Raw genomic sequence first — 115,343 nt, 5'->3', positions numbered from 1 at the left:
CCTTTGAATGGGAAGGTGCAGCAGAAAAAACTCTACTGGTTGAAATTAGCCTTGCAGAAGTTTCTGAAACCAGTACGCTGGTAAAAATATCCGAAGGAAAGATGAAAGCAGACGAGATGGGCATTCAATGGTATGGCGGAAATACCGAAGGCTGGGCGAATTTCCTGGCCTGTTTAAAAGCCTACCTGGAACACGGTATCAATTTGAGAAAAGGTGGATTTGATTTTATGAAGACGTAAAACTAACGTCATCCTGAACTTGGTTCAGGATCTAACATGATAGAATCTGAACCAAGTTCAGATTGACGGCACTAAATATGATTATTATAAATTATAAAAAAAGAAAACCCGTTTCAATAAAGAAACGGGTTTTTTAATATTTGTTATGGCTATGCCATTACATCATTCCGGGCATTCCGCCGCCCATTCCGCCTGGCATACCTCCGCCACCTTTGTCGTCTTCTGGAAGATCAACAAGGGCACATTCGGTAGTTAAGATCATTCCGGCAACAGAAGCAGCGTTTTCAAGCGCAACTCTTGTTACTTTCTTAGGATCTATAATTCCGGCTTTCATCATATCTACAAAGGTGTCGGTTTTCGCATCGTAACCAAATTCTTTCTTGCCTTCAAGAACTTTATTGATCACTACAGAAGCTTCACCACCTGCATTTTCTACGATAGTTCTTAGCGGCGATTCAATCGCTCTAACCACTATCTGAATTCCTGTAGCCTCATCGTCATTTTCAGCTTTTAATTTAGCAAGAACGGCTTGTGCTCTTACAAGAGCAACACCACCACCGGCAACAATTCCTTCTTCTACAGCCGCACGGGTTGCGTGAAGGGCATCGTCTACACGGTCTTTCTTCTCTTTCATTTCAACTTCTGAAGCTGCACCCACATAAAGTACGGCAACACCGCCGGCTAGTTTAGCCAAACGCTCCTGAAGTTTTTCTTTATCATAATCTGAAGTAGTGGTTTCGATCTGAGCTTTGATCTGGTTTACACGTTCTTCAATTTGCTTGTTATCACCAGCACCGTTTACGATAGTAGTATTATCTTTATCGATAGCTACTTTTTCAGCAGTACCTAACATATCAATAGTAGCGTTTTCTAAAGAGAATCCTCTTTCTTCAGAAATCACAGTACCACCGGTTAGGATAGCGATATCTTCAAGCATTGCTTTTCTACGATCTCCAAATCCTGGAGCCTTAACAGCAGCGATTTTAAGAGAACCACGTAGTTTGTTTACCACTAAAGTAGCAAGAGCTTCGCCGTCTACATCTTCAGCAATAATTAAAAGTGGCTTTCCAGATTGTGCTACCGGTTCAAGAACAGGAAGCAAATCTTTCATAGAAGAGATCTTTTTGTCGAACAATAAAATGTACGGATCTTCAAGATCTGCAGTCATTTTCTCTGAATTCGTTACGAAATATGGAGAAAGATAACCACGGTCAAACTGCATACCTTCAACTACTTCAACGTGAGTTTCGGTCCCTTTAGCTTCTTCTACAGTAATTACACCTTCTTTTCCAACCTTACCAAAAGCCTTGGCGATAAGATCACCAATATGCTCGTCATTATTCGCTGAAATAGAAGCTACCTGCTTTATTTTCTCTGAAGAATCACCAACTTCTTTGGTTTGTTTCTCCAAATCTTTAGTGATTGCAGTTACAGCTTTGTCTATACCTCTTTTAAGGTCCATTGGGCTTGCGCCTGCTGCAACGTTCTTAAGGCCTTCTTTTACGATTGCCTGGGCAAGTACAGTAGCAGTAGTAGTACCATCTCCTGCAAGATCGTTGGTTTTAGAAGCAACTTCCTTAACCATTTGAGCACCCATATTTTCTAGTGGGTCTTCAAGTTCGATCTCTTTTGCTACAGTAACACCGTCTTTAGTCACGGTTGGTGCACCAAAAGATTTGCTTATTACTACATTACGTCCTTTAGGACCTAAAGTTACTTTTACGGCATTTGCCAATGCATCTACACCGCGCTTAATTCCGTCGCGGGCTTGAATGTCAAACTTTATATCTTTTGCCATTGTTATTTATTTTTTAGTCATTTCCGTGAAGACGGAAATCTAATTAGTACTATTATTTATTTTGAAAATTTCCCCGGGAACGGGGAAAAGAAGTCTTATACTATTGCAAGAATATCGTCTTCTCTCATCATTAGATAGTCTGTACCCTCAAGTTTTAATTCTGTACCGGAGTATTTTCCGTAAAGCACAGTATCACCAACTTTCACAGTCATATCGTGGTCTTTATTTCCTTTACCTACAGCTACAACTTTTCCACGTTGTGGTTTTTCTTTAGCTGTTTCGGGAATGTAAATTCCAGATGCCGTTTTGGTTTCGGCAGCTTCAGGTTCAATAAGAACTCTGTCTGAGAGCGGTTTAATGTTTAGTCCCATTTTTTTATAAATTTATTTAGGTTAATTAATCTTTAAATAAGCGGTTAGACTTATTTCTAAAATTGTGCCACCCCGCTTTTACTGCCAATTACCAACAAAAAATGCCAGCTTGTCATAAGCTGGCATTTGTATATTTTATAAAGAATGAAGCGTTTATTGAGCGCTGTCAGATTCTGAAGGTTGTCCTGGCATTTGTGCCGGTGGAGTAGCGGTATTCTCGGGCATTGCTTCTTCGTCAAAAACCCTTGATTCGCCGTAACCAGCATCATCCATAATTGTTACATTAGAGAGTAAAATAAGGACTAATAAAAGTGTTGCTAAGGTCCAGGTACTTTTATCTAAAAAGTCTCCGGTCTTCTTAACTCCACCTACTTGTTGTCCGCTACCGCCAAAAGAGGAAGATAAACCACCGCCTTTAGGATTCTGTACCATAATTACTACTACCAGTAAAAAGGCTACAATAACTATTAATGCTAAAAAAATCGTGAATGTGCTCATTCTTGCTTTGTGTTATTTTCTTGTAATTTTTCGATTGCCCGAATTTGGTCAGCAAAGAAACCACTTTTTTCGGGATTTTTCAAAATTAATATTTTATATGCCTGGATTGCTTTTTTATAATTTTTTTGCTCCAAATAAACACGGGCTAAAGTCTCTGTCATCAAGGACTCAGGCGGGGTTGTGTTTGTTTCGGCCAGGTTGGATTTATTGGTGGGTTTACCGGGTTTTATTTTAGGACTTTTAGAGATAAACCTATCAATAAGTTCAAACTTTTTATGCTGAAGCTCATCTTTTTGATATTCTTCCTCTTCCTGCTCTTCTCTTTTTATGGGTTGGGCCGAAGTAAGTCTTAGCCATTCTGAAAAAGAATGTGATTCTGAAGCATCAAATTCCAGAGGCTCTCCTAACTTCAAATCATCTTTTTCTGTACCAGGTTCTTTTTGAACTTCGGCTTCCTTTTGTTTTTCTGAAAACAATTCTGGATCCATCACCTGTTCTGATTCCGATTGCTGCATTTTAATGGCTTCGTCTATAGCCATACTTCGTTTGGCAAAAACCTCCTCGGGTTCAAAAACGGTAATATTTCGCAATTGCTCTTCCTGATCCTGAATTTGCCTTGCAATCTTGTTCTGATTAAACTCTTCAGAAGTAATAAAATCGAAGAGTACGCTTCTATTTGTGGTGTAGGCAGCGGTTTTCTTAAGTGCGCTGTTGTAACTGAATTCCTGGTGCTCCTTTAAACCTTTAAGCCTTACTGCGCGAGCCGCCTGAAAATACGGAGCCTCCTGGATTATTTTTTCTAATGCAGTGGTTTGGGTGGCGGTAATTCCCGCCGGGTGTTGTAGCAATTTTATGAATTCGGTTGCTTCCATAATTACCAATCGGTTAAAGCGGCATTAAAAATATCCTGGGTTAAACGAGTGTAAATTTCGTTTACCGCGGTTTCCAGGGTGCCTCCAACCAGCTGTGCGTTGGCGGGATAATCGTAATAAAAAGAGAATCGTCTTTCAAAATCTTTTTCCGGTTCCAAAGTATTGTAATACCGAACATTTACAGCAATGGTGAGCCGGTTTTGTGCAGCGGTATTCTCGGAAGTAGCGGTAATCGGTGCTACATAAAAATCGATGATTTCACCTTCAAAAATTAGATCGGCGTTATTGTTTGCCAGGCTTAAACTGGTTTGATTTTGAATAAGATCCTGTAATTGCAGGGTGAAAGTTCTATCTATCCCCGGCTCAACTAAATCGGCCTGGTTTTGAAAGAAATTTACCTGAAAAGATTCAGCTTCGCCGGTATCAGCACCGGTAAAAGAATAAATCCCGCAAGATTGTGTGCATAACAAAAGCACAAGGGATAAAAGAAAAGCAGATTTTTTCATAAAGTAGGGGACTAAAAATTACAGGTTGTATTGTTTTATTTTTCTATAAAGTGTGCGTTCACTAATGCCTAATTCTTCAGCTGCAGCTTTGCGTTTTCCACTATGTCTTTCTAAAGATTTCTTGATAAGTTCTAATTCTTTATCCTGTAAAGAAAGGGTTTCTTCCTCCTGAATCTCTTCAGCAAAATAATATTTATCCTTTTCCCTATTAAGTTCAGATTTTGGACTGTTTTGTGGAATTTGAAGCACCTCCAGGTTTTCGTTGCTAAGTGCATCCAATTCTTCAGCATCTACATCTTCGCCATCTTCATCGTTACCATAAATTTTTTGAATAAGACTTTCATTCTCATCCTGAACCTTCTGCGTGTTTCCGCTTTCCATTAACTTTAAGGTGAGTTTCTTTAGATCTGTAAGATCGCTTTTCATATCAAAAAGCACCTTATAAAGAATTTCACGCTCGTTGCTAAAATCGCTTTCTTTCTTTTTATCGGCGATAACGGCGGGTAAATTACTGCCAATGTCGGGTAAATATTCTTTTAAACGTTCCGGGCCAATGATGCGTTCCTGTTCTAGAACCGAAATTTGTTCGGCTATGTTTCTTAACTGCCGAATATTCCCACCCCATCGGTATTTTTTTAATAAACCTACGGCATCATCCTGAAGTTTAATGGTGGGCATTTTATATTTTAAAGCAAAATCTGACGCGAATTTTCTAAATAATAAATGAATATCATCTTTACGATCCCGCAAAGGAGGAAGGTTTATTTCTACAGTGCTTAATCTATAATAAAGATCTTCGCGAAAGCGTTCTTTTTTAATAGATTCCTGCATATTAATGTTGGTAGCCGCGATAATACGAACATCAGATTTTTGCACTTTAGAAGAACCTACTTTTATAAATTCGCCATTTTCCAAAACACGTAATAATCTAACCTGTGTAGGAAGCGGTAATTCTCCAACTTCATCTAAAAAAATCGTTCCACCATCGGCAACTTCAAAATAACCGTTTCGGGTTTGAGTAGCGCCGGTAAAAGCCCCTTTTTCGTGACCAAAGAGTTCAGAATCTATAGTTCCTTCTGGAATTGCACCACAGTTAACTGCGATGTATTTCCCGTGTTTTCTATGAGAAAGGGAATGGATTATTTTTGGAATACTTTCTTTACCAACCCCACTTTCCCCGGTTACCAATACCGAAATATCTGTAGGGGCAACCTGGATCGCTTTTTCTATAGCGCGGTTAAGGCGTTGATCGTCGCCAATTATTCCAAACCGCTGTTTTACTGCCTGAATTGATTCCATATATAAATGCTATTATTTCCTTGAAGCTAAATTTATACTTGTTTAGAAATAATTGATATTTTTAGTTATTTTCACTATAGCCAGCCGCTTCCCCGATTAAGGTAGCACTGGTACAATCGTTTATTTTTACGTTTACAAAATCTCCAACTTTGTAATTTTCCTTAGGAAAAACAGCTACCGTATTTTGTGTGGTACGGCCGCTCCAATGTTCGCTAGATTTTTTCGATTCTCGTTCAATTAAAACCTCTACGGTATCTCCAAGAAATCTTTGTGTTCTAAAGTGATTATGTTCCCGTTGAAGTTTTACTATTTCAGCCAATCTTCTTTGTTTTGTTTCTGCAGGGACATCATCTTCCAGTTTCCGTGCAGCCATAGTGCCGGGCCTTTCAGAATAAGCATACATGTATCCGAAGTCATACTTTACGTATTCCATTAATGATAAAGTATCCTTGTGATCTTCTTCGGTTTCAGTTGGAAAACCAACTATCAAATCCTGGGAAATAGAGCATTCGGGCATTAATTCTCTTATATAGTCTATAAGTTTGAAATATTCTTCCCGTGTGTGTAGCCTGTTCATTTCTTTTAGGATCCTGTCGCTCCCGCTTTGAACCGGTAGATGAATATGCTTACAAATATTCGGATAAGCGGCCACAACTTCAATCACCTCCAAAGTCATATCCTGCGGATTTGAAGTCGAGAACCTAATCCTCATTTTGGGTTGTGCTTCGGCGACCAGTCTTAAAAGTGCGGAGAAATCTGTAGCCGTGGCCTTTTGCATTTCAGAAGCATTTTTAAAATCTTTTTTAAGTCCGCCGCCATACCATAAGTAACTATCTACGTTTTGGCCTAAAAGTGTGATTTCCTTAAATCCTTTTTCCCAAAGTTCATTTACTTCTTTTACGATACTTTGCGGATCGCGACTTCTTTCTCTTCCTCGAGTAAAAGGCACCACGCAAAAGGTGCACATATTATCGCAACCGCGGGTTATAGAGACAAAGGCTGAAACTCCATTGGTTTGTAAACGCACGGGAGAAATATCGCCATAGGTTTCTTCTTTAGAAAGAAGCACATTTATAGCATCCCGACCCGCTTCAACTTCGTTAATTAGATTAGGTAGATCTTTATAGGCATCTGGCCCAACTACAAGGTCTACGATCTTTTCTTCTTCCAGGAATTTCTCTTTTAAACGCTCGGCCATACAGCCTAAAACGCCCACTTTCATCCCTGGATTAATTTTTTTAACCGCGTTATATTTTTCAAGTCTTTTGCGAACGGTCTGTTCGGCTTTTTCTCTAATAGAACAGGTGTTTACTAAAACAAGATCTGCTTCTTCAAGTTTTTGTGTGGTATTAAAACCTTCTTTAGCAAGGATAGAAGCAACAATTTCACTGTCGCTAAAATTCATCGCGCAGCCGTAACTTTCAATAAAAAGTTTACGGCTGTTTTCCTGCTTAGGCTCCATCACCAGAGTGTTTCCCTGTTTTTTTTCGTCTATTGTCTTCTCCATAATTCAAAGTTTCCTTTTCAGGATTAAGAAATGCAAAGATAAGGGTAAAACGAACTTCTGACAAAGTGACAGCAATTTTTTTAATTTTCTTACGCAACCTTTTCGTGTTTGCTGCATCTATATAGAAACCAACCTGATTATTATGAGATTTTTCTATTGTATAATTACGCTGCTGCTCCTGGCTTTAATGGCTCTATTTACTTCTTGCGAAAAAGATGATACTGAAGGAGAATTTTATAATGTGGCGGTTCCCATTGTAAAGCCTATTGAAGAATTTAGGGCTATGGTGAAGATATCTGAACCAAGAGCCATTGCGGAAGCAGGGAAGATCTACACCTATGGAGACTATGTTTTTATAAATGATGATCAAAAAGGAGTTCATATTATAGACAATACCCATCATCGGAATCCTGTAAAAATTAAATTTCTTGAAATTCCGCTGAATACAGATATCGCGGTAAAAGATAATATGCTGTTCGCAAATTCGGCTATGGATCTCGTGGTTTTTGATCTTAGCGAAATGAATAATATCAAGGAGGAAGGAAGAATGAAAAACGTTTTTCCAAATCATAATAGTCGTATTCCTGCAAATGCAACTTTTGTAGATAGCGATAATTTTAATAGTGAAACCCAGGTTGTAATGGGTTATCTCATGGAGACCCGAAAGATTGAAATGGCCAGTGAGCCGTGGTTTTCTGAAGGAGCAATTACAAATGATGCTAACTATTCGGGAGGCTCGGGCACCGGAGGTTCACTGGCTCGATTTAATATTAACGAGGATTATTTGTATGTCGTAGATCAAAATAAATTATCGGTTTTCAATATTGCCGGCTTAAGAAATCCGGAATTGATAAAAAGCGAATGGGTGGGAAGTGATATAGAAACCATCTTTTACAAAGAGAATCATCTGTATCTTGGAAGTTCTAGCGGGATGTATATCTATAGTTTAGAAGATCCGGCTGCGCCTCAGTTTAAATCTATGTTTAGTCATATTCTAGGTTGTGATCCCGTGGTGGTAAAAGATGATATCGCTTATGTAACGATTCGCGGAGGAAATGCTTGCGGGCAGGAATGGAGCCAACTTGATGTAATAGATGTAGCCGATAAGTCCAATCCGCAATTAATGATATCTTATGATATGGAAAATCCATACGGACTGGGCGTGAAAGACGATTGGTTGTTTGTTTGCGATGGTACCGCCGGTTTAAAAATATATGATACAAAAAATACCCCCAACCTGGAACTAACAGATCACTTTCAGGACATTAACACCTATGACGTCATACCTTTAGAGGAAGTGCTCTTAATGGTTGGGGATAATACACTTTTCCAATATACTTATAAGGGTAATGAGATCAATTTACTAAGTTCTTTTAGCCTCAATTGATTTTGTTTTGTTTGGTTTTTTAAGGATGCCCCGCAAAATTGCGGGGCTTTTTTATAAATTTCAGATAAAATAATTTTTATTCGCGAAGTCTTGAATGCGGCTGTTTTACAAGGTATTTGTAGTTGTTTTATAAAATCATGTAGGCTGTTAAAAAAAAATTGATATACTTTTGCAGCTAGAAAAATAGAGTTATGGCAAAGAATTTAGTGATTGTAGAGTCCCCTGCCAAGGCAAAAACCATCGAGAAATTTTTAGGAAAAGATTATAAGGTAGCGTCCAGTTTTGGGCACATAGCCGACTTACCTACGAAAGAATTAGGTGTAGATACTGATGGCGATTTTAAACCAAAATATATAGTTTCTAAAGACAAGAAAGATGTAGTTAGAAAACTTAAAGGTTTCGCCAAAGATGCAGAAATGGTTTGGTTGGCAAGTGATGAAGACCGGGAGGGAGAAGCTATTGCCTGGCACCTTGCAGAGGAGCTTAATCTTAAAGAAGAGAAAACAAAAAGAATTGTTTTTCACGAGATCACTAAATCGGCTATTCTTAAAGCAATTGATAATCCAAGAGGAATTAATTATAACCTGGTAAATGCCCAACAAGCGCGTAGGGTTTTAGACAGGTTGGTAGGATACGAGCTTTCACCGGTTTTATGGCGAAAAGTTAAAGGAGGTCTTTCTGCCGGAAGAGTGCAATCTGTTTCAGTGCGACTTATTGTAGAAAGAGAGCGAGAAATTCAAAATTTTACTGCGGAAGCTTCCTTTAGAATAGACGCCGAATTTACTACAGAAGATGGTAAATCTTTTAAAGCTAAAATTCCAAAGAACTTCGATTCCAGGGAAGAAGCTGAAGCATTTCTTCAGCAAAACCTTGGCTCAGATTATAAAGTAGCAGAACTTACTACCAAACCTGCAAAAAAATCTCCGGCACCGCCGTTTACCACTTCAACTTTGCAACAGGAAGCTGCCAGGAAGTTGTATTTTTCAGTAAGTAAAACCATGACTATGGCACAACGTTTATACGAAGCGGGTCATATTACTTATATGAGAACAGATTCGGTAAACCTTTCAGAAGATGCTAGAAAAGGTGCTAAAGAAGAAATTTTAAAAGCTTACGGAGATAAATACGCTAAATCCAGGCAGTTTAAAGGAAAAACTAAAGGCGCACAGGAAGCTCATGAGGCGATTAGGCCAACTAATTTTGCGAATCATTCGGTAAGAGCAGATCGGGACGAGCAGCGCTTATATGAGTTGATCTGGAAACGAGCAATCGCCTCGCAAATGAGTGAAGCCCAATTAGAGCGTACCAATGTAAAAATTGAAGCTTCTAAGCACGACAAATTGTTTACTGCAAATGGTGAGGTATTGAAATTTGATGGTTTTCTAAAAGTTTATTTAGAAGGCACAGATGATGATGAAGATGCAGAAGAGCAAAACGGAATGTTACCGGCTTTAAAGGAAAATCAGCCGCTTAACAATAAATATATAACCGCAACCGAACGATTTACAAGACCGCCATATAGATATACAGAAGCTTCTTTAGTGAAGAAACTGGAAGAATTGGGAATTGGACGTCCTTCTACCTATGCGCCTACAATTTCTACCATTCAGAATAGGAATTATATAGAAAAAGGATCGGTAGATGGTACAGAGCGCGAGTATTTGCAATTTGTGCTTAAACGAGAAGATATTAAAGAGAATAAATTAACTGAAACCGTTGGAAGTGATAAAGGGAAATTAGTACCAACTGCCGTAGGTATGGTGGTGAACGATTTTCTTGTGAATCATTTTTCAAACATTCTTGATTATAATTTTACCGCTAGAGTTGAACAAAGTTTTGATGATATCGCGGAAGGAAATGAAGAGTGGACGCATATGATGAAAGAATTCTATGAAGACTTTCATCCGCAGGTTGTAGATGTAGCTAAAAATGCCGACCGTGAAGTTGGAGAAAGGATTTTAGGCGAGGATCCGGAAACCGGAAAACCGGTAAGTGTACGCTTAGGGAAATTTGGGCCGATGGTTCAAATTGGTTCTGTAGAGGATGATGAAAAACCAAAATTCGCCAGTCTTGGTCCAGACCAGACTTTAGATTCGGTTACTTACGAAGAAGCGATGGATCTTTTTCAGCTTCCGAAGGAATTAGGGGAATATAAAGATGAAAAAGTTGAGGTAAATAATGGCCGTTTTGGTCCTTATGTGAAATTTGGTAAAAAATATGTTTCTCTTGAAAAAGGGGAAGATCCATTAAACGTAGATTTTGAACGTGCAATGGAGTTGATAAAGGAAAAGGAAAAAGCAGATGCGCCAATTCACCATTACGAAGATATGCCGGTACAAAAAGGGGTAGGTCGTTTTGGTCCTTTCTTAAAGTGGAATGGTATTTTTATTAATGTCAACAAGAAATACGATTTTGATAATTTATCTATTGAAGATATTGAAACCCTAATTGAGGATAAAAAGCGTAAAGAGCGTGAGAAGTTGATCCACAACTGGGAAGAAGAGGGAATTAGAGTTGAAAAGGCACGTTGGGGAAGATTTAATATCATAAAAGGCAAGACTAAAATTGAATTGCCAAAAACCACAGATGCCGAGAATTTGACTTTACAGGAGGTGCAGGAGATTTTAGAAGAAAAGTCTAAAAAGAAGAAAAAAACCACCAAAAAGAAAGCTCCGGCTAAAAAGAAAACTGCAGCTAAGAAGACGACTGCGAAAAAGAAAACCACTACCAAAAAGAAGAAATAATATATGGATTTAGATTTTCTGAGTCCCCTTTCTGAAGATTTGCTAAGAGAAATTGCCGGTTTTGGTGAACATTCCCTTGGAAATTCAGTTAAGAAACATACTATTGCTAAGGGTTTGCCAGACCTGGAAGGTGTACAGATGGCCATTGTTGGTATAAAAGAAAACCGACTTGGTGAGGAAATAGACTTTCTTGATTTTGTTGATGTGAGAAAGGCATTTTATAGCTTATTCCCAGGAAACTGGCACGTTAATATTGCCGATCTGGGAGATATTGAAAAAGGCGAAACCGTAGAGGATACTTATTTTGCGGTGCAAACTCTCGTGGCCCAATTAGTGAAAAAAGATGTGATTCCCGTCCTTTTAGGCGGAAGTCAGGATTTGGTTTACGCCCAATACCGGGCTTACGATACTTTAGATCAAATGGTAAATCTTGTAAATATAGATAGCCGTTTTGATTTGGGAGATGCTGAAAGCCCGATTAGTAACAGGTCTTATATTAGTAAAATAGTGGTGAATCAGCCATATAATTTGTTTAATTATTCGAATATTGGCTATCAAACTTACTTTAATTCCCAGGACGAAATAGAGCTGATGGAGCGTCTCTTTTTCGATGCATATCGTTTAGGAGAGGTAAGCAATAATTTCAAACTGGTTGAGCCGGTAATGCGTGATGCAAATATGGTAGCTATAGATTTAGCTGCGGTTAGTGCGCCTTCTTCCGGCTCAAGAGATATTGCTTCGCCTAATGGATTTGATGGGAAAGAAATTTGCGCACTTACTCGATACGCCGGGATTAGTGATAAAGTGAGTTCTTTTGGGATTTACGAATATGATAATCTTAAATTCGGGAATTTAGGAGCTATGTTAATGGCGCAAATGATGTGGTATTTTGCTGAAGGTATAAATTACCGTACTAATGAAAATACTATTTCGGCAAAAAAAGAGTTTATAAAGTATCAGGTGCCCATAGACGATGAGATTTTAGTATTCTACAAAAGTCCCGTAAGTGGGAGGTGGTGGATAGAAATTCCGTTTCTTGCGGACGTAGATACTAAATTGAAAAGAAGTACGTTATTACCTTGCAGCGAAGAAGATTATTTAGAGGCCTGCAATCAGGTAATTCCTGAAAGATGGTACAAAGCAAAAAGAAAAAACGAAGTTTAAAATAAATTCATGCATTAATTTGATTTACTGTATTTTTACCCAAATTATTGTTTTTTAAAAAATAATTAGATAGGTTTACTGCCGTAAATTGAGATGTCTTAACCTAAGAAATACTATGAAGAAATTTATTTCGCTAATAGCTGTTCTAGCCTTGCTTTCAAGCTGTGGGCGTGGAGATCGTGGACAGCTGGTTGGTGCGAAAGGGGAGAAGTGGAATCCGGAGAAACCTTTAGGGATGACATTAATTCCCGGAGGTGCTTTTATTATGGGGAAGTCTGACGATGATATCGCAGGCCAACGTAATGCGCCCCCAAAAACGGTGACCGTGCGTTCTTTTTATATGGACGAAACCGAAATTACCAATGCCGAATATCGCCAGTTTGTTAACTATGTGAAAGATTCTATTGTTAGAACTGAATTGGCTATTATGGCTGAAAATATGGGTGAAACCGAGGGTTCTGACGGAATTGGTGAGTACGCATTTTTAGACACCGATGAAGCAGATATGACGCCGTATGAAGAATACATGCTGAATACTTATGGCCAGGGTGGAGCTTCAGATACTTACGAAAATCGTCGCCTGAATAAAGACATCGATATTATTTGGGACACCGAAGACTATCCAGATGTATATTATGCCGAAGTAATGGATATGATGTATATTCCAATGGAAGAGGTGTATAACGGGCAACGTACTATTGATGTTGAAAAATTAAAATTTACTTATACCTGGATGGATGTTCAGGGTGCTGCTAAAGAGCAGGGGAATAGAAGTAATTTTATAAAACGAGAAGAGATTCCTGTTTATCCAGATACAACTGTTTGGATTAGGGATTTTAATTATTCTTATAACGAACCTATGCACAACGATTATTTTTGGCATAGTGCTTTTGATGATTATCCTGTAGTAGGAGTTACCTGGAGACAGGCAAGAGCTTTTGCGCAATGGAGAACCTTATATCATAATTACTACCGAAGAGAGAAGGGAGATCACAATGTGCCTTCTTACCGTTTGCCAACCGAGGGTGAATGGGAATATGCTGCTCGTGGTGGTTTAGAAGGAGCTACATACCCTTGGGGTGGTCCTTATGCTAAGAACGATCGTGGATGCTTTATGGCTAACTTTAAACCTTTAAGAGGGGATTATGCGGCAGATCAGGCTTTATACACTGTAGAAGCAAAATCTTACGATCCTAACGATTATGGCTTATATAATATGGCTGGTAATGTTGGGGAATGGGTGAACTCTTCTTACGATCCAGCATCATACGAATATATGTCTTCAATGAACCCAACCGTAAATAATCCTGATGATATGCGAAAAGTAGTTCGTGGAGGTTCCTGGAAGGATGTTGCTTATTTCCTTCAGGTGAGCTCAAGAGACTACGAATATGCAGATTCAGCTAGAAGCTATATTGGCTTTAGAACAGTTCAGGATTACCTCGGAACAGATGTTACCCTAAATCAACCTAACAGATAATTAACAACCTATTTAACCAGTAGAAAATCTAAATCTATTTTATTATTATGGCAAAATCAAATTCAACTAAGAGAATAACTAACATGGTGTACGGTTTAGGTGCATCAGTTGTAATATTAGGTGCGCTTTTTAAAATTATGCACTGGCCATTTGCAAACCCTATGCTTATTGCAGGGCTTGTAGTAGAAGCTTTTGTATTCGCATACTCTGCTTTTGAACCAACAGACGACGATCTTGACTGGTCTTTAGTTTACCCTGAATTAGCCGGTGGACAGGGAACTCGCCGTAGCGCAACAGTAATTGAGGAAGATAAAGAAACTCAGGGCCAACTTTCTAAGAAATTAGATGAAATGCTTAAAGAAGCTAAGATAGATGCAAATTTAATGCATAGTCTTGGAGATAGCATTCGCAATTTTGAAGGAGCAGCAAAAGGAATTGCTCCAACCGTAGATGCAATGGCTTCTCAAAAGAAATACAGCGAAGAACTTACTACCGCTGCAACTCAAATGGAAACCTTAAATAATATCTATAAGGCTCAGGTAGAATCGGCTTCTCGCCAGGCAGAGATTAACCAGGAGGTTGCAAAGAATGCCGGGAAGTTGAACCAGGAAATGGGATCGCTTGCTGCTAACCTTTCCTCTTTAAATGGAGTTTATGGTGGTATGCTTACTGCTATGAATGGTAAACCTAGCATGGCGACTAATTAGTTACTGCATTACCCTGAAAACCTAAATTATTAAAGAACAAAACTAATTAGCACATGGCGTCTGGAAAACAAACACCAAGACAGAAGATGATTAACCTGATGTATTTGGTATTCATCGCGATGATGGCACTAAATATGTCTAAGGAAGTATTAACAGCCTTCGGTCAAATGAATGAAGACCTTGAGGAATCTAATGCGACCACATCTCAACGTAACGATATGGCAATGGCCGGTTTAGCCGCTAAAGCCGAAGAACAACCTGCAAAATACGAAGAATTAAAAGCTAAAGCGGAACAGATTAGTACGCTTTCTGATAATTTATATAGTACTGTAGGTAATCTTAAAGATGAATTATTAGCCGATTTTGAAGGTGAGGAAAAGACCAATTATGAGTCTATGGATCGCGCCGATAAACTAAACAACTTGTTTTTTGCAAGTGGTAGAGTAACTCCAAGAGGAGAAGAATTTGTGGCTGCAATAGATAATTATAGAAATGAAGTACTTGCTGTTTTGGGAGATAAATTTCCGCAAATTAGAAGTAAAGTAGCTAACGATTTTTCTACAGAAGAAGTAACTAATAATGAGAATGTAACTCAACCATGGTTGATGTACAACTATCAGGGGTTTCCGTTAATTGCTTCTCTTACAAAATTAACGCAGATACAATCTGATGTTAGAACAACCGAAAACGATATTTTGTCTGCAATGCTTGAAGGGCAGCTGCAAAGTGATGTTTCTTTAACGAACTACCAGGCGATAGTAGTACCAGAAAAGACGGCTTTCTTTAGTGGTGAGAACTTTAAAGGTAAAGTTGTTTTAGGTCGTGTAGACCCTACATTGAAATTCGAAAACGTTACTATTAACGGTAATAATGTAGAAAGCACTCAGGCTGGCCAGGTAATGTTAGATTTCCCTGCTGGAAATGTAGGAGAAAAGGAGATCAATGGTGAGCTTCAGTTTAAAGAAGGAGATTCTATTGTAAGAATTCCAATTAATAGTTCTTACGCAGTTATTCCGAAACCGAATTCAGCAGTTATTTCAGCAGATAAAATGAATGTACTTTATCGTGGGGTTCAAAACCCAATGACGATTTCTATTCCTGGAGTAGGTAGTATTAGTGCACAGGCTCCCGGTCTTTCACCTGCTGGTGGTGCTGGGCAATACGTAATGAACGTTACAAGCTTACAGGCTAGAGAGGTTGCTATTAATGTAAGTGGTAAACTTCCAGGAGGAGAAACTGTTTCAGATAGCAAAACCTTTAGAATAAAAGATATTCCAACCCCGGTAGGAACCGTGAGAGGAGAAGATGGCACGGTTAAAATGCAACGTAATAGTTTAGAAATCTCTACTATTAGTGCAAATCTTCCAGACTTTGACTTTAACCTGGATCTTAATGTTACTGGATTTAGTTTTAAAGTAATGGGACAACCTACTATAAGGGTTAATGGTAATAAATTAGATAGCAGTGCCAAAGCAGCTCTAAGAAGAGCCGGTAGAGGCGAAACTGTACAGATTTTCGATATTCAGGCCGGGATCGCTGGTAACTCAAGTTACAAGCTTAAAAAGGTCTCTCCTGTTATTGTCGAGTTGACAAACTAATAAAATTTAGAAGATGAGTTGGAGAGGATTTTTATTGAATGCTTCGGTGTTGGTTTTTACGGTAGCATCTTATGGGCAGGCAAACATTTTAAATGCCAATAGCCCCGAGGAGATTGGTAAAAAAACCGAAGCCCAGATTCAAAGTGACATTAACGATAAGCCACTTGAATATGGATACATTGAAGATCGCGATGTGTTATGGTCTAAAAACGTATGGGAAAAAATTGATCTTGATGAAAGAGTGAATTTCCCATTGTATTATCCAATAGATACCAATAATATTGGAAATAATCGCCGTGCACTTTATGATGTTTTAGTTTCTGCTATTAAAAGTGGAAAAATTAAAAATATCTATGCCGATTCTTATTTTACTGAAAAACGTACCTTAAAAGATATTCAGGCTACCATATCTAAAGTTGATACTACAGATCTTGGTATCGAGCAGTATAACGCCGGGGAAGAAGTAGATGCCCAATTTATTGATCGTAGAGATCTTGGTGCTGCTGATATCGCTGAATATCATATTCGTGGAATGTGGTATTTTGATAAACGCCAGGCAGAGTTGAAATATCGGCTTTTAGGTATAGCACCCGTTGCTCCAGATGTTAACTTTATTGATTCAGGTCAAACAGATTTAGTTGAACTTTTTTGGATTTGGTTCCCTGATGCAAGAGAGATTTTACACGAAAACAAAGCCTTTACAGGAAGTAGCTCTGCGCAGACTGTCACTTTTGATCATTTGCTGAATTCAAGAAGATTTGATGCGATGATCTATAAAGAGGACAACGTATATGGAGACCGTGAAATAGATGAATATATTGTAGATAATGCCTTTATGGAGCTTCTTGAAGCCCAACGCATAAAAGAACAAATACGAAACTTTGAGCTTGATATGTGGAATTACTAATTCCTGAAGGTTTTAAAAAGTAAAGAGAAGCGTCCCAATAGGGGCGCTTTTTTATTTTTCAGATGTTAACCGGGTTTACTTATGAACCTAAGTTATTTCTTGAAGATTGATTGGGAAAGTTGATTTGCCTATAATTTTATATTTTTGGATTATGTTAGATTATATAGTTGTTGGATTGGGTTTAAGTGGGATTGCAGTAAGCCGTAACCTGGAGAAAAGGAGCAAGCATTTTGTAGTTTTTGAAGACAATTCTCAAAAGTCTTCTCTTGTTGCCGGCGGATTGTTCAATCCTGTAATTCTAAAGCGTTTTACGCTTGCCTGGAATGCGAATGAGCATATGAAGATCGCGATTCCTTTTTATAAGGAATTGGAGGCGAAATTACAGGCTAAGATCGTTTATCCGATAGAGATCTATAGAAAATTCTTTTCAGCTGAAGAGCAAAATAACTGGTTTGAAGCAGCAGACAAACCTTTACTTTCCGAATATTTAGATACCGATCTTGTTAAAAATATTAATCCCTGCATTCCTTCGGAATACTCATTTGGAAGGGTTCGCCAAACCGGGATTATTGATACCGATGTTTTAATTAGTGAATATCGGAATTATTTAAAAAATGAGGACAAAATCAAATTTGAAAGATTCGATTACAATGATCTTCAAGTTAATGCAGATTCGGTAAGCTATAAAGGTATTTCCGCAAGGAAAATTATCTTTTGCGAAGGTTTTGGAATGCAACATAATCCTTTCTTTAATTATCTTCCGCTTCGCGGAAATAAGGGTGAATATCTCACCATTTATTCTGAAGAATTGCAGCTTGAAGAGGCGGTTAAATCATCGGTTTTTATTATTCCGCTAGGGAATAATTTATATAAAGTGGGCGCAACCTATAATAATCAGGATAAAGATCCGCAACCCAGTAAAGAAGCCAGGGAGGAACTGGAAAAGAAATTAGCAAAATTGATTAGCTGCAAGTTTGAGGTAGTAGACCAATCGGCGGGAATCAGGCCCGCCAGTAAAGATAGGAAGCCAATGCTGGGAAGGCATCCAAAGCATAAAAACCTTTATTGCTGTAATGGGTTTGGAAGTAGAGGCGTGCTTATTTCCCCTACGGTTTCAGGGCAACTAATTGAATTTGCGGAAAACGATGTTCAGCTTCCGCCTGAAATAGATTTACAAAGATTCAACAGAAAGCACTTTTCTGCTTAATTCTTACCAGCACTTGGTTTGTAATGTAGAAAGAAATTGATCCAAATATTCCGCGATAATCTTATAATTAATGGCATAAAAACCACCAGGGTTCCTATAATAACCCAGAACGAAGTCATTAAGCCACCGCCAAGAAAAAAATAAGCGATTACAAAGGCGGCAACGGCAAAAGCAATTCCAACGGCATAACTCACATACATAGCTCCAAAAAAGAACGAAGGTTCTATTTTATACTTAGTGCCGCAGTTAGAACAGTGCTCATACATATCAAAAACACGGTTCAATTTATAGGGATTCCTTTTCTTATACATGCTTTCTTCATGACACACCGGGCAGGTTCCTGTAAGAATACTATAAAGTTTACTTCCTTTTAAAAAATTCATAATTGGTTTTCAGGGGGTTATAAGTTTTTGTGAGTCTGTAGATTGAGTGTGAACATATTTTTTTCACATTGTAAATTTAGGCATATTTGCAAAAATAAAATATACAAATGCTTAATATTCATAACCTCTCTGTTTCTTTTGGCGGAGAATATCTTTTTGAAGAATTAACCTTTAGACTTGGCGCCGGTGATCGCGTGGGACTAATTGGAAAGAATGGTGCCGGAAAATCTACAATGCTTAAAATACTTGCCAGAGAACAGGAGTATGACGAAGGCCAGATTGCGAGAGATAAAGAACTGAATATTGGTTTTTTAAAACAGGATATTGATTTTGAACAGGGCCGAACTGTTTTGGAAGAAGCGCAACAGGCTTTTGAGGAAATAAAGAAACTTGAAAAGCAAATAGATGATATTAACCATCAATTAGCTACAAGAACCGATTACGAAAGTGAATCTTACACCCAGCTTATTCAAGACCTAAGTGAGGTTACACATACCTACGAGATAATTGGTGGATATAATTATGAAGGCGATACGGAGAAGGTATTATTAGGTCTTGGTTTTCAGCGAGAGCAATTTGATAAACTTACCGAAACTTTTTCGGGCGGTTGGAGAATGCGAATAGAACTCGCAAAACTTTTACTTCAGAATAATGATATTCTTCTGCTGGATGAGCCAACCAACCATTTAGATATTGAAAGTATTATCTGGCTGGAAAACTTCCTTAATAATTATTCGGGCTGCGTGGTAATTGTTTCTCACGATAAAATGTTCCTGGATAATGTGACCAATAGAACCATAGAAATTTCACTTGGTCAGATTTACGATTTCAATAAACCTTATTCAAAGTATTTAGTGCTTAGAGAGGAATTAAGAGAACAACAACTCGCCGCGCAGAAGAATCAGCAAAAGGAAATTGAAACTACAGAGAAGCTTATTGAAAAATTCCGTGCAAAAGCTTCAAAAGCTTCTATGGCGCAATCGCTTATCAAAAAACTGGATAAGATAAATCGGATAGAGGTAGATGAAGATGATAATGCGGTAATGAATGTGAGTTTTCCACTTTCTATTCAACCTGGAAAAGTAGTGATTGAAGCCGAAAATATTGGAAAAGCCTATGGTGATAACCAAGTTTTAAAAGGAATTGATCTTCTAATAGAACGGGGTAGTAAAATTGCATTTGTAGGGCAAAACGGACAGGGTAAAACCACGCTTGCTAAGATAATAATTAATGAAATTTCTTACGAAGGAAACTTGAAACTTGGCCATAACGTGCAGCTGGGTTATTTTGCCCAAAACCAGGCAGATTATCTTGAAGGTGAAAAAACCGTGCACGAAATTATGATCGATGCTGCCAACGAAAAGAACCGGAGCAAGGTTCGAGATATGTTGGGGTCTTTCCTTTTTAGAGGAGATGAAGTTGATAAAAAGGTAAAAGTCCTTTCCGGTGGTGAAAGAAACCGATTAGCGCTCTGTAAGCTAATGCTACAGCCTTTTAACGTGCTTATTATGGATGAGCCTACCAATCACCTTGATATTAAATCTAAAAACGTTTTAAAGGAAGCATTAAACAGGTTTGAAGGTACTTTAATAATTGTTTCTCACGATAGGGATTTCCTGCAAGGCCTAACCAATAAGGTTTATGAATTTAAGGACACGAAAATCAAGGAGTATCTGGGAGATATTAATTACTTCTTAGATCAGCGTAAGCTGGAGGATATGCGTAGTGTAGAGAAAAAGGAAAAAGCGGCTAAAGTACAAAAGGACGCTGCCGGCTCTACCAATAAAAAAGCCTACAAAGACCAAAAGAAGGTTAAATCTTTAAAAAATAAACTGAGTAATACTGAATCTAAAATCACTAAGCTGGAGAAAGATCTGGAAGCACGTGATATGGAATTAGCTACGAGTTATGATGAAGTTGTGGCGAAGCCAGGGTATTTAGATAAGTATAAGACCAAAAAGAAAGAACTGAATTCCTTAATGCAAGAATGGGAAGATATCCAAGAGCGTTTGGATGGTTTACAATAGATATTTATAAAATTTTAATTTCAGATTAAACCAAATCACCGGAAAGGTGTCCTACAAGCATGGATAAACGCAAAATCATTCTTTCTTTTATTGGATTATTGCTTATTGTTTTGGCGGTTTTTGGCGCAAAGGCAATTATTGATAGTAATGTAAAAGAAGTACCGGAAAAGAACAAAGTTGTAAAAAATGTATTTGTAGAAACGGTAGAAAACCGTAATGTGCCTATTGTTGTTCCCGCTAATGGGAATGTAACGGCGCTTAAAAAACTGGAGCTTTTTTCTGAAGTACAGGGAATTTTTCAGCGTAGCAGTAAAGATTTTAGACCTGGCCAACGTTATAATCGCGGGCAGGTGCTTTTAAGTATTAATTCAGAAGAATACGCAGCTAGTGTGCGTTCGGCTAAAAGTGAATTATTCAATAATATCACTTCTATTATGCCAGATCTTCGATTAGATTATCCAGATTCTTTTCAGAAATGGCAGGACTACCTTAATAATTTCAATGTAAATAGTACCGTAAAACCATTACCGGAGCCAGACTCAGATAAAGAGAAATATTTTATTACCGGTCGCGGAATCCAATCGGCTTATTACCAAATTAAAAACCTGGAAGAACGCCTTCGAAAGTTTAATATCGTAGCGCCATTTGATGGAGTTTTGACTGAAGCTGCTGTGAATTTGGGTACTTTAGTTAGGCCGGGACAGAAACTTGGAGAATTTATAGATCCTTCGGTTTATGAACTCGAAGTTGCTGTGGCTAAAAAGTTTTCAGATCTATTAAGAATAGGGGAAGATGTGGCGCTGCAAGATCTTGATGGTAATCAAACCTATACAGGTACGGTAAGCCGAATAAACGCCAGGGTAGATCGTGCTTCACAAACCATTCAGGTTTTTATTAGAATTGAAGATCCCGAAATTAGGGAAGGAATGTACCTGGAAGCAAAATTAGATGCCCGGGATGAAGAAGATGCAATAGAGATTCCCAGAGAACTGCTAATAGACCGCTCTAAGGTTTACGTGGTGAAAGATAGCACCATGGTTTTAGAAGAGATTGATCCTGTTTATTTTTCGAGCAATAAAGTGGTGATAAAAGGCCTGGAAGATGGTGAGAAGATGGTTTCTGCTCCAGTTCCTGGTGCTTACCCGGGAATGAAAGTGCAGATTCAAAACAAAAAGGACACCGCTAAAGCCGAGGAACTTTGAGAAAATTAATCAGTTATTTTATAAAATATGAGGTTGCTGTAAATGTAGTGATCCTCGCATTTGTAATTTTCGGTATCGTAGGGGTTTTCAGTTTAAATTCTTCTTTCTTTCCTCTCGAGGACTCCCGTATTATCAATATAAATGTAAATTATCCCGGTTCAGCTCCAGAGGAGATTGAGGAAGGGATTATTTTAAAAATAGAAGATAACCTAAAAGGTCTGGTAGGGATAGACCGGGTAACCTCAACAGCACGAGAAAGCGGTGGTTCTATTACTGTAGAAATTGAGCAAGACGAGAATATAGATGTGATGCTCACCGAGGTGAAAAACGCGGTAGATCGTGTGCCCACTTTTCCCGGTGGGATGGAACCACTTGTAGTTTCAAAACAGGAAAGAGTCAGGCCGTCTATAAGTTTTGCTATTAGTGGTGATGGTGTTCCATTAGTTACTCTTAAACGTATTAGCGAGCAAATTGAAAACGATCTAAGACAGCTGGATGGGATCTCGCAAATTGAGATTTCTGGGTTTCCCGAAGAAGAAATAGAAATAGCCGTTAGCCAGGACGACCTCTTAGCTTATAATCTAACTTTTGAAGAAGTTGCCAGAACTGTTGGGGCTGCAAATATTTTAAGTACCGGTGGTACTATTAAAACTGAAGCTGAAGACTACCTGATAAGGGCAAATAGCAGAAGTTACTATGCTGATGCTTTAAACGACCTTGTGATAAGATCTTCAGCCACAGGGCAAACTACGCGTTTAAGCGATATTGCCGAAGTTCGGGATCAATTTGGGGAGACCTCTAATTCATCTTATTTCAATGGAAATATTGCGGTAAATGTTGCTATAAATAATACGAATAATGAAGATCTTTTATCGGCGGCAAAGAAGGTAAAGGAGTATATAAAAGATTACAATGCAGAGAGTAGTAATATTCAGTTAGACGTTGTTTCAGATTCCTCTATTACTTTAAGTCAGCGAACTCAATTGCTGCTTGAAAATGGAGCAATGGGAATTTTCCTTGTTTTACTGTTTTTATCGATCTTTCTTAATACAAGACTGGCATTCTGGGTAGCTTTTGGACTTCCAATAGCCTTTCTTGGGATGTTCATATTTGCCGGGCAGTTTGGGGTAACCATAAACGTGCTTTCTTTATTCGGGATGATCATTGTAATTGGTATCCTGGTAGATGATGGAATTGTAATTGGGGAAAATATCTATCAGCATTACGAAATGGGGAAATCTCCAGTTCAGGCTGCTTTAGACGGTACTATGGAAGTAATTCCGCCAATTATTTCTGCAATTCTAACTACAGTCTTAGCATTTTCTACTTTCCTGTTTTTAGATAGTAGAATAGGGGAATTCTTTGGGGAAGTATCTACGGTGGTCATCTTGACATTGGTAGTTTCTTTGGTGGAAGCACTTATAATTCTACCGGCCCATATTGCGCATTCTAAAGCCTTGCAGGCAAGAAACCCTGAGGAAGATAAAAAGAAAAAAGGTTTAGCAAAACTCTTCATAAAAATGCGGGTGGTAAACCGTGCAGGAGATAAGGCTATGAGCTTTTTAAGAGATAAATTTTACAGCCCAATATTAAGGTTTGTGCTAAGACAACAAATGCTTGCTTTGGGTATTTTGGTGGCAGTTTTAATCCTGACTATTGGTGCGATAGGCGGAAACTGGATTAGGGTAACCTTATTCCCAAGTATTGCCAGTGATCGTGTAAGTATAGATCTTTTAATGGCCGAAGGTGTGAACCCAGAGCGAACAGATTCTATTATTTCTATGGTGGAAGATGCGGCCTGGCGGGTAAATGAAGATTTTAGTAAGCGCCAGAGTGGAGATAAAGATGTTGTTGAAAATATAATAAAACGAGTTGGTCCCGGAAACAACAAAGCCTCATTGCAGGTGAATTTACTTCCGGGGGAAGAACGAGATTTTGGTTCGCCTGAAATTACCAATGCTATTAGAGATGAAGTAGGTCCTGTTTATGGGGTAGAGAATCTCACCTTTGGCTCTGGAGGTAATTTTGGCGGAGCGCCGGTTTCGGTTTCATTGCTGGGGAATAACCTTCAGGAACTGGAAGCCGCGAAAGAAGAATTAAAAGAAAATTTCGAAAATAATCCGCTTTTAAAGGATGTAACAGATAACGATCCGCAGGGAATAAAAGAGATCAATATTGAACTTAAAGAAAGCGCTTATGCTTTAGGTCTTGATCTTAGCGAAGTGATGCGCCAGGTGAGAAATGGATTTTTTGGAACTCCGGTTCAGCGTTTTCAACGTGGCCAGGATGAAATTAGGGTTTGGGTGCGTTACGATCTTGAAAACCGTTCTTCTATTAACGATCTAGATGATATGCGCTTAACCACACCGGCTGGCGATCGTGTACCATTCGATGAAATTGCTAATTATGAAATTGTTAGAGGAACCGAATCTATAAGTCACTTAAACGGACTTCGGGAAATTAGGGTGAGTGCAGATATGGAAGATCCTAACGGAAGTTCTACTGAAATACTTGCAGACATCAGGAGCAACGTGATGCCGGAATTACTTTCAAAATATCCCAGTTTATCGGTTTCTTATGAAGGCCAAAACCGGGAGGCAAATAAATTAACCAATTCCGCAGAAGGAGTTTTACCGGTTGTTTTATTTCTTATTTATGCGGTAATCGCCTTTACCTTCAGAAGTTATAGTCAGCCATTATTATTAATGATCATGATTCCTTTCAGCATTATAGGAGTCGCCTGGGGTCATTGGATTCACGACTTTCCTGTTAACGTGCTTTCAGCTTTAGGAATTATTGCCCTGGTGGGAATTATGGTAAATGATGGTTTGGTACTCATTAGTAAATTCAACAGAAATCTGCGAGATGGGATGAAGTTTGAAAATGCACTTTATGAAGCCGGCCGTGCGAGATTTAGAGCTATTTTCCTTACCTCGCTCACCACCATAGCGGGGATGGCTCCATTGCTGTTAGAAAAAAGCAGGCAGGCACAATTTTTAAAACCTATGGCAATCTCTATTTCCTACGGAATCGCCATTGCTACTGTTTTAACCTTACTTCTGTTACCATTGCTGCTATCTATTAGCAATAATATTAAAGTAGGTGGAAAATGGCTTGCTAGCGGAAACAGGGTGTCAAATGAAGAGGTAGAAAGAGCTATAAAGGAACAAAAAGAAGAAAAAGCACATGGAGAGATCGGGTAAGTTAATACTTGTGATCGCTATTTTTTTTATGGGTAATATTTTTGCCCAGGAAGAGGAAGAAGTAATAACTAAGGAAGAAGCTATAGCTCTTGCTTTAGAACGTAATTACGGAATTGAAATAGCTGAAAATGAAGTTGAAATCGCCGAAAATAACCAGGGAATTCTTAATTCCGGATATTTGCCATCGGTTACAGGAAGGGCAGGAGCAAATTATGATTTGAATAATAGGTTAACCGAGCCCGAAGATGGAGAAGCTTTAGATCAACAAGGGATAGAGAGTAACTCTTATAATGCTTCGGTGAATTTAAACTACACTCTTTTTGATGGCTTAGGAAGGTTTTATAATTATAAAAGCTTAAAAGAGCAATACGATCTTTCTAAACTGCAGGCCAGGGAAACTATAGAAAATACGATGCTGCAGTTAATGACGATGTATTATGAAATTGCCCGGCTTACTGAAAATGTAGAAGTATTAGAAGATGTTTTAGAAACTTCAAAAGATCGTGTAACCAGGGCGCAGTATCAATTCGATTACGGCCAGAGTAATAACCTGGTAGTCCTTAATGCCAGGGTAGATGTGAATAACGATAGTGTTAACCTGCTGCAAACTCGCCAACAACTTAACAATACCAAAAGGGATTTAAACGTGTTGCTGGATCGCCAAATTACCGGTAAAGATTTTACGGTAGATACTACGGTGAATTTTATTCCGAAATTACAGTTAGAAGCCTTTATTATGGAGGCTGAAACGAATAATGTATCTTTACTTCAGCTTGATAGAAACATGGCAATTACAGCATATGATATTAAAATAAGTAAATCGGGATATTTGCCAACGATAGATCTTAGCGGTTCCTATGGCTGGAATTATAATAGAAGTGCTGCAACAGCATTCTTTCCGGGAAGTAGGCAAACTACCGATGGAATTTCGGGAGGAGTTAGTTTAAACTGGAACCTTTTTGATGGGGGAGCTACAAGCGTTCAGGTCCAGAATGCAAAAATAAACTACGAAAACCAGGAATTGCGAAAAAAGCAGGTGGCACTTGGAATTAGAAGAGACATTGCAAATGCCCTTGGGAATTATGAAAACAGGTTGTATATCTATAAAGTCCAGGAAGAAAACGTAGCTACCAATCAGGATAATTTTGAGCGTTCCCAGGAGCAATTTAATCTGGGAAGAATTACTTCTATTGAATTTAGGCAGGCGCAGGTTAACTTATTAGACGCCAGGACCAGTTTAAATCTTGCAAAATATGATGCCAAGATCGCCGAATTAGAGTTGTTGCAACTCACCGGCCAATTGTTGAATATTGAATTATAGGTTATGTTTGAACATTTTTTTCTATGTCCATATTGTTGGGAAGAGATTTCTGTCTTGCTGGATCCTTCGGTAAGTCGGCAAACCTACATTGAGGACTGCGAGAATTGCTGTAATCCTATTGAATTTACGGTTTCTTTCAGTGAAAATGAGCTTCAATCTTTCGAGGCGAATAGTATTGAACAATAATTTTTTGTCTTAATTTACTGATATTCAGATGTACAATATCCTTCTTGTTCATTCTTTAAATTTTTATTGAAAAAGCTTTGTTGAAACTTAAAAAGTATCTTATATTTGCAGTCGATATCGCGGGATAGAGCAGTAGGTAGCTCGTCGGGCTCATAACCCGAAGGTCACTGGTTCGAGTCCAGTTCCCGCTACTAAATTCACGAAACCCTCAGTAAACACTGGGGGTTTCGTCATTTTGGGCTAAAAAGTGGATCAAATTTGGCTCATATCTGTTAGCAAATCTTGAGAATTTTGATTTCTAACTATCAGATAGTCAATAATTTTGATACTTTTATTTTTCCAAAAAAGTGGATCATTTTCTGCACTGAGCTGCCCTACCTTTCCTCAGTTAAATGTCCAATACTGACCAAAAATTATATTACTTATGATATTACGATTGACTTCCATTGATCAATTTGGAGTGCTTGATGATTTTAAATGGAATAGAGATAATAAGCTTCAGGATTTTAAGGAGAAGAATATTATTTATGGATGGAATTATTCTGGTAAAACAACTCTTTCTCGATTATTCAGTTCATTAAAAAATAAAAAACTTCATGAGGATTTCAATTCTGCCAAATTTAAACTGAAAACTACCGATAGTGATGAATTCGATTATACATTAATAGATTCATTCCCTTACAACATAGCAGTATTTAATCAAGAATATATTCAATCAAAACTTAATTGGAACTCAAAAACTGAATTGGGCCATCCGATTGCTTTTGATGTTGGTGAAAATGTAGAAACTCGTAAAACAATACAAGATCTAGAGGATTCAGTTGCTAAAATTGAAAAAAGGGCGGAACCTATTAAATCAGTTATAGCATTATATGATGAATATGAAAAAAATCACTTTACGACGGTTAGTAAACAGATTAGATTAACTGTATTTGATAATACTGAAAGGTTTGATAAAGGTTCTTTTAAAACTGTTTTAAAAGACCTGGACGAAGATCAAGTTGAAAACAAAATTCTTGAGGATGATGATGCCGAAGAGCTCAAAAAAATCTCAAATTCAAAGAATGATTTTGATATCCATGATGAAATTAAATATGAATCTAATTTTCATAATTTAAAAGTTAGAACTGAAAATCTTCTTAAACAGGAGCCACCTAAAGACCGTATAATCGAGATATTAGATGAAAATAAAGAATTAAGGGATTGGACTGAAAGAGGTTTAGATTTCGATGAAAACAAAGAGGAATGTGCTTTCTGTGGGAATAACGTCAGCGAGGAAAGAATAAAGTTATTGCAAGAATATTTTTCAAATGCTTCACAAACACTAAGGCAAGAAATCGAAGATTTAAAACTTTTAATTAATCAGGAAATTTCAAATTTAGATCTAATTGCTATACCAAATAGTAAAAACGATTTCACCGAAAGCGTTAGAGAAGAAATTGCTGAAAAACTGAAAGTATTTCCTGGTCTTAAGAAGAATTATAAGTCTTGCCTTAAAAAGTTAATTGCTGAACTTAATAGAAAAGAAGATGGTAACATTTTCAATGCATTAAAAATTGAAGATTTTCAATGTGATGACGCAAACTTTAGCGAATGGTTCATAGAAATGAATAAGGATATTTCTAGACATAACAATTTGGTGAATAATTTTGATGAAACCAGAAAAGATGCTAGAAACAGGTTGATTACTCACCTTGTTGCCGATTTTATTCATTCTGAAAAATTCTTTGAAAAGGAGAAGTCAGCTCAAAAAGCTGAAAGAAGATTAAATGCACATAAAAAATATATAGATAAACAAAATCTGTTAATTCAGGAGAAAAGGGATTCTCTAAAAACTATAACTAAGGGTAAAGATCAACTCAATAAATTCATTCAAAAATTTTTAAATCGAAAAGATATTGCGATTCAAGTTACATCTGAGGATAAGTTTATGCTTTATCGAGGGGATAAACCTGCGATAAATTTGAGTGAGGGTGAGAAAACAGCAATTGCTTTTTCATATTTCCTTGTAGATTATGAAAGTATGGGGCTTGAAATGATGTGTAAGACTATAATCTTTATAGATGATCCGATCTCGAGCTTGGATACTAATCATATCGCTCAAGTATATTCCTTGATAAACTCATTTTTCTTCAGAAAGAATATAGATCAGCAAAATCCAGATAAGGTTATTAATTGCTTTCTTCAATTTTTTATTTCGACTCATAATTTCGAATTCTTCTCTTTCTTGAAAGATTCTGCCAATTTAAAAAAGAGGAAAAAAGTCAGAAATGAACAAGGAGTGACTTCTCAAATTCCTAATTGTGGATTCTATCAAATGCAGAAATTAGATAGCTCTAAATCAATTCTCAAAACTCTACCAAATGAATTAAAGAACTATAAGTCGGAGTACATATATTTATTTAAACTCATATATGAATATAGAGTTAAAATAGATGCCGGAGAGGATACCTATGATATTTTGATGCCAAATGCCATTCGTCGATTTTTAGAAATATATACATTAATGAAAATTCCGAATGAACCTGATAGTGTTGAAAACCGGATTGAAGAATTAGTAGATGATATTACTCAATTTAAACTTCTAAATCATTTTTCTCATTTTACCTCTTTTGAAAAAACAACGAGACATGATGAATTATTGATGGTTCTTCCGGATGCAACCCAGGAATTATTTGACTTGTTGAAATTAGACGAAAAACATTATAGCTCTTTGAAAAAAGCGATTAAGGCTGCATAATGTATCGCTAAATTAGTTTAGCCCTTTGATAGTCAGCCTTAAGAAAGAATGCACTGGCTCAAATTCGGCTCATTTTGGCGATTTTCTAAAATGTACTAAATTGGTTATCATAAGGGTGCAAAATTGATTCTGAGGTATAAGTTTCCAGTTCCCGTTACTAGCAAAGACAAGGCTTCACATTTCTGTGAAGCCTTGTCTTTGCTAAACTTTTAGAATATCCTCTTTATTCTAATGAGCTTTAATCTCAAGGTTAATAATAGATTTCTAGAAATCTTCGATTTTTCCTAATCTAGTGACTTTGAAAAATAACTCTATATAGAGAATAATCTAAAAGATGATTATAACGGTTTAAATAGCTTATATAATTGTTCTTTGTCGTCTAATTCAGCTTCCAAACAACTCATAATTTAATTGTAATTTTGGTATATGATAAAGGCAGTTATTATTGACGACGAAATAAATGCGCAAAGTTTACTGGAGAAAACCCTGGACAGGTATTTTCCAAATAAATTTAATATTGTTGAAAAAAGTATTTCGGTAGATACCGGTGTGCTTGCCATCAGAAAATATGAACCCGACCTGGTTTTTTTAGATATTCAAATGCCAGAAAAGAATGGTTTTGAACTTTTCAAGCATTTTGAGGTGATAAATTTTGAAGTCATTTTCACCACTGCACACGATAAATTTGGCATTAAAGCAATTAAGCGTAGCGCGCTAGATTATTTATTGAAGCCAATTAATCATTTAGATCTAGCTGAAGCCGTAAAAAAGTTTGAAAAGAAAAATGAAAGGAATTTTGCCCAAAGAAAATTGTCTTTGCTATTAGAAAATCTGAATGTAAATGACCAGAACGTAAGTAAAATTGCTTTTCCTACCCTTGATGGGTTCGAACTAATCCATACCAATCAAATACTATTTTGTAAGGCAGAAAGTAACTACTGTAGCATTAAAAAAATTGAAGGCTCTACAAGAACAGCTTCAAAAACCTTAAAATTTGTTGAAGAAATACTTCCGGCAACTACTTTTAAAAGAATTCATAAAAGCTACGTCATCAATTTAAATTACGTAGTTAGATACCATAAGGCAAACAAGGAAATTGAATTAACCAACGGAGAGAAACTTCCTGTTTCCTTTCGAAAAGAAGAAGAGTTTATCAATGCCATTTTACAAAACCACTAAACTATTCCTCTTAGTATTTTTATGGTTTAGTTTCGCCTTCTCTCAAAATTATCCCACTAAAAATTATACTGCAGCCAAAGATTTACCAAATAACTCGGTTAGATCCATATTGGTTGATAGCAACAATAGTTTATGGATTGGTACTGAAAATGGTGTAGTTAAAAAGGAAAATGACGAATTTCAATATTTCTTTGAAGAAGATGGTTTAGCTCAAAATAGCTGTTGGGCGATTGCAGAAGACAAAAACGGCAAATTATGGTTTGGTAGCTATGGTGAAGGGGTTAGTGTGTATGATGGGTATAAATTCAAAATCCTTTCAGAAAAGGATGGATTGGTTCACAACCAGATAACCAAACTGTTTACTTCCGGTAATTATATGTATGTGGGAACCAGTGATGGGGTTTCTCTGATAAACGTTAATACCTTCAAAGTAAATTCTTTAAAGACTCCTACAGGGAAGGAACTTTTTAGGGTTCAGGATTTTTTTGAATACCAAAATCAAATCTACGTGGTCACGTATAGATCAGGAATCTTCAGGATTCTAAATGAGGAGGAGCAGACCGCTTTGGTTAAAGTAAATGATCATAAATACATTTATTCTGTCTTCCCAGATAATGACAATATTTACAGCAGTAATAAAGGTTTTTTTACAAAAAGTCATCTCCCCGATTACTTGAGTGAAAAGGATTCTATTCCTTTAGAAAAACGCGGAACTTCCATTATCTGGGATTATTTGAAAACAGATGATCATAGAATTTTTGCTGCGGCCTGGGGGATATACGATACTAACGGAGGAATTTATGAACTGGTTGAGGAGCGATTAATATCCAGGGCTTCCGAATTTAATATATCCAGCCGGGAAGTAATATCCCTGGCTTATGATTCAAAATTCGAAAAATTATATGCAGGAACCCGGGATGCCGGATTATTTGAAATCGCTTTAAATCCCCAGATTAAAATTCATGAGCTACCGGGTAAGGATATTATTGGGTTTGCGAGAACAGAAAAAACTTCCGCAGTGTTATTCAACGATGGCATCGTTTTCAAAAGAGCTGGAAATGAGCAAAAGATTACTTTATCTCAACTTAAAAACTGGCAGGAAAAATATGTATTGAATACCGACTTGCCTTTGCCTAAACATAAAGATGATTTCTACGAGCTGGATTACTCTACTAAGGCTGCGGATATCGATTTTTATGATATAAAAGTTTCTAAGGATATCTTTTGGATAAATACCAATATTGGAGTGTTTGCCGTAAAAGATTCCGGGCAATTGAACCGTTATTTACCCTTGCATTCAGAGGAAATCAATTTTACAAAAACGGGGAATCTTATAGAAACTAATCCTTACGGTGGCGTTAGAGTTTATAGAGACCTGGACCTTTTTAAATATACCCACTTTGAAAAGGACAACGCTCAAACCCCTACTATGGTGGTAAGTAGTTTGCAGAGGGGAAATAAAACTTATTTTTTGTCTGTTTTTTCCGGTCTTTATGTTTGGGAGAACAATCGTTTTAAATCCTATTTGGAAAACGGAATCTGGAGGGAAAAAAAATTAAAGCACATTACAGTTTTAGGGAAAGATCTCGCGATTTCAAATGAGTTTGGGGACGTGTTTATCGTTAATGACGATGAATCATTCAAAATTCATAAGAAAATTCCAAGGGCGAAAATCCAGGGAAACTCTATTTCTTTTTTAAAGAATTACCAGGAAACTTTAGTTATTGGAACAGAAAAAGGGTTGACGCTCTACAAAAACGGGCGATATATATTTTTAGATAAAGAACAGGGCCTGGAGCAACCTTTATTGAGTGCCGATGTAACTCAAAACACCTTATCTATAGGAAGTAAAAATGGGTTTTATAATATAGATCTTGAAGCCGTAAAGGATTCAACAACTCGGGTAGAACAGATAGAACTAAAAGAAATTTTCATCAATAATAATAAATTTTCTCTGCGATCATCTTCTGAAAGAGATAAGCTAAAATTAAAGTACAATGAAAATACAGTGTTGCTTAAATTTAGCACAAACGCGCACCCTTATCCGAATAAATTAAAATATCAATACCGGTTAAATGAGGATGAACCCTGGTGTCTTTCATCTTCCAGGTCAGAAATTTTCCTGCCTTCGCTACCAACAGATAATTATGAGATAGAGGTAAAGGCATTAGATGAAAGTACAGGTTTAAGTTATTCCCAGGCCTTACTAGATTTAACTGTGCTTCCGCCATTTTGGAAAACCTGGTGGTTCGCCTTACTTATCATAAGTATTATAGCGACGATAGTTTATAGCTTTTATAAATTTCAAATAAGGCAAGCCAGAAAGTTTGAAGCACAAAAAGGCTTGATCCAAAAGCGTTTTGAAGAAACCAAGATGGAAGCTTTACTGGCGCAAATGAACCCGCATTTTATCTTTAACGCGATGAATTCTATCCAATATTATATTATGGATAGTGATATAGATAAGGCTACAATTTTTTTAGGAGATTTTTCAAAATTGATCAGGTTAAACCTTTATCACTGTACCAAACCAACAATTTTATTGAGTGAGGAAATTGAATATCTGCAATCCTATATTCGGGTTGAAAACACGCGATTTAGTAATCGAATTAAGGTAATATTTGAGACGGCTCCTTTAATTGATCCTCACGCGGTAGAAATTCCTACTATGTTATTACAAACTTTCGTAGAAAATGTTTTTGTTCACGCTTTTCCACCGGGTGTAAACAATCCAACCTTAAAAGTTTCTTTTAAGATGCTTTCAGAAGCTGTTTTGCAATGCAAAATAGAAGACAATGGGATTGGATTTTCTGAAAATTCATCTAATAAACTCCACGAATCTAAGGGAGTTTCCCTGGTAAATGAGCGATTAGCATTGCTGGGTTACAATGTTGGAGAAGCAGTTGAAATAATTTCTACTAAAAATAAAGGGACTTCTGTATCCATTAAACTTGAAGTATAACGATAACTTTAAGATTCCATACGTTTACTAAACAACCGTGCATTGCTTTAACATAATCATTAGTTTTACATTAAATTAGAGCAAGTGGCAGCTACACCTTAATTGGGGTGGCCTTCAAAGTAAATATTATGAGTAGGGTCGTACTATTTTTTGAAGCTACATTAGAGGTCACTTCTCTAATCTTTTTTAAATATTTCTTCTAAGTATTTATTTCCTTAATTTTATGATATTCAATTAAATATCATGAAAAATTATATTTCCGCGATTTCTATTACAATTCTCTTTTTATGCTTTTTTCAGTGCAAAGGACAAACCAATAATACCAATGAAAATTACACCTTTCAAGAGGGTAGTATTGATGGGATTGGGAAATTTTATAAAGGACGTGAGATTTCTCACGTGATGGGTTACCAGGGTATAAATTGGCTGGAACGTCCCGATCGAGAAAAGGAAGAAAATACCAGCAGGCTTATTAAAAATATAAATATTGCTCCGGGCGATACTATCGCCGATATTGGTGCCGGCTCTGGTTACCACGTGTTTAAAATGGTGTCGCAAGCCCGCGAGGGATTGATCTACGCCGTAGATATTCAACCTGAAATGTTGCAAGCCATTCGTGATCGGAAAAAGAAAGAGAGAATTGACCATATTAAAGTCGTAAAAGGAACAGAGAAATCGGTTAACCTTCCTGAAAATTCGGTAGATAAGATTTTGATGGTAGACGTTTACCACGAATTCAGTTTTCCGATAGAAATGCTCACTTCTATGCATAAAGCTTTGCGGCCAGACGGAAAAATATTCCTAATTGAATACCGCGGTGAAGATACTTCTATTCCTATTAAAAAACTTCATAAAATGACAGAAGCCCAGGCCGTAAAGGAGTTTAGGGCAAACGGGTTTGTGCTCCAGGAAAATATCGACAATCTACCCTGGCAGCATTGTATGGTCTTTATAAAGGAATAGAATTTATTTAAGCATTCCCTTGCAACAGGTTGTAGATATTAAAACCAAATAATATAAGAATACTTATTAGCGCAATAACGGTAGGAATCGGGATGTTATTGATATTCAGCGGAATCTTAAATATGCCTTCTTCCTCTTTCCCTTTATGGTTTTTACGATATTGTAAGAGTGCAACATTCACCATTCCAAAAAGTCCGAATACAAAAATATTACTTATGGAAGCAACTATCTTCAAATTTCCTATAAGTCCAAATGCTATAGTAACTATGGCGATCGCTATAATAGCGTAATTAGGAGTCTTTTCTCCCATCCCAGATAGGGTGGTGAATTTTTTAAGCCACGAAATTTCACTATCACGGGCTACATCGTATAACAACCTGGAAGTTCCTAAAATATTACTCAATATGGTTTTACTGGTGGCAAAAAGAGCTACAATTACCAGTACAGTACCGCCAATCGGTCCCCATTGTGATTCTATAATTGCAGCCAGAGGACCATCCTTCTTGGCTAATTCTCCTGCACTAAAGGTACTTACCGCACTTATGGCAATCATCACATACAATAGAAATACAATAATCCCGCTAAAAAGCACTCCTTTTGGAAGTACCTTTTTAGGTTCTTTCGTTTCTTCTGCCATTTTTACCAGGTCTTCAAAGCCTACATAACTGAAAAAGATCAGGGCAGAGCCTGCCAAAATTCCCGCGAAGCCTTCATCTCCCATTTCAAAATAAGCCACTTGTCCCCAATCTGGAATGCAAAAGGCAATAACCAGAGCCAGGCCTAATAAGGTTATCACCGTGGCAAACTTATTAAAATAAGAACTTATTTTAGAGCCTATAATATTAAAGGTTGCCATAGCAATTACGATGGCAATCACACTAATCCAATTGGGTATTTCCACAAGCCTGCTTAGGTATTCAGCAAAACTTATCGCAATAGCTGCCGGGGCAACAATCCCGGTAAAAGCTATAAAAATAGCCATCACTAAAGCGGTTTTTTCATTCATTCCCCGTTTTATATATTCAAAACTCCCACCGGCATCGGGGAACCGGCTCACAAATTCTGCATAAGAAAGCCCGGTAAGTAAGGCTACTGCGGCAGCAATGGCAAAGCTGGCCCATAGCATGTTTCCACTAAGTCCCGCTGCCTGACCTATTATTGCATAAATTCCGGCACCTACAATGCCTCCTACTCCAAACATTAAAATATCCCAAAAGCCTAATGATCTCTTAAGTTTCTCTTTTCCCATAATCTGTGGTTGGTTCAATTAAAGATGCTCAAACTAAGAACTTTAAATTAAATTTTTCTAAATGAAAAGTCAAAACTGCATACCTGCATCAGGGGTATAAATGATCAATAGTTTTCTGTAAGTTGAATACTATTTAATTTTTTTCTCACGACTTCTCATATTGATCTAAAGCATAAAAAAGCCGGCTGTTTGGCCGGCTTTTAAAATCTATTTTTTTAATCTTATTGCTCGGTAAACTGAAAGCTTTGTCCGCCAACAGATACTCCTGCCATCGCTCCGGCTTTTGGCATAGTAGCTACACCAACACCGTCCTGAAACTTGATAGTTTTAGATTTACCTCTTTCTACAATAACGGCAGAGGCATTTGCTGATAGTTCATACTCTCCGTCTTTAAAATCATCAAGCGCTTCCTGAGTTTGGAAAAATAGCACTTCTCTGTAAGCCTTTCCGCCTGCCTGAAGTCCTATATCAACTTGTTTAAGATCTGCATAACCAATCATAGCGCCATCTTCATAAACTATACCGTTACCTGAAGCACCACCAATAATGTATGCACCTTTACCTACGTTAGGGAAGATTGCATATCCCACAGAATTGTGGAATAATTCCTGTAGATTATCATCAGCTTGAGTCATTGCCTGCTTAGCTTCAGTCGCATCTTGCCTTAAAGTATCACCATCGCCCATATTTCCTGGGCCACAACTAGTAATGGCTACAAAAAGCATCAAAATACCTGTTTTTCCTAAAAATTCATTCCATTTTTTCATCATCATTCTATTTTTTGGTTAATCACTAAAATAACAAGTGCTTAAAGATTAGGCTGTTAATTCGACGTTATTTGGGAATTTCTTAAAGTCTAATGTGAAAGAATGTTAACTGGAGTAAACTAATTTGTTTTTGGTTATAGGTAATAAAACACCTGTAATTTAATGATTTAAATAATGAATGTTAGAAAGTTCATTTAAATTGTTTGCAGCTTGTTCTGCGGTAATGTCGCGTTGGGGGGCAGCAAACATTTCGTATCCCACCATATATTTCTTAACCGTAGCCGATCTTAAAAGCGGCGGATAAAAACTCATATGAAAATGCCATTCGGGATACTCTTTGCCATCGGTGGGAATTTGATGAATTCCGGAAGAATAGGGGAAAGATGTTTCAAAAAGATTATCGTATTTTATAGTAAGCTTTTTAATAATTTCAGCGAAAGCTTTTTCTTCTTCAGAATTTAATTGACCAATGTGGTGATAATGTTTTTTCGGAATAATCATGGCTTCGTAAGGCCAAACGGCCCAATAGGGAATCAAAGCTACAAAATGCTCATTTTGCGCTAAAATGCGTTCATTTAGTTCTAATTCCTGCTTTAAATACTCACCCAACAAGCTGCTTTTATTTTTATTCCAATATTCTTTAAAATGTTTCGATTTTTTTAAAATTTCTGTTGGGATAGATTTTTGCGACCAGATCTGCCCGTGAGGATGTGGATTGCTGCAACCCATTATTGCACCCTTATTTTCAAAGATCTGCACATAATTTATATCCTCCTTACTGCCTAATTCCCGGTATTCTTTTTTCCAAAGTTTTACAACTTCAGTAATATCATTTTTCTCCATTAGCGGAAGGGTGACAGAGTGGTCTGGTGAAAAACAAACTACTTTGCAAATTCCTGTTTCAGCTTCTGCCTTTAGGAGTCCGTTTTCAAAATCTTCTAAAGGAGCTTCGGGCAGCAGAGATGGGAAATCATTTTCAAAGGAATAAGCGCTTTTATAATCGGGATTGGTTTCTCCACCGGCCCGGGAATTTCCAGGACATAGATAACAGGAGGGATCGTATGTTTCCCGTTTTTCTACATTATTCTTTTCGGTTTTTCCCTGCCAGGGTCTTTTGGTGCGATGTGGTGAAACCAGGATCCATTCCCCGGTTAAAATATTATATCGTCTATGTGGATGTTTGTTTATTTCGGTGTCCAAGATATTTCTTTTAAAGCTTAGAAAATTACCTCAAAGCAAGGTCAAGAGGCATTATTTGATTATAATTTATTTTCGATTATCGAGTAATTTGAGTTCCTTCATCTGGAACCACTGTTATTGCAGTTGGTGTGATATCGAATTTTTCCTGATAAACCTTTTTTACTTCTTCAAAATAAGCATCAATTTTATCGGCTTCTATTAAGTTAATAGTGCAGCCCCCAAAACCACCGCCCATCATTCTGGAGCCGTAAATAAAAGGTTTTTCTTCTGAAAAATCTACGAGGAAATCCAGTTCGGGGCAGCTCACCTCATACTGGTGCTGCAAACCTCTATGTGAGGCGTACATCAACTTTCCAATGGTTTCCAGGTCTCCATTGCGTAAAGCTTTTTCGGTTTTGTGCACGCGTTCATTTTCTTCCAGTACATACAGGCATCGCTTGAAGCCTGCAGCGCCAATTTCTTTCTTGAATTCTTCCAGTATTTTGAAAGTGACCTGCCTTAGTGATTTTACTGCTGTATATTTTTGCTGAATAACTGCCACCGCATTTTCGCATTCCTGCCGCCTGGTGTTGTATTCACTATCGGCCAGGTTATGAGCCACATTAGTGTTTAAAAGCAATAATTTGCAATGTTGAATTTTAGCCGGAATAAAAGTTGCTTCCAGCGACTCGCAATCTAGCTTTATAAAATGATCTTTTTTACTCATTACTGAAGCAAACTGATCCATAATTCCGCAATTGCTGCCAACAAAATTATTTTCTGCCCGCTGGGAAAGTTTTACGATCTCCATTTCTGCCAGATCTAAATTAAATAATGAATTTAAACCTCCGGCAAAACCGCATTCCAGCGCTGCAGAAGAACTAATCCCTGCTCCAATAGGCAGTTCACTTTTCATAATACAGTCAAAGCCCTGTAGTTGTTTACCTAACTTCTGTATTTCATCAATAACCCCTAACAAATAATTTTCCCAGGAATTGGTGCTTTTAGTTACTTTCTGAAGATTAAACTCTACATAAGCATTAAAGGTTTCGCTATAAATTCGGCCTAAATTTTTAGTGTTGTTCCTCCTGAATTTAAAATGAATTTTCTTGTCTATGGCTGCCGGCATTACAAAACCATTGTTGTAATCTGTATGTTCGCCAATTAAGTTTATTCTTCCGGGAGAAGCTACTTTAACTTCCGCCTCAAAACTTTTAAAATCATCAGGTAGCTTGCTATAATTTTCTGCTGTTTTCAAATGCAATTTTATTTAGGAGAATTCCAAAGATAATAAATGTATATTTTACGTTAATTAATTTTTTCTAATTTCTCACATTTCAGTGGCATTTGAATAGTCTTTTTAGTTGTTAAATATGAAGATTCTGCTAGCGCTAAAATTTCGAAAGAGAAGATCCGGAAATTTATATTTCCTTAGTTAATTGAGTTAAAAATTAGGAGTGGAATTCGTTTTCTCTAAAAAATATTATCTTGGATTTCTTTTAAATAATATGCAGCAATTTGCCAATATTTTTATGCCTCTGTCTATCGCCCTAATTATGTTTGGGATAGGCCTGGAGCTTAATTTTAGTAACTTTAGAAGGGTTTTTACTCATCCGCGCGCCATTATCACCGGTCTTGCCTCCCAACTTTTTTTGTTGCCTATTATAGCTTTTCTATTAATTTATTTCTGGCCAATAGACCCCGTCTATAAAATTGGGGTTATGTTGCTTGCCGCCTGTCCCGGGGGAACCGCTTCCAACCTTGTGACTAAAATGCTGAGAGGTAGGGTGGCGCTTTCGGTTTCCTTAACTGCTTTCAATAGTTTTATTATTCTATTTAGTATTCCTCTGGTGGTTCAATTTAGTTTTATGGTTTTTGGGAAAGAGGAGCAATCATTTAGTCTCACCTTTGGAGAAACCATGAGTGATGTTTTATTTACCGTGATCCTACCCGTGGTTGCAGGAATATTACTAAATGAATTTTTTGGATATAAATTCGGGGATAAACTTCACAAGGCTTTGCAATATATTTTACCCGGTATTATGTTGCTGGCTTTTATTGTGGTTATCTTTTTTGATGAATCTCAACAAAATGTAAAATACTTTGAGCACCTTAATCTTTTTATACCTTTAATAATTCTGAATTACGCAACCATAATTGTTGGTTATCTTGTTAGTAGGCGCCTAAAACTGAAACACAGTTCGGCTTACACCATTGCTATTGAAATGGGATTGCAAAATAGTGTACTCGCACTCTTTATCGCTAACCAGGTTTTAAAAGACAAGGATATTAGTCTGGTAGCTATTCTTTATAGCAGTTTTTCCCTAATTACAACTTTTGTAGGTGGGTGGATTTTGAAAAATTATTTTGGAAAGAAGGCTGATAGAAAGCTGAAATAAAAATACCGGCTACGAAAAAACTAAACAGACCCTACTCAATCTAGTCTCTCATTGTAGCCGGCATATTTAATTGCCAAATTAAATAAGTGCAAATACAGATCTATTTGCGTCTATATGTACAAATTTAAAACTTTTGTTACGCGTAATTTTACGGATTCCCGTAAGACTTGCGTTAACCTGTTGATTGTCAGTTTTTATTTTTCCGATATTTTTTTGAATCTATTAAGCAGGAAAACAGAAAGACTTCTAGGACAATGGGAGAATTCAAATGCTACTTTTCTAAATAATTAAATAAACACCACTAATTTTCAACATGCGAGAAATATTAAAAGAATCATATAATTAATTAGTTAAAAAATTGTAATGAACTGAAAATCAACAAAATAGGGTGAAAATCCCCTGACCTGTTAGGAAAGTGTTTTTTACTTTTAACTAATTGATTATTAATCATTAAACGTTCTTTGTTATGAAAAGTTTTTCTAGATTCTTCGTAGCCCCCTGTTTACTGATAATATGCCTTTTAGTAGGATGTAGTGATGATGATGCCGTAGGAAATGCGCAAGAGGAAGAATTCTTGAGTGCACAGATTGATGGCGAAGAGTTTATGGTAGATCGCGTAGTGGGAATTGTTTCCTGTAAAAAACATTTAAATGATTATGGGGGAATAGACCTTCTGATAAAAGCAGGAAACACTAACGGAGAAATTATGGAAATCTTTGTTGGCGATTACGTGGGACCAGGAAATTATTATTTTTAGTAATAACGGACTTCACAAAGGTTGGATGAGGTACGGAGTGGTTGATCCATCTGGAGACTGGTTTTCGTTTGTGGAGAACAGGCAGGCACAAGCTATTCATCCTTTTATCCAAATCCTGAGGGATGACGGTAGTTATGTTAATGGAATTTTTGGTTTTAGAGCTCATAATGCTATAGATAATTCTATAAAACTAGTGAGCAACGGTAATTTTAATTTTAAAATAGATTCTGAATTAGATTAAAAGGAAATTTAAAAAGTTTTTGATGTAGTTTGCTGCAGGCTTCAGGTTCTATGGCAGAGAAAATCTGTACTAGAATTTGAAGTTTTCAGCTTGATAAATTTTGAATTTCTTTCTCTGAGCTCCAAAGTTTAATTTTATTTAACTGCGTTTTCAGATTTTTTCGGAAGAAAAAACTTAAGTTGTTTAAAACTAACCAACTTAAAATTTTAATGATGAACGAGCTTTTTGAAGAAGATAATATCAAACTTAATTTACCGGTAAAAATTAATTATCGGGTTTTGGAAGATGTTCTTCAGAAGAAATTGGTAGGTGAGCAAATAGGAATGGAAGACTCTAATGGCACGGTAAAAAACTATGTTGAAGTACTTGACGCTAATTTAGGAAAAAGCCAACAGCCAAATTTTGATCTTACGCTTAATTTAAAATTGAAAACCCTAACCACCCTTTTTAAGAATAAAGAGGTTAACCTGTTAATGCATATTAGCCTGGGGTTTGATGAAGTAGACCAGGTAATAGATGTTAAGGATTACGAACTGGTAGGCCAGAGTAAAAACTGGTTTATGGATAATTCTTTAGAAACCCTGGCCAATACTTTAATCTATAAAAAGATTAAAAACAAGATGAGGTTAGACCTTAAACCTCACATTAAAGAACAACTGGTTAAAGTAAATGAAAAGCTTGGTGAAGAAATGGAAGCTGCACCGGGAGTTTTTCTTTCTGGCAATGTAAATATATTAAAGGTGGCTGAAATTATTCCTGGAGATACTTTGTTGTTAATTCTGTTGGAAATTAGTGCATATGGTTTTGTAGATATTAAAGAGATTAAACTTTAGGTTCAAAAACCTCTAATATTTTCTCTAAAGCCATTGACCTGGAACCTTTAATTAGAATACTGCAATTTTCTAATTCGGCCAGATGAAGATGCTTTTTAATATTCTCGGTAGTTTCAAATTTTATGATATTCGGCTTGTTAGTAGTGGTCTTTTTAAACTGCTTTCCTACCAGGTACATTTCAGAAATATCAGCATTTTCTAAAAAGTTTACAATTATTTGGTGTTCGGTTTCTGAAGCATTGCCTAGCTCACCCATATCTCCTAAAATTACAATTTTAGTAGTATTGGTTTTGACTTTGTTGAAATGCTGTAAAGAGGCCATCATGCTTGTGGGATTAGCATTGTAGGCATCCAGGTAAATTTTATTAGAATTGCGTTCTATTATTTGTGAACGATTATTAGAAGGGATGTAATTTTCTATAGCTTCTCTTATTTCATCTACAGGAACTTTAAAATACAACCCAATACATAGCGCTGCAGCCATATTTTTAGAGTTATAAGCACCACTTAACTGGCTTTTAAAGGTAGTATCGTTAAAGATGATTTCAGCTGCATTATACGTTTCCGGGTAGATAACTTTTACCTGGGCTTTTCTATTGGTCCCAAAAGTGAAATTGTGCTTATAGTTTATTTCCAATCTTTGTACCTCGTCGTCCAGGTTTAAAAAAATCAACTTTTTATTTTCTTTTAAATGTCTATATAATTCAGTTTTTGCTTGTATTACTCCGTCCAAACTCCCGAATCCTTCCAGGTGGGCTTTCCCGAAGTTTGTGATAAATCCATAATCTGGCATCACTATATTAGACAAGAACTCAATTTCGCCGGGGTGGTTTGCTCCCATTTCAATTAATCCTAATTCAGTCTCCTCGTCCATCGCAAGTAAACTAAGGGGTACTCCAATATGATTGTTGAGATTTCCCTGGGTTGCGGTCACTGTGTATTTTTTGGAAAGTACGTTGTAGATTAGCTCCTTGGTAGTGGTTTTTCCATTACTACCTGTTATGCCAATTATTGGAATGCCAAGGAATTTTCTATGGAATTTAGCTAGCTTTTGAAGTGCCTCCAAGCTGTTCTTAACTACAATATATTCCTTGTCGTTGAGCGCGGCATCACTGTCGTCTACAATTGCGCAAATGGCTCCTTTTTCGATGGCCTGTGCAGCAAATAGGTTGCCATTAAAATTAGCTCCTTTTAAAGCGAAGAAAATGCTTCCGGGTTTAATGTTTCGGGTATCGGTAGAAATTCCGGTGCTTACCAGAAATCTTTGGTGGATAATTGCTGTTTTCATATTGCGCTTTTTCTAAGCCTTTATTTAACTTGTTAGAGGTCTTTAAAATTAAAGCTATAAAAAAAGCCCTAAACGAATAGGGCTTTTATCATAATTTTTAGAAGATTAGAATTTTCTAATTCCTTGCTTTCTTATTGTCATCTAAAGATTTTGAACCAACTCTGGACATGGCATTTCTAAATCCAATATAGTCTGTAGCCATATCCTGTGGGAAATATCTACGCTGTGCCGGGTCTAACCAATAAGCGCGATCTCTCCAGGAACCACCTTTATAAACTCTAACCTCGTCACTAATAAGGGTTGTTCTGTCTGCAGTGTCATACCCACGTTTTGCTACTCCTGTGCTATCTTTAGCTCCAGCTACATTATAAGTTGGAGAGTTGTACATACGTTGAGAATCATCTTCAGCTTCCTGGTAGGATCTGTAATAACGGCTAGAGCTTTTGTCTCCATCTCTAAAGTTACGTTGATCACTATCTGTATAATTGGTACGCATATAAGTATCTTCTTCGGTAACTGGAACCTGTGCAATATCACCTGGGTAGGATCTTGCAACCAGTCTTCCTGTAGCTAAAGTGTCAAATTCAATTTCGTCTACTCCAACTACCTTTACACTTCCGTCTTCGTTAATAGCGTTTTTGGTGTAGACATTTCCTCTGTAGTAGTTGAAGTCATTAAATTCATCATCAACTATTGGGCGGTATACATCAGCTACCCACTCTGCTACGTTTCCGGCCATATCATAAAGTCCGAAATCGTTAGGTTCGTAAGATTTTACTTCAGCAGTAATATCGGCACCATCATCACTCCAGCCTGCAATACCTCCATAATCTCCGTTACTTTGCTTAAAGTTAGCTAATTGGTCTCCCTGTTTTTTAACATCACCAGATCTGGTGTATTGACCATCCCATGGATATTTTTTTCTTCCTCTGTAAACATTATAATCTCTAATTCCTACTAAGGAAGATGCAGCGTATTCCCATTCAGCTTCAGTTGGTAAACGGTATTCCGGTAATAAAATTCCGTCTTTACGCTGAACATAAGTTTGTCCTCCAAGTGCATTCCCGTCTGCATCAGTGTTTTGATTATCAATCAAATCCTGAGACTCGTCGCCACCCTGGCTAATTTCAGTATTCCCTCCATAGGCCTTACTTGGCGCATTAAGGTAGGTTTCTGTATTAAAAGTGGTTCCAGCCTGTACATCGGTTAAACGTGCACCTTCTTTAGTGTAACCGCCTTCCTCTAAAAGAAGTTCGTTCACCCTGTCGGTTCTCCATTTACTGAATTCTACTGCCTGTATCCAGCTTACACCAACTACCGGATAGTTTCCGTAAGCGGGGTGACGTAGATAGTTGTTTACCATCGTTTCATTATACCCAAGTCTGTTTCTCCAAACAAGTGTATCTGGCACGGCACCATTATATATATTTCGGAAGTTTTCCTGTGTAGGAGGGAAAACCTTTTTTAACCAATCAAGGTATTCCATATACATCATATTGGTAACTTCGGTTTCGTCCATGTAAAAGGACTGAACATGTTGTTGGGTAGGAGTATTATTCCAATCGTGCATTACATCATCCTGCACCTGTCCCATAGTAAAGGTTCCACCCTCTACAAAAACCAGCCCGGGGCCAGCTTCCTGTTCTTTATAATCTGTGTTGTATTGAAATCCGCCTTCATCTGAATTAATGTCCCATCCGGTTGCCCTGGATCTATCATCATAATCTCGGGAATTATTACAGCTTAGTAAACCAACGCTAAGCACGAGGGTTAAAAAGGCTCTAAAAGCAATATTGATTCTCATATTCATCATCTCTTTTGGTAGAAATATTAGGCTTTGCAATATAGTAATTAACGCTAAAAGTACAAGTTTATTTTATGTTGTCTCCAAGGTTTCAATTTTCTTTAAAACCCTGATGACCTTAGGGCTTAGGATAGATTGAACGCTTAAAATTTATCTCCCAGCCCTTTTAATTTAATCTTAGCCTGGGCTGGAAAGCAGCAAAATTAAATGATTTTTATTTAACTGACGGTTGCTATGCTTAAAAAAAGTGCTTAAAATACCGGAGATACAATATTTTAGCCATTTCGCAGTTGTTATAGACCTACTCTAATTATTTTTGTCATTATGGGAACTAAAAGTATTTCCTTTTTGTCAAATAGATTAATTTAAAACTTAAGGTCTTTTCTTAACAAGATTATTAGTATATATTTGTTAATCATTAATTAATATGATGAAAAAAATTACAATATTATTGCTCGCGTTTGTTTTAGGCTCTCAGTTTAAAACGAATGCCCAGGAAGAAAGGGATAGGGTTATTACTACTGCGGTCCCTTTTTTACTTGTAGCAGCAGATGCCAGGGCAGCCGGAATGGGTGACCAGGGAGTAGCTACTTCCCCCGATGTGTTTTCCCAACAGTGGAATCCTGCAAAATATGCTTTTGCTTCCAGCGAGCATGGGATAGGCTTTTCGTATACGCCGTATCTAAGTGATATTGTTAACGATATATTTCTTGGAAATATTAGCTATTACCAGCGAATAAGTGATAGAAGTGCTTTTGCTTCCAGCTTAAGATATTTTAGTTTGGGAAGTATAGAAAGGCGTTCTACTATAGAGCAGGCGCCTTTAGTTGTGAATCCTAATGAGCTTACTTTTGATCTTTCTTATTCTTTACAATTGAGTGAAAATATCGCAATGGCAGTCGCCGGGCGTTATTTGCGCTCAGATCTTGGTTTACAGGATGAAGAAGATTTAGGTGCGGCTAATAGCTTTGGGGTAGATATTGCTGCTTTTTATCGCAGTGATCAGTTAACTTATTCGGGTTTTGATGGAGTATGGAAAGCAGGTGCTAATATTTCCAATATTGGCCCCAAGATGAAATATGAAGATGCCGGCCAGGAAAATTTTATTCCTACTAATTTAAAAGTAGGAGGTGGTTTTGATTTTATCTTCGATATTGAAAATCGTTTAGGAGCTTACCTTGAATTCAATAAATTACTAGTGCCGACTCCTAAAGATTTCAATAATGATGGTGATATTGATGCAGAAGATGATGCCGAATATAATGATATTGGTGCCATAGAAGGAATTTTTACATCTTTTGGTGATGCGCCGGGCGGTTTTATTGAAGAGCTTAGGGAGGTAACCTGGGCATTGGGAGCTGAATATATGTACCGCGAAGCTTTTGCATTTCGCGCCGGTTATTTTAGCGAAAGTCTTACCAAAGGTTCCAGGAGATTTGTTTCTTTTGGAGCAGGTTTTAAATATGAGCGGGTAAATATAGATATCTCTTATTTATTTTCTACCTCGCCGGTACCAAGTCCTTTAGAAGGAACCCTGCGTTTTGGATTAACATTTAACTTTGGAGATCAATACTCGGTTTATTAATTTCTTTTGAGAAATACTGTTTTAAATTAATATTTGCTGCCTGAAAGGTTTCTATTATCTTTCCCTTTCAATATTTTTTATATGAAACCATTTAAAGTTACCTCTAATTTTGAGGTTTATGATGCTGTAGAAGAACTTCCAGAGGCTATTCAGGATTTAATGAAAGAAGCAGTTTTGGCAAGAGATAATGCATATGCGCCTTATTCTCAATTTAAAGTTGGTGCTGCTTTGGCCTTAGATAATAATGAGGTTGTTACCGGTAGTAACCAGGAAAACGCTTCTTATCCTTCCGGATTGTGTGCAGAACGTACCGCAATTTATTACGCCGGTGCCAGGTATCCTGAATCGCAAATTGAAAATATTGCTATTTCTGCTAAATCTATGAAGCATAAGGTTGAAGCTCCTGTGCCGCCCTGCGGTGCTTGTAGGCAGGCATTAGTGGAATATGAGGTGAGGCAGGAAGCGGAAATTGCAGTATATTTTATGGGAGAGAGCGGCAAGGTGATGAAGGCAAATTCTATAAAAGATTTACTACCTTTAATATTCGATAATTCGGCCTTATAACGTTTTCGTTATTTTTGCTTAAAAACTGTTTTCCATTCTTATTGAAAATAGTATTTTTGTTATCCGCTTGGCAAACCCTATCTGTCTGGCCTAAAATTAATAAGTTAAATGAAGAAAGTAACAAAAGCCACGTATTTAAAGTGGTACGAGGATATGCTGTTTTGGCGTAAATTTGAAGACAAACTTGCGCAAGTTTACATTCAGCAGAAAGTAAGAGGTTTTTTGCATTTGTATAATGGGCAGGAAGCTATCCTGGCTGGAGCCCTTCATGTGATGGACCTGGAAAAGGATAAAATGATCACCGCTTATCGTAACCACGTGCAGCCAATTGGTTTGGGAGTAGATCCTAAGCGTGTAATGGCAGAGCTTTATGGTAAAGGGACCGGTACTTCTCAGGGTCTTGGTGGTTCTATGCATATTTTCTCTAAAGAACATAACTTTTATGGAGGTCACGGTATTGTAGGTGGGCAAATTCCACTTGGTGCCGGGCTTGCGTTTGCAGATAAATACTTTAAGCGCGAAGCGGTAACCCTTACCTTTTTAGGAGATGGTGCTGCTAGACAGGGTTCTCTTCATGAGACTTTAAATATGGCCGTAAAATGGAATTTACCGGTGGTATTTTGTGTAGAGAATAACGGTTATGCAATGGGAACATCTGTAGCCAGAACCTCTAAAGGAACAGATATCTGGAAACTTGGTAATGGTTACGAAATGCCTTGTGGTCCTGTAGATGCGATGGATCCTACCAAAGTTGCAGAGGCTTTAGACGAAGCGATTAAAAGAGCAAGAAAAGGTGACGGTCCTACATTTTTAGAAATGAAAACTTACCGTTATAGAGGTCATTCAATGAGTGATGCACAAAAATATAGAACAAAAGATGAAGTTGCAGAATATCAGGAATTAGATCCAATCACTAAGGTGTTGAAGATAATTAAGGATAAAAAGTATGCTTCAGAAGATGAAATAAAAGAGATCAACAAACGCGTTAAGGATAAAGTATCTGAATGTGAGAAATTTGCCGAAGAGTCAGATTTCCCAGAAAAGAACGTGATGTATGATGTTGTTTACGAACAAAAAGATTATCCGTTTTTAGCACATAAACCTCAGTAAATTATGGCAGAAGTAATTAATATGCCGCGTTTGAGCGACACCATGGAAGAAGGTGTTGTTGCAAAGTGGCTAAAGCAAAAAGGTGATAAAGTTGAAGAAGGAGATATCCTTGCTGAAATTGAAACCGATAAAGCTACGATGGAGTTTGAGTCTTTCTATGAAGGAACTTTACTTCACATAGGCATCGAAGAGGGCGAGACCGCTCCCGTAGATACCCTGCTTGCTATCATTGGAGAGGAAGGCGAAGATATTTCAGAATTACTGAAAGGCGGCGGAGATGCCGATAAAAAGAAACAAGAAGATACCTCAGATTCTGATGAAGACGAGGGCGAAGATGAAGCTGAAAGTGATGGTGATAGCGACGACGGAGGAATTCCTGAAGGTGTAGAAATCATTACAATGCCTCGTTTAAGCGATACCATGGAAGAAGGTACCGTGGCTTCGTGGTTGAAAAAAGAAGGTGATAAAGTTGAAGAAGGAGATATCCTGGCCGAGATCGAAACCGATAAGGCTACGATGGAATTCGAATCTTTTTACGAAGGAACTTTATTGAAAATTGGTCTTGAAGAAGGTGAAACCGCGAAAGTAGATAGTCTTTTAGCCATTATTGGACCGGACGGAACAGATGTTTCCAATGTTTCAGTAGATGGAAAGTCTAAAAAGAAATCTTCAGCAAAATCTGAAAAGAAAGACGATAAAAAAGAAGAGAAATCTGAAGAAAAGGAAAGTAAGTCTTCAGAAAAGAAATCTTCAGGTTCATCTAAGAATGGCGGAAGAATATTTGCTTCTCCATTAGCTAAGAAAATGGCAGAAGATAAAGGTATAGATCTTTCTGATGTTGAAGGTAGCGGTGGGAATGGCCGTATCGTAAAGAAAGATATTGAAGATTATAAACCTTCAGAAAAACCTGCTGAAGCAAAATCTGAAGCTAAAGATACTGCTGCTGCATCACAACCTTATGTGCCTGCAGGAGAAGAAAGCTTTGAGGAGATTAAAAACTCTCAAATGCGTAAAACTATTGCGAAGAGACTTGGGGAATCTAAGTTTAACGCGCCGCATTATTACCTAACTATAGAGGTAGATATGGCGAATGCAATGGCTTCTCGTAAGCAGATTAACGAAATGCCAGATATTAAGGTTTCCTTTAATGATATGGTGATTAAAGCCAGTGCAATGGCGCTTCGTAAGCACCCGCAGGTAAACAGCCAGTGGACAGGAGAATCTATGAAAATCGCTAAACACATTCATATGGGTGTTGCTGTAGCGGTAGAAGAAGGTCTTGTTGTTCCTGTTCTAAAATTTGCCGATCAAATGTCTATGACCCAAATTGGGAATAATGTAAAAGACGTTGCCGGGAAAGCCAGAAACAAGAAATTACAACCAAAAGATATGGAAGGGAGTACTTTTACCGTATCTAACCTTGGGATGTTTGGTATTGTGGAGTTTACAAGTATCATTAACCAACCAAACTCTGCAATCCTTTCTGTAGGAACTATCGTTGAAAAACCGGTAGTGAAAAATGGAGAAATTGTAATAGGAAATACAATGAAGTTAACACTTGCCTGTGATCATAGAACAGTAGACGGTGCAACCGGTGCTGCTTTCTTGAAAACGCTTAGAACTTACCTGGAAAACCCGGTAACTATGTTGGCGTAACCCAGGTTTATAATAACTAATTATTAAAATCCCGCACACTTGCGGGATTTTTTTATCTTTAACGGTATGAGAAAAATTACATTAAGTTTTACGATACTTGTTGCTTTCCTACTTATTGTTTCCTGCGGAAATGCGCAAGCGGTTCAATCTGCCCAGGAAATAAAAACCAGTTTAAATGCCAATGTTCAGCAAGATGAAGTTGAAGAATTACTGAAATATTTATCTTCAAACGAATTAGAAGGAAGACAGACCGGTACAGAAGGAATAGAGCTTGCCGCGCAAAAAATAGAAAAGGTTTTTCAGGAAAATGACATTCAAAAATATTTTGATACCTATCGCCACAATTTTGAAATAAACGGCGTTGAAGGATTTAATATTGTTGGAATGCTGGAAGGTAATGATCCAGAGCTTAAGGATCAGTTTATCATTCTTGGAGCGCATTACGATCATATAGGGATCCAGGAATCCGTAGAAGGAGATTCTATTGCCAATGGAGCTAACGATAATGCTGCAGGCACCGTTACAGTTGTAGAACTGGCCAAGAAATTTGCCGAAATAGATAATAATAAGCGAAGCATTATGTTCGTGTTATTTTCTGCGGAAGAAATGGGACTGGTAGGAGCAAAGAGAATTGCGCAAGAACTTAAAGAAGATAAACTGGATTTATACGCTTTATTCAATTTTGAAATGATTGGCGTGCCAATGAATGATAAAGATTATATAGGTTATCTCACTGGTTACGAAAACTCTAATTTTGCTGAAAAATTCAATGAATATTCTGGGGAAAAAGTACTGGGTTTTTTACCACAGGCCAAAGAATACAATCTATTTAAACGAAGCGATAATTACCCGTTTTTCGAAGAATTCAATGTGCCAGCACAAACAATCTCAACGTTCGATTTTACTAATTACGATTACTATCATCACGTGGCGGATGAAGCCCAAAAACTGGATTTGACGCATATGACCAATGTGATAGAAAGTGTGATTCCGGGAATATTGAAAATGGCCAATACACCTGAAAAAGAAATAAAATTAAACAAGCAGGTTTCGGAGTAATACCAATATAATTGAAATAGGAGCCCGTTAGAAATTTACTCGATAATCGAGATTAAATGCTTCAAGGCTTGCCTTGAAATCGGATTATATTTTCCAATAACAATGCTTCGTGATCTTGCTCCGAAGTTTTTTGCTTAACTGAGATTAAAAGATTATTAAAAAAATGAAACATATTGTCATAACAGGAACTAGCCGTGGAATGGGTTACGAAATGGTGAAGCTCTTTGCTGAAAAGGGGCACAAAGTACTGGCGCTTTCCCGAAATGATAAACCGGTTTCTGAGTTAAATTTAGAAAATGTAACTGCAATATCCTGCGATATTTCAAAAGTTGAAGACCTTGAGAAAGTTTCAGCGTTCGTGGAGTCAAAATGGAAACAGGTAGATGTTTTAATAAACAATGCCGGGGCACTTATTAATAAAGATTTTGAAAAAATTTCAGCTGAAGAATTTCAGAAAATATATAGTACCAATGTTTTTGGAGTAATTGGTTTAACTCAAAAAATATTGCCTTTTATGAAAAAAGATGCGCACGTGGTGAATATTAGTACCATGGGCGGTGTACAGGGTAGTGTGAAATTTCCGGGTCTTTCGGCATATAGTTCCAGTAAGGCGGCGGTAATTACGTTAACCGAGCTTTTAGCCGAAGAATACAAAGAAAAAGGACCTTCATTTAATGTACTTGCTCTTGGTGCTGTACAAACCGAAATGCTGGAAGAAGCATTTCCCGGATTGGAAGTTCCGCTTTCGGCAAAAGATATGGCAGAGTATATTGCGAATTTTAGCCTTACTGGGCATAAATTTTATAATGGTAAATTGCTCCAGGTTTCTAACAGTACGCCTTAGCCAATGAGAGAAATCCTTGAAAGATATATTCCAGAACGAGCCGTTTCTCCGGTGTTTGAAATGATAAAGGTGAATAATGTTCATTTAAAAATTGTAAATGAACGTAAGACCAGGCACGGCGATTATCGCAGAATGCCAAATGGGGCACAACAAATTACGGTAAATGCCAATTTAAATAAATACCGTTTTTTAATTACTTTAGTTCACGAGATTGCCCATTTGTTAGCTTTTGAAAAATTTGGAAGGCAAATAAAGCCCCACGGGCAGGAGTGGAAATTTACTTTTAGGGAATTAATGTTGCCTTTTATTAGGCCCGAAATTTTCCCTTCAGGCTTGCTTCCTGTAATTGCGCAGCATTTTAGAAATCCTAAAGCCAGTAGCGATACCGATGCAAAATTATCTGTAGCGCTCAAAACTTTTGATCCTGAGAACGATAAAAATTATATTTTTGAAATACCATTTGGAGGAATTTTTAGAATCTATAATGGGAAAACGTTTAAAAAAGGGGAAAGAAGAATAAAACGCTACGAATGTCTGGAAGTAGACACAGGTAAAATTTATTTGTTTCAGCCCAATGCAGAAGTAGAGTTGCTTAAAAATTAATTCCTTTTTTATGAAAAACACAAATCACTACGCAATCTTAATGGCAGGCGGAATTGGTTCCCGGTTTTGGCCGGTGAGTACTACGCAATATCCAAAACAATTTCAGGATATTTTGGGCGTGGGGTCTACACTTATACAAACCACTTTTCATCGTTTGGCTAAGCTAATGCCTTCAGAAAATATCATAATTCTTACCCATAAAGATTATAAGAAAACTGTAAAAGAGCAACTGCCGCAGGTTAAGGATCATCAAATTGTATTGGAGCCCGAGATGCGGAATACCGCTCCCAGTATCTTATTAGGAGCCTTAAAGATTAAAAAGAAGAATAAAGATGCCCTAATTCTATTGGCACCCAGCGATCACTGGATTCAGGGAGATGTAGCATTTCAGGAAAATATTGAAGAGGCTTTTCAAATTGTAGCTTCAGAAGATAAACTAATTACCCTGGGAATTGAGCCTACTTTTCCCAACACCGGTTATGGATATATTCAATATAAAAAAGACGATGCTGAAGGTGCTAAACCGGTATTAAAGTTCACCGAAAAACCTTCTTTTAAAAAGGCGGAAACTTTTATAGAAGAAGGGAATTACCTTTGGAATGCGGGAATATTTATATGGAGTGCTGCTTTTATTGTGAAGAGTTTTCAGAAATATCAACCCGAAACTTTCAGGCTCTTTGAGAAAGGGAATGAGGTGTATAATACCGAAAAAGAACAGGAGTTTTTAGATGAAAATTATCATAAAACACAGAATGTTTCTATAGATTATGCTATTATGGAAAAGTCTGATAGCGTATATGTAATTCCAGCGAAATTCAAATGGAACGATCTGGGAACCTGGAAATCTCTGGAAGATGAATTGCCACAAGACGAAGACCATAATACTATGGTAGACGGAAGATTGTTACCGATAAATTCTACCGGAAATATTATTAAAACCAAAAACAATAAAGTAGTTGTTCTAGATGGGCTGAAAGATTTTGTGGTAGTAGAAGATGATAGAGTGTTGTTAATTACTCCGAAAAAGAAAATACAGGAAATCAAGGCGCTTAGGGAAAAAGCTATTGAAAAATTTGGGGAAGATCTAGGTTAAATTATATGGATAATAATCAAAAGCCTGAAAGTAATAAATCTCTGCCTCCTCATGAGAAATCTGAAGATTTGGGGGCAAATGCAAAAGGGATTTGGGAAAGTATAAAAGCGCTTGTAAGAGAGTTGCTGGAAATTAGGCATGATACCGACAGAGAATCTACGGTAGAGGCAGTAAAGAAGGATATTTCTTTTAAAGGACATAACGCATGGATCCTTATATTTTCCATTTTCGTGGCTTCTGTTGGACTCAACGTGAGTAGTACGGCAGTTGTTATTGGGGCAATGCTTATTTCACCTCTAATGGGACCAATAGTTGGTGTGGGAATGTCTGTGGCAATAAATGACGTGCTTACCTTAAGAAAGTCCTTTATCAACCTTGGTTTAATGGTGGGTTTAAGTGTACTTACCGCTTATATTTATTTTCTTGTTTCTCCGGTCAAAGAAGAAACTCCGGAACTTATAGCCCGAACTTATCCAACAATTTTAGATGTTTTAGTTGCTATTTTTGGTGGATTGGCACTAATTGTAGCTAAAACTAAAAAGGGAACCATTGCCAGTGTGATTCTTGGTGTTGCGATTGCAACTGCCCTTATGCCGCCTTTATGTACTGTAGGGTATGGGTTAGCAATTGGTAACTGGTCTTATGCCGGTGGTGCTTTGTATCTTTTTTCAATTAACGCGGTATTTATCGCCCTTTCAACCTTTGTGGTAACTAAGGTTCTTGGTTTTCCTTTGGTGAAATATGTTAATAGTAAAAGACGAAGAAGAACCGCCCAAATAGCCTCTACTATCGCCGTAATTGTAATGATTCCCAGTGTGATTTTGTTTGTATTCCTGCTTCAGGAGCAATTATTTGAATCTAAGGCGAAAGAATTTATATCTAACGTAATGAGATATGATGGCACTGAAACCATAAAATCTTCTTACGATTATAAGGAGAAAAGTATTGAAGTCTACTTGATTGGAAATCGTGTGCCTCAAACTACAATTACCACCTGGCAAAAACAACTGGATGATATTGAGGCTTTAAAGGAAACCGAATTGATTATACATCAGGGAGCGGATCCCAGTGGAGCAATAGATGAACTTTCTACTCAGGTAAGAAGTGGTATTCTGGAAGATCTTTATGTGAGAAACCAGGAACTTATCGAAAATAAGGATGAAAAAATAGCGCTGCTGGAGAATGAAATTTCCAAATACCGCGGCAGTAGTTTTTCTTTTAGCGACTTGAGCCAGGAGGCGAAAATAAATTATGATGGGATAGACGAATTAGGCTATTCTAATTTAATTACTACAAATTTCTCAAAAACAGATACTATCCCAACATTTACTGTAGGTTGGAAAGATGACTTAAAAACCAGCCAGATCTCTGAACAAAAACAACGTTTTGAAAGATGGCTAAAAGTTAGGTTGAAACTGGATACGCTTCAGGTAAAATCTGTTAATTAAAGTCCTTGTTGTTGCGCTTCTCTTACTTTCTGGAATAGGTTGGAGGAGTAAACAAAATCGGTTACGGTTTCGTCATCGGTTTTGAAGATCTGCGATTTATCTCCTTTCCAGGCTAAAACTCCGTCTTTTAGAAAGGCGATGTTTTCTCCAATTTCTAAAACCGAATTCATATCGTGAGTAATGATAATTGTGGTAATATCATATTCGTGCGTAATCTCCTGAATAAGATTGTCTATCACCGTAGCGGTTTTAGGATCAAGTCCTGAGTTAGGTTCATCGCAAAAAAGGTATTTAGGTCGGTTTACAATAGCTCGGGCAATAGAAACACGTTTCTGCATCCCACCACTAATTTCAGAAGGCATTTTTTTCTCGTTACCATCTAAATTTACTCGGTTTAAAACTTCTTTAACTCGTTCTTTGTTTTCCTTGTGTTGCTTTTTAGTGAACATTTTTAAAGGAAACATTACATTTTCTTCCACGGTCATAGAATCAAATAGCGCACCACCCTGAAAAACCATTCCTATTTGTTTACTAAGATCTTTACGTTCATCTTCAGTGAATTCACTATAAGGTTTTCCATCATATTTTATAACCCCTTTTTCAGGAGTAAATAAACCCAACATACATTTTAGGAGTACACTTTTTCCTGAACCAGATTGCCCTATAATAAGATTGGTTTTACTTTTTTCAAACTTAAAATCTATCCCTTTTAAGACTTCCTCGCCATCAAACGCTTTATGTAAATTTTCTACTTCTATCATTAGCTTAGTAATAATTGGGTTACTGCGTAATTTGTAATAATAATAACCACACTGGTCCAAACAAAAGAGGTGGTACTGGCTTCACCAACTTCCAACGCGCCACCTTTCATATAGTAGCCGTGGTAAGCGGGAACGGTAGCCAAAATAAAGGCGAATAAAAATGTTTTTATAAAGGCGTAAACAAGGTGAAATGGTATAAAATCTTCCTGAAGTCCCTGCACAAAAATATCTGGTGGTACAAAACCTCCCATAACTGCTGCAGTATAAGCTCCAAGAATACCCAGGAACATAGAAATAGCAATTACAAATGGATAAAACAGCATTGCTACAATCTTAGGGAAAATAAGATAATTTAAAGAGTTGATACCCATTACCTCAAGAGCGTCAATCTGTTCGGTCACGTTCATAGAACCAATACTGGACGTGATATACGAGCCCACTTTACCTGCCATAATGATGGAGATAAAGGTAGGTGCAAATTCAAGAACTATAGATTGTCTTGCGGCATAAGCCACTAAGGATTTTGGTATTAATGGATTATTTAAATTTAATGCGGTTTGCAAAGCCACTACAGCCCCAATAAAAAATGAAAGGAAAGACACAATTCCCATTGAGCCAATTATCAGGTCGTCTATTTCTTTAAGGATCAAACTTTTTAAAACCGATGTTTTTGTCATTCGGTGAAAAGTTCCTTTCAACATTAAAAAATATTCCCCAATGGAGTGTAGATAGTTCATTAAGCAATTTTTGTAAAGCTAAAATACTAAAAAATTACTCCAAAGTATTTAACGAAGAATTAATCTTTAGCCCAATAAGTTTAGTAATTTTGAGCTACTTCTATAAAACAATATAAGATGAAGCGATTAGCATTTTTACTATTTACAGGATTATTAACTTTTCAGGCTTTTTCTCAGGAAAAGTCACAGGAGCAACCTAAGCTGGTGGTGGGAATTGTGGTAGACCAAATGCGTTACGATTACCTTACAAGATTTTGGGATAGATTTGGTGAGGATGGCTTTAAAAAATTAATAAATGAAGGTTATAATTTCAAGAACAATCATTTTAATTATGTGCCAACCTATACAGGTCCTGGTCACGCTTCAGTGTATACCGGAACCAGCCCGATGAACCACGGAATTATAGGAAATGGCTGGTACGATAAATTTATCCATGAATCGGTGTATTGCGCAGGAGATGATTCTGTAGAGTCGGTTGGTACACAAGATGATGCTGGGAAAATGTCTCCACACAGAATGAAAACCACAAGTTTCGCCGATGAAAATCGTCTGCATACTCAAATGCGGGGAAAAACCATTGGAGTAGCATTAAAGGATCGCGGGTCTATTCTCCCGGCTGGGCATACTGCAAATGCAGCTTACTGGTTTCACGGAGCAGATGAAGGGAAATGGATAACAAGTTCATTTTATATGGACGAATTACCACAATGGGTGAAAGATTTTAATGATTCAGATAAAGTTGAGGCTTATTTAAAAACCTGGAATACATTATATGATATCGAAACCTATAAAGAGAGCGGAAGCGATGTAAATGAATTTGAAGGCGGGTATAGAGGAAAAGAAACGGCCTCTTTTCCTTACGACCTCACCGAACTGGGGGATACCGATCGTAAATTTGAAATTTTAAAAGCCAGTGCTTATGGTAACGATATCACAACAGATTTCGCTTTAGCAGCTATTGATGCCGAAGAATTAGGGCAGGATGAAGATACCGATGTACTTACTTTAAGCTATTCCAGCACCGATTATATTGGGCATAATTTCGGAGTTAACTCTAAAGAAGTTCAGGATGCTTATTTAAGGTTAGACCAAAATATAGCCGATCTATTAACTCATTTAGATGAAAAGGTTGGTGAAGGGAATTATACTATTTTCTTAACTGCAGATCACGGTGGGGTGGATGTGCCGGCTTACTTAGAATCGGTGAATATTCCTGCGGGATATTTTGAATCTGATGAATTTACAGAAGAATTGAAAGAATTCACTTCAGAAGAATTTGATGAAGATGAACTTATAGAAAGTGTTTATAACAGCCAGATTTTCTTTAATTATGAAGTGATGGAAGAAGCTGAAATTAGTTCTTCAGAACTACAATCTAAATTGGCACATTATATTCTTCAACTAGATCAAATAGATAAAGTTTTTACCAGGGATCAGCTTAGCGGCGGGAGTTTTGTGACCGGAGCAGGTGCAGCCATCCAAAATGGATTTAATCAAAAGAGAAGTGGTGATGTTGTATATGTTCTGGATCCTGCGACGATTGTTTATTCCAGAACCGGTTCTACCCACGGCAGCGGGTTGATGTACGATACTCATGCTCCGTTAATTTTCTACGGAAACGGAGTGAAAAAAGGCAGCACCACACAAAGAACAGAGATAGTAGACATCGCGCCAACAGTTTCATCTATTTTGGGAATATCTTTTCCAAATGGAACTACCGGAACACCATTATTTATGATGTTGGATGCAGAAGAAACAGAAATATCAGAATAGTTTTTGTTGCATTTTTTTCCAACGTAAATTTCTAATAAAACGGCCTTCCTCTTGATCTACAAGAAAAGGTCGTTTTTCATTTTTAGCCCTTAAGAAGCCAATAATACAGTCCCATAAAAAGCCTAAATTTTTCTTCTTAAATGCGAGTTTAGCTGAAGCGATTACAGAAATAACAAAGCCATATCTTAGCCGGTAAAAAGCTGCGCCCTGCTTATATTTTGAATTTTTATTGTAGTTGTTTCCGGTGGGTTTAAGGTGCTTTACCCGTAGGGTTATATCTGTTTTTATTTCCCAGCCGTGGTACTGCGCTAGAAGCTCATCTACCGTATCCCATCCCATTGCCGGTTTAAGGCCGCCAATGTCTTTAAAACAGGCTTTGCGGTAAGCTTTTAAAGCTCCGCGAATATGATCTTTACCCGTGAGATTTTCCAGGATCCAATCTCCATTTTTCTGAATTTCACAGAATCCGCCTACCATTCCGGTTTTAAGATTTTGATCAAAATGAAGGCTAATTTTCTCTAAATAATTCTTCGGAAAAATTAGATCGGCATCAAACTTACAAATGATATCAAAATCGTCGTGAAGTGTTTTGAAACCTAAATTAAAAGCGTTTACAACTTTGCTGCCGGGCAAATGCTTACCTTTTGAAGCATTCTTTATCAACGAGATTTCAGGATGTTTTTCAATAAATTCTGAAACAATTTCTGGAGTACTGTCGGTAGAGCCATCATCTACGACTACAATTTTATCAGCCGGTTTGCTTTGGCCGATTAAAGACTGAAGCGTTTCGCCAATAAATTCAGCTTCATTATATGCCGGAATAATAATATAGGTCTTCAAGTGGCGAAATTTAAAGGTTCTGCAAAGATTAATTTCGCTTAAATCCGCTCTGCATAAACCGCGTAATATCTAGGCGTGAAATATCTTAAAATTGGTCTAACTCCCAATTTGTTGACAGGATTGGTCCACTTTTTTCTGCTAATAATTTTCCAACCTGCTTTTTCTAAAAGCCAATCAAATTGCCAGTCTTCAAACTCGTGGTAATGCCGATCGCGCATATCTGTTTTGCTGCGATAGGCGCTGGAAAACCCCAATTTAAGTGGAACTGTGGCTACTAATTTATCGGCTTTAATATTTGATAATACATTATAAGGAGAAACCAGGTGCTCAAAAATTTCGAAAGCAGTTACCACATTATAATCGGTAGTTTCTACTGCTGTAGTGTTGATATCCAGATCTTCCCCTTTGGTATTTTGCACCCTGTAATTATGCTTTTCCATAATTTCTGAAAAAGGGTTTTTTACGCCTAAATCCAGAATTTTTTGAGGGGCAGGTACATTAGCTTCTAAAAACTCTAAAGTTTCCTTGTATCGTTTATTGGGGAAGCTATTTTCGTACATCTAGTATTGGTAAACTATCGCATTCACGTTCATTCCTGCACCAACGCTGGCGAACATCACTATATCTCCTTTTTTAAGGTGTTGATCGGCGATTTTATTTCTTACCACGAGATCGTAAAGGGTAGGGACTGTAGCCACACTGCTATTGCCCAATTCCTGAATCGTCATAGGCATAACTTTATCTGGAATCTCCTGATTTTGAAGTTTGAAGAAGCGTTTTATAATCGCTTCATCCATCTTTTCGTTCGCCTGGTGAATAAAGATCTTTTTTAGATCCTTTATACTTTTACCGCTATTTTCTAAACAAGTTTTCATCGCTGCAGGAACGTGCATTAATGCAAACTCATAGATCTTACGACCGTTCATTTTAATATAGCGTAAATCGTCTGGCGCTTCAGTTCGGTTAGATTTTCCGAAGTAAATATAATTCGCTTCGTTAAAAGCATAAGTACCTGATTCGTGAGCGAGAATACCACCTTCTTCTTCGGTTTCTTCTAAAACTACGGCACCGGCACCATCAGAAAAAATCATAGAATCACGGTCGTGTTTATCTACTACTCGAGATAAGGCTTCGGCACCAATTACCAGGCATTTTTTAGCCATTCCGGCTTTCATAAATGCCTGTGCCTGGATAAGTCCCTCAATCCAGCCGGGACATCCAAAAAGCACATCATAACCAACACATTTTGGGTTTTTGATGCGTAGATGATATTTAACCCTGGTGGCTATACTTGGTACGGTATCGCTCTGAATGCTTTCGTGTTTAACATCGCCATAATTGTGAGCTACAATTATATAATCTAAAGTTTCAGGATCTGTTCCTGCATCTTCCAAAGCTTTTTGGGCAGCAATTACAGCCATATCTGAAGTATTTAAATTTTCCTCCAAATAACGCCGTTCTTCAATTCCTGTAATAGCTTTAAACTTAGCAATTGTTGTCTTATTATCCTGCGGAAAACCTGTTCCGTCAAGATTGTAGAATTCATGATTGTCAAAGTCAGCATTTGCGGTTATAACTTTGGGGATATAACTACCTGTGCCGGTAATTTTAATATTCATCTGACTTTTAATTAAGATTAAACTCTAATGTACTAATTACAAATATAGTGAGCTTTAAACAAAACGGAAAAATAAACTTATATGTGATGAAAATCACATAATAAAATTGCCTGAAAATAATTTAGAGAATGTTTTCTGCAGAAAATTTTCAGGCAATTTTATAGTTAGGCGTCCATATACTCCTCAATAGGAGGGCAGGTACACATTAAGTTTCGGTCTCCAAAAGCTTCATCTACGCGTCTTACACTTGGCCAGAATTTATTTTCTGAAACATAATTTAACGGATAAGCCGCTTTTTCCCTTGTGTAAGAAAATTTCCACTCGTCTGCGGTTAACATAGTAATGGTATGCGGTGCGTTTTTAAGCACGTTATCTTCTTCGCTATCCAGTTCCTGAATTTCCTGCCTAATAGAAATAAGCGCATCGCAGAACCTGTCCAGTTCAGCTTTGCTTTCACTTTCTGTAGGCTCTATCATCATAGTTCCTGCAACAGGGAAGGAAACAGTAGGAGCGTGGAAGCCGTAATCTATCAATCGCTTGGCGATATCCACTACTTCAATTCCATTCTCTTTAAAGGGACGACAGTCTAAGATCATCTCGTGAGCGGCGCGACCACGTTCTCCAGAATATAATGTTTTGTAATGTTCGTTTAAACGCTCTTTTACGTAGTTGGCATTAAGAATTGCATATTCCGTAGCTTTTTGAAGTCCTTTGCTGCCCAACATGGTTATATAACCATAAGAAATAAGGCAAACCAAAGAAGAACCCCAGGGTGCTGAAGAAATTGCGCCAATAGCATTTTCTCCACCAGTTTTTATTACCGGGTTTCCTGGTAAAAACGGTTTTAATTGTTCTGCAACGCAAATTGGTCCAACTCCAGGGCCACCGCCTCCGTGAGGAATTGCAAAGGTTTTATGTAGGTTTAAGTGACAAACATCGGCGCCAATTACTCCAGGATTGGTTAAACCAACCTGGGCATTCATATTTGCGCCATCCATATAAACCTGCCCACCATTATTGTGAATAATTTGCGTAATTTCTTTAATAGCCGATTCAAAAACCCCGTGGGTAGATGGATAAGTTACCATTAAAGCGGCAAGATTATCTTTATGTTTTATCGCTTTTTCGCGAAGATCATCTACATCTATATTTCCGTTTTCTGAAGCTTTGGTTACCACCACTTTCATTCCCGCCATTACTGCGGAAGCTGGGTTGGTACCGTGAGCCGAAGATGGAATTAAACATATATTTCTATGACCTTCACCTTTAGATTCGTGGTAAGCTCTAATAGTCATCAAGCCGGCATATTCTCCTTGTGCACCAGAATTTGGCTGAAGCGAAGTTGCAGAAAATCCGGTGATCTCAGTTAGCTGGTCTTCCAGTCTTTTTAATACGATCTGGTAGCCTTCAGCTTGTTCTACCGGTACAAATGGGTGAATATTCCCCCATTGCGGATTGCTTAAAGGAAGCATTTCTGAAGCTGCGTTTAATTTCATGGTACAGCTTCCAAGCGAAATCATAGACTGGTTCAAAGAAAGATCTTTGCGTTCCAGTTTTTTGATATAACGCATCAATTCAGTTTCTGAATGGTAAAGGTTGAATACTTTATGCGTTAAAAATTCGGTTTTTCTCTGTAATGCTGAAGGAATTGCAGATTCCTCTTTTAAGCTTTCAATTTCAGTAGATTTTTCACCTGAAACTTTAGCGAAAACCTTCAAAATATTATTGATGTCATCCTGGGTTGTAGTTTCATTTAAAGAAATACAAACCGTTTCGGCATCAGGATAATAGAAATTGATCTCGTTCTTTTCGGCTTCAGCTTTAATTTTTTGAGCATCAGCTTTAACCTGAAGCGTATCAAAATAAGCTGAATTAAGCTGCTTAACACCCATTTTCTCAAGTTCTTCAGCTAAAGTAACTGTAGAAAAATGAACGGTATCAGCAATATATTTTAGACCATCGGGCCCGTGATAAACTGCATACATTCCGGCCATCACCGCCAGTAAAACCTGTGCGGTACAAATGTTAGAAGTAGCGCGGTCACGTTTAATATGCTGCTCGCGGGTTTGAAGCGCCATTCTTAGAGCGTGGTTCCCATCAAGATCTTTGGTTACCCCAATAATTCTTCCGGGAAGATTTCTTTTATATTCTTCTTTAGTTGCAAAATAAGCAGCGTGAGGCCCACCATATCCTAGTGGAATTCCAAAACGCTGAGTGGTTCCCACAACTACATCTACACCAAGTTCTCCCGGTGCCTGTAGTTTAACCAAACTCAAAATATCGGCAGCAACAGCTACTTTTATATCAGCATCTTTACATTTTGATACAAAATCGGCATAGTCAAATACCTGTCCGAGCTTCCCTGGATATTGTACTAAAGCTCCAAAGAATTTATCGCTAAAATCAAATTCTTCGTGATTACCAACCACTAACTCGATGCCCATAAAATCGGCACGTGTTTTAATAAGATCTATGGTTTGCGGTAAAGCCTGTTCGGAAACAAAGAATTTATTTACGTCATCTTTCTTTTGCTTACGATCGCGAACAGCGAATAAAAGTCCCATAGCTTCTGCCGCTGCGGTAGATTCATCTAAAAGCGAGGCATTGGCAATTTCCATTCCGGTAAGATCGCTTACCATAGTTTGGAAATTCAATAAAGCTTCCAGTCTTCCCTGGGCAATTTCTGCCTGGTAAGGCGTGTAAGCCGTATACCAACCCGGATTTTCCAAAATATTTCGCTGAATCACCGCCGGTAATATTCCCTGGTGGTAACCAAGACCTATATAAGTCTTAAAAACCTTGTTTTTTGCAGCTAGTTTCCCAATATGCTCGGCATATTGATTTTCGCTAAGTGCAGCAGGTAAATTTAAGGGTGATTTTAAACGAATATCGTCTGGGATGGTTTCGTATATTAACTGTTCTAACGAATCTACACCAATGGTGTCCAACATTGCCTGGAGATTGCTTTCTCTGGGGCCAATATGGCGTAGGGCAAAAGAATCTGTTCTCATTAAAATAAAGTTGTGTTTTGTGCTGCAAAAGTACATATTTTAAACGTAATTTTTTAGTGATTAGACGTATACACTTGTTAAGATTTATAACGTCAGTTTTGGTTGCGAGAAGAATGATTAATTTAGCAGGATGCAGCGTTTTAAAAATATATTGGATTTCTATATAAATAGTAGTCTGCACGTGGCTTTGGCCGTGGTTTCGTTAAGCTTAATAAGCTTCCTGGAATTCAATATTGAAATTGATAAAAACCTGCTATTTTTTATTTTCTTCGGAAGCATTACCGGCTATAATTTTGTGAAGTATGCCGGCATCGCTAAACTGCATCATGCCAGCCTCGCCCAAAACCTAAAATTGATACAGATTTTCTCTTTTTTTTGCTTCGTGGCTTTGCTGTATTTCGCTTTTCAGCAGGAATTAAAAATACTTTTAGCTTCTGCTATTTTGGGAGTTTTTACTTTACTATATGCTATTCCTCTAGGAAAAAACAGGCAAAATCTTAGGAATATTGGGGGAATTAAAATTTTTATTATCGCCGTTGTTTGGGCTGGAGTGACTGTTATTTTGCCACTGATGAATCAGGTTGCTTTACAGGAAACCAGCCTCGCTTTTTTTCAGCGCTTTTTCTTTGTAATTGCTATAACGCTTCCGTTTGAGATAAGGGATTTGAAGTTTGATTCTGGGAATTTAGATACAATTCCGCAGCAAATTGGAATAGCAAATACTCAGAAAATTGGATATGTATTATTGGGGATTATGCTGTTTCTGGAATTACTGAAATCTTATTTTTCAGTAATCAACTTAATTGCTTTAAGTCTTACCTTATTAGTTTCGGCGTATTTTATAAAAGCGGCGCGGATAGATCAGGGAGGTTATTATTCGGCTTTTTGGGTGGAAGGAATTCCGGTGTTTTGGCTTTTAGTTTGGCTGCTGGCTAAGATTCTCCTTTAGCCATTTCTTTTTCAATACTGTTTTTCCAGGCTTTTTTTTCTTCTTCAGAACAAGTTCTAAGCTTAGATTTTTTTATTAAATGGGTGAGTTTAGTGTTTTTGGAAGTGTACTTACGGCAGGGTTTGCATAAAAGCAAATGCATAAGCATGGATAGTTTTTCGCGTGTTCCAGCTTCGTTATATTGGCTTTTGTCGCAGCAATTTTCTGCTTTTGAACAGTCAAAAATGAAAAATTTTCGTTTCGGCATAACTTAGAACCAGTTTTTTTCAAGGCAGGCGGCCAATGCGGTGCGTGCCCTGTGAATGATTACCCAAAGGTTAGACGGACTAATATTGAATTCTTTACATACCGCTTCAGTATCAGCCCCATCAATGGTTTTCATTTTAAATATCGCGGCGTGTTTTTCGTTTATTTGTTCAAGGCATTCCAAAATGGCTAGACCCAACTCAGTATTTTCCATTTCATCTTCGGCCGTACGATCAAAAGTATCGGCTACCTGTTCTTCCAGCCAATCGCCATTATTTTCAGAATCTGAATAATTTATTCGAACTTCAGCCTGACCTTTTATAGAGTTTATCTTTCGGTAATAATCTATGATTTTTCGCTTCAAAATAGAAATAAGCCAGGTTCGCTCTGTAGCCCTTCCTTCAAAATTATCTTTAGAATTGAGGCCTGCAAGAAAAGTTTCAGAAATTAGATCGTTTGCCACCTCGCGATCGTTAACCCTAACAATAGCGTAATTAAACAGGTAATCGGAATATTTATCCACCCATTTTGTAGGATCGAGTTTATGAGTTGGCATAGGCTTGCTTCAAGGTCACTTCAAAATTAATGAAAGTAATTGAATTTATAAGTTATAGATCTTATAAGGTTTCTAAGGCTTAAATTGATTAAAGAATAAAAGAGGCTGTTTGAAAAGGTCTAATTTCGTCAAGCTGAACTTGTTTTCAGCTTCTAACATGTTTTAATTACCACAATCCTAGATTCTGAAATGAATTCAGAATGACGATTTAAAAATTTTTCAGACAGCCTCTTTAGTTTAATTATTTTTCAATTAATCCGGCACGTTTTAATAAGGCATCGGGTTTTGGTTCTTTTCCGCGGAATTTCTTATAAAGCGTCATCGGGTGATCTGTACCGCCCTGCGAAAGTATATTCGTCTTGAACTTATTGGCAACTTCCCTGCTGAAAATTCCGTTTTGCTGAAAATACTCAAAGGTATCAGCATCTAAAACTTCTGCCCATTTATAGGAATAATACCCGGCAGAGTATCCACCCTGGAAAATATGGGAGAATGCGGTACTCATACAATTTTCTTCAACATTCGGGAACAATTTGGTGCGTGCAAAGGCTTTATCTTCGTTAGCCTTTACATCAGTAATTGCTGAAGGATCTACCCCGTGCCAGCTTAAGTCCAACATTCCGAAACTTAATTGTCTTACCGTAGCCATTCCTTCCTGGAAATTAGCCGATTCTTTTATTTTTTGAATCAATTCCATAGGAATCACTTCGCCGGTTTCATAATGTTTGGCAAACAGTTGAAGTGCTTCTTTCTCGTAGCACCAGTTTTCTAATAACTGACTTGGAAGTTCTACGAAATCCCAATAGACATTTGCACCCGATAAACTCGGATATTCAGTATCTCCCAGCATCCCGTGAAGCGCGTGGCCAAATTCGTGGAAAAGCGTGGTGAGCTCGTTAAAAGTTAATAATGAAGGTTGTTTTTTAGAAGGTTTGGTGAAGTTGCAAACAATAGAAATATGCGGGCGTTCTTCCTCACCATCTTTCTTGTATTGCGATTTGTAACCCGTCATCCAGGCGCCATCTCGTTTTCCCGGTCTTGGGTGGAAATCGGCGTAAAACAGGGCCATTTCTTTATTATTTTCATCAAGTACCTGGTAGATTTTTACATCTTCATGATATTTATCTACATCAAAAACTTCTTTAAAACTAAGGCCATAAAGTTTTTGAGCTACTGTGAAAACTCCGTCTATTACATTCTCAAGTTTGAAATAAGGTTTCAGTTTTTCGTCATCGAGATTGAATAATTTCTGTTTTAATTTTTCGCTGTAAAAAGCGGCATCCCATTTTTGTAATTGGTCAATTCCATCCAGATCTTTTGCGAAATTTTCTAACTCTTTAAATTCGCGCTCGGCAGCAGGTTTTGCTTTTTCAAGAATTTCGTCTAAAAAGCTGTTTACTTTTTCGGGAGTTTCGGCCATACGCTCTTCTAATACAAAATGTGCGTGGGTTTTATAACCTAAAAGCTGTGCGCGCTGGTATCTTAACTTAGCAATTTGCAGCACATTTTCCTGGTTGTCTAACTCATCGCCGTGAAATCCTTTAGAGCCAAAAGCAAGTGCCATTTTTTTACGAAGTTCCCTGTTTTCAGCATATTTCATAAAAGGGAGGTAGCTTGGATATTCAAGGGTAAAGATCCAGCCTTCTTTCTCTTTGGAAGCTGCTACTTGTGCAGCTTCTTCTTTAAAACTTTCCGGCAGGCCTTTTAGATCATTTTCATCGGTAAGATGTAATTCAAATTTATTGGTTTCGGCAAGTACGTTTTGGCCAAAATCTAAGCTTAACTTTGAAAGTTTTTTATCTATATCTCTAAGTTCGTTTTGCTTTTCTATTGGCAAGTTTGCTCCGTTTCGGGAAAAAGCCTTGTATTTGCGATCCAAAAGCGTTTTTTGCTCGGTATTCAGGTCAAGCTGGTCTTTCTTATTATAAACCGATTTTACTTTTTCAAAAAGTGCTTTATTTAGAATGATATCATTTCTGAATTCTGATAAAAGCGGAGAAACTTCCTGGGCAATTTGCTGAATTTCCTCATTGGTTTCCGCAGAATTAAGATTGAAAAATATACTGGTTACTCTATCTAATTTTTCTCCTGAAAATTCTAAAGTTTCAATGGTATTTGGAAAAGTAGCTTCATCGGCATTTGATGCAATTGCATTGATTTCTTCGCGAGCCATTTCAATGGCCTTTATGATAGCGGGTTTAAAATGCTTATTCTCAATTTTTGAAAATGGAGCGTGATCAAATTCCTGTAAAAGTGGATTATTTTGAGTGGTCATTATATCTTCTTTGTTTTAATGGTCTAATTTATTTATTAATCACGGGCTAACCGAGAAGGCAGATGTACTTAACCTAAATTTGACGTTTTTAATAACTTTTTTTAACACAAAACGGTGTTTTTCTGTAAAAAAATGTATATTCGACGCTTAAATTATTGTAGTAGCTTTAAAGTTTTTCTGGTTTAAATATTTAGAATGGTTAATAAATAATTTTTTACAGATTTAGGTAAGTTTACTACAAAGAAAGCCACGTCGCAAGACGTGGCTTTTGCTATTTTTTCACCTTTTTGGCGCCTTCAATCACTTTCTCTTTAAGTCCTTCTTTATAGACTAATATCTTATCTAAAGTACATTTATCTGAAGTTCCTATAATTTGAGCGGCAAGGATTCCTGCGTTTTTTGCTCCGTTTAATGCTACGGTGGCAACCGGAACTCCTCCCGGCATTTGTAAAATAGATAAAACAGAATCCCAGCCATCTATAGAATTGCTGGATTTTACCGGCACACCAATTACTGGAAGCGGGGAGAGCGATGCTATCATTCCCGGTAGGTGAGCTGCGCCTCCGGCACCGGCTATAATTACTTTTATTCCACGCTCGTGGGCGGTTATTCCGTATTCAAATAATTTTTCAGGGGTGCGGTGAGCAGAAACGATATCTACTTCTACTTCCAGGTCAAAACCTTCCAGGATGTCTATTGCATCCTGCATTACCGGTAAATCGCTGGTGCTTCCCATTATTACTGCTACTTTGCTCATAATTTTTATGGTTATGAATACCTCACAGGTTTTCAAAACCTGTGAGGTATATATTATTTTTTAGAAATAACTTTAATTGAATTCTTAACCTCTTCGGCTATTTTTCTCGCTTCAGCCAGGTCTTTGTTAACAATGGTTACGTGACCCATTTTTCTGAATGGACGGGTAATTTTTTTACCGTAAATATGAGGCGTCACGCCGGGCATCTTCATTATTTTTTCAATATTCTCGTAAACCACTTCCCCTTCGTGGGAGGCATCGCCCACTAAATTTACCATAATTCCGCCGACTTTACTATCGGTTATTCCCAGCGGAAGATCTAGAATAGCGCGAATATGTTGTTCAAACTGGTTAGTGTAGCTTGCTTCAATACTGTAATGCCCACTGTTGTGAGGTCTTGGTGCAACTTCGTTTACCAGTATTTCATCATTTTCTGTCTGAAACATTTCTACCGCCAGTAAGCCTACATGCTCAAATGCTTCGGAAACCTTAACCGCCAGTTCCCTGGCTTTTTGTGCTACGGAATCTTCAATTCTTGCCGGGCAGATCACATATTCTACCTGGTTTGCCGTAGGATGAAATTCCATTTCTACTACGGGATAGGTTTTTACTTCCCCTGAAGCCGATCTAGCAACGATTACCGCCAATTCATTTTTAAAAGGAACAAGGTTTTCAGCAATACATTCAGCGTCTGCAAGATCGTTTAATGCTTCTTTGTCTTTTACAACAGAAACACCTTTCCCATCATAACCGCCGGTGGTGCTTTTCCAAACAAAAGGGAAACTAATTTTGCTGTTTTCTAAAGCGGAAATTAAATTTTGCTTCGATGAAAAAATTTCAAAATCAGCGGTTGGGATTTGATGTTTTTTATAGAAATTTTTCTGAATTCCTTTATTCTGTATTTTTTCTAAAGTCTCAGCCGAGGGATAGGTTTTAATGCCTTCCTGCGCTAATTGCTTTAAAGCTTCAATATTTACTCCTTCAATTTCAAAAGTGAGCACGTCAACTTTTCTTCCGAAGTTAACTACGGTATCAAAATCCATAAGATCACCGGTTTCAAAATAATCGCAGGCAATTTTACAGGGTGCTTCAGGATTTGGCTCCAAAACATTAGTTTGAATATCGTATTTACGAGTTTCGTAGAGCATCATTTTGCCTAACTGCCCGCCGCCAAGTATTCCTAATTTAAAGTTTGAAGAAAAATAATTGATCATACCGTAAAAGTTTCAGCAAAAATAAATTTTTAGGTCAAGTTGTGCTATTATTCTTATGGAAATCTGGCAGTTTGGGTTGTTAAGAATCCTTATCTTTGCTCTTTAAAATTTTTCAGATTTGATAAAACTACACGATTTAGAATTTGAGCCCTACATTTCAGAGGAAGAGATCAACGTGGCCATAGACAAAGTAGCCCAAAAGCTTAACGAAGATTATATGGATGCAAATCCTATTTTTTTAGGCGTACTTAACGGCTCTTTTATGTTTGCCACTGAAGTGATAAAAAGATTTTCTGGAGATTGCGAGGTTAGTTTCGTAAAACTTGGTTCTTATGAGGGCACGCGAACTACCGGAAACGTAAAAACACTTTTGGGTTTGAACCAGTCTTTGAGAGGCCGAAAAGTAATTTTGCTGGAGGATATTGTAGATACCGGCAATACTTTAGAAGAAATCAATAAAATTCTTTTAAAGGAAGAGGTGGCTAATTACGAAGTAGCGACTTTGTTTTACAAACCTGAAGCTTATAAAAAAGAATTCAATATTAAATATAGAGGAATGGAGATTCCTAATAAATTTATTGTGGGTTACGGATTGGATTATGACGGTTTGGGACGTAACCTTACACAAGTCTATAAACTTAAATAAAAAAACATGACAAATTTGGTTTTGTTTGGCCCTCCTGGCGCCGGCAAAGGAACTCAGGCAGACATCTTAAAAGAAAAATATCAGCTAATTCATATCTCTACTGGAGATGTGTTTAGAAATAACATTAAGAATAAAACCGAATTAGGCCTGAATGCTAAATCTTATATGGATAAAGGTCAGTTAGTTCCTGATGAGGTCACCATAAAAATGTTGAACGCTGAAGTTGATAAAAACGAAGGCGCTAAAGGATTTATTTTTGATGGTTTTCCAAGAACTGCTGCCCAGGCCGATGCTTTAGCTGAATTATTAAAGTTAAAGAATACCGAAGTTACCGCGATGATCGCTTTAGAGGTTGATGATGAGATTTTGGTAGATAGACTTTTAGAAAGAGGAAAAACTTCTGGAAGAAAAGACGATGCTGATGAATCGGTAATACGAAACAGGATCAAAGTTTATTACAACGAAACTGCAGTTCTTAAAGAATATTACAAAAAACAAGACAAGTATTACGGGGTAGATGGAGTAGGTTCTATCGAAGAAATTACCCAACGCCTAAGTGCTGTAATAGATAAGCTACAAGCTTAATCACTTATTACGAGATCAACTGGATTAATTAATCCAAGGGCTTGTTATTAAGATAGAATGGATTGCGATTTATACCTCCTGGGTTTCTCCAGGGGTAGATTAAATTTTTGAAAATATGACTGAAGGGAATTTTGTTGATTATGTAAAGATACACGTAGCTTCCGGTAAAGGAGGTAGTGGTTCTTCTCACCTACACCGCGAAAAATACGTCGCGAAAGGGGGGCCCGATGGTGGTGATGGTGGTCGTGGTGGCCATGTGATTGTGAAAGGGAACAAAAACCTTTGGACACTTTATCATTTAAAGTTTAAAAGACATATTCGTGCTGAACACGGCGGGAATGGAAGTAAGCAACGCAGTAGCGGTGCAGAAGGTTCTGATGAATATATTGAAGTACCACTGGGAACGGTAATTAGAGATACCGAAACCCAAAAGATTATTCACGAAATCACCGAAGACGGCAAAGAATATCTCGTTGCCGAAGGTGGAATGGGTGGCCGTGGAAACTGGCATTTTAAAAGTTCTACAAACCAAACACCGCGTTATTCTCAGCCCGGGATTGACGGTACAGAAGTAGATATTACTCTGGAACTAAAAATTTTGGCCGATGTTGGTCTGGTTGGTTTTCCTAATGCCGGAAAGTCTACTTTGTTGTCGGTAATTACCGCTGCAAAACCTAAGATAGCCGATTATGAGTTTACTACGTTGAAACCTAATTTAGGTATTGTAGAATATCGTGATTTTAAAACTTTTGTAGTTGCCGATATTCCGGGAATTATTGAAGGCGCTGCGGAAGGAAGAGGAATTGGTCATAGGTTTTTAAGACATATTGAAAGAAACTCTACCCTTTTGTTCTTGATCCCTGCAGATGCTCCTAATATTTCTGAACAATATGAAATCTTACTGGATGAATTGCGCAGATATAATCCTGAAATGCTGGATAAGGACAGACTTATTGCTATTTCTAAAAGCGATATGTTAGATGCTGAATTAAAGTTGGAAATGAAACATGAATTAGATAAAAATTTAGGTGCTCCTTACCTTTTTATTTCATCAGTAGCACAGCAAGGATTAACCGAATTAAAGGACAGGTTGTGGGAAATGCTAAATAAAGAATCTTCGTAGATACTTCAATTTTCCTTATTAAAAGGCTTGATTGTATATAGAGGTTTTTGTTAATCTTTAGAATTCCTGAACGGTTTTTGATTAAATTTAAGCAGCGTGGATGTATTTCTTCGCTGCTTTTTTTTGTAAAAAATTTAAAATTTAATCTCATGAAACTAATAAAATTACTTTTTGTTTGTGTACTGCTTTCCTCTTGCAATGCGCCAAAAGCTGTATATGATTATGATGATACGGTTAGCTTTAATAATTATAAAACCTACCAGCTTTTCCCCGATTTTCAATCTGGATTATCCCAGTTAGATGAAACCCGGCTTATTGCCAGTTTAAAAAATGGAATGGAAAGTAAAGGCTTTTCAACTTCGGAGGAGCCTGGTGTCTTTGTAAACGCGTATTCCAGAGAGTTTATGGATCAAAACCGAAGCAGTATTGGCATTGGAGTTGGCGGAGGAGGTAGAGGTGGGGGAGTAGGAGTTTCCGGAGGAATTCCTATTGAGAATAATTCTATAATTCTTGAAGTAACAATAGACTTTATAGATGTTGCTGAAGATTCTTTAATATGGCAGGCTATTGTGGAAACTAAATTTAATCCTAATGCTTCGCCTGAAGAACGTAGGGCGATGTTTGATGAAATTGTGCAGAAAGCTTTAGAAGGTTACCCTCCAAAAAAATAATTTATGTAGTTGCTTTTTCTAAATTCAACTTATTGAAACTTTTGCAATAAAAAAGCCCCGGAAATTTCCGGGGCTTTTCACATTTTGGTTGGTTAGTTAGTAGCTAACCCATGAAAGATCTATTCTTCATCTTCCATTTCGTTAGAATCCATAGTGTCTTCATTATTCATAATGGTGAATTCACTACGTCTGTTCTTAGCATACTGTTCTGTAGTACAACCTGTAGGTTGAGTACAGTCATTAAGCGGCATGCTTTCTCCATAACCTTTAGAAGTTAATCTGCTGCGGTCTATACCGTTTTCAACAAGATACTCTAAAGTAGAAGCTGCACGTCTCTCAGAAAGTGCCATATTATATTTATCTGAACCTCTTGCATCGGCGTGAGAGCCAATTTCAATTAGAAGCTCAGGATACTTGTTCATGATATTTACAACTTTATCAAGTGTTGGTTTAGACTCCTCTTTGATGGTAGATTTATCGAAGGCGAAGTAAATATTTCCAACATCTTTTAATTGTTGTCTACCGGTTTCAAGGTTTGTCTCTCTGTCGTCAAACTCAACAACTGGAGGAACATAATCTTCTCTGGTAAATACATAAAGGTTATCTGAACCTCTTCGGTTAGAAGCAAGGTATCCTTTTTGGTTTTCTTCGTCTATTACAAAAGCGAAATCATCGTGACCACTGTTTACAGTATTACCAAGATTTTGAGCTTCGTTGAAATCTCCTTCAGCTCTAAATACATCTAAGTTACCAAATCCCTGGTGTCCATCTGAAGCGAAGTAAAGTACTCCTGCTTCACTAATGTAAGGGAATTGCTCACGGTGTGGAGTGTTAATTCCAGTACCAAGATTTTCTGGTTCCCCGTAAGTTCCGTCTTCGTTTACATCTACAACATAGATATCAAAAGAACCTTCAGAACCTGGCATGTCGCTGGCAAAATAAAGTTTGCTTCCATCTGCACTTAAGCTTGGGTGTTCAGTAGAAAATTCATCGCTAGTAAAAGGAAGAGCTTCGATATTACTCCATTCACCATCTACCATTTCTGCACGGAAGATTTTAATATGGGCAACTCTAATTCCTTCTTCGTTCTTCACTCTGTTTTCACTGTTACGGTCAAAATACATTACCTGGCCATCCTGGCTAAAAGTTGCAGAACTCTCGTGCTCATCGGTATTAATTTTATCTGAAAATAATACGATATCACTTAGTTCACCATCTTCAGACATTTCAGCAGTATAAAGATCTAGTGTTGGCTTTTTGTTCCAAGGATAAACCGGACGCTCCTGATTTCTAGTTGAAGCAAAAGCAATTCGATCTCCGTAAAAAGCAATACCAAAATCAGCTGAAGCACTGTTATTCATGATTTGCTCAGTGGTATAAACGTGAGGCACCACAGTATCTAATTTACGTGCAAAATCCTCGTAGTTTACATCTTCACCAGTATAATCACTCATATACTCGTTAGCTTCATCCTGGTTTCCTATAGCGCGCAAAGAATGTGCAAAACGAAACTGATATTCAGGTGCTGCATTCTCCTCGTGTCTAAGGAAAAGTGTGCGGTAAACTTCCGCAGCACTTTCCATTTGATTGGTGTAGAAATAAGCATCTCCTAGATTTTGTAAAACCTGCTGATTCTTATCTACTACATTTTCATAAGCTTCTGCAGCGTCTATGTATGCTCTTTGAACAAACAATTTATCTGCCTTCTTTATTTCGGCGCTTTGCCCAAAAGCGGCAAGACCTATAAAAAGAATAAAAAGGGTACTATATAAATTTTTCATATTATTCGTTTTTTAGAAGAATCTAGGTGATTTGTCATATCCTTTGGTAAGACCAAACAGGTCAAGATCAAACAACAACATTACCTCGTGAGTTCCACCTAAATTGTAATTAGCGAATTCTGAAGTAAAGTGATCGTAAGCGTATCCTACACGTAGTGAAGGAGTGATCTTGAAGTTTACAAGTCCTGTGATGGTTTCATTAAATCTGTAACCAACACCGGCTTCTAACCTATCGTACAACAAAACGTTTGCAGTAACATCTACTGCTAACGGAGCACCTTGAACACCTCTTGCCATAAAAGCAGGCTTCAATTTAAGATCTGAATTAAGTTGAAAAACGTATCCACCAGTTAAATAGTAGTGAATTTCCTCTTCACCTAATGCTGCAATCTCTTGTTCGTTTTCAATGTATTTTGAAGTAAACAAGTTAGGAGCAGAAGCACCTAAATAGTAGTTATCTCCAAACCAAAAAGCACCAACTCCAAATACCGGGAAAACTTCGTTTACATTTTCCAAAGCCGGATCTGTAGGGTCGTTTACCTGTAAACCAGAAAGGCTTGCATCAAAAGTGGTAAGACCACCTTTAAGACCAAAAGAGATTTTGCTTTCTCCACCCGTTGGGATCACATAAGCGAAATCGGCAGTAATATTGTTTTCTTTTACAATACCACCTATTTCATCGTGAACTACGGTTAAACCAAGTTCTACTCTTTCACTAATTGGAGTGTGGGCAAAGAAGTTGGCGGTGCTTGGAGCACCGTCAACATTTTGCCATTGAGATCTGTAAATACCCCCCAGGTTTAGCATACCTGGATCATCGGTAGCGTAAGCTGGGTTTATTACACTCATATTATACATATACTGAGTGAACAGGGGGTCTTGCTGAGCCATCCCCTTTAATGAGAAAAGGATAATGCCAGCGAATATTAAATATTTTGTGATTGTTTTTTTCATTTCTTTCTAATGTTTATCCTTTTATATTATCTGTTCAAGTATACTTTACCCTGACGAGGCTCTGTGCTTCCGTCGTTAAAGTCTACCACATAGAAATATACACCTACAGGTAGTACATCGTCTCCCCGACTACCGGATTGGTTAGAAGTTCCATCCCAGGTAGGAGTAGAGGCGTTACCTTTGTACACTGCATTACCCCATCTGTTAAAGATTGTAATGTTGTAGTTTGGATATTCGCTTTCAATATTTTCTATAACTAGCCTATCATTTCTGCCATCTCCGTTTGGCGTAATCGCTTCTGGGAATAGTAATGCGCAGTCTTCTAGAGTAACTGTAACAGCTAATCTTTCTGAACTTTCGCAACCGTTATCTGAAATAAGTGTAGCGTAGTAAGTAGTTGCATCAGTTAACATAGCATTGTTGCTTAACGCGGTCATACTATCTGCTGATTCGTACCAGGTTACTTCACCAGTTTCGTTGATTTCGGCAGTAAGATCTGCTAGTGTTGGATTATCAAATGCACATAATTCATAATCTGAACTGATAGTTGGTGCAGGAGAATCTACGATATTAACCATAATCATTGCGGCTTCAGATTCGCATCCGTTATCTGCAGATTGAGTTACGTAGTATTCACCATTTACCAATAGGTCTTCCTCGCTAACCATCATAGATAGGTCAGCGTCAGAATACCAGGTTAAGTTAGTTCCTTCAGCGTCAAGTAAAGCTGCAGTTGCACCGTCTATAGCACAGAATGCAATGGCTTCACCAGTTGTTGGAGCTTCTGGAGCTTCACCAAGTGTTATTGTGATTGTAGCTGTATCATCGCCACCACATTCATCGTCTTCTCCGGCAGTAACTGTATAAATAACTTCGTAGGTTCCAGCTTCAAAAGCTGAAGGATCCATAATACCGTCTTCAATAACTTCACCATCTAAAGTGAACTCACCATCCATATCTGCATCTGCAGAAATTAAATCGTAAAGATCTTGTTGACCGTCGTTACTACAAACTGTTACAGCCATATCTTCACCGGCGTTAGCACCTTGTTGCACTTCAATAGTGAAAGTAGTACTTGCTTCACCTTCTACACAAGGAGTATCCTCGTTTACAGTATAAGTGATTTCATAGGTTCCAGCGTCCATCATAGATGGGCTAAAGATTCCGTCTTCATAACCTTCAAAAGTACCATCTTCATTACCAGAGGTAATTAGATCATAAAGATTTAAATCTTCATCACTAGAACAAAGTGTTTGATCTGCGATTTCGCCAACTTCAGCTGGTACTGATTCTACTACAGTGAGTGAAAGTTCTACGGAATCAGAACATACTCCTTCTACTACGGTATAAGTAGTTGTGAAAGTTCCAATTTGATTACCACTATCGTACTCATCAATAAATTCTTGTAAGCTAGGATTGAATGTTCCTTCTCGTGAAACACCCTCATCCAAAAGATCTAGATAAAATTCTCTAACCAAAGCTTCAGAACCTTCAAACATGCCGTTAAGAATATCCTGGTTGCATAAAGTAGTACTATTGTCGCTACCAGCATTAGCTCCCTGTATAATTTCGATATCAAATGTGGCGGAATCTTCTCCTTCAACGCAATCAATAGAATCATCTACAGTATATGTTACAGTATATGTTTCTATCTCCATCATAGAAGTAGTGAAAATACCATTTTCAAGTTCTTCTCCATCTATAGAGAATGTACCTCCTTGGGTAGCGTCTGTACTAAGGAAATTGTATAGATCCTGGTTAGTATCAGTAGAGCAGAATGTTAAGTTATCAAAAGATCCAGCTTCTGCTTCCTCAACATTGTTTATGGTTATTGAGATTATAGCAGAATCTTCACAATTTTCATTTGAAACTGAATAGGTTGTTTCAAAAGTAGCACTAGGTTCTTCTGGGTTGCTAACATAAGCAATAACTTGAAGGGCTAGATTTTCTATTGCAGGATCGAAATCACCATCTTGATCAATATCTTCACCTTCAATAAGTTCATTAAACCAGGCTATAGCATCCTGAGGATTTTCCAGTATATCTTCAACCTCTGTAATACAGTATGTTTCATTTACATCGGGTCCTGCATTAGGAGCGTCATTTATTGAAATTGTAAAAGTAGTAGAGTCTTCACCTTCTACACAAGCTTCGTTTTCTTCACTAACAGTGTAAGTGATGTTATAACCTTCTTCATTTGATCCTATAGAGGAATCAAACATATTATCTGTTACACCTTCACCTGTAAAGGTTCCGCCTTCAACAGCTTCTGGTCCTTCAAGATATTCGGAAAGATCTATCATGCCTTCATTCGAACATAATTCCTGATCGTCAATTTCTCCGGCATCGGCTGGTACTGTATCGATCACTCTTACTGTTAATTGAACAGAAGCTTCACAATCTTCGTTATCTAAGGTATAAGTCGTGGTAAAATCACCCAAACCATCCTCATCATCCTGATAAATGTCTGCAATTTCTGCAGGGGTTGGATCAAATGTTCCATTCCTTGCAACTTCGGAATCTAAAAGATTTAAATAATATTTTCTGATTTCATCTACGCTTGGGAAAGTTTCTTGCACATCGGTAATACAAACTTCACCTGTTATAATATCACCATCTGAAGGGCATTCTGGATCCGTTGGATCTGTTGGGTCTGTTTCTTCTTCGACAGTTACGGTTACAGTAGCCGTATCCTCACAACTTCCTAAGGTAACTGTGTAAGTGAATGTGCCTTCTTCATCAGTTGATGGATCAAAGATTCCTTCGCCATTACTCCAGGTTCCACCGTCCATAGGGGTTCCTTCAAGGTAGTCGAACAGATCTACTGGCTCATCATCTTCATTTAAAGTAGCAGTTCCATTCTCACCTGCATCTGCATTATCAACCACAGTAATCGTAAGGTCAAAAGATTCACCGTTTACGGTATAAGTGGTAGTGAAATCCCCTAGACCATCTTCATCAGCCTGGTAGTTTTCTACTATTTGATCTATATTAGGATTAAAGCTACCATTGGTTGGAGTTCCTGATGGTAATAGAGCAATATAGTATTTCCTTACTTCATCGTTACTAGGGAAAGTTGCCTGAACATCAGTTTCACAAACGGTTCCTGTAGGTTCACCTGGAGGAACTGGATCTACTTCTTCCGCAATAATAACTGTAAAATTCAATATTTCACAAGAATTACCACTGTAAGATGTTTGGTAAGTTCCTTCAGGGTTTTCTGGATCTAATCCTGCAAAAGCTGTTTCTAATTCAGGATCGAAGGCATCGAAATCAGGAATGCCATCGAAATAAGGACCGAATCTTGAACTCAATTCCTGTAGGGCTTGAGTTTCGTTCATTCCTTCGACTTCTGAAGGGTCAATATTGATAGTAATGTTTTCTACGTTTACCTCATTAACTTCTAAAGTAAAAGTAGCTTCATCAGAACCGTTTACACAAGAATTTCCTTCGTTAACTGAATAAGTTATTGTGTAAGTTCCTGCTCCTTCTTCTGAAGGATTGAAAACTCCATTTTCAAAAGGAGCTGAAAATTCTCCTGTTTCGATTGCATCGTCACTTAAAAAACTGAGAAGATCAATATCCTCATTCTGGTCAATACAGTATGATTCAGAGAAATCATCACCGGCTTCAGCATCCTCAGCAGGAACAACAGATATTGTAAGTTCAACTGAATCCTGACAGTTATCTTCCCCAATAGTATAGGTAGTAGTAAAATCGCCTAAACCATCTGCATCGTTTTGGTATTGACTTGCCATTTGTGAAATACCCGGACTAAAAGTTCCATCTCTTGGTACTCCATCCTCTAATAAATTCAAATAGAAATTTTCAATTGCATTTTCTGAAGGGAATGTTTCCTGTACGTTTGTTTCACACACCTCACCTGAAGCATCTTCTCCAGCATCAGGACCTTCAACAAGTTCTACTGTAACTGCAGCTCTATCTTCAGGAGCAGTTTCACAAGGAGGGAAAGGATCGTTACGATCATTTACAATTTGAGAAGCATAGTAATCTTCACCATTAATTAATTCAACATCATTGGCTAATGGGCTGTTAGAAGTTGCACTTCTGTACCATCTGATGGCTTGAGTATTATCTTCAGTTCCTGCAGCAACAAGATCTGCTACGGTAGCACCTTCGCAGAAAGTTTGTGCAGCCTGGGCAACTGGAGTAGGAGCGTTAGTAGGGTCATAACCTACTGCAGCCCTAGGTGAAGGACATTCACCTTGTGTAGAAGAAACCTGGCCTACAAAGTAGCTTTCGCCAGAAACCAAATTTCCAGTTGCAACTTCGTCACCAAATTCAGAGGTATAAGCCTCTATGCTATAGTTCGCACCGGCATCAGCTGTAAATAGAGACTCGAGGTCTCCAACAGAAAAATCTGAGGATACACAAGGTGATAAAGTAAAGCTGTTCTGACCAGGATAAAGTGAATTGTCTGGAGTGTTCACTGAGTTCACAGTAACATCCACAGCTACTCGATCACAGTCTTCTGTTGTACTACCAACAAAGTAAGTAGTGCCATCAGTTAATAGTTCGTCTGAAGCAATAGGTTGAGTGTCATTCGCAGTGTCAGCAGTTTCATAGATTGCAGTGTTAGTTCCTGTTCTATCAATATCCTCTACTGTAGAAAGATAGCAGAAAGTTTGTTGATTTCCAGATTCACCGGAATCTTCATCCGTCACTGTGGCGCAATCTTGCCCAAATGAGGGCAGGGTTCCAATTAACAATAAAAAGGCGAAAAGGAACCAATTTGTTCCCTTCCTCCCAAAAGTAAAATTTTGCATAGGCTAGGTGTTAAAATTCAATTATTAGTATTAGGTTTAAATAATTTTAGCAGCACAAATATTAAAATAATTTTTAACATTGTAAGTTAAATTAATAACGAGTTTAACAATTTTTATCATTCATGGCCGACTTTTTGCTCAGTTGATAAAATCTGCCGCAGTTTTTTACTGCTAAACCACATTAAATTTATGAAAAAATTAATAGTATGACTCGATATATCGCAACTTTTCTGCTTTTCGCCCTATGTTTTTCTCCTTACGTCGGAGCGCAAAGCAATTTTGAAGTTGGGGAAAAATTCCTCAATCAGAATGAAATAAAAAAGGCGAAAACTGTTTTTAAAGAGTTTCCAAACGATCTAAAAGCTCTAGAATATCTAGGTGATATTGCCGGTTTTGAAAAAAGGTGGGATGATGCGATAAACTATTACGAAAAATTACTGGAAACCAAACCTGATTCTCCGAAATACAACTTTAAACTTGGTGGTGCTATGGGGATGAAAGCCCTGGAAATTTCTAAATTTAAAGCAGCGTTAATGATAGGTGATATTAAAACTTATCTAAACAAAGCAGCTGAGTTGGATAAAAACCACGCAGAAGCTCGTCGTGTTTTGGTGGAGCTTTATATGCAATTACCCGCTATTCTTGGAGGTAGTAAAGATGTAGCTGAGAAATTTAAGGCTGAACTTCACAATATTAATAAAGTAGACGCATATTTAGCCGAAGCTTATATTCATAAATATGAGGGTGATGAAGAGTTAATGGAGGCTGCAATTAAAAGTGCCCTTCAGCAAGCACTAAATAATAAAGAACTGGTAGAGCGTAATTATCTAAATTACGAACTTGGTGAGAGGGCTGCTGCTCTAAAAATAATGCCAGATGCCGCCATTCATTTTCTACAGGAATATGCTGAAAATTTTAATTATAAAGATTTAAAATCTCCTGCCTGGGCACATTATCATATTGCTCAAGTTCAGGCTCGGCAAAATAATCAGGATAAAGCCTTAGCGCACGTAAATAAGGCGCTGGCGAGTAAATTCAATTTTCCGGAAGCAGAAAAGCTTAAGCGACAAATATTAGAGATGTAAGCTAAAGACATTTCCCTATCTCTTAACTATATTTGCAGCCAATAAAAAGAATTGGAAATTGCCAATTTAATGGCACGCGAAATTGAACCTAATGAAACTTCATTTTATAGCAATTGGGGGTAGCGCTATGCATAGCCTTGCCCTTGCACTTCACCAAAAAGGAAATATTATCACCGGAAGCGACGATGCAATCTACGAACCTTCCAAATCGGCTTTAGAAAAACAGGGGCTTTTACCTGAAAGTATTGGCTGGTTTCCGGAGAAAATAACTAAAGATCTGAATGCCGTTGTGTTGGGTATGCACGCTAAAAGTGATAATCCCGAGTTGAAAAAAGCCCGGGAATTAGGCTTAAAGGTCTATTCTTATCCTGAATACCTTTTTGAAATATCTAAAGAGAAGACTCGTGTTGTTATTGGTGGTTCGCACGGTAAAACTACGATTACAGCTATGATAATTCACGTGATGCATTATCACGGAAAGGAAATTGATTACCTTCTGGGAGCGCCGGTTAGGGGAATTGAAAATACCATTCATTTAAGTGATGAAAATGATTTTATGCTGATTGAAGGTGACGAATATCCTGCTTCCCCAATAGATCTTCGTCCTAAATTTCACTTATATCAGCCCAATATTGCTTTGCTTAGCGGGATTGCCTGGGACCATATTAATGTTTTTCCCACTTTTGAAAATTATGTGGAGCAGTTTCAAATTTTTATAAATTCTATTGTAAAAGGTGGGATTCTCGTTTATAATGAAGAAGATGAAACCTTAAAACAGCTTGCTGAAAATACTGAAAATCAAATAAGAAAACATCCTTATTTTACTCCTGAATATCACGTAGAAGACGGAGAAACTATTTTAGAAACTTCGGAAGGCGATATGCCTTTAGAAATTTTTGGAAAGCACAATATGAATAACCTTGCCGGCGCAAAATGGATTTGCCAACATATGGGAATTGATGAAGATGATTTCTATGAAGCAATGATGGAATTTGAAGGTGCCAGCCGAAGATTGGAAAAGATATTTGAAAATAATAATGGAGTTGTATTTAAAGATTTCGCACATAGCCCATCTAAGGTAAGGGCGAGTAACAGGGCAGTAAGAGAGCAATATCCCGACAAAAAATTAATTGCCTGTTTAGAATTACACACTTTTAGCAGTCTTAATTCAGAGTTTATTCAGCAGTATAAAAACTCACTGAAAGAAGCTGATGAAAAGATTGTTTTCTATTCTCCGGAAGCAATTGCGCAAAAACAAATGCACCCTATTTCGGCGGAAGAGATTAGAGCTGCCTTTAATGAACCAGATTTGGAAGTTATCTCTGAAGCTTCAGTTTTACAGGATGCATTTGGGGCTAAAAATTTCAACAATACTGTTTTGCTGCTAATGAGCAGCGGTACCTTTGGGAATCTAAACCTGGAAAAAGTAAAAGCCTTATTTTAAGTTAATCGCTTCATTTTTAATAGTTTTAGCGAGGATAAAGAATCATTTTTTATCTTTATAAAACTATGGGGCAGGAAAATCAGAATGGTTTTGGTATTAAATCCTGGGCAGAAGACGATCGGCCCAGGGAGAAACTGCTTCATAAAGGCAAAGTTAGTCTTAGCGACGCCGAACTTATTGCTATCCTAATCGGTTCTGGAAGTAGAAACGAATCTGCCGTGCAATTAAGTAAACGTATTTTAGCTTCCACAGGAAATCAACTGAGTGATCTGGGAAAACTTTCCGTAAAAAAGCTTTGTGAATTTAAAGGAATTGGCCCGGCAAAGGCAGTTAGTATTGTGGCCGCTATGGAGCTTGGCCGGCGGCGAAGAACTGAAGAAGCTCTAGAAAAAAAGAAGATCACCTCCAGTGCTTCGGTTTTTGAATTGATGCAACCCATAATAGGGGAGCTTTATCACGAAGAATTTTGGATTATTTATCTTAATAATTCGAATAAAGTTATTGAGCAACTACAGCTTAGCAAAGGTGGAATTACGGGTACTTTAGTAGATGTGCGTATTACTTTAAGAAAGGCGCTGGAAGTTGGTGCTACTTCAATAATTTTAGCGCATAATCACCCATCGGGCACTTTAAAGCCCAGTGAAGCCGATAAACAACTTACGCAAAAACTTAAAACTGCTGCGCAAAGTTTGGATATTAAGGTGCTGGACCATCTCATTGTAACCGAAAAATCATACTTTAGCTTTGCAGACGAAGGCGTACTTTAAATTGTTTAGATGCTATTAATTTATACCCAGAAAATCACCCCGCGAATAGTTTATACTTTTAAACATATCTGCACCAATATTCTGGGAATCTCTATAAAATTCACTTCAAAGATAGAAGAGTTTATCGCCCACGAGGGGATGAAGCTTTCCTATGGTAAACAAGCTCTTGGAAACGAACTTTTTATACAAAAAGTTGATCTCTTAGTAGAGCAGGGTTTAAGTGAAGTAGAAATAAAGGTACAGCCCTGGGGCGATGATTCTTGTTTCTTTCCTGTTTCGGAGAATAGCGCTTTACCCTTTGATATTTTCGCCGCTTCCTTCTTTTTACTTAGTAGATACGAAGAATATTTACCACATGTAAAAGACGATTTAGGCAGGTTTCCGGCTTCAGAAAGTGTGGGATATCAGGAAGGTTTTTTGCAATCTCCCGTAGTAGATATTTGGGCTTATAAATTTAAGGAAGTCCTCCAGGAAAGATTTCCGGAGATAGCTCTCGAAAACAGGGAGTTTCATAGCCGCGCAATTATTGCCGTGGAACATGTTTTTAATTTTCAGAATAAAGGATTTCTAAGAAGTTTAGCGGGAATGCATCTCGATATAATAAAACTCCAGTTCAATAAGGTTATAGATAGGATCCAGGTACTTTTAAGAGTAAAAAAAGATCCAATCAATATTTTTGAAGACCTTATTGCCTTTATAAAAGAATATAAAGTGTCTTTGCTTTTTATGTTTCAGTTAAGCGATTTCTCAATTTACGATCGCAACATAAACTACAATCGAAATCCATATCGTTCTATCATTAAATATGTAGGTGATTATGCTAAGGTTGGCTTGATTCCTGGATATTTTGCCTATGAGGATTTTAGAACCCTTCGGAAGGAAAAACTTCGTATGGAGAACACGGTACATACACCGCTGGAAAGTGTGATTAACGTAAAATACAATTTGAATATTCCTGAATTTTATACTTTTTTAACCGAATTAGAAATTCCGCAGGATTATTCTATGGGCTACCCTGAAACTTCAGGTTTCAGAGCAGGAACCTGTAGTCCTTTTTTGTTTTATGATATCAATACCGAGTCTACTCTTGCTTTAAAAATACATCCGTATGTATTCAACTCTAATATTGTTGAGCATAATGATTTTGAAAAAATAAATACCGAAGTTGGAAAGATGCTGGAGGAGGTTAAGAAAGTAGGTGGAAGTTTTAAAGCGGTTTTTAAAAACCAGGATTTTTCAGAATATTCCGAGCATCAGAAATATTACTCATTATTAAAGCAGATTTATGAAATTAGATAATATCAACCATATATTTTTCGATCTGGATCATACGCTTTGGGATTTCGATAAGAATTCGGCCCTGGCTTTTGAGCGGGTTTTTAAGTTTAGAAATATTCCGTTGGAAATCAATAATTTTCTAGAAGTTTATATGCCGGTAAATTTCAAATACTGGGAGCGTTATAGAAACGACGAGGTCTCTAAAGAAGCCCTTCGCTACGGAAGACTAAAGGATAGTTTCGATCTTTTAAAATTCGAGGCCGATAGAGATTTAATAGATAATATCGCTATAGATTATATAGAATACCTGCCAGATCATAATTATCTTTTAGATGGAGGGAAAGAGGTGTTGGATTATCTGCGTGAAAACTACATTTTACATATTATTACTAACGGTTTTGAGGAAGTACAGCATAAAAAACTTATCAATTCTGGAATTCATGAATATTTTACCACGGTAACTACTTCTGAAGAAGCTGGTGTAAAAAAGCCTAATAAACAAATATTCGAAATTGCGCTTAAGAAATCTTCAGCAACACCTCAAAACAGTATTATGGTTGGCGATAATTTTGAAGCCGATTGTACCGGTGCTCAAAATTGCGGGATAAAACCCATCTTCTTTGATTACTACGGAAACAAAGAAAACATCGATATAATACACATAAAAACGTTAAATGAACTGAAGTTCTATTTGTAGTAATAATCTTTTGTTAATTTCGTTAGTACAACCTAATCTGGAAGCTAATGAAATTCCTTTCATTTTTTCTCACTAAGTCTACAAGCCTTATTGCTATAAGTTGCTTGTTCTTAGGTTGTGCCAAAGATATTGATCTCAGCCAGCGTGAAGATATTACCCTTAGCCCAGATTTGCAGGTAGATTTGCTTATTTACAATATAGATCAATCTCAATTTCAAAATCCAAACACTGGAAATTTAAAAACTCGTATCAGCGATACCGTGCGTTTAGAATTTTTAGACGATGATTATATCCAAAAAGACCTTTCTTCGGTAGATTTTTATTTCAGACATATCAATACTTTTCCCCGTGAGATTGAAAGTGAAATTAGGTTTTTGTCTGAATCTAATGCGGAACAATTTACTGTAAATTATACCATAAAACCTGGCGCCAATGGCAATCCGGTAACTACAGAACAATATGAATTAATTGAAGAAGACCGCATAAATTTAGTGCGTAGAAGTATAAAAATGGTGGTGGAATTAGAAGTGCAGCCGGGTACATCGGCTTTTGAAGGTGAATTAGATTTCGCTTCAAAAGGCTTCTTTTCGTTTGAATTTTAGAGATGTGGAGACTTATTTGCTTTTTTTTACTTTTTTCAAGTACGGTTTTGGCGCAAAACAAACCGCTATTATTTAATGTAGACGATCTTCCGCAAACTTTAATGAGTAATCCCGGAGCTCAAATTAACTTTACCGGCCATATTGGAATTCCACTTTTTTCACAAATACATGTATCTGCCGGTTCTACCGGGGCAGATCTTTACGATATTTTTGCCGATGACGGTGCTAATATAAATTCACGAATTCAGGAAACCATGCGAGATATGGATTCCAGGGATTACTTCTCCGTGAATCAACAATGGGAAATTATTTCGTTAGGCTGGAAATTAGATAAAAAGAATTACCTCTCTACCGGTGTTTACCAGGAAATGGATGCATTTGTATATTTCCCCAAAGATCCTGCTATACTCGCCAATGAAGGTAATAGTAATTACCTGAATGAACCTTTTTATTTTGATGATGTTTCTTTTACCGGAGAGATTATGACGGTTTATCACTTAGGGATCAATCATAAATTTGATAAAAGACTTACGGTTGGAGCTAGAGCAAAATTTTACTCCGGGATCTTTAATGCTGAAAGTACCGGGAATACCGGAAGGTTTACTACCTATACCACTCCAAATGGAAGGAATGTTTACCGCCACGAAGTGGTAGATGTGGATGTTTTAATCAATACATCGGGTTTTGCACCTTTAAAAGATGAAGAAGGGATGACCGTAGAACAGGCTACTGCTGAATTGCTAAGCAGGTCTTTTTTTGGGGGAAATGTTGGTTTCGGGTTAGACCTGGGACTTTCTTATATCCTTGATGAACAATTTATACTTTCCGGCTCGGTACAGGATCTTGGGGCTGTTTTTCAACGTAAAGAGGTTGAGAATTACAGGTATTTTGGAGCTTATGAAACCAGTGGAATAGAGCCTCTTTTTCCAGATTTAGATGAGAACGATGAAGCCATTCCCTATTGGGATATTTTTGAAGACGAAGTAGATAGGAATTTAAGAGACCAAACCACCAACCAATCTTACACCACGTGGCGCCCTATAAAAGCTAATTTTGCTATGGAATATGGTTTTGGTCCTGCATTTTTACCCTGTCACTATTTAAGCGTAAAGAAAGTGAGGTATATGAATTTGCTGGGAATGCAGTTAAGTGGTGTAAAAAGGCCAAAAGGTTTTGTCTACGCTTTTACTACTTATTGGGATAGAAAAATTAATGAAAACCAGCGCTTCAAACTATCCTATTCGTTAGACGATTATTCTTTAACTAATATTGGCTTGATGTATACTAGAACTTTTAATAAATTTAATGTTTATCTGGCTGCCAATAATTTGCTGGCTTTCCCTAATTTGGCGAAAGCTCATAGCGCTTCTGTTCAGTTGGGAATGCAGCTGATTTTCAATAATTAACATCAATAAAATGAAAAAAATACTATTTGTACTCACTTTTTTTATCGGAACTATTTCCACTTTTGCACAAGACCTGGATCAATATAAATACATTATCATACCTGAAAAGTTTGAATTCTCGAAAGAAGAAAACCAATATCAGTTAAATACGCTTACTAAATTCTTATTTGAAAAATATGGTTTTGAGACCATAATGAAAAGTGAACAAAAGCCGCTGGATCTTCAGGAAAATTATTGTTTAGGTCTTACCGCATATGTAAAAGACAACTCTGGTCTATTCGTAACCAAGTTGGTCGTTCAATTAGAGGATTGTCGGGGAAATATTGTTTTAGAAACTAAAGAGGGTAGAAGCAGGATAAAGGATTTTAAAGATGCACATCACGAAGCATTGCGTGATGCTTTTAGTACTATTAAAGAATTGAATTACAAATATGATCCTTCTGAAGTTTCGGCTCCTACGGCTTCTGAAGAGGCTCCGCAGGCAGTTGAGAAAGCTGAAGTTGCGAAACCCGAACCAAAAACCGAGCCCGTTCGTACTTCTAAAAAAATTGAAACTCCAACAACTGCTCCTGCCGAGGTAGTAGTTAAAAATCCTATGATCGAAAATGCTTCGGCCAAAGAATTAAATTTCGAAAAAGACGGTATCAATTATTCTCTCAAAAAATCTGATTCCGGTTATTCCTTTTACCAGGAAAATTCAGAAGAACCCTTTGCTGTTTTGGCTAAATTTGGCGGGCAAAATGACTTTATCTACAAATCCCTCACCCGACAAGGCGTAGCCTATTTTGACGAGGGAGGTAATTTGATAGTGGAATATTTGAACGCCGAAAATAAATCGGTTAAGCTTGTTTATAAAGCTTCAGCCAATTAATAATTATACTTGGTTTTCCAGCGTTTCTTAAGAAATTCTCTTTGGGCATTTTCCCGCGGATTGTTCCCGGGATCATAAAACTTAGTGTTTTTTATCTCATCGGGCAAAAACTCTGCTTCTACAAAATTATTCTCGTGGTTGTGAGCATATTTATAGTCTTTTCCATAACCAATATCCTTCATTAGTTTAGTTGGAGCGTTCCTAATGGATAACGGAACCGATAAATTTCCTGTCTTTTTAACTGCGCTTTGCGCCTGGTTTATCGCCATATAAGCAGCGTTGCTTTTTGGGGAAGTTGCCAGGTAAGTGACGCATTGGCTCAAAACAATTCGGGCTTCGGGAAAACCTATTGTAGTTACCGCCTGAAAAGTATTATTGGCGATAACCAGTGCTGTTGGATTGGCATTTCCAATATCTTCACTGGCCAAAATTAATAACCTTCGGGCAATAAATTTTACATCTTCGCCACCTTCAATCATCCTGGCGAGCCAGTAAACAGCCGCATTAGGATCGCTCCCACGAATAGATTTAATAAATGCCGAGATGATGTCATAATGCTGTTCGCCGGTTTTATCGTAAAGCACCGTGTTTTGCTGAACCCTGTTAAAAACCAAATCGTTGGTTATTTCAAGGTTTCCTTTAGAAGAAGTTACCAGCAGTTCAAAGATATTCAGAAGTTTTCGGGCATCACCGCCACTTAATCTAAGTAGCGCTTCGGTTTCCTTTAATTTTATATTTTTGGCAGCAATAATTTTATCTTCCCGCATCGCCCTTTCGAGGAGTGCTACCAGATCTTCTTTGCTAAAAGGTTTTAAAATATAAACCTGGCAACGGGAAAGTAGGGCAGAGATCACTTCAAAACTCGGATTTTCGGTAGTGGCACCAATTAAAGTGACCCAACCTTTTTCTACCGCGCCAAGCAAAGAATCCTGCTGGGATTTGCTGAAACGATGAATTTCATCTATAAATAGAATAGGATTTTTTGTGGTAAATAAACCATCGCTTTTCTTGGCCTTTTCTATCACTTCCCGAACATCTTTTACGCCACTGCTAATCGCGCTAAGAGTAAAGAAAGGCCTGTCTGAAGTAGTGGCGATAATATTGGCTAAAGTGGTTTTGCCAACGCCTGGTGGCCCCCAGAATATGATGGAAGGAATAATACCTTGTTGAATTTGCTGTCTCAGTGCTCCCTTTGGCCCAATTAGATGCTGCTGACTTAAATAGTCGTCTAAAGTTTGTGGACGTAATCGTTCTGCTAATGGTTTACTCATCTGACAAAATTAGTAATTTGAATAACACTTTGTCATCTATTAACAAATGGATTCTTTTTTGTAATATTAAAAAAAAACTAATTCTTTTGAAACAGTCTAGTCCTTTTGTTTTTACTACCGGAGTTTTGGGATATCCCATCCTGTTTGTGCTGCTTATCTGGATAGTTTTCTGGTTTGAGATTCGCTTTGGAATTAGTTTTAACAATTTTGGGGTTCGTCCGGGAGAAATTAAAGGCTTACGTGGAATTTTATTTTCGCCATTCATTCATGGAGATATAAAGCACCTTTTCAATAATACCATCCCGCTTTTTGTGCTTTCCATGTCGCTATTCTATTTCTACAGAAAGATTAGCTGGCCGGTTCTAATTATTGGTTTACTGCTTACCGGAATTCTTACCTGGAGCATTGGACGACCTGCGAATCATATTGGGGCGAGTGGAATAATATATATGCTTGCCGCTTTTTTATTTTTCAAAGGTATTTTTTCAAAATATTATCGCTTAGTGGCGCTTTCTCTAATCGTAGTTTTTCTTTATGGAGGTATGCTATGGTATGTTACTCCTATAGATCCTGAAATTTCCTGGGAAGGGCATCTATCGGGATTAATTTCGGGTTTTATGTTGGCCGTTTTTTATAGGAAGAATACTATTAAAAGCCCCAAATACGAATGGGAAAAGCCTGAATACAGCGAGAAGGAAGATCTATTTATGCAGCATTTTGATGAAAATGGTAATTTTATAGAAAGGCGTTTTGAAGTTGAAGAGGAAGCCACCCAAACCCAAGAGGGGCAGGACGAAACACAGTTTAATAAGAATTCTGATAAAATAACCTATCGCTATTTTTATAAAAAATCAGAAGAAAATAAAGAATGAATTTTAACGTCAAGCTCTCGCTTTTATGAACTTTGCCTTTGTCTAATCGCTTCATATAAAAATACACCACAGGCAACCGATACATTCAATGATTCAATTTTACCGAACATAGGCAGTTTTGCCTTTTTGTCTACGCTTTTTAATATAGAACTTGAAACTCCTTTGGCTTCATTTCCCATAATAATTCCTGTGGCCTGCTTGAAGTCTATATCGTAAATTGTATCATCTGTTTTCTCGGTAGCTGCTACAAGTTGTACACCTGAAGATTGTAAATAAAAAACAGCATCTTTTATATGATTCACTTTTACAATAGGAAGATTGAAAACTCCGCCGGCTGAAGTTTTAACGGTATCGGCATTTAGAGGCGCACCTCCTTTTTCAGGTATAATTATGGCATCAACTCCTGTACATTCTGCGGTTCTAATAATTGCCCCAAAATTACGCACATCGGTAATTTGGTCTAGCAATAGAAAAAGGGGGGTGGTTTTTTCTTCAAGAATTTTTTCAATGGTTTCTTCAAGGTTTCCAAATTTAATTGGGGAGATAGTCGCTACCACACCTTGGTGATTTCCTTTGGAAAGCTTATAAAGTTTTTCTTCGGGAACGAACGAAATATTATAACTGCCTTTTTGGATAAGATGATTCAATTCCTGAAATAAAGGGCCTGAGAGACCTTTTTGAATATAAACCTTATCAATGCTTTTTCCTCCCTGAATAGCTTCTATAACGGCTCTAATTCCAAAAATGCGTGTAGTTTCTTCCATAGTGCAAAGGTAGGTTTTGTTTTTAAACTTATGGAATTACTGTAAATAAAAAAACCACCCGGTTAGGGGTGGTTTATAAGTATTAATTCAACTCTTAATTACTGTACATCCCAGAAAACAGGAGTTTGTGCAGAGTCACCTCCAATTGCTTCGGCAGCAGCCTCGTAATTGGTTTGGTTAAGGTTGGTCTCATCTACTGGATAAGTATATCTTAATGGAACTTCAGTTTCGTATGCTACAGGAATGTTCAATTCAGGAGCATCATATTTTCTCCATACTGACCATCCCTGGAATGGATTGTCAAACATAGCGATCCAGTATTGCTTAGCAAATTGCTCTTCAGAACCATCATAAGCTACATCAGCTTGCGAAAGGTAAGATGAAATTGCATCTTCATCAGTTATTCCCCAATAGTTCATAGATGCGGTGATCGCAGAGTTATAGTGAGTTTCAGCATCACCTGGTACATTGTATCCAAGTTCGGCAGCTCTAGACTGGTTGAAGCGAACTTCAGCATAATCTAATAAGATACCTTCACGAGTTGGCTGCAAGAAAGGATCACCAATATGAGTATAATCACCGAAGTTGTTACTGGTTCCGTAGATACCACCAATATATCCTTCTACATTTTCATCAAAATATACCATTCTTCTTGGGTCATCAAGCTCGTTCATATAATCTACGATGGTGTTTGCAGCCAGGAAGTCAGATCGCCCACTCAATACAAGATCTTCCCAAAGTGGATTACCGTAAGGATCGTTGCCCTGGTATTCAACGGTAGCATTATCGGCATTAGCCGCAAATACTCCATCTGCAACTGCAGATTCTACAGTTGATTGCGAAAGTCCTGGATTAACATCAGAAATTCTCATTCCTAACCTCAATTTAAGAGAGTTGGCAAACATCATCCATTTGCTCATATCTCCACCATAAACTACATCGGCAGAAGAATAACCCTGTCCTGCAGATAACATTGTACCTACGTTGTCTAATCTAGAGATCAAATCTTCGTAAATTACCATATCATCATCGTAAGCAGGTAATGGAAATTCGTCAGCCTGTCCGGCTTGAGAGTAAGGGATATCTCCAAAACTATCTACAAGTACGTGCCACGCATAAACTTCAATTACTTCTAATTGACCCATACGAGCATCTTTTTCAGCTTGCTCAAGTTCAGTATTTTCTGCTACGATACTTTTTGCATCCTGAATGTCAAGAATTACATCTCTATAGATCTCAGACCAAACATTATCGGGATTTTGTCTCGAAGTAAAGTTATAGTTTGGTTCATCTAAGTAAGTAGTTGTAGTAAAGTACTGTGCAAGGAATCTATAAAGTCCCTGGTTTACGTTAGGCGATGCCATATTATCTGATAAACTTACCGTTGCTGCGGTAAATAAGAAATCAGAAGCAACCTGCGTAGGGTTTTTGGGATCTCTGTTAAGATCCTCATATTGCTCGTCACTCTGGCAAGACCATAGTGTTACGAGTGCCATTAGAGCTACAATATATTTCTTCATAATTATTTTTATTAAAAGTTAAATTTAAGGCTAGCACCAATTTCTCTTACTGCTGGGTAAGCACCAGATTGGTAACCTTGTACGTTTCCTGAACTAAGTCCAGCTTCTGGATCAGAATACGGAATGTTCTTGTGGATTATCCATAGGTTTCTACCTATTAAAGATAAAGATGCATTGGTAAATGGTGTAGCATCTATAATATCAGTACCAAATTTGTAAGTTAAACTAGCTTCTCTTAGCTTTACGAAAGAAGCGTCATAAACATGACCTTCGTTAGCATTTCTGGCCCATCCATAAGGGTTACCGAAATAATCGGTTCTTGCTCTGGTAGTATTTTCAGAGGTATTAGTAACCTGGTAACTTCCATCATCGTTGTAGGTTACATCTCCCTGAACTCCGTCAAGAATAACACCACCACCATTTTCTATCGTATTACGTTTTGGATTACCAAGCTCGTTAAGACCAACACTAGATTCATATAGTCCTGTTCCTCTTCCGTACCAGGTATCTAAAGAGAAGATATCTCCACCTTGTTGAACATCTACAAGGAAGTTTAAGGTAAGGTTTTTGTAAGAGATAGAGTTAGATACACCACCTGTCCAATCCGGTTGGATGTTACCAATAATGTAGTTGGCATTAGGTGTTCTTTCGTAATAACCGCCATCTGTAATTACACGATTACCATTGTCATCATAAACATAAGCTGTACCTCTAATAGCACCGTAAGGCTCTCCAGGAGCTGCGTTAATTGAAACTCCACCTTGAAGACTCACAGGATTCAATTGAAGGTTGTCAATACCATCTGTTAATTCAAGAACTTCACTTCTGTTTCTGGCCCAGTTAATATTCATATTCCAGTTCCAGTCTTCTGTTCTAACTGGATTAAGAGTTATAGAAGCTTCAATACCTTTATTTTCAATTGTACCGGCGTTTAAAAGCTTAGTTGCGAAACCAGTTGCGGGAGATACCGGTACCGGTGTAATTTGGTTCTCTGTTTGAGAGTTATAGTAAGATACATCAAAACCTATTCTTCTATCAAAGAAATTCGCTTCAATACCTACTTCGTAAGATTTCATACGTTCAGGATCAAGAGCCGGGTTGGCTAATTGAGAATTGTTACTTGCCCATCCAGCAGATCCGAAAGGAGCTGAAATTTGGTAAGTATTGAAAACTCTATATGGATCGGTATCATTCCCAACCTCTGCGTAGTTAGCTCTTAACTTTGCAAAGCTTAACCAGTTAGCATCTATTACATTTGAAAGAATAACACTGGTAGAAACAGATGGATACCAGAAAGTATTATTTTCCATGGGAAGGGTAGAAGAACGGTCTCTTCTTATTGTACCTTCTAAGAAATAAGTGTCTAAATAACCTAAACCTGCTCTGGCATATACACCGTCTATCATTCTATCACTTTCGTATTCATTAGGAGGGTTTAGTGGAGATGCTGAGTTGCTTAATGCAAAAAAGTCTGGAGCATTAAGACCACCGTTGGTAGACGCTCGAATAGAGCTGCTCTCGTTTCTACGAAGGTTAACACCTAAATTACCGTCTAAGTTAAGGTCTTCTGTAACATCCTTATTAAAATTAAGGATAAGATCGTAGTTATATTCTGCGACTCTGTTGTTAAATCTTCTGTAATAACCTACACCTACACTTCCTTTATTTTTTCTTTCCTCTTGCAATTCGTCAAAAGTATCAAATGAGAATCTACCCAAAACACTAAATACATCGTTGATCTCGTAGTTAAGGTTAATATTACCAAAATATCTGTTACGAGTATCGGTTTGATAGTTTTCGTAAAGTGTCCAGTAAGGGTTGTCGGTATAAATAGGGGTAAGATTATCTGGACCATTAGCGTTCCAGGTAATGTTTTCTCCTGTAGCGAAATAAGCTGCTCTTTGGTCGTAAATATCTACGTTAGCTTGATTCCATTGTCTAAAAGATTGCATTATGTTCAAAGCACTGTATCCCGTACCATATCTACCTTTACCATCTGTTTTGGTATAGGTGATGTTAGCTTGAGCAGAAAATTTATCAGTGAATTCATGCTCACCGCTAAACTTTAAAGTGTTTCTTTTTATCTGGCTGTTAGGTAAATTACCTTGCTGATTAAAGTTGGTAGCACTAAGTCTAAAAGAGCTTTTATCTGTCCCCCCGTCTAATGCTACAGAGTTAATCATCGTGTAACCTGTTTCCCAAATATCGTTTGGTGTGTGTTCTGCTGCCACCCATGGAGTAGCTTGCTGATAGAAGTCATAATCTGTCCCTTCTAATTGTGGGTAAATAGAATTCCACTGAAAAATTGGTTGTCCGTCAAACCTCGCACCAAAAGAAGCATCTTCGGTAAATGGCGTAGTTCTATCTAAGTTACCATCGCCATCGATATCAGAAAGGTTAAAATACCCGTCCTCAGACTGGTAGTAAGCTCCGTATCCAGCACCATACTCGTCTTGATACTCTGGAAGCGTGTTGTTGTTAACGTGAGTAGTCATAAGGGTAGAGCTAACAGAAACTCCAATTCCTTTTCCTTTTCTACCTTTTTTAGTTTCAATAATTACCGCTCCGTTTGACGCTCTTGCACCATATAATGCAGTTGCTGCCGCACCCTTAAGGATGTTAATAGAAGCAATGTCGTTAGGGTTAATGTCAGAAGCAGCGTTACCATAGTCATAACCACCTCTACCTGAGTCCTGGCCTGATCTGTTGTTGTTTGCGTTACTTATCGGAGTACCATCAATAACAAATAAAGCCTGGTTGTTTCCTGTTAATGAGGAGTTACCACGAATTACTACGTTAGATGAACCTCCCATAGTACCAGTAGATGATACCTTAAGACCAGCAACTTTACCAGAAAGGGAGTTTACGAAGTTCTGTGTTGGTACATCAGAAACTTCACTTCCATCTACTTCCTGTGTAGCGTAACCAAGAGATTTTTTCTCTCGTTCAATACCTAATGCAGTTACTACTACTTCATCTAATTGAGCAGAATCTGTAGCTAAGGTCACGTCTATCGTGTCATTATTTGCTACAGTGTACTCTGAAGTTTCCATCCCAACGAAAGAATATACCAAAACATCACCCTGATTGGCTGGAATGGAATAATTTCCGTCAAAATCTGTTTGGGTACCTTGATTGGTTCCCTTAACCAAAACGGTTACACCTGGAAGGGGTAGCCCGTCTTCATCGACTACCGTACCGGTAATCGTTCGTTCTTGTGCAAAAGTAATTTGCACAGCTAACACTAGTAAAAGTGTTAGAATACTACTAAACTTTGTTCTCATTTTAAAATTTGTTTGAATTAGCCAACGCCAAAAGTGCTAATAAATGGTTAATAAAACAAACTTTTGTTTTTAAAAATCCATATCTATTTTAAGGAATTGTTAATAATTGTGTATAGATCGGTTAGAGTCAGGGGCTCATGCGAATAGTTTGAAATGTTAAAATATTAGAAAATCGAAGCTATTTCGTTTGAAACTATAATTAAAATATAAAATCTGCTTTTCTCTTGCGAGGCGACTTCCTTTGAGCTTGCTTTTCTTTACGCCGAGATAATTACCTATTATATAATAGCATTTTTTGAAATTTCCATCGAGTTATATCATCCTGCTGAAAATTAATTCATTATAGTTTGATAAATTTGTTTTTATTTCTACATTTGCAAACCCTAAAAAAAACAGGGGATTAATTTTTAAACAATAATTAGGTAAAAGAAATTATGCCAACAATTTCACAATTAGTACGAAAAGGAAGAGCCCAGATGACCAAGAAGAGCAAATCGGCTGCTTTAGATTCGTGCCCTCAAAGAAGAGGAGTGTGCACACGTGTGTATACTACTACACCTAAGAAACCAAACTCGGCTATGCGTAAAGTAGCTAGGGTAAGGTTGACAAATGGAAAAGAAGTTAACGCTTATATTCCTGGTGAGGGTCACAATCTACAAGAGCACTCGATAGTATTGGTTAGAGGTGGAAGGGTAAAAGATTTACCAGGTGTGAGATACCACATTGTTCGCGGTGCATTAGATACTGCGGGTGTTGAAGGTAGAAGCCAGCGTAGGTCTAAATACGGAGCCAAACGCCCTAAAAAGTAATTAAAAACTTTTAATGTAAAGAAATGAGAAGAAGACAGGCCAAAAAAAGACCGCTTTTACCAGATCCAAAATTTAACGATCAACTTGTTACACGTTTTGTGAACATGATGATGTGGGATGGGAAAAAATCGGTAGCCTTTAAAATTTTCTATGATTCTATCGCAATTATAGAAGAGAAAAAACAAGACGAAGAAAAAACCGGTTTGGAAATTTGGAAAGATGCTCTTTCTAATGTGATGCCTCACGTTGAAGTTAGAAGTAGACGAGTTGGAGGTGCAACATTTCAAATCCCGATGCAAATAAGACCAGATAGAAAAGTAGCAACCGCTATGAAATGGTTGATTTCATTTGCGCGAAAGAGAAATGAGAAAACTATGGCGCAGAAATTAGCTTCTGAAGTTCTTGCTGCTGCTAAAGAAGAAGGTGCTGCAGTTAAGAAAAGAGTTGATACTCATAAAATGGCTGAAGCTAATAAAGCATTCTCTCACTTTAGATTCTAAAATAAAATGGCACAAAGAGATTTAAAATTTACTAGAAATATTGGAATTGCAGCTCATATTGATGCAGGTAAAACTACAACAACAGAGCGTATCCTTTATTATACAGGAATAAGCCACAAAATAGGAGAGGTGCATGATGGTGCCGCTACTATGGACTGGATGGAACAGGAGCAGGAAAGAGGTATTACAATTACTTCTGCTGCTACGCATTGTAAGTGGATGTATAGAGATCAGGAATTTACGGTAAATATTATCGATACTCCTGGTCACGTTGATTTTACCGTAGAGGTAGAGCGTTCTTTACGTGTTCTTGATGGTGTGGTTGCATTGTTCAGTGCTGTAGATGGTGTTGAGCCACAATCTGAAACCGTTTGGAGACAGGCTGATAAATATAAAGTACCACGTTTAGGATTTGTAAATAAAATGGACCGTCAGGGAGCTGACTTCTTTAATGTGTGTAAGCAGGTTAGAGAAATGCTAGGTGGAAACCCGGTACCATTACAAGTTCCAATCGGTGATGAAATAGACTTTAAAGGAGTTGTTGATCTTATTTCCAAAAAAGCAATTATTTGGAATGATGAGGATCACGGGATGACCTATGAAACTATAGATATTCCTGAAGAACTTATGGATGATGTGAATAAATACCGAACTGAGCTTGTAGAAGCTGTAGCCGAGTATGATGAAGCATTGATGGAAAAGTTCTTTGAAGACGAAAATTCAATTACTGAAGACGAGATTATTGCTGCGCTTAGAGCTGCAACCATAGATATGTCTATTATACCTATGATGTGTGGTTCTGCCTTTAAAAATAAAGGTGTGCAGGCAATGCTTGATGCGGTAATGAGATATATGCCTTCTCCAGTAGATGTAGAAGCTATTGTTGGAACAAATCCTGAGACTAATGAAGACGAAAGCAGAAAGCCACACGTTGACTCTCCTTTCTCTGCATTAGCATTTAAAATTGCTACCGATCCTTTTGTTGGTCGTTTGGCATTCTTCCGTGTTTATTCGGGAGCATTAGATGCAGGATCTTATGTATTGAACAATAGATCAGGTAAAAAAGAACGTATTTCTCGTATTTACCAGATGCACTCTAATAAGCAGGAGCCTATTAATAGAATTGAAGCTGGTGATATTGGTGCAGCTGTTGGTTTTAAAGATATTAAAACCGGAGACACGCTAACTGATGAGAAACACCCAATCGTTCTTGAGTCTATGACTTTCCCTGAGCCAGTAATTGGTATCGCGGTAGAACCTAAGACTAAGGCTGATGTTGATAAAATGGGTATGGCTTTAGCTAAACTAGCTGAGGAAGATCCAACTTTCCAGGTGAAGACTGATGAAATTTCAGGACAAACCATTATCTCTGGTATGGGAGAGCTTCATATTGAAATTCTTGTAGACCGTTTAAAGAGAGAATTTAAAGTAGAAGTTAACGAAGGTCAGCCTCAGGTTGAGTACAAAGAAACAGTAACTAAAAACGCTGAGCACAGAGAGGTTTATAAAAAGCAATCTGGTGGTCGTGGTAAATTTGCTGATATTGTATTTGAGATGGGTCCTGTAGACGAAGACTTTGAAGGAAAAGGACTTCAGTTTGTAGATACTATTAAAGGTGGACGTATTCCTAAAGAATTTGTTCCTTCGGTAGAAAAAGGATTTAAGGAAGCTATGAAGAGCGGCCCAATGGCTGGTTTCCAAATGGATACTTTAAAAGTAACCCTTAAGGATGGATCTTTCCACCCTGTAGATTCCGATCAACTTTCTTTCGAATTGGCTGCTAAAATGGGTTACAAAGCCGCTGCTAAAAAAGCCGGTGCTGTAGTTCTTGAGCCAATTATGAAAATTGAAGTAGTTACTCCAGAAGAAAATATGGGTGATATTGTTGGTGACCTTAACAGAAGAAGAGGTCAGGTAAACAGCATGTCAGACAGATCTGGAGCTAAGATTATTAAAGCGGAAGTGCCTTTAGCTGAAATGTTTGGATATGTTACTACATTAAGAACATTATCTTCTGGTAGAGCAACTTCAACTATGGAATTTTCTCACTATGCTGAAACTCCTTCTAATATTTCAGAAGAAGTAATTAAGGCGGCAAAGGGTACAAACGAATAATATTAGGAAAATGAGTCAGAAAATAAGAATAAAACTAAAATCCTACGATCATAACCTGGTAGATAAATCTGCAGAGAAGATCGTGAAGACTGTAAAAACTACAGGTGCGGTGGTAACAGGGCCAATTCCTTTGCCTACTCACAAAAAACTTTTTACTGTTTTACGTTCTCCTCACGTGAACAAGAAAGCTAGAGAGCAATTTCAATTAAGCTCTTACAAAAGGCTTTTAGATATCTACAGTTCTTCTTCAAAAACAATTGATGCGTTGATGAAGTTGGAACTACCTAGTGGAGTTGAAGTAGAGATCAAGGTATAAGTCTATCCCCGCTAAGGCGGGGAACTTAAGGTTTCCATTTATTTGGAAGCAAACATGTCCCGAGCAGTTGGCGAGGGAAAAACGGAAGAAAGATACATTCAGGGCGAAAGTATTTTTCTGCCCTGAATTTTTTTAAATAAATAAGTAATAATCAATAATTAATTATGTCTGGGTTAATAGGAAAAAAAATAGGCATGACCAGTATTTTTGACGAGAACGGGAAAAATGTTCCTTGTACCGTTATAGAAGCAGGTCCATGCGTAGTTACCCAAGTCAGAACCAAAGAGGTTGACGGGTATGAGGCACTTCAAGTTGGTTTCGATGACAAAAAGACTGCAAATAAAGCGTCCGAAGGGCACGCTAAAAAAGCAGGAAGCGTTGCAAAACGTAAAGTCGTTGAATTCAAAGGATTTGAAGCAGATTATAAATTAGGTGATGCTATCACAGTAGAGCACTTTAACGAAGGAGAATTTGTAGATATTGCAGGTACTTCTAAGGGTAAAGGCTTTCAGGGGGTTGTGAAAAGACACAACTTTGGTGGTGTGGGTCAGGCGACTCACGGTCAGCATAACCGATTAAGAGCTCCGGGTTCTATTGGTGCAGCGTCTTACCCTGCACGGGTTTTCAAAGGAATGAAAATGGCCGGTAGAATGGGTGGAGAAAGAGTTAAAGTAGAAAACCTGAGAGTTTTAAAAGTGGTGGCAGATAAAAACCTTTTAGTAGTAAAAGGATGTGTGCCAGGTCACAAAAACTCATACGTAATCATTAGTAAGTAATGGAAGTAGCAGTTTTAGATATAAAAGGAAAAGAAACAGGCAGAAAAGCAAAGCTTTCTGACTCTGTTTTCGCTATAGAGCCGAATGATCACGCTGTGTATCTTGATGTTAAGCAATATTTAGCTAATCAGCGTCAGGGAACTCATAAAGCCAAAGAACGTGCTGAAATTACGGGTAGTACTCGTAAGATTAAGAAACAAAAAGGTACCGGTACTGCACGTGCAGGTAGCATTAAGTCACCAATCTTTAAAGGTGGTGGACGTGTTTTTGGACCAAGACCAAGAAATTACGGTTTTAAATTGAATAAAAATTTAAAACGTTTGGCTAGAAAATCGGCTTTATCAATTAAAGCAAAAGGAGAATCAATTTATGTAATTGAAGACTTTTCTTTTGATGCGCCAAAGACAAAAAGTATGATTGATGTTTTGAAAGCCCTTGGTATTCAGGACAAAAAATCGCTTATAGTGTTGGGTGACTCAAATAAAAATGTATATTTGTCGTCACGTAATTTAAAAGGACTTGAGGTTGTAAACTCCTCAGAATTAAGTACTTACGGAATTCTTAATGCTAAGAATATTGTATTGCTTGAAGGTTCTTTAGAAGGAATTGAGTCGAATTTAAGTAAATAAGCCTTATGAGTATCTTGATAAAACCAATTATTACAGAAAAAGCCACTGGAGATAGCGAGTTGAATAACCGTTTTTCTTTCGTGGTAAACAGTAAGGCGAATAAGATTGAAATTAAGAATGCAGTAGAAGCTGCTTACGGAGTTTCAGTTGAAAAAGTTCGTACTATAAATGTCCGTCCAGATCGCAAAACCAGGTATACAAAGTCTGGTATGATCACTGGTAAAACCAAAGCTTTCAAAAAAGCATTGGTACAGGTGACGGAAGGTGAAACTATTGATTTGTACAGTAATCTTTAAGATTAAAAAATGTCAGTTAGAAAATTAAAACCAATCACCCCTGGCCAGCGATTTAGAGTAGTAAACGGGTATGACGCCGTAACTACTGATAAGCCGGAAAAAAGCCTTTTGGCTCCGATAAAAAAGTCAGGTGGGAGAAACAGTCAGGGAAAAATGACTATCCGCTACAAAGGTGGAGGTCATAAAAGACGTTACAGAATTGTAGACTTTAAACGCGACAAGCACGGTGTTCCGGCTACTGTTGCGAGTATAGAATATGATCCTAACCGAACTGCTTTTATCGCATTGTTGAATTACCAGGATGGTGAGAAACGATATGTTGTTGCTCAAAATGGGTTGCAGGTAGGTCAAAATATTGTATCAAGCACAGATTCGGCTGCGCCAGAAATTGGAAATGCTATGCCGTTGTCTAGTATACCGCTTGGTACTGTAGTTTCTTGTATAGAGTTAAGAGCTGGGCAGGGTGCTGTAATGGCAAGAAGTGCTGGAGCTTTTGCTCAATTATTAGCAAGAGAAGGGAAATACGCAACTGTAAAACTACCTTCTGGAGAAATTAGAAGAGTGTTAGCTACATGTATGGCAACAATTGGAGCTGTATCTAATAGTGATCACCAACTTCAGGTTTCTGGTAAAGCTGGTAGAAAACGTTGGTTGGGTATAAGACCAAGAACAAGACCGGTTGTGATGAACCCTGTGGATCACCCAATGGGTGGTGGTGAAGGAAGAGCTTCCGGAGGTCACCCACGTTCTAGAAAAGGTTTACCTGCTAAAGGATTCAAAACCCGTTCAAGAACAAAAGCGAGTAATAAGTATATTGTAGAACGTAGAAAGAAATAATAAGATATGGCACGTTCATTAAAAAAAGGACCTTACGTTCACTATAAGTTAGATAAGAAGGTAGCTCAAAATGTTGAGTCTGGTAAAAAAGCCGTGATCAAAACCTGGTCTAGAGCTTCAATGATTACTCCAGATTTCGTTGGGCAAACTATCGCTGTTCACAACGGGAAGCAATTTGTACCTGTATATGTAACAGAGAACATGGTAGGTCATAAGTTAGGAGAATTTTCACCGACACGTTCTTTTAGAGGGCATTCAGGTGCAAAAAATAAAGGTAAAAGATAATTGAAGCTATGGGAGTTCGTAAAAGAGAAAGAGCAGAGCAAATAAAAGAGGCCAAAAAACAGGTAGCTTTTGCAAAGTTGAATAACTGCCCTACTTCACCTAGAAAAATGCGCCTTGTTGCGGATCTAGTAAGAGGTGAGAAAGTAGAGAAGGCGCTTCAAATATTGAAATTCAGTTCAAAAGAAGCTTCTGGACGTTTAGAGAAATTATTGCTTTCTGCAATAGCCAACTGGCAGTCTAAAAACGAAGAGGCGAATATTGAAGAAGCTGAATTGTTTGTAAAAGAAATCCGTGTAGATGGAGGAGCGATGCTTAAGAGGCTACGTCCTGCACCACAGGGTCGCGCACATAGAATTAGAAAGAGATCCAATCACGTTACTTTGGTGCTTGGAGAAAACAATAATACACAAAGCTAAGTAGAGTATGGGACAGAAAACAAATCCAATCGGGAATCGCCTTGGTATCGTAAGAGGATGGGAATCCAACTGGTACGGAGGAAAGGACTACGGCGATAAATTAGCCGAAGACGATAAGATTAGAAAGTACATCCATGCTCGTCTTTCAAAAGCGAGTGTATCTAGGGTAATTATTGAGCGTACGCTTAAGCTTGTAACCGTTACTATCACCACTGCCAGACCAGGTATTATTATTGGTAAAGGCGGCCAAGAGGTAGACAAGCTTAAAGAAGAGCTTAAAAAGATTACCGACAAGGAGGTTCAAATTAACATCTTTGAGATTAAGAGGCCAGAACTTGATGCTCATTTAGTGGCATCTAGTGTTGCAAGACAAATTGAGAATCGTATCTCTTACCGTCGTGCAATTAAAATGGCTATCGCGGCTGCTATGAGAATGAATGCTGAAGGAATCAAAATACAGATTTCCGGACGTTTAAATGGTGCTGAAATGGCACGTTCAGAAGCATACAAAGATGGTAGAATTCCTCTGTCTACTTTTAGGGCCGATATTGATTACGCTTTAATTGAAGCTCACACTACTTATGGTAGATTGGGTGTTAAAGTATGGATCATGAAAGGCGAAGTGTACGGTAAAAGAGATCTTTCTCCGCTTGTTGGCATGTCTAAGAAGCAAGGAGGAAAAGCTGGAGCCGGGCGAGGTGGTAACAAATCACGTCGTAGAAAGTAATTTTTTAAAGTAAAGAAAAATGTTACAACCTAAAAGAACAAAATACCGTAAACAGCAGAAGGGCCGTATGAAAGGTAATGCCGGAAGAGGGCATAGACTCTCTAACGGAACCTTTGGAATTAAATCTATGGATTCTAGTTTCATTACTGCCCGTCAAATAGAAGCTGCACGTATTGCTGCTACCCGTTATATGAAAAGGGAAGGTTCTATCTGGATTAAAATATTTCCAGACAAGCCTATCACTAAGAAACCTCTAGAGGTTCGTATGGGTAAAGGTAAAGGTGCTGTTGAATATTGGGCTGCTGTTGTAAAACCAGGAAGAATTATGTTTGAAATTGGTGGAGTACCAATGGATGTTGCTAAAGAAGCTTTAAGGCTTGCAGCGCAGAAACTTCCTGTAAGAACCAAATTTATTGTAGCTAGAGACTATCAAGCTTAATATTATAAAGTTATGAAACAATCAGAAGTAAAAGAACTGTCTGTGGCAGAATTACAAGAAGAGCTTGGTAAATCTAGAAAAGCATATTCAGATTTGAAAATGGCTCACGCAGTTTCGCCATTAGAGAACCCAATACAGCTTAGAGCTGTACGAAGAACTATAGCGAGACTTGCTACAGAGTTAACTAAAAGAGAACAACAATAAGTGTTATTCTGCTGAAAGATGGAAAAAAGAAATTTAAGAAAAGAGCGTATAGGTGTTGTTACCAGTAATAAAATGCAGAAATCAATCGTGGTTTCTGAAGTTAAGAAAGTAAAACACCCTATGTATGGAAAATTCGTTTTAAAAACGAAAAAATACGTAGCGCACGACGAAACAAACGACTGCAACGAAGGAGATACTGTAAGGATCATGGAGACAAGACCTTTAAGTAAATCTAAATGTTGGAGATTAGTAGAAATAATTGAAAGAGCGAAGTAATGGTACAACAAGAGTCTAGACTAAGAGTAGCAGACAATACCGGGGCAAAAGAAGTTTTGACCATTCGTGTATTGGGCGGTACAAAGAAAAGATACGCTTCTGTTGGGGACAAGATCGTTGTCAGCGTAAAAGAAGCTACACCTAACGGGAATATCAAAAAAGGTGCAGTTTCAACAGCAGTAGTTGTTCGTACCAAGAAAGAAGTACGCAGACAGGACGGATCTTATATCCGTTTTGATGATAATGCTTGTGTATTGCTAAACCCTACCGGAGAAATGCGCGGAACTCGTGTATTTGGACCGGTTGCGAGAGAACTTCGTGATAAGCAATTCATGAAAATTGTATCATTGGCACCAGAAGTGCTTTAATACATTAACAAGATGAGAAAGCTTAAGATAAAATCTGGAGATACTGTAAGAGTTATTGCTGGAGACCATAAAGGTCAGGAAGGCAAAGTTCAAAAAGTACTCATAGAAAAGAATAAAGCCATCGTGGAAGGTGTGAACACTATCTCAAAACATGAGAAGCCAAGTGCATCTAACCCACAAGGTGGTATTGTAAAGAAAGAAGCTCCTATTCATATTTCTAACCTTTCTTTGTTAGACAAAGATGGTAATACTACCAGAGTTGGATATAAAGAAGAGGATGGAAAGAAAGTAAGATTTTCCAAAAAATCTAATGAAGTAATTTAGTTATGGCATACGTACCAAGACTTAGAGCAGAATATGCAGAGCGAATTAAGCCTGCATTAAAAGAAGAATTTAGCTACGCTAACGTAATGGAGATCCCAAAACTTGAAAAAATAGTTTTGAGCCGTGGCGTTGGTGCAGCTGTAGCAGATAAAAAGCTAATTGACCATGCTGTAGATGAACTTACAACAATTACAGGTCAAAAAGCGGTGCAAACCATTTCTAAAAAGGATGTTGCTTCATTCAAACTTCGTAAAGGAATGCCAATTGGGGCAAAAGTTACTTTGCGAGGATATAGAATGTACGAATTTCTAGATCGTTTAATCACATCAGCACTTCCACGTGTTCGTGATTTTAACGGGATTAAAGCTAATGGTTTTGATGGTAGAGGGAATTACAATTTAGGTGTTACTGAACAAATCATCTTTCCGGAGATCGATATTGATAAAGTAAACCGAATTAATGGTATGGATATTACCTTTGTGACCACTGCCAAGACCGATAAGGAAGCTAAATCATTGTTAACCGAACTAGGATTACCTTTTAAAAAGAATTAATTATGGCTAAAGAATCAATGAAAGCCCGTGAGGTGAAGAGACAAAAAATGGTGAAGAAGTATGCTGAAAAACGCGAAGCTTTGAAAGAAGCTGGCGATTGGGAAGCACTACAAAAATTACCAAAAAATTCTTCTCCTGTACGTTTGCACAACCGTTGTAAACTAACTGGTAGGCCAAAAGGATATATGAGACAGTTTGGTCTTTCTCGTGTAATGTTTAGAGAAATGGCTAATCAAGGTTTAATTCCAGGAGTTAGAAAAGCTAGTTGGTAAAATTATAAATTGGTTGCAGGTTCTACCGATAGTCGGTAAGAAAACCACATCCGCAAATTATTATAGATGAATACAGATCCTATTGCAGATTATTTGACAAGAGTTAGGAACGCTGTGGCTGCAAACCACAGGGTGGTAGAGATACCAGCTTCTAACCTTAAAAGGGAGATAACAAAAATATTATTCGATCAGGGATATATTCTTAGTTACAAGTTTGATGATGCTACTGCTCAGGGGACAATTAAAATTGCCCTTAAGTATGATAAAATCACTAAAGAACCTGTAATTAAAGATATTCAAAGAATAAGTAAACCTGGTTTACGTAAGTATGCCGGCGCTAATGAATTGCCACGTATCCTTAATGGTCTTGGTATCGCTATAGTTTCTACTTCTCACGGTGTAATGACCGGGAAGCAAGCTAAAGCCGAGAAAGTTGGTGGTGAAGTATTGTGTTACGTTTACTAATACTTAAAAGACTAAAGAAATGTCAAGAATAGGTAAAAGCCCAATTACAATTCCTGAAGGTGTAACTGTAGACCTTAAAGGTAATATTGTAACGGTAAAAGGAAAATTAGGAGAACTTAAGCAGGAAGTTAGCGACATTGATGTGAAAATTGAAGATGGCGTAATTACTTTTGAACGTTCTTCAGAGAAAAGTGATCAAAAAGCAAAACACGGTTTATACCGTGCTTTGATAAACAATATGATTGAAGGAGTTTCTAACGGATACACTAAATCATTGGAATTGGTAGGAGTTGGATATAGAGCAACTAACCAGGGACAAAAATTAGATTTGGCCGTTGGGTTTTCCCATAATATTGTAATAGATTTGGCACCGGAAGTTCAGGTGGAAACAATTTCAGAAAAAGGTAAGAATCCTATTGTGAAATTGACTTCTTATGACAAGCAACTTGTGGGCCAAATAGCTGCTAAAATACGTTCCTTCAGAGCTCCAGAGCCTTACAAAGGAAAAGGTATTAAGTATGTTGGAGAACAATTACGTAGAAAAGCAGGTAAATCAGCTTAATAAAGTTTAGATATGGCAGTTTCAAAACAAGATAGACGAAATAAGATAAGAAAGCGTGTTCGTAAGTCAATTACGGGTACCGCTAGCCGTCCAAGATTATCTGTATTTAGAAGTAATAAAGAAATTTATGCTCAAATTATAGATGATGTAGAAGGAAAAACCCTGGCTGCAGCCTCTTCGAGAGATAAAGGTGTAACAGCAGAAGGAAATAAATCCAAGCAAGCAGAATTGGTTGGTAAAGCCCTTGCTGAAAAAGCTTTAAAGGCCGGTGTAGAAACTATTTCTTTTGATAGAAGTGGTTACCTGTATCACGGAAGAGTTAAATCATTAGCAGAAGGTGCTCGAGAAGGAGGACTAAAATTCTAGAAAATTATGTATCAAGATTATAAAAACGTAGAACATGTAAAACCGGGCGGACTTGAATTAAAAGACCGTTTGGTAGGAGTACAACGTGTGACCAAAGTAACCAAAGGTGGTAGAGCTTTTGGATTTTCTGCTATCGTAGTAGTAGGAGATGAGAATGGTGTTGTAGGGCAAGGTTTAGGGAAATCTAAAGAAGTTGCTGACGCTATCTCTAAAGCTGTGGAAGATGCAAAAAAGAATTTAGTGCGTATTCCTTTACATAAAGGAAGCCTTCCTCACGAACAGAAAGGTAAGTATGGTGGTGCAAGAGTTCTTTTGCTACCTGCTGCAACTGGTACCGGGATTATTGCCGGTGGTGCAATTCGTGCCGTACTGGAATCTGTTGGTGTACACGACGTACTTTCTAAAAACCAGGGGTCTTCAAACCCACACAACGTAGTAAAAGCTACTTTTGATGCGCTACTTCAATTAAGAAGTGCTGATACTGTTGCTAAACAACGTGGTATTTCACTAGAAAAGGTTTTTAAAGGATAAATCAAGGAGAACGATGGGAAAGATAAAAGTTACAAAAGTAAAAAGTGCTATTAACCGATCTAAAAACCAGAAATTGGTTTTAGAGTCTCTTGGTCTTAAGAAAATTGGCCAGACGGTAGAGCATAACGATACGCCAAACATCCTTGGTATGGTAAATAAAGTTAAACATTTAGTTTCTGTAGAAGAAACAAAATAATAAATTCACATGGAATTAAATAACTTAAAACCTGCGAAAGGTTCAGTTAAGAGTAACAACAAACGTGTTGGCCGTGGAGAAGGATCAGGAAAAGGTGGTACTGCCACTCGTGGTCACAAAGGGGCTAAGTCTCGTTCTGGTTACTCCAAAAAGATAGGTTTTGAAGGTGGGCAGATGCCACTTCAACGCCGTGTTCCAAAATTTGGTTTCACTAACAGAAATCGTGTAGCTTATCAAGGTGTAAATCTTGATACTTTGCAACGTTTGGTTGATGAAGGTAAAATTAAAGATACTGTAGATGTTAATACTTTGATCGAAAACGGTCTTGTAAGTAAAAACGAACCAGTTAAGATATTAGGTAGAGGTGAATTAAAGGCAAAGTTGAAAATATCTGTTCATAAATTTACTGCCTCAGCAAAAGAAGCTATAGAAGCTGCTGGAGGTGAAGTTGTTACTTTATAATAGATAGCCAAATGAAATTCATCAATACTATTAAAAATATTTGGAAGATCGAGGAACTAAAAAATAGAATTTTAGTTACCCTCGGTCTATTGTTGGTCTATCGTTTTGGAGCGCAAGTTGTGCTTCCCGGAATAGATGCCTCGCAATTAACTAATCTTGCTAGTCAAACCGATGGTGGCCTTTTAGGCCTCCTAAATGCATTTACAGGAGGAGCATTTTCTAATGCTTCTGTTTTTGCGTTGGGAATTATGCCATATATCTCGGCTTCGATTGTGGTGCAGCTTATGGGTATTGCGATACCTTACCTGCAAAAACTTCAAAAAGAAGGAGAGAGCGGTAGGCGTAAGATCAATCAAATCACTCGCTGGTTAACTATTGCAATTACCTTAGTGCAGGGACCTGGTTATATTTATAACCTTTTTGCTACACTTCCGCAGCAAGCCTTTTTATTAGGTGATACTGTGACATTTGTGGCTTCTGCTGTAGTAATCCTTACTACAGGAACCATTTTTGCAATGTGGCTGGGTGAAAAGATAACCGATAAAGGTATTGGTAATGGTATTTCGCTATTAATTATGGTTGGTATTATTGCTACCTTACCGCAGGCATTTATTCAGGAATTTGCTTCCAGAGTATTTGAATCTAATGGAGGCCTTATTATGATTCTTATTGAATTGGTAATTTGGTTCGCTATTATTCTTGCTTCGGTAATGTTGGTTATGGCCGTGCGTCAAATCCCGGTGCAATATGCCAGAAGAACCGCCTCAGGAGGTTACGAGAAAAACGTATTTGGATCAAGACAGTACATTCCACTTAAGCTTAATGCTTCAGGTGTAATGCCAATTATATTTGCTCAAGCGATTATGTTTATCCCGGCTGCTGTGGCAGGATTATCAGATTCTGATGCTGCACAAGGGGTTACCGCTGCTTTTAGCGATATATTCGGATTTTGGTATAATGTAGTATTTGCACTATTAATTATTGTATTTACTTACTTCTATACCGCGATTACTGTACCTACCAATAAAATGGCTGATGATCTAAAACGAAGTGGAGGATTTATTCCAGGTATTCGTCCCGGAACTGAAACCGCCGAGTTTTTAGATAGAATTATGTCTCAAATTACCTTGCCAGGATCTATTTTCCTTGCGCTTATTGCTGTGTTCCCAGCGATTGTGGTGCAACTCTTAGGTGTGCAACAAGGATGGGCATTGTTTTTTGGAGGAACCTCGCTTTTAATTATGGTTGGAGTTGCAATAGATACTATGCAACAAGTAAATTCTTACTTGCTGAATAGACATTACGACGGATTAATGAAAACAGGTAAAAACAGAAAAGCAGTAGCTTAATTATGGCAAAACAACCGGCAATAGAACAAGACGGAACAATTATAGAAGCATTATCTAATGCAATGTTTCGTGTAGAATTGGAAAATGGTCACGTTGTGACAGCTCATATCTCTGGGAAGATGCGTATGCATTACATTAAATTGTTACCTGGAGATAAAGTAAAACTGGAAATGAGTCCTTACGATCTAAGTAAGGCTCGTATAACATACAGATACTAAAAGTAATTTGAGCTATTTGTAAAATTTTCAGTACTTTTGCAACCTGAAAAATTTATGAATGCTGAAATCCTGATTTTGAGCATATTTCAAAATTAGTGAATTGTAAAAAACTAAAGAGATGAAAGTTAGAGCATCAGTAAAGAAAAGAAGTGCCGACTGTAAGATAGTTCGCAGAAAAGGGCGCCTTTACGTAATTAACAAAAAGAATCCTAGATTTAAACAAAGACAAGGCTAATTATGGCAAGAATTGCAGGGGTAGATATACCTAAACAAAAGCGAGGAGTTATAGCATTGACCTATATCTTCGGAATTGGTAAAAGCAGGGCTCAAAAGATCCTTAGCCAGGCCAAAGTAGATGAAAGCAAAAAAGTTTCAGATTGGGACGATGAAGAAATTGGTCGTATTCGTGAAGCTGTTGGTGAATTTACAATCGAAGGAGAATTACGTACAGAAGTTCAAATGAGTATTAAGCGTCTAATGGATATTGGATGCTATAGAGGTATTCGTCACAGAAGTGGTTTGCCACTTAGAGGGCAGAGAACCAAAAATAACTCAAGAACCAGAAAAGGTAGAAGAAAAACAGTTGCTAACAAGAAGAAAGCAACTAAATAGTAATTAATATGGCAAAGAAGACAGTTCAAAAAAAGCGTAAAGTAACCGTTGAGTCCGTAGGACAAGCGCACGTTACGGCTTCTTTCAATAACATTATTGTTTCCCTTACTAATAAAAAGGGTGACGTTATTGCTTGGTCATCTGCAGGAAAAATGGGTTTTAGAGGTTCTAAAAAGAATACTCCTTATGCTGCCCAGTTAGCTGCAGAAGACGCGTCTAAAGTAGCTCACGAAGCTGGTTTGCGCAAAGTTAAAGTTTACGTTAAAGGGCCGGGGAATGGTAGAGAATCTGCTATTCGTTCGCTTCATAACAACGGGATTGAAGTAACTGAGATTATTGATGTTACTCCATTACCACACAACGGATGTCGTCCTCCTAAGAGACGTAGAGTTTAATAATAAGTATAAATAAATAAGAGAGGAGTTAAGATTATCGAAGGACAGAGACCTTAATTCATAATCCCTTTCTTCTAAATTCAAAGTTAATGGCAAGATATACTGGTCCAAAGACTAAAATAGCCCGAAAGTTCGGAGAAGCTATTTTTGGAGACGATAAGTCTTTCGAAAAAAGAAATTATCCTCCGGGACAACACGGTAACAACCGTCGTCGCGGTAAAAAATCTGAATATGCTATCCAGTTAATGGAAAAGCAAAAAGCAAAGTATACTTATGGTATCCTTGAGCGTCAGTTTAGTAATATGTTTAAAAAAGCTACTAGAGCGCAAGGAATTACTGGTGAGGTTTTACTTCAATTTTGTGAATCACGTCTTGATAACGTAGTATTTAGAATGGGTATTGCCCCTTCTAGAAGAGCAGCAAGACAATTTGTATCTCACAGACACATTACGGTAAATGGAGAGTTGGTAAATATACCTTCTTACCAATTGAAAGCGGGTGATGTTGTAGGTGTTCGTGAAAAATCAAAATCTTTACAGGCTATCCAGGATTCACTAGCTAACTCTAGCAGTGTATACGAATGGATTACCTGGAATAACGAAACAAAACAAGGTACTTTTGTTTCAGTACCCGGACGTATTCAGATTCCGGAAAACATAAATGAACAATTCATCGTCGAATTATATTCGAAATAATAATTCACAGAAGTCGTAATATGGCAATACTAAATTTTCAGAAGCCCGATAAAGTTATAATGATTGATTCAACCGATTTCGAAGGGAAATTTGAATTTCGCCCTTTGGAACCTGGATATGGATTAACCGTTGGTAACGCTTTAAGAAGAGTGCTTTTATCTTCATTAGAAGGTTATGCAATCACTTCCATTCGTATAGAAGGCGTAGATCACGAATTCTCCGCTATTCCTGGAGTCGTTGAAGACGTAACAGAAATTATCCTGAACCTTAAACAAGTAAGGTTCAAAAGGCAAATTGATGAAATAGATAACGAAGCCGTTACCATTTCTATATCTGGAGAAGAACAAATTACTGCCGGTCACTTTCAAAAATTCATTTCAGGCTTTCAAGTCCTAAATCCAGATCAGGTGATCTGTACTGCAGATAAGAAAGTAAACCTGAATATGGAAATGACCATAGAAAAAGGTAGAGGTTATGTTCCGGCCGAAGAAAACAAAAAAGCCAACGCACCTCTTGGAACTATATTTACCGATTCTATTTATACACCAATAAAGAACGTAAAATATAGCATTGAAAACTATCGTGTAGAGCAGAAGACCGATTATGAAAAATTGGTTTTTGAAATCGTAAGCGATGGTTCTATTCATCCAAAAGATGCGCTTACTGAAGCTGCAAAAACACTTATACACCACTTTATGTTATTCTCTGACGAGCGTATTACGCTTGAAGCAGACGAGATAGCACAAACTGAAACTTATGATGAAGAATCTCTTCATATGAGACAGTTGCTTAAAACTAAGTTGGTAGATATGGATCTTTCAGTAAGAGCTTTAAATTGCTTAAAAGCGGCTGAAGTTGATACCTTAGGAGACCTTGTTTCTTACAATAAAAATGACTTGATGAAGTTTAGAAACTTCGGAAAGAAATCTTTAACTGAGCTTGAAGAATTGGTAAGTAACAAAGGACTTAACTTTGGTATGGACCTTTCAAAATACAAATTAGATAAGGACTAATATATAAGTAGTTTTCCATAAAAGCCGGCAAAAGATCGCGCTTTGGGAAAATGAATTAAGAACAAAACAATGAGACACGGAAAGAAAACAAACCATTTAGGTAGAAAGACCGCTCACAGGAAGTCTATGCTAGCCAATATGGCCTGCTCTCTTATAGAGCACAAGAGAATCAATACCACCGTAGCTAAGGCAAAAGCTTTAAAAGTTTTTGTAGAGCCTTTGGTAACTAAGTCTAAAGAAGATACTACTCACAATCGTAGATTGGTATTCAGTAAACTTCGTCAAAAAGAAGCTGTAGCCGAATTGTTTCGTGAGGTAGCTCCTAAAGTTGGTGACCGCCCGGGTGGATACACAAGGGTAATTAAGTTAGGTAACCGTCTTGGAGATAATGCCGATATGGCCCTTATCGAGTTAGTTGATTACAACGAAACTTATAACCTTAGTAAGCCAGAGAAGAAGAAATCTACACGTAGAGCGGGTAGAAAGAAAGCTACTGAGGCTACTGCTCCAAAAGCAGAAGGTAAAACAGAAGAGAAATCTTCAGAAAATAAAGAGGATAAAAAAGAGGAATAGAAATGAATCTTTTAATAATCTAATTTTTAAAAAGGATAAACTCTCTGGGTTTATCCTTTTTTTATATATTAAAACGAAATAGTCATTTCCGCGAAAGCGGAAATTTAAATAGAAGAAGTCTATTTCTACGAAGGCTGAAATCAAAAAGTTCACTTCCGCTTAGGCGGACAACATACAACACAACAAACACATCTAGGATTATTACTATGAAATATCAAACTCGAAAAAAAGCGATTATCTTACTGGAAGATGGTACTATCTTTCACGGTAAGGCAGTAGGAGACAAAGACGGTAAAGCCGTTGGAGAAGTTTGTTTTAATACCGGGATGACCGGTTACCAGGAGATCTTTACAGATCCATCCTATTACGGCCAACTTATGGTTACCACCAATGCTCACATTGGTAATTATGGAACCTTAGCCGAAGAAAGCGAAGCCGATAAGGCTAAAATTTCCGGACTTATCTGTAAAAATTTTAGTTACACTCATTCTCGCCCTGCCGCCGATTCTTCTCTTCAGGAGTTTTTAGATGATAGTAACTTATTTGCTATTTCTGATGTAGATACTCGTGCTTTAGTAACATACATTAGAGAAAATGGAGCAATGAATGCTATTATCTCAACAGATGTTGATAATATAGAAGAACTTAAAAAAGAACTTGCCGAAGTGCCAGATATGAACGGTTTAGAACTGGCTTCTAAAGTTTCAACTAAAGAACCTTATTATTTTGGGAACGAAAATGCTACTTACAAGATTGCTGCACTAGATGTTGGCATTAAGAAGAATATTCTGCGCAATTTTGAGAAGCGCGATGTGTATGTAAAGGTTTTTCCATACAATGCAACTTACGAGGAGATGAGTGAATGGAATCCAGATGGCTATTTCCTTTCAAATGGCCCAGGAGATCCACAGCCTTTGGAAAGCGCGATCACGCTAACTAAAGCTATTTTAGAAAAAGATCATCCGTTGTTTGGAATTTGTTTGGGTCACCAAATTATTGCAATTGCTAATGGTATAAAAACCTATAAAATGCATCACGGCCACCGCGGAATAAATCATCCTGTGAAAAATCTAATCACCGGGAAAGGCGAGATTACTTCTCAAAATCACGGGTTCTCGGTAGATAAAGCCGAAACAGAAGCGAACAGCGAAGTCGAGATCACTCATATTTGCTTAAATGATGATACAGTTGGCGGGATTGCGATGAAAAATAAAAACTGTTTTTCAGTTCAGTATCACCCTGAAGCAAGCCCTGGCCCACACGATGCCAGTTACCTTTTTGATGAATTTATGGATCGGATAAAAAGAGTGAAAGCTTAAATAGCTTCTATAATAATTGATTGTAAAGAGGCCGTCTAAAAAGTATTTAGATGGCCTTTTTTATTGATAAAAGTTTTTGTGAGAGAAGCGCTTCTTCTTTTGTAGATATTCTTAATGATAAAAAAGGAAGGAAGCCCCCTTCCTATGCTATACTGAATTTTCTTAAGTTGTGCGCCATAGCGATTAACCCTATTTCAGTAGTTACTTTCTCCATTCCCCGAAGCATAAATCGCTTGAAGCCCATGTTTTGCTTGATATTCCCAAAAACGGCTTCCACATCCCAGCACCGACGTTTACGATGTGCTATTCCCGCTTCACTTAATAGTAGGTTCCTAGCTTTTTCTTTGAGACGGATCAGGTTATGATTGC

The 115,343-nt window shown here is 37.6% G+C and carries 112 protein-coding genes and 1 tRNA gene (1 of these 113 running past the window's edge); 80 read left to right on the top strand and 33 right to left on the bottom strand.

The window, feature by feature from the left end:
* Positions 1 to 239, top strand: partial view of an SRPBCC domain-containing protein gene (locus B5440_RS15675; protein ID WP_232755994.1) — the 3' portion only. Its footprint begins 43 nt before the window's first position; 239 of the gene's 282 nt are visible here — the last part of the coding sequence; the start codon falls outside the window, past its left edge; its stop codon occupies positions 237 to 239.
* Between the two features lie 157 nt (positions 240 to 396).
* Here B5440_RS15675 and groL read toward each other — a convergent pair whose 3' ends face one another.
* From groL to miaB, 7 genes are all read right to left on the bottom strand, one after another.
* On the bottom strand, positions 397 to 2,037 hold the full coding sequence (gene groL, locus B5440_RS01820; RefSeq protein ID WP_057482962.1) for a chaperonin GroEL: 1,641 nt from the start codon (positions 2,035 to 2,037) through the stop codon (positions 397 to 399).
* A 95-nt stretch (positions 2,038 to 2,132) separates the two neighbouring features.
* Complete coding sequence (locus tag B5440_RS01815; RefSeq protein ID WP_057482963.1) at positions 2,133 to 2,408, bottom strand: co-chaperone GroES; 276 nt, start codon at positions 2,406 to 2,408, stop codon at positions 2,133 to 2,135.
* 153 nt (positions 2,409 to 2,561) lie between these two features.
* The gene (gene secG, locus B5440_RS01810; protein ID WP_070053787.1) at positions 2,562 to 2,906 is read right to left on the bottom strand and encodes a preprotein translocase subunit SecG; all 345 of its coding nucleotides are present in this window, start codon (positions 2,904 to 2,906) and stop codon (positions 2,562 to 2,564) included.
* Positions 2,903 to 3,778, bottom strand: coding sequence for a hypothetical protein (locus B5440_RS01805; RefSeq protein WP_070053786.1), 876 nt, complete (start codon positions 3,776 to 3,778; stop codon positions 2,903 to 2,905). Before B5440_RS01805 ends, secG begins: the two co-directional genes overlap by 4 nt.
* Before the next feature lie 2 nt (positions 3,779 to 3,780).
* A complete protein-coding gene (locus B5440_RS01800) occupies positions 3,781 to 4,284 on the bottom strand; it encodes an LptE family protein (protein WP_070053785.1) in 504 nt (167 codons plus the stop codon).
* Positions 4,285 to 4,302: 18 nt separating this feature from the next.
* Positions 4,303 to 5,583: a sigma 54-interacting transcriptional regulator gene (locus B5440_RS01795; RefSeq protein ID WP_070053784.1), complete on the bottom strand. Its 1,281-nt coding sequence runs from the start codon at positions 5,581 to 5,583 to the stop codon at positions 4,303 to 4,305.
* Between the two features lie 61 nt (positions 5,584 to 5,644).
* The gene (miaB, locus tag B5440_RS01790; RefSeq protein ID WP_070053783.1) at positions 5,645 to 7,090 is read right to left on the bottom strand and encodes a tRNA (N6-isopentenyl adenosine(37)-C2)-methylthiotransferase MiaB; all 1,446 of its coding nucleotides are present in this window, start codon (positions 7,088 to 7,090) and stop codon (positions 5,645 to 5,647) included.
* Between the two features lie 142 nt (positions 7,091 to 7,232).
* Between miaB and B5440_RS01785 the strand changes: the two genes are divergently transcribed.
* The 8 genes from B5440_RS01785 (at position 7,233) to B5440_RS01750 (ending at position 18,284) form a co-directional block, all read left to right on the top strand.
* Positions 7,233 to 8,477 carry an LVIVD repeat-containing protein gene (locus B5440_RS01785; protein ID WP_070053782.1) on the top strand — a complete coding sequence of 415 codons (1,245 nt, stop codon included), beginning with the start codon at positions 7,233 to 7,235 and terminating at the stop codon, positions 8,475 to 8,477.
* Positions 8,478 to 8,668: 191 nt separating this feature from the next.
* Positions 8,669 to 11,221 (top strand): type I DNA topoisomerase, encoded by a 2,553-nt coding sequence (topA, locus tag B5440_RS01780; RefSeq protein ID WP_070053781.1) that lies wholly within the window; start codon positions 8,669 to 8,671, stop codon positions 11,219 to 11,221.
* A 3-nt stretch (positions 11,222 to 11,224) separates the two neighbouring features.
* Complete coding sequence (locus B5440_RS01775; RefSeq protein ID WP_070053780.1) at positions 11,225 to 12,385, top strand: formimidoylglutamase; 1,161 nt, start codon at positions 11,225 to 11,227, stop codon at positions 12,383 to 12,385.
* A gap of 115 nt (positions 12,386 to 12,500) precedes the next feature.
* Complete coding sequence (gene porK / locus B5440_RS01770; RefSeq protein ID WP_057482972.1) at positions 12,501 to 13,865, top strand: T9SS ring complex lipoprotein PorK/GldK; 1,365 nt, start codon at positions 12,501 to 12,503, stop codon at positions 13,863 to 13,865.
* Positions 13,866 to 13,912: 47 nt separating this feature from the next.
* Positions 13,913 to 14,572, top strand: a complete 660-nt coding sequence (porL, locus tag B5440_RS01765) for a type IX secretion system motor protein PorL/GldL (RefSeq protein ID WP_070053779.1) — start codon at positions 13,913 to 13,915, stop codon at positions 14,570 to 14,572.
* Between the two features lie 53 nt (positions 14,573 to 14,625).
* The gene (gene porM / locus B5440_RS01760; RefSeq protein ID WP_070053778.1) at positions 14,626 to 16,170 is read left to right on the top strand and encodes a type IX secretion system motor protein PorM/GldM; all 1,545 of its coding nucleotides are present in this window, start codon (positions 14,626 to 14,628) and stop codon (positions 16,168 to 16,170) included.
* 13 nt (positions 16,171 to 16,183) lie between these two features.
* The gene (gene porN, locus B5440_RS01755; protein ID WP_070053777.1) at positions 16,184 to 17,077 is read left to right on the top strand and encodes a type IX secretion system ring subunit PorN/GldN; all 894 of its coding nucleotides are present in this window, start codon (positions 16,184 to 16,186) and stop codon (positions 17,075 to 17,077) included.
* 151 nt (positions 17,078 to 17,228) lie between these two features.
* Positions 17,229 to 18,284 carry an NAD(P)/FAD-dependent oxidoreductase gene (locus B5440_RS01750; protein ID WP_070053776.1) on the top strand — a complete coding sequence of 352 codons (1,056 nt, stop codon included), beginning with the start codon at positions 17,229 to 17,231 and terminating at the stop codon, positions 18,282 to 18,284.
* Here B5440_RS01750 and B5440_RS01745 read toward each other — a convergent pair.
* The gene (locus tag B5440_RS01745) at positions 18,281 to 18,667 is read right to left on the bottom strand and encodes a DUF983 domain-containing protein (RefSeq protein WP_070053775.1); all 387 of its coding nucleotides are present in this window, start codon (positions 18,665 to 18,667) and stop codon (positions 18,281 to 18,283) included. The genes B5440_RS01750 and B5440_RS01745 overlap by 4 nt on opposite strands.
* A gap of 107 nt (positions 18,668 to 18,774) precedes the next feature.
* Between B5440_RS01745 and B5440_RS01740 the strand changes: the two genes are divergently transcribed.
* From B5440_RS01740 to B5440_RS01695, 10 genes are all read left to right on the top strand, one after another.
* Positions 18,775 to 20,694: an ABC-F family ATP-binding cassette domain-containing protein gene (locus B5440_RS01740; RefSeq protein ID WP_070053774.1), complete on the top strand. Its 1,920-nt coding sequence runs from the start codon at positions 18,775 to 18,777 to the stop codon at positions 20,692 to 20,694.
* A gap of 59 nt (positions 20,695 to 20,753) precedes the next feature.
* The gene (locus B5440_RS01735; RefSeq protein WP_070053773.1) at positions 20,754 to 21,896 is read left to right on the top strand and encodes an efflux RND transporter periplasmic adaptor subunit; all 1,143 of its coding nucleotides are present in this window, start codon (positions 20,754 to 20,756) and stop codon (positions 21,894 to 21,896) included.
* Positions 21,893 to 25,099 (top strand): efflux RND transporter permease subunit, encoded by a 3,207-nt coding sequence (locus tag B5440_RS01730; RefSeq protein WP_070053772.1) that lies wholly within the window; start codon positions 21,893 to 21,895, stop codon positions 25,097 to 25,099. Before B5440_RS01735 ends, B5440_RS01730 begins: the two co-directional genes overlap by 4 nt.
* Positions 25,083 to 26,420, top strand: coding sequence for a TolC family protein (locus B5440_RS01725; protein ID WP_070053771.1), 1,338 nt, complete (start codon positions 25,083 to 25,085; stop codon positions 26,418 to 26,420). The genes B5440_RS01730 and B5440_RS01725 overlap by 17 nt, the downstream gene beginning before the upstream one ends.
* A gap of 3 nt (positions 26,421 to 26,423) precedes the next feature.
* Entirely contained in the window at positions 26,424 to 26,606 is a 183-nt protein-coding gene (locus B5440_RS01720) for a CPXCG motif-containing cysteine-rich protein (RefSeq protein ID WP_079711045.1), read from the top strand.
* A 118-nt stretch (positions 26,607 to 26,724) separates the two neighbouring features.
* Positions 26,725 to 26,797, top strand: a tRNA-Met gene (locus B5440_RS01715).
* 233 nt (positions 26,798 to 27,030) lie between these two features.
* Complete coding sequence (locus B5440_RS01710) at positions 27,031 to 29,346, top strand: AAA family ATPase (protein WP_079711044.1); 2,316 nt, start codon at positions 27,031 to 27,033, stop codon at positions 29,344 to 29,346.
* Between the two features lie 426 nt (positions 29,347 to 29,772).
* Positions 29,773 to 30,525: a LytR/AlgR family response regulator transcription factor gene (locus B5440_RS01705; RefSeq protein ID WP_070053769.1), complete on the top strand. Its 753-nt coding sequence runs from the start codon at positions 29,773 to 29,775 to the stop codon at positions 30,523 to 30,525.
* On the top strand, positions 30,503 to 33,487 hold the full coding sequence (locus tag B5440_RS01700) for a histidine kinase (protein ID WP_070053768.1): 2,985 nt from the start codon (positions 30,503 to 30,505) through the stop codon (positions 33,485 to 33,487). The genes B5440_RS01705 and B5440_RS01700 overlap by 23 nt, the downstream gene beginning before the upstream one ends.
* Positions 33,488 to 33,730: 243 nt before the next feature.
* Positions 33,731 to 34,450 (top strand): class I SAM-dependent methyltransferase, encoded by a 720-nt coding sequence (locus B5440_RS01695; RefSeq protein ID WP_070053767.1) that lies wholly within the window; start codon positions 33,731 to 33,733, stop codon positions 34,448 to 34,450.
* A 7-nt stretch (positions 34,451 to 34,457) separates the two neighbouring features.
* Here B5440_RS01695 and B5440_RS01690 read toward each other — a convergent pair whose 3' ends face one another.
* From B5440_RS01690 to galK, 4 genes are all read right to left on the bottom strand, one after another.
* The gene (locus B5440_RS01690) at positions 34,458 to 35,699 is read right to left on the bottom strand and encodes an APC family permease (RefSeq protein WP_070053766.1); all 1,242 of its coding nucleotides are present in this window, start codon (positions 35,697 to 35,699) and stop codon (positions 34,458 to 34,460) included.
* Between the two features lie 221 nt (positions 35,700 to 35,920).
* On the bottom strand, positions 35,921 to 36,472 hold the full coding sequence (locus B5440_RS01685) for a lipid-binding SYLF domain-containing protein (RefSeq protein ID WP_232755993.1): 552 nt from the start codon (positions 36,470 to 36,472) through the stop codon (positions 35,921 to 35,923).
* A 153-nt stretch (positions 36,473 to 36,625) separates the two neighbouring features.
* Positions 36,626 to 37,666, bottom strand: a complete 1,041-nt coding sequence (locus B5440_RS01680; RefSeq protein ID WP_070053765.1) for a UDP-glucose--hexose-1-phosphate uridylyltransferase — start codon at positions 37,664 to 37,666, stop codon at positions 36,626 to 36,628.
* A gap of 76 nt (positions 37,667 to 37,742) precedes the next feature.
* Positions 37,743 to 38,903, bottom strand: coding sequence for a galactokinase (gene galK / locus B5440_RS01675; RefSeq protein WP_070053764.1), 1,161 nt, complete (start codon positions 38,901 to 38,903; stop codon positions 37,743 to 37,745).
* A gap of 199 nt (positions 38,904 to 39,102) precedes the next feature.
* Between galK and B5440_RS01670 the strand changes: the two genes are divergently transcribed.
* From B5440_RS01670 to B5440_RS01655, 4 genes are all read left to right on the top strand, one after another.
* Positions 39,103 to 40,044, top strand: coding sequence for a bile acid:sodium symporter family protein (locus tag B5440_RS01670; protein WP_070053763.1), 942 nt, complete (start codon positions 39,103 to 39,105; stop codon positions 40,042 to 40,044).
* 466 nt (positions 40,045 to 40,510) lie between these two features.
* Positions 40,511 to 40,801, top strand: a complete 291-nt coding sequence (locus B5440_RS01665) for a hypothetical protein (RefSeq protein ID WP_070053762.1) — start codon at positions 40,511 to 40,513, stop codon at positions 40,799 to 40,801.
* Positions 40,764 to 41,042 carry a hypothetical protein gene (locus tag B5440_RS01660; RefSeq protein WP_141728119.1) on the top strand — a complete coding sequence of 93 codons (279 nt, stop codon included), beginning with the start codon at positions 40,764 to 40,766 and terminating at the stop codon, positions 41,040 to 41,042. The genes B5440_RS01665 and B5440_RS01660 overlap by 38 nt, the downstream gene beginning before the upstream one ends.
* Before the next feature lie 209 nt (positions 41,043 to 41,251).
* Positions 41,252 to 41,875, top strand: a complete 624-nt coding sequence (locus tag B5440_RS01655; protein ID WP_070053905.1) for a DUF4403 family protein — start codon at positions 41,252 to 41,254, stop codon at positions 41,873 to 41,875.
* On the opposite strand, the gene B5440_RS01650 is transcribed toward B5440_RS01655, so the two are convergent.
* Positions 41,865 to 43,163 carry a UDP-N-acetylmuramoyl-tripeptide--D-alanyl-D-alanine ligase gene (locus B5440_RS01650; protein WP_070053760.1) on the bottom strand — a complete coding sequence of 433 codons (1,299 nt, stop codon included), beginning with the start codon at positions 43,161 to 43,163 and terminating at the stop codon, positions 41,865 to 41,867. The two genes, B5440_RS01655 and B5440_RS01650, sit on opposite strands and share 11 nt — an antisense overlap.
* 115 nt (positions 43,164 to 43,278) lie before the next feature.
* A complete protein-coding gene (gldJ, locus tag B5440_RS01645) occupies positions 43,279 to 44,973 on the bottom strand; it encodes a gliding motility lipoprotein GldJ (protein WP_449415951.1) in 1,695 nt (564 codons plus the stop codon).
* A gap of 424 nt (positions 44,974 to 45,397) precedes the next feature.
* Here gldJ and porV point away from each other — a divergent pair, with 424 nt between their 5' ends.
* From porV to B5440_RS01600, 9 genes are all read left to right on the top strand, one after another.
* Positions 45,398 to 46,552, top strand: a complete 1,155-nt coding sequence (gene porV / locus B5440_RS01640) for a type IX secretion system outer membrane channel protein PorV (RefSeq protein ID WP_070053758.1) — start codon at positions 45,398 to 45,400, stop codon at positions 46,550 to 46,552.
* An 81-nt stretch (positions 46,553 to 46,633) separates the two neighbouring features.
* On the top strand, positions 46,634 to 47,116 hold the full coding sequence (cdd, locus tag B5440_RS01635) for a cytidine deaminase (protein WP_070053904.1): 483 nt from the start codon (positions 46,634 to 46,636) through the stop codon (positions 47,114 to 47,116).
* A 108-nt stretch (positions 47,117 to 47,224) separates the two neighbouring features.
* Positions 47,225 to 48,226, top strand: coding sequence for a pyruvate dehydrogenase (acetyl-transferring) E1 component subunit alpha (pdhA, locus tag B5440_RS01630; RefSeq protein ID WP_070053757.1), 1,002 nt, complete (start codon positions 47,225 to 47,227; stop codon positions 48,224 to 48,226).
* Between the two features lie 3 nt (positions 48,227 to 48,229).
* Entirely contained in the window at positions 48,230 to 49,882 is a 1,653-nt protein-coding gene (locus B5440_RS01625; protein WP_070053756.1) for a pyruvate dehydrogenase complex dihydrolipoamide acetyltransferase, read from the top strand.
* Positions 49,883 to 49,948: 66 nt separating this feature from the next.
* Positions 49,949 to 50,941, top strand: coding sequence for a M20/M25/M40 family metallo-hydrolase (locus B5440_RS01620; RefSeq protein WP_070053755.1), 993 nt, complete (start codon positions 49,949 to 49,951; stop codon positions 50,939 to 50,941).
* Between the two features lie 163 nt (positions 50,942 to 51,104).
* On the top strand, positions 51,105 to 51,785 hold the full coding sequence (locus tag B5440_RS01615) for an SDR family NAD(P)-dependent oxidoreductase (RefSeq protein WP_070053754.1): 681 nt from the start codon (positions 51,105 to 51,107) through the stop codon (positions 51,783 to 51,785).
* A 3-nt stretch (positions 51,786 to 51,788) separates the two neighbouring features.
* Entirely contained in the window at positions 51,789 to 52,388 is a 600-nt protein-coding gene (locus B5440_RS01610; RefSeq protein ID WP_070053753.1) for a SprT-like domain-containing protein, read from the top strand.
* 10 nt (positions 52,389 to 52,398) lie between these two features.
* A complete protein-coding gene (locus B5440_RS01605; RefSeq protein WP_070053752.1) occupies positions 52,399 to 53,481 on the top strand; it encodes a mannose-1-phosphate guanylyltransferase in 1,083 nt (360 codons plus the stop codon).
* A 5-nt stretch (positions 53,482 to 53,486) separates the two neighbouring features.
* Positions 53,487 to 54,929, top strand: coding sequence for a DUF389 domain-containing protein (locus tag B5440_RS01600; RefSeq protein ID WP_070053751.1), 1,443 nt, complete (start codon positions 53,487 to 53,489; stop codon positions 54,927 to 54,929).
* Here the strand turns inward: B5440_RS01600 and B5440_RS01595 are convergent.
* Together B5440_RS01595 and B5440_RS01590 are read right to left on the bottom strand one after the other, a co-directional pair.
* Positions 54,926 to 55,690: an ABC transporter ATP-binding protein gene (locus B5440_RS01595; protein WP_070053750.1), complete on the bottom strand. Its 765-nt coding sequence runs from the start codon at positions 55,688 to 55,690 to the stop codon at positions 54,926 to 54,928. The two genes, B5440_RS01600 and B5440_RS01595, sit on opposite strands and share 4 nt — an antisense overlap.
* Entirely contained in the window at positions 55,690 to 56,427 is a 738-nt protein-coding gene (locus B5440_RS01590; protein WP_070053749.1) for an MlaE family ABC transporter permease, read from the bottom strand. Before B5440_RS01590 ends, B5440_RS01595 begins: the two co-directional genes overlap by 1 nt.
* Before the next feature lie 117 nt (positions 56,428 to 56,544).
* Between B5440_RS01590 and pafA the strand changes: the two genes are divergently transcribed.
* The gene (gene pafA / locus B5440_RS01585; protein ID WP_070053748.1) at positions 56,545 to 58,200 is read left to right on the top strand and encodes an alkaline phosphatase PafA; all 1,656 of its coding nucleotides are present in this window, start codon (positions 56,545 to 56,547) and stop codon (positions 58,198 to 58,200) included.
* Here the strand turns inward: pafA and B5440_RS01580 are convergent.
* The 4 genes from B5440_RS01580 to gcvP all read right to left on the bottom strand — a co-directional run bounded on the left by B5440_RS01580 (position 58,192) and on the right by gcvP (position 63,670).
* A complete protein-coding gene (locus B5440_RS01580; protein WP_070053747.1) occupies positions 58,192 to 59,040 on the bottom strand; it encodes a glycosyltransferase family 2 protein in 849 nt (282 codons plus the stop codon). The genes pafA and B5440_RS01580 overlap by 9 nt on opposite strands.
* A gap of 38 nt (positions 59,041 to 59,078) precedes the next feature.
* The gene (locus B5440_RS01575; protein ID WP_070053746.1) at positions 59,079 to 59,600 is read right to left on the bottom strand and encodes a class I SAM-dependent methyltransferase; all 522 of its coding nucleotides are present in this window, start codon (positions 59,598 to 59,600) and stop codon (positions 59,079 to 59,081) included.
* Entirely contained in the window at positions 59,601 to 60,659 is a 1,059-nt protein-coding gene (locus B5440_RS01570; protein ID WP_070053745.1) for a 3-oxoacyl-ACP synthase III family protein, read from the bottom strand.
* A gap of 164 nt (positions 60,660 to 60,823) precedes the next feature.
* Positions 60,824 to 63,670, bottom strand: coding sequence for an aminomethyl-transferring glycine dehydrogenase (gcvP, locus tag B5440_RS01565; protein ID WP_070053744.1), 2,847 nt, complete (start codon positions 63,668 to 63,670; stop codon positions 60,824 to 60,826).
* A gap of 151 nt (positions 63,671 to 63,821) precedes the next feature.
* On the opposite strand from gcvP, the gene B5440_RS01560 reads away from it, so the two are divergent.
* Positions 63,822 to 64,619: a UbiA prenyltransferase family protein gene (locus tag B5440_RS01560; protein ID WP_234996354.1), complete on the top strand. Its 798-nt coding sequence runs from the start codon at positions 63,822 to 63,824 to the stop codon at positions 64,617 to 64,619.
* Here the strand turns inward: B5440_RS01560 and B5440_RS01555 are convergent.
* The 5 genes from B5440_RS01555 to B5440_RS01535 form a co-directional block, all read right to left on the bottom strand.
* The gene (locus B5440_RS01555) at positions 64,603 to 64,866 is read right to left on the bottom strand and encodes a hypothetical protein (RefSeq protein ID WP_070053742.1); all 264 of its coding nucleotides are present in this window, start codon (positions 64,864 to 64,866) and stop codon (positions 64,603 to 64,605) included. The genes B5440_RS01560 and B5440_RS01555 overlap by 17 nt on opposite strands.
* 3 nt (positions 64,867 to 64,869) lie before the next feature.
* Positions 64,870 to 65,421: a sigma-70 family RNA polymerase sigma factor gene (locus tag B5440_RS01550; protein WP_070053741.1), complete on the bottom strand. Its 552-nt coding sequence runs from the start codon at positions 65,419 to 65,421 to the stop codon at positions 64,870 to 64,872.
* A 241-nt stretch (positions 65,422 to 65,662) separates the two neighbouring features.
* Complete coding sequence (locus B5440_RS01545) at positions 65,663 to 67,696, bottom strand: M3 family metallopeptidase (protein ID WP_070053740.1); 2,034 nt, start codon at positions 67,694 to 67,696, stop codon at positions 65,663 to 65,665.
* A gap of 271 nt (positions 67,697 to 67,967) precedes the next feature.
* A complete protein-coding gene (gene purE / locus B5440_RS01540) occupies positions 67,968 to 68,453 on the bottom strand; it encodes a 5-(carboxyamino)imidazole ribonucleotide mutase (protein ID WP_070053739.1) in 486 nt (161 codons plus the stop codon).
* A gap of 53 nt (positions 68,454 to 68,506) precedes the next feature.
* The gene (locus tag B5440_RS01535; protein WP_070053738.1) at positions 68,507 to 69,667 is read right to left on the bottom strand and encodes a 5-(carboxyamino)imidazole ribonucleotide synthase; all 1,161 of its coding nucleotides are present in this window, start codon (positions 69,665 to 69,667) and stop codon (positions 68,507 to 68,509) included.
* Positions 69,668 to 69,785: 118 nt separating this feature from the next.
* Between B5440_RS01535 and hpt the strand changes: the two genes are divergently transcribed.
* The 4 genes from hpt to B5440_RS01515 all read left to right on the top strand — a co-directional run bounded on the left by hpt (position 69,786) and on the right by B5440_RS01515 (position 72,692).
* Positions 69,786 to 70,313 (top strand): hypoxanthine phosphoribosyltransferase, encoded by a 528-nt coding sequence (gene hpt, locus B5440_RS15670; RefSeq protein ID WP_070053737.1) that lies wholly within the window; start codon positions 69,786 to 69,788, stop codon positions 70,311 to 70,313.
* Positions 70,314 to 70,319: 6 nt separating this feature from the next.
* Positions 70,320 to 70,898 (top strand): adenylate kinase, encoded by a 579-nt coding sequence (locus tag B5440_RS15665; RefSeq protein WP_070053736.1) that lies wholly within the window; start codon positions 70,320 to 70,322, stop codon positions 70,896 to 70,898.
* 115 nt (positions 70,899 to 71,013) lie between these two features.
* On the top strand, positions 71,014 to 72,021 hold the full coding sequence (gene obgE, locus B5440_RS01520) for a GTPase ObgE (RefSeq protein ID WP_070053735.1): 1,008 nt from the start codon (positions 71,014 to 71,016) through the stop codon (positions 72,019 to 72,021).
* Between the two features lie 149 nt (positions 72,022 to 72,170).
* Positions 72,171 to 72,692, top strand: coding sequence for a DUF4136 domain-containing protein (locus tag B5440_RS01515; protein WP_070053903.1), 522 nt, complete (start codon positions 72,171 to 72,173; stop codon positions 72,690 to 72,692).
* Between the two features lie 119 nt (positions 72,693 to 72,811).
* On the opposite strand, the gene B5440_RS01510 is transcribed toward B5440_RS01515, so the two are convergent.
* Genes B5440_RS01510 through B5440_RS01500 form a run of 3 tightly spaced genes read right to left on the bottom strand, consistent with a single transcriptional unit; the run spans position 72,812 to position 80,214 of the window.
* Positions 72,812 to 74,473, bottom strand: a complete 1,662-nt coding sequence (locus B5440_RS01510) for an OmpA family protein (RefSeq protein ID WP_070053734.1) — start codon at positions 74,471 to 74,473, stop codon at positions 72,812 to 72,814.
* 12 nt (positions 74,474 to 74,485) lie between these two features.
* Positions 74,486 to 75,427, bottom strand: coding sequence for a PorP/SprF family type IX secretion system membrane protein (locus tag B5440_RS01505; RefSeq protein ID WP_070053733.1), 942 nt, complete (start codon positions 75,425 to 75,427; stop codon positions 74,486 to 74,488).
* A 26-nt stretch (positions 75,428 to 75,453) separates the two neighbouring features.
* Positions 75,454 to 80,214, bottom strand: coding sequence for a T9SS type B sorting domain-containing protein (locus B5440_RS01500; protein WP_070053732.1), 4,761 nt, complete (start codon positions 80,212 to 80,214; stop codon positions 75,454 to 75,456).
* 206 nt (positions 80,215 to 80,420) lie between these two features.
* Here B5440_RS01500 and B5440_RS01495 point away from each other — a divergent pair, with 206 nt between their 5' ends.
* The 8 genes from B5440_RS01495 to B5440_RS01460 all read left to right on the top strand — a co-directional run bounded on the left by B5440_RS01495 (position 80,421) and on the right by B5440_RS01460 (position 88,364).
* On the top strand, positions 80,421 to 81,299 hold the full coding sequence (locus tag B5440_RS01495; RefSeq protein ID WP_070053731.1) for a tetratricopeptide repeat protein: 879 nt from the start codon (positions 80,421 to 80,423) through the stop codon (positions 81,297 to 81,299).
* Between the two features lie 91 nt (positions 81,300 to 81,390).
* Complete coding sequence (locus B5440_RS01490) at positions 81,391 to 82,743, top strand: UDP-N-acetylmuramate--L-alanine ligase (protein WP_070053730.1); 1,353 nt, start codon at positions 81,391 to 81,393, stop codon at positions 82,741 to 82,743.
* A gap of 65 nt (positions 82,744 to 82,808) precedes the next feature.
* Positions 82,809 to 83,510, top strand: a complete 702-nt coding sequence (gene radC, locus B5440_RS01485; protein WP_070053729.1) for a RadC family protein — start codon at positions 82,809 to 82,811, stop codon at positions 83,508 to 83,510.
* A gap of 9 nt (positions 83,511 to 83,519) precedes the next feature.
* Positions 83,520 to 84,809: a polysaccharide deacetylase family protein gene (locus B5440_RS01480; RefSeq protein ID WP_070053728.1), complete on the top strand. Its 1,290-nt coding sequence runs from the start codon at positions 83,520 to 83,522 to the stop codon at positions 84,807 to 84,809.
* A complete protein-coding gene (locus B5440_RS01475) occupies positions 84,796 to 85,485 on the top strand; it encodes a YjjG family noncanonical pyrimidine nucleotidase (protein WP_070053727.1) in 690 nt (229 codons plus the stop codon). The genes B5440_RS01480 and B5440_RS01475 overlap by 14 nt, the downstream gene beginning before the upstream one ends.
* A gap of 47 nt (positions 85,486 to 85,532) precedes the next feature.
* Positions 85,533 to 86,087, top strand: a complete 555-nt coding sequence (locus B5440_RS01470; RefSeq protein WP_070053726.1) for a zinc-binding metallopeptidase family protein — start codon at positions 85,533 to 85,535, stop codon at positions 86,085 to 86,087.
* Between the two features lie 47 nt (positions 86,088 to 86,134).
* Entirely contained in the window at positions 86,135 to 87,493 is a 1,359-nt protein-coding gene (locus B5440_RS01465) for a DUF5723 family protein (protein ID WP_232755992.1), read from the top strand.
* Positions 87,494 to 87,503: 10 nt separating this feature from the next.
* On the top strand, positions 87,504 to 88,364 hold the full coding sequence (locus B5440_RS01460) for a hypothetical protein (RefSeq protein WP_070053724.1): 861 nt from the start codon (positions 87,504 to 87,506) through the stop codon (positions 88,362 to 88,364).
* Here the strand turns inward: B5440_RS01460 and B5440_RS01455 are convergent.
* Entirely contained in the window at positions 88,361 to 89,635 is a 1,275-nt protein-coding gene (locus B5440_RS01455) for a replication-associated recombination protein A (RefSeq protein WP_070053723.1), read from the bottom strand. The genes B5440_RS01460 and B5440_RS01455 overlap by 4 nt on opposite strands.
* 86 nt (positions 89,636 to 89,721) lie before the next feature.
* Between B5440_RS01455 and B5440_RS01450 the strand changes: the two genes are divergently transcribed.
* Positions 89,722 to 90,507, top strand: a complete 786-nt coding sequence (locus B5440_RS01450; RefSeq protein ID WP_070053902.1) for a rhomboid family intramembrane serine protease — start codon at positions 89,722 to 89,724, stop codon at positions 90,505 to 90,507.
* Between the two features lie 23 nt (positions 90,508 to 90,530).
* Here the strand turns inward: B5440_RS01450 and rlmB are convergent, their stop codons facing one another.
* The 3 genes from rlmB to B5440_RS01435 form a co-directional block, all read right to left on the bottom strand.
* A complete protein-coding gene (gene rlmB, locus B5440_RS01445; protein WP_070053722.1) occupies positions 90,531 to 91,271 on the bottom strand; it encodes a 23S rRNA (guanosine(2251)-2'-O)-methyltransferase RlmB in 741 nt (246 codons plus the stop codon).
* A gap of 98 nt (positions 91,272 to 91,369) precedes the next feature.
* Complete coding sequence (locus tag B5440_RS01440) at positions 91,370 to 92,791, bottom strand: SusD/RagB family nutrient-binding outer membrane lipoprotein (RefSeq protein WP_070053721.1); 1,422 nt, start codon at positions 92,789 to 92,791, stop codon at positions 91,370 to 91,372.
* A gap of 11 nt (positions 92,792 to 92,802) precedes the next feature.
* On the bottom strand, positions 92,803 to 96,075 hold the full coding sequence (locus B5440_RS01435) for a SusC/RagA family TonB-linked outer membrane protein (protein ID WP_070053720.1): 3,273 nt from the start codon (positions 96,073 to 96,075) through the stop codon (positions 92,803 to 92,805).
* A gap of 434 nt (positions 96,076 to 96,509) precedes the next feature.
* On the opposite strand from B5440_RS01435, the gene rpsL reads away from it, so the two are divergent.
* The 33 genes from rpsL to carA all read left to right on the top strand — a co-directional run bounded on the left by rpsL (position 96,510) and on the right by carA (position 114,974).
* A complete protein-coding gene (gene rpsL / locus B5440_RS01430; protein ID WP_057482239.1) occupies positions 96,510 to 96,884 on the top strand; it encodes a 30S ribosomal protein S12 in 375 nt (124 codons plus the stop codon).
* Positions 96,885 to 96,907: 23 nt separating this feature from the next.
* Positions 96,908 to 97,384: a 30S ribosomal protein S7 gene (rpsG, locus tag B5440_RS01425; RefSeq protein ID WP_070053719.1), complete on the top strand. Its 477-nt coding sequence runs from the start codon at positions 96,908 to 96,910 to the stop codon at positions 97,382 to 97,384.
* Positions 97,385 to 97,390: 6 nt separating this feature from the next.
* The gene (gene fusA, locus B5440_RS01420; RefSeq protein WP_070053718.1) at positions 97,391 to 99,499 is read left to right on the top strand and encodes an elongation factor G; all 2,109 of its coding nucleotides are present in this window, start codon (positions 97,391 to 97,393) and stop codon (positions 99,497 to 99,499) included.
* Between the two features lie 10 nt (positions 99,500 to 99,509).
* Positions 99,510 to 99,815, top strand: coding sequence for a 30S ribosomal protein S10 (rpsJ, locus tag B5440_RS01415; RefSeq protein WP_037319211.1), 306 nt, complete (start codon positions 99,510 to 99,512; stop codon positions 99,813 to 99,815).
* A 164-nt stretch (positions 99,816 to 99,979) separates the two neighbouring features.
* Positions 99,980 to 100,591 (top strand): 50S ribosomal protein L3, encoded by a 612-nt coding sequence (rplC, locus tag B5440_RS01410; protein WP_037319213.1) that lies wholly within the window; start codon positions 99,980 to 99,982, stop codon positions 100,589 to 100,591.
* Positions 100,591 to 101,220, top strand: a complete 630-nt coding sequence (gene rplD, locus B5440_RS01405) for a 50S ribosomal protein L4 (protein WP_070053717.1) — start codon at positions 100,591 to 100,593, stop codon at positions 101,218 to 101,220. The genes rplC and rplD overlap by 1 nt, the downstream gene beginning before the upstream one ends.
* A gap of 5 nt (positions 101,221 to 101,225) precedes the next feature.
* Positions 101,226 to 101,516, top strand: a complete 291-nt coding sequence (rplW, locus tag B5440_RS01400; RefSeq protein WP_070053716.1) for a 50S ribosomal protein L23 — start codon at positions 101,226 to 101,228, stop codon at positions 101,514 to 101,516.
* Positions 101,517 to 101,525: 9 nt separating this feature from the next.
* Entirely contained in the window at positions 101,526 to 102,353 is an 828-nt protein-coding gene (gene rplB, locus B5440_RS01395) for a 50S ribosomal protein L2 (RefSeq protein ID WP_070053715.1), read from the top strand.
* Between the two features lie 6 nt (positions 102,354 to 102,359).
* Positions 102,360 to 102,638, top strand: a complete 279-nt coding sequence (rpsS, locus tag B5440_RS01390; RefSeq protein ID WP_057482232.1) for a 30S ribosomal protein S19 — start codon at positions 102,360 to 102,362, stop codon at positions 102,636 to 102,638.
* Positions 102,639 to 102,646: 8 nt separating this feature from the next.
* Positions 102,647 to 103,054 (top strand): 50S ribosomal protein L22, encoded by a 408-nt coding sequence (gene rplV / locus B5440_RS01385; protein WP_057482231.1) that lies wholly within the window; start codon positions 102,647 to 102,649, stop codon positions 103,052 to 103,054.
* A 7-nt stretch (positions 103,055 to 103,061) separates the two neighbouring features.
* A complete protein-coding gene (gene rpsC / locus B5440_RS01380) occupies positions 103,062 to 103,781 on the top strand; it encodes a 30S ribosomal protein S3 (RefSeq protein WP_070053714.1) in 720 nt (239 codons plus the stop codon).
* Positions 103,782 to 103,800: 19 nt separating this feature from the next.
* Positions 103,801 to 104,220, top strand: coding sequence for a 50S ribosomal protein L16 (gene rplP / locus B5440_RS01375; protein ID WP_057482229.1), 420 nt, complete (start codon positions 103,801 to 103,803; stop codon positions 104,218 to 104,220).
* 12 nt (positions 104,221 to 104,232) lie between these two features.
* The gene (gene rpmC / locus B5440_RS01370; RefSeq protein WP_037319233.1) at positions 104,233 to 104,424 is read left to right on the top strand and encodes a 50S ribosomal protein L29; all 192 of its coding nucleotides are present in this window, start codon (positions 104,233 to 104,235) and stop codon (positions 104,422 to 104,424) included.
* Between the two features lie 18 nt (positions 104,425 to 104,442).
* On the top strand, positions 104,443 to 104,700 hold the full coding sequence (gene rpsQ, locus B5440_RS01365) for a 30S ribosomal protein S17 (RefSeq protein WP_037319236.1): 258 nt from the start codon (positions 104,443 to 104,445) through the stop codon (positions 104,698 to 104,700).
* The gene (rplN, locus tag B5440_RS01360; protein ID WP_037319239.1) at positions 104,700 to 105,068 is read left to right on the top strand and encodes a 50S ribosomal protein L14; all 369 of its coding nucleotides are present in this window, start codon (positions 104,700 to 104,702) and stop codon (positions 105,066 to 105,068) included. Before rpsQ ends, rplN begins: the two co-directional genes overlap by 1 nt.
* Before the next feature lie 12 nt (positions 105,069 to 105,080).
* Complete coding sequence (gene rplX / locus B5440_RS01355; RefSeq protein ID WP_037319242.1) at positions 105,081 to 105,392, top strand: 50S ribosomal protein L24; 312 nt, start codon at positions 105,081 to 105,083, stop codon at positions 105,390 to 105,392.
* A 2-nt stretch (positions 105,393 to 105,394) separates the two neighbouring features.
* Positions 105,395 to 105,946 carry a 50S ribosomal protein L5 gene (gene rplE, locus B5440_RS01350; RefSeq protein ID WP_057482227.1) on the top strand — a complete coding sequence of 184 codons (552 nt, stop codon included), beginning with the start codon at positions 105,395 to 105,397 and terminating at the stop codon, positions 105,944 to 105,946.
* Positions 105,947 to 105,948: 2 nt separating this feature from the next.
* Positions 105,949 to 106,218, top strand: coding sequence for a 30S ribosomal protein S14 (rpsN, locus tag B5440_RS01345; protein ID WP_037319248.1), 270 nt, complete (start codon positions 105,949 to 105,951; stop codon positions 106,216 to 106,218).
* Positions 106,219 to 106,284: 66 nt separating this feature from the next.
* The gene (rpsH, locus tag B5440_RS01340; protein ID WP_070053713.1) at positions 106,285 to 106,683 is read left to right on the top strand and encodes a 30S ribosomal protein S8; all 399 of its coding nucleotides are present in this window, start codon (positions 106,285 to 106,287) and stop codon (positions 106,681 to 106,683) included.
* Between the two features lie 19 nt (positions 106,684 to 106,702).
* Positions 106,703 to 107,245, top strand: a complete 543-nt coding sequence (rplF, locus tag B5440_RS01335; protein ID WP_070053712.1) for a 50S ribosomal protein L6 — start codon at positions 106,703 to 106,705, stop codon at positions 107,243 to 107,245.
* A gap of 12 nt (positions 107,246 to 107,257) precedes the next feature.
* Positions 107,258 to 107,611, top strand: a complete 354-nt coding sequence (rplR, locus tag B5440_RS01330) for a 50S ribosomal protein L18 (protein ID WP_057482223.1) — start codon at positions 107,258 to 107,260, stop codon at positions 107,609 to 107,611.
* 6 nt (positions 107,612 to 107,617) lie between these two features.
* Positions 107,618 to 108,142, top strand: a complete 525-nt coding sequence (gene rpsE / locus B5440_RS01325) for a 30S ribosomal protein S5 (protein ID WP_037319256.1) — start codon at positions 107,618 to 107,620, stop codon at positions 108,140 to 108,142.
* 13 nt (positions 108,143 to 108,155) lie between these two features.
* Complete coding sequence (rpmD, locus tag B5440_RS01320; RefSeq protein WP_037319259.1) at positions 108,156 to 108,338, top strand: 50S ribosomal protein L30; 183 nt, start codon at positions 108,156 to 108,158, stop codon at positions 108,336 to 108,338.
* A 9-nt stretch (positions 108,339 to 108,347) separates the two neighbouring features.
* On the top strand, positions 108,348 to 108,800 hold the full coding sequence (gene rplO / locus B5440_RS01315; protein ID WP_070053711.1) for a 50S ribosomal protein L15: 453 nt from the start codon (positions 108,348 to 108,350) through the stop codon (positions 108,798 to 108,800).
* An 11-nt stretch (positions 108,801 to 108,811) separates the two neighbouring features.
* Positions 108,812 to 110,149 carry a preprotein translocase subunit SecY gene (gene secY / locus B5440_RS01310; protein WP_057482221.1) on the top strand — a complete coding sequence of 446 codons (1,338 nt, stop codon included), beginning with the start codon at positions 108,812 to 108,814 and terminating at the stop codon, positions 110,147 to 110,149.
* 2 nt (positions 110,150 to 110,151) lie between these two features.
* Positions 110,152 to 110,367, top strand: coding sequence for a translation initiation factor IF-1 (gene infA / locus B5440_RS01305; protein ID WP_013073244.1), 216 nt, complete (start codon positions 110,152 to 110,154; stop codon positions 110,365 to 110,367).
* A 118-nt stretch (positions 110,368 to 110,485) separates the two neighbouring features.
* On the top strand, positions 110,486 to 110,602 hold the full coding sequence (gene ykgO, locus B5440_RS01300; RefSeq protein WP_013305171.1) for a type B 50S ribosomal protein L36: 117 nt from the start codon (positions 110,486 to 110,488) through the stop codon (positions 110,600 to 110,602).
* Between the two features lie 2 nt (positions 110,603 to 110,604).
* Positions 110,605 to 110,979 carry a 30S ribosomal protein S13 gene (rpsM, locus tag B5440_RS01295; RefSeq protein WP_057482220.1) on the top strand — a complete coding sequence of 125 codons (375 nt, stop codon included), beginning with the start codon at positions 110,605 to 110,607 and terminating at the stop codon, positions 110,977 to 110,979.
* An 8-nt stretch (positions 110,980 to 110,987) separates the two neighbouring features.
* Positions 110,988 to 111,374 carry a 30S ribosomal protein S11 gene (rpsK, locus tag B5440_RS01290; RefSeq protein WP_037319270.1) on the top strand — a complete coding sequence of 129 codons (387 nt, stop codon included), beginning with the start codon at positions 110,988 to 110,990 and terminating at the stop codon, positions 111,372 to 111,374.
* Between the two features lie 89 nt (positions 111,375 to 111,463).
* Positions 111,464 to 112,069 (top strand): 30S ribosomal protein S4, encoded by a 606-nt coding sequence (rpsD, locus tag B5440_RS01285; protein ID WP_070053710.1) that lies wholly within the window; start codon positions 111,464 to 111,466, stop codon positions 112,067 to 112,069.
* Between the two features lie 20 nt (positions 112,070 to 112,089).
* On the top strand, positions 112,090 to 113,082 hold the full coding sequence (locus tag B5440_RS01280) for a DNA-directed RNA polymerase subunit alpha (RefSeq protein WP_057482218.1): 993 nt from the start codon (positions 112,090 to 112,092) through the stop codon (positions 113,080 to 113,082).
* 69 nt (positions 113,083 to 113,151) lie between these two features.
* On the top strand, positions 113,152 to 113,655 hold the full coding sequence (rplQ, locus tag B5440_RS01275) for a 50S ribosomal protein L17 (RefSeq protein WP_070053709.1): 504 nt from the start codon (positions 113,152 to 113,154) through the stop codon (positions 113,653 to 113,655).
* 206 nt (positions 113,656 to 113,861) lie between these two features.
* Positions 113,862 to 114,974, top strand: a complete 1,113-nt coding sequence (carA, locus tag B5440_RS01270; RefSeq protein WP_070053708.1) for a glutamine-hydrolyzing carbamoyl-phosphate synthase small subunit — start codon at positions 113,862 to 113,864, stop codon at positions 114,972 to 114,974.
* A gap of 142 nt (positions 114,975 to 115,116) precedes the next feature.
* Here carA and B5440_RS01265 read toward each other — a convergent pair.
* Positions 115,117 to 115,343, bottom strand: a 227-nt coding sequence (locus tag B5440_RS01265; RefSeq protein WP_143533297.1) for a transposase, incomplete at its 5' end; no start/stop codon positions are given.

Origin of the sequence: Salegentibacter salarius (assembly GCF_900168265.1) — a bacterium.
GTDB lineage: Bacteria > Bacteroidota > Bacteroidia > Flavobacteriales > Flavobacteriaceae > Salegentibacter > Salegentibacter salarius.
This window is presented reverse-complemented; position numbering and strand designations above follow the sequence as displayed.

Excerpts from the sequence above, each read along its gene's own strand:
- groL (WP_057482962.1), bottom strand. The coding sequence starts at position 2,037 with ATGGCAAAAGATATAAAGTTTGACATTCAAGCCCGCGACGGAATTAAG.
- B5440_RS01815 (WP_057482963.1), bottom strand. The coding sequence starts at position 2,408 with ATGGGACTAAACATTAAACCGCTCTCAGACAGAGTTCTTATTGAACCT.
- secG (WP_070053787.1), bottom strand. The coding sequence starts at position 2,906 with ATGAGCACATTCACGATTTTTTTAGCATTAATAGTTATTGTAGCCTTT.
- B5440_RS01805 (WP_070053786.1), bottom strand. The coding sequence starts at position 3,778 with ATGGAAGCAACCGAATTCATAAAATTGCTACAACACCCGGCGGGAATT.
- B5440_RS01800 (WP_070053785.1), bottom strand. The coding sequence starts at position 4,284 with ATGAAAAAATCTGCTTTTCTTTTATCCCTTGTGCTTTTGTTATGCACA.
- B5440_RS01795 (WP_070053784.1), bottom strand. The coding sequence starts at position 5,583 with ATGGAATCAATTCAGGCAGTAAAACAGCGGTTTGGAATAATTGGCGAC.
- miaB (WP_070053783.1), bottom strand. The coding sequence starts at position 7,090 with ATGGAGAAGACAATAGACGAAAAAAAACAGGGAAACACTCTGGTGATG.
- B5440_RS01785 (WP_070053782.1), top strand. The coding sequence starts at position 7,233 with ATGAGATTTTTCTATTGTATAATTACGCTGCTGCTCCTGGCTTTAATG.
- topA (WP_070053781.1), top strand. The coding sequence starts at position 8,669 with ATGGCAAAGAATTTAGTGATTGTAGAGTCCCCTGCCAAGGCAAAAACC.
- B5440_RS01775 (WP_070053780.1), top strand. The coding sequence starts at position 11,225 with ATGGATTTAGATTTTCTGAGTCCCCTTTCTGAAGATTTGCTAAGAGAA.
- porK (WP_057482972.1), top strand. The coding sequence starts at position 12,501 with ATGAAGAAATTTATTTCGCTAATAGCTGTTCTAGCCTTGCTTTCAAGC.
- porL (WP_070053779.1), top strand. The coding sequence starts at position 13,913 with ATGGCAAAATCAAATTCAACTAAGAGAATAACTAACATGGTGTACGGT.
- porM (WP_070053778.1), top strand. The coding sequence starts at position 14,626 with ATGGCGTCTGGAAAACAAACACCAAGACAGAAGATGATTAACCTGATG.
- porN (WP_070053777.1), top strand. The coding sequence starts at position 16,184 with ATGAGTTGGAGAGGATTTTTATTGAATGCTTCGGTGTTGGTTTTTACG.
- B5440_RS01750 (WP_070053776.1), top strand. The coding sequence starts at position 17,229 with ATGTTAGATTATATAGTTGTTGGATTGGGTTTAAGTGGGATTGCAGTA.
- B5440_RS01745 (WP_070053775.1), bottom strand. The coding sequence starts at position 18,667 with ATGAATTTTTTAAAAGGAAGTAAACTTTATAGTATTCTTACAGGAACC.
- B5440_RS01740 (WP_070053774.1), top strand. The coding sequence starts at position 18,775 with ATGCTTAATATTCATAACCTCTCTGTTTCTTTTGGCGGAGAATATCTT.
- B5440_RS01735 (WP_070053773.1), top strand. The coding sequence starts at position 20,754 with ATGGATAAACGCAAAATCATTCTTTCTTTTATTGGATTATTGCTTATT.
- B5440_RS01725 (WP_070053771.1), top strand. The coding sequence starts at position 25,083 with ATGGAGAGATCGGGTAAGTTAATACTTGTGATCGCTATTTTTTTTATG.
- B5440_RS01720 (WP_079711045.1), top strand. The coding sequence starts at position 26,424 with ATGTTTGAACATTTTTTTCTATGTCCATATTGTTGGGAAGAGATTTCT.
- B5440_RS01710 (WP_079711044.1), top strand. The coding sequence starts at position 27,031 with ATGATATTACGATTGACTTCCATTGATCAATTTGGAGTGCTTGATGAT.
- B5440_RS01705 (WP_070053769.1), top strand. The coding sequence starts at position 29,773 with ATGATAAAGGCAGTTATTATTGACGACGAAATAAATGCGCAAAGTTTA.
- B5440_RS01700 (WP_070053768.1), top strand. The coding sequence starts at position 30,503 with ATGCCATTTTACAAAACCACTAAACTATTCCTCTTAGTATTTTTATGG.
- B5440_RS01695 (WP_070053767.1), top strand. The coding sequence starts at position 33,731 with ATGAAAAATTATATTTCCGCGATTTCTATTACAATTCTCTTTTTATGC.
- B5440_RS01690 (WP_070053766.1), bottom strand. The coding sequence starts at position 35,699 with ATGGGAAAAGAGAAACTTAAGAGATCATTAGGCTTTTGGGATATTTTA.
- B5440_RS01685 (WP_232755993.1), bottom strand. The coding sequence starts at position 36,472 with ATGATGATGAAAAAATGGAATGAATTTTTAGGAAAAACAGGTATTTTG.
- B5440_RS01665 (WP_070053762.1), top strand. The coding sequence starts at position 40,511 with ATGAAAAGTTTTTCTAGATTCTTCGTAGCCCCCTGTTTACTGATAATA.
- B5440_RS01655 (WP_070053905.1), top strand. The coding sequence starts at position 41,252 with ATGATGAACGAGCTTTTTGAAGAAGATAATATCAAACTTAATTTACCG.
- B5440_RS01650 (WP_070053760.1), bottom strand. The coding sequence starts at position 43,163 with ATGAAAACAGCAATTATCCACCAAAGATTTCTGGTAAGCACCGGAATT.
- gldJ (WP_449415951.1), bottom strand. The coding sequence starts at position 44,973 with ATGAATATGAGAATCAATATTGCTTTTAGAGCCTTTTTAACCCTCGTG.
- porV (WP_070053758.1), top strand. The coding sequence starts at position 45,398 with ATGAAAAAAATTACAATATTATTGCTCGCGTTTGTTTTAGGCTCTCAG.
- cdd (WP_070053904.1), top strand. The coding sequence starts at position 46,634 with ATGAAACCATTTAAAGTTACCTCTAATTTTGAGGTTTATGATGCTGTA.
- pdhA (WP_070053757.1), top strand. The coding sequence starts at position 47,225 with ATGAAGAAAGTAACAAAAGCCACGTATTTAAAGTGGTACGAGGATATG.
- B5440_RS01625 (WP_070053756.1), top strand. The coding sequence starts at position 48,230 with ATGGCAGAAGTAATTAATATGCCGCGTTTGAGCGACACCATGGAAGAA.
- B5440_RS01620 (WP_070053755.1), top strand. The coding sequence starts at position 49,949 with ATGAGAAAAATTACATTAAGTTTTACGATACTTGTTGCTTTCCTACTT.
- B5440_RS01615 (WP_070053754.1), top strand. The coding sequence starts at position 51,105 with ATGAAACATATTGTCATAACAGGAACTAGCCGTGGAATGGGTTACGAA.
- B5440_RS01610 (WP_070053753.1), top strand. The coding sequence starts at position 51,789 with ATGAGAGAAATCCTTGAAAGATATATTCCAGAACGAGCCGTTTCTCCG.
- B5440_RS01605 (WP_070053752.1), top strand. The coding sequence starts at position 52,399 with ATGAAAAACACAAATCACTACGCAATCTTAATGGCAGGCGGAATTGGT.
- B5440_RS01600 (WP_070053751.1), top strand. The coding sequence starts at position 53,487 with ATGGATAATAATCAAAAGCCTGAAAGTAATAAATCTCTGCCTCCTCAT.
- B5440_RS01595 (WP_070053750.1), bottom strand. The coding sequence starts at position 55,690 with ATGATAGAAGTAGAAAATTTACATAAAGCGTTTGATGGCGAGGAAGTC.
- B5440_RS01590 (WP_070053749.1), bottom strand. The coding sequence starts at position 56,427 with ATGAACTATCTACACTCCATTGGGGAATATTTTTTAATGTTGAAAGGA.
- pafA (WP_070053748.1), top strand. The coding sequence starts at position 56,545 with ATGAAGCGATTAGCATTTTTACTATTTACAGGATTATTAACTTTTCAG.
- B5440_RS01575 (WP_070053746.1), bottom strand. The coding sequence starts at position 59,600 with ATGTACGAAAATAGCTTCCCCAATAAACGATACAAGGAAACTTTAGAG.
- B5440_RS01570 (WP_070053745.1), bottom strand. The coding sequence starts at position 60,659 with ATGAATATTAAAATTACCGGCACAGGTAGTTATATCCCCAAAGTTATA.
- gcvP (WP_070053744.1), bottom strand. The coding sequence starts at position 63,670 with ATGAGAACAGATTCTTTTGCCCTACGCCATATTGGCCCCAGAGAAAGC.
- B5440_RS01555 (WP_070053742.1), bottom strand. The coding sequence starts at position 64,866 with ATGCCGAAACGAAAATTTTTCATTTTTGACTGTTCAAAAGCAGAAAAT.
- B5440_RS01550 (WP_070053741.1), bottom strand. The coding sequence starts at position 65,421 with ATGCCAACTCATAAACTCGATCCTACAAAATGGGTGGATAAATATTCC.
- B5440_RS01545 (WP_070053740.1), bottom strand. The coding sequence starts at position 67,696 with ATGACCACTCAAAATAATCCACTTTTACAGGAATTTGATCACGCTCCA.
- purE (WP_070053739.1), bottom strand. The coding sequence starts at position 68,453 with ATGAGCAAAGTAGCAGTAATAATGGGAAGCACCAGCGATTTACCGGTA.
- B5440_RS01535 (WP_070053738.1), bottom strand. The coding sequence starts at position 69,667 with ATGATCAATTATTTTTCTTCAAACTTTAAATTAGGAATACTTGGCGGC.
- B5440_RS15665 (WP_070053736.1), top strand. The coding sequence starts at position 70,320 with ATGACAAATTTGGTTTTGTTTGGCCCTCCTGGCGCCGGCAAAGGAACT.
- obgE (WP_070053735.1), top strand. The coding sequence starts at position 71,014 with ATGACTGAAGGGAATTTTGTTGATTATGTAAAGATACACGTAGCTTCC.
- B5440_RS01515 (WP_070053903.1), top strand. The coding sequence starts at position 72,171 with ATGAAACTAATAAAATTACTTTTTGTTTGTGTACTGCTTTCCTCTTGC.
- B5440_RS01510 (WP_070053734.1), bottom strand. The coding sequence starts at position 74,473 with ATGAAAAATTTATATAGTACCCTTTTTATTCTTTTTATAGGTCTTGCC.
- B5440_RS01505 (WP_070053733.1), bottom strand. The coding sequence starts at position 75,427 with ATGAAAAAAACAATCACAAAATATTTAATATTCGCTGGCATTATCCTT.
- B5440_RS01500 (WP_070053732.1), bottom strand. The coding sequence starts at position 80,214 with ATGCAAAATTTTACTTTTGGGAGGAAGGGAACAAATTGGTTCCTTTTC.
- B5440_RS01495 (WP_070053731.1), top strand. The coding sequence starts at position 80,421 with ATGACTCGATATATCGCAACTTTTCTGCTTTTCGCCCTATGTTTTTCT.
- B5440_RS01490 (WP_070053730.1), top strand. The coding sequence starts at position 81,391 with ATGAAACTTCATTTTATAGCAATTGGGGGTAGCGCTATGCATAGCCTT.
- radC (WP_070053729.1), top strand. The coding sequence starts at position 82,809 with ATGGGGCAGGAAAATCAGAATGGTTTTGGTATTAAATCCTGGGCAGAA.
- B5440_RS01480 (WP_070053728.1), top strand. The coding sequence starts at position 83,520 with ATGCTATTAATTTATACCCAGAAAATCACCCCGCGAATAGTTTATACT.
- B5440_RS01475 (WP_070053727.1), top strand. The coding sequence starts at position 84,796 with ATGAAATTAGATAATATCAACCATATATTTTTCGATCTGGATCATACG.
- B5440_RS01470 (WP_070053726.1), top strand. The coding sequence starts at position 85,533 with ATGAAATTCCTTTCATTTTTTCTCACTAAGTCTACAAGCCTTATTGCT.
- B5440_RS01460 (WP_070053724.1), top strand. The coding sequence starts at position 87,504 with ATGAAAAAAATACTATTTGTACTCACTTTTTTTATCGGAACTATTTCC.
- B5440_RS01455 (WP_070053723.1), bottom strand. The coding sequence starts at position 89,635 with ATGAGTAAACCATTAGCAGAACGATTACGTCCACAAACTTTAGACGAC.
- rlmB (WP_070053722.1), bottom strand. The coding sequence starts at position 91,271 with ATGGAAGAAACTACACGCATTTTTGGAATTAGAGCCGTTATAGAAGCT.
- B5440_RS01440 (WP_070053721.1), bottom strand. The coding sequence starts at position 92,791 with ATGAAGAAATATATTGTAGCTCTAATGGCACTCGTAACACTATGGTCT.
- B5440_RS01435 (WP_070053720.1), bottom strand. The coding sequence starts at position 96,075 with ATGAGAACAAAGTTTAGTAGTATTCTAACACTTTTACTAGTGTTAGCT.
- rpsL (WP_057482239.1), top strand. The coding sequence starts at position 96,510 with ATGCCAACAATTTCACAATTAGTACGAAAAGGAAGAGCCCAGATGACC.
- rpsG (WP_070053719.1), top strand. The coding sequence starts at position 96,908 with ATGAGAAGAAGACAGGCCAAAAAAAGACCGCTTTTACCAGATCCAAAA.
- fusA (WP_070053718.1), top strand. The coding sequence starts at position 97,391 with ATGGCACAAAGAGATTTAAAATTTACTAGAAATATTGGAATTGCAGCT.
- rpsJ (WP_037319211.1), top strand. The coding sequence starts at position 99,510 with ATGAGTCAGAAAATAAGAATAAAACTAAAATCCTACGATCATAACCTG.
- rplC (WP_037319213.1), top strand. The coding sequence starts at position 99,980 with ATGTCTGGGTTAATAGGAAAAAAAATAGGCATGACCAGTATTTTTGAC.
- rplD (WP_070053717.1), top strand. The coding sequence starts at position 100,591 with ATGGAAGTAGCAGTTTTAGATATAAAAGGAAAAGAAACAGGCAGAAAA.
- rplW (WP_070053716.1), top strand. The coding sequence starts at position 101,226 with ATGAGTATCTTGATAAAACCAATTATTACAGAAAAAGCCACTGGAGAT.
- rplB (WP_070053715.1), top strand. The coding sequence starts at position 101,526 with ATGTCAGTTAGAAAATTAAAACCAATCACCCCTGGCCAGCGATTTAGA.
- rpsS (WP_057482232.1), top strand. The coding sequence starts at position 102,360 with ATGGCACGTTCATTAAAAAAAGGACCTTACGTTCACTATAAGTTAGAT.
- rplV (WP_057482231.1), top strand. The coding sequence starts at position 102,647 with ATGGGAGTTCGTAAAAGAGAAAGAGCAGAGCAAATAAAAGAGGCCAAA.
- rpsC (WP_070053714.1), top strand. The coding sequence starts at position 103,062 with ATGGGACAGAAAACAAATCCAATCGGGAATCGCCTTGGTATCGTAAGA.
- rplP (WP_057482229.1), top strand. The coding sequence starts at position 103,801 with ATGTTACAACCTAAAAGAACAAAATACCGTAAACAGCAGAAGGGCCGT.
- rpmC (WP_037319233.1), top strand. The coding sequence starts at position 104,233 with ATGAAACAATCAGAAGTAAAAGAACTGTCTGTGGCAGAATTACAAGAA.
- rpsQ (WP_037319236.1), top strand. The coding sequence starts at position 104,443 with ATGGAAAAAAGAAATTTAAGAAAAGAGCGTATAGGTGTTGTTACCAGT.
- rplN (WP_037319239.1), top strand. The coding sequence starts at position 104,700 with ATGGTACAACAAGAGTCTAGACTAAGAGTAGCAGACAATACCGGGGCA.
- rplX (WP_037319242.1), top strand. The coding sequence starts at position 105,081 with ATGAGAAAGCTTAAGATAAAATCTGGAGATACTGTAAGAGTTATTGCT.
- rplE (WP_057482227.1), top strand. The coding sequence starts at position 105,395 with ATGGCATACGTACCAAGACTTAGAGCAGAATATGCAGAGCGAATTAAG.
- rpsN (WP_037319248.1), top strand. The coding sequence starts at position 105,949 with ATGGCTAAAGAATCAATGAAAGCCCGTGAGGTGAAGAGACAAAAAATG.
- rpsH (WP_070053713.1), top strand. The coding sequence starts at position 106,285 with ATGAATACAGATCCTATTGCAGATTATTTGACAAGAGTTAGGAACGCT.
- rplF (WP_070053712.1), top strand. The coding sequence starts at position 106,703 with ATGTCAAGAATAGGTAAAAGCCCAATTACAATTCCTGAAGGTGTAACT.
- rplR (WP_057482223.1), top strand. The coding sequence starts at position 107,258 with ATGGCAGTTTCAAAACAAGATAGACGAAATAAGATAAGAAAGCGTGTT.
- rpsE (WP_037319256.1), top strand. The coding sequence starts at position 107,618 with ATGTATCAAGATTATAAAAACGTAGAACATGTAAAACCGGGCGGACTT.
- rpmD (WP_037319259.1), top strand. The coding sequence starts at position 108,156 with ATGGGAAAGATAAAAGTTACAAAAGTAAAAAGTGCTATTAACCGATCT.
- rplO (WP_070053711.1), top strand. The coding sequence starts at position 108,348 with ATGGAATTAAATAACTTAAAACCTGCGAAAGGTTCAGTTAAGAGTAAC.
- secY (WP_057482221.1), top strand. The coding sequence starts at position 108,812 with ATGAAATTCATCAATACTATTAAAAATATTTGGAAGATCGAGGAACTA.
- infA (WP_013073244.1), top strand. The coding sequence starts at position 110,152 with ATGGCAAAACAACCGGCAATAGAACAAGACGGAACAATTATAGAAGCA.
- ykgO (WP_013305171.1), top strand. The coding sequence starts at position 110,486 with ATGAAAGTTAGAGCATCAGTAAAGAAAAGAAGTGCCGACTGTAAGATA.
- rpsM (WP_057482220.1), top strand. The coding sequence starts at position 110,605 with ATGGCAAGAATTGCAGGGGTAGATATACCTAAACAAAAGCGAGGAGTT.
- rpsK (WP_037319270.1), top strand. The coding sequence starts at position 110,988 with ATGGCAAAGAAGACAGTTCAAAAAAAGCGTAAAGTAACCGTTGAGTCC.
- rpsD (WP_070053710.1), top strand. The coding sequence starts at position 111,464 with ATGGCAAGATATACTGGTCCAAAGACTAAAATAGCCCGAAAGTTCGGA.
- B5440_RS01280 (WP_057482218.1), top strand. The coding sequence starts at position 112,090 with ATGGCAATACTAAATTTTCAGAAGCCCGATAAAGTTATAATGATTGAT.
- rplQ (WP_070053709.1), top strand. The coding sequence starts at position 113,152 with ATGAGACACGGAAAGAAAACAAACCATTTAGGTAGAAAGACCGCTCAC.
- carA (WP_070053708.1), top strand. The coding sequence starts at position 113,862 with ATGAAATATCAAACTCGAAAAAAAGCGATTATCTTACTGGAAGATGGT.